The organism is Spirochaetia bacterium 38H-sp, assembly GCA_039023545.1.
Lineage (GTDB): Bacteria > Spirochaetota > Spirochaetia > Winmispirales > Winmispiraceae > Rarispira > Rarispira pelagica.
Window position 1 is genome coordinate 692,055 of record JBCHKQ010000001.1, and the last position, 115,343, is coordinate 807,397.

The 115,343-nt window shown below is 40.9% G+C and carries 103 protein-coding genes and 1 tRNA gene (1 of these 104 only partly in view); 65 read left to right on the top strand and 39 right to left on the bottom strand.

The window, feature by feature from the left end; all coding sequences use genetic code 11:
- Together WKV44_02975 and WKV44_02980 are read left to right on the top strand one after the other, a co-directional pair.
- On the top strand, positions 1 to 1,378 hold the 3' portion of the coding sequence (locus WKV44_02975) for a glycosyl transferase (protein MEM5947499.1). Its footprint begins 1,040 nt before the window's first position; the window shows 1,378 of its 2,418 coding nt (coding positions 1,041–2,418); the start codon falls outside the window, past its left edge; its stop codon occupies positions 1,376 to 1,378.
- Between the two features lie 15 nt (positions 1,379 to 1,393).
- The gene (locus WKV44_02980) at positions 1,394 to 1,711 is read left to right on the top strand and encodes a hypothetical protein (protein MEM5947500.1); all 318 of its coding nucleotides are present in this window, start codon (positions 1,394 to 1,396) and stop codon (positions 1,709 to 1,711) included.
- Here the strand turns inward: WKV44_02980 and WKV44_02985 are convergent.
- A complete protein-coding gene (locus WKV44_02985) occupies positions 1,708 to 3,606 on the bottom strand; it encodes a methyl-accepting chemotaxis protein (protein ID MEM5947501.1) in 1,899 nt (632 codons plus the stop codon). The two genes, WKV44_02980 and WKV44_02985, sit on opposite strands and share 4 nt — an antisense overlap.
- A 180-nt stretch (positions 3,607 to 3,786) precedes the next feature.
- Between WKV44_02985 and WKV44_02990 the strand changes: the two genes are divergently transcribed.
- Positions 3,787 to 6,621 carry a PQQ-binding-like beta-propeller repeat protein gene (locus WKV44_02990; protein ID MEM5947502.1) on the top strand — a complete coding sequence of 945 codons (2,835 nt, stop codon included), beginning with the start codon at positions 3,787 to 3,789 and terminating at the stop codon, positions 6,619 to 6,621.
- Between the two features lie 84 nt (positions 6,622 to 6,705).
- Here the strand turns inward: WKV44_02990 and ychF are convergent, their stop codons facing one another.
- Positions 6,706 to 7,818 carry a redox-regulated ATPase YchF gene (gene ychF, locus WKV44_02995; GenBank protein ID MEM5947503.1) on the bottom strand — a complete coding sequence of 371 codons (1,113 nt, stop codon included), beginning with the start codon at positions 7,816 to 7,818 and terminating at the stop codon, positions 6,706 to 6,708.
- A gap of 216 nt (positions 7,819 to 8,034) precedes the next feature.
- Between ychF and WKV44_03000 the strand changes: the two genes are divergently transcribed.
- Positions 8,035 to 9,795 carry a hypothetical protein gene (locus WKV44_03000; protein ID MEM5947504.1) on the top strand — a complete coding sequence of 587 codons (1,761 nt, stop codon included), beginning with the start codon at positions 8,035 to 8,037 and terminating at the stop codon, positions 9,793 to 9,795.
- 91 nt (positions 9,796 to 9,886) lie between these two features.
- Here WKV44_03000 and WKV44_03005 read toward each other — a convergent pair whose 3' ends face one another.
- Positions 9,887 to 10,840 carry an aldo/keto reductase gene (locus WKV44_03005; protein ID MEM5947505.1) on the bottom strand — a complete coding sequence of 318 codons (954 nt, stop codon included), beginning with the start codon at positions 10,838 to 10,840 and terminating at the stop codon, positions 9,887 to 9,889.
- A gap of 68 nt (positions 10,841 to 10,908) precedes the next feature.
- A complete protein-coding gene (locus WKV44_03010) occupies positions 10,909 to 11,382 on the bottom strand; it encodes a hypothetical protein (GenBank protein MEM5947506.1) in 474 nt (157 codons plus the stop codon).
- A 107-nt stretch (positions 11,383 to 11,489) separates the two neighbouring features.
- Between WKV44_03010 and WKV44_03015 the strand changes: the two genes are divergently transcribed.
- The 11 genes from WKV44_03015 to rsmG all read left to right on the top strand — a co-directional run bounded on the left by WKV44_03015 (position 11,490) and on the right by rsmG (position 24,797).
- A complete protein-coding gene (locus tag WKV44_03015; protein MEM5947507.1) occupies positions 11,490 to 12,434 on the top strand; it encodes a KamA family radical SAM protein in 945 nt (314 codons plus the stop codon).
- 2 nt (positions 12,435 to 12,436) lie between these two features.
- The gene (locus WKV44_03020; GenBank protein ID MEM5947508.1) at positions 12,437 to 12,997 is read left to right on the top strand and encodes an NUDIX hydrolase; all 561 of its coding nucleotides are present in this window, start codon (positions 12,437 to 12,439) and stop codon (positions 12,995 to 12,997) included.
- A 5-nt stretch (positions 12,998 to 13,002) separates the two neighbouring features.
- Positions 13,003 to 13,551: an RNA 2',3'-cyclic phosphodiesterase gene (gene thpR / locus WKV44_03025; protein MEM5947509.1), complete on the top strand. Its 549-nt coding sequence runs from the start codon at positions 13,003 to 13,005 to the stop codon at positions 13,549 to 13,551.
- Between the two features lie 244 nt (positions 13,552 to 13,795).
- Entirely contained in the window at positions 13,796 to 15,607 is a 1,812-nt protein-coding gene (locus WKV44_03030; GenBank protein MEM5947510.1) for a methyl-accepting chemotaxis protein, read from the top strand.
- Positions 15,608 to 15,893: 286 nt separating this feature from the next.
- Complete coding sequence (locus tag WKV44_03035; protein MEM5947511.1) at positions 15,894 to 17,231, top strand: hypothetical protein; 1,338 nt, start codon at positions 15,894 to 15,896, stop codon at positions 17,229 to 17,231.
- A gap of 15 nt (positions 17,232 to 17,246) precedes the next feature.
- Entirely contained in the window at positions 17,247 to 18,560 is a 1,314-nt protein-coding gene (locus WKV44_03040; GenBank protein ID MEM5947512.1) for a DUF6175 family protein, read from the top strand.
- Between the two features lie 34 nt (positions 18,561 to 18,594).
- Positions 18,595 to 19,272: a hypothetical protein gene (locus WKV44_03045; GenBank protein MEM5947513.1), complete on the top strand. Its 678-nt coding sequence runs from the start codon at positions 18,595 to 18,597 to the stop codon at positions 19,270 to 19,272.
- 78 nt (positions 19,273 to 19,350) lie between these two features.
- A complete protein-coding gene (locus WKV44_03050) occupies positions 19,351 to 20,838 on the top strand; it encodes a hypothetical protein (GenBank protein MEM5947514.1) in 1,488 nt (495 codons plus the stop codon).
- A gap of 112 nt (positions 20,839 to 20,950) precedes the next feature.
- Complete coding sequence (gene mnmE / locus WKV44_03055; protein ID MEM5947515.1) at positions 20,951 to 22,300, top strand: tRNA uridine-5-carboxymethylaminomethyl(34) synthesis GTPase MnmE; 1,350 nt, start codon at positions 20,951 to 20,953, stop codon at positions 22,298 to 22,300.
- 6 nt (positions 22,301 to 22,306) lie between these two features.
- Complete coding sequence (gene mnmG / locus WKV44_03060) at positions 22,307 to 24,157, top strand: tRNA uridine-5-carboxymethylaminomethyl(34) synthesis enzyme MnmG (protein MEM5947516.1); 1,851 nt, start codon at positions 22,307 to 22,309, stop codon at positions 24,155 to 24,157.
- A complete protein-coding gene (gene rsmG, locus WKV44_03065; protein MEM5947517.1) occupies positions 24,150 to 24,797 on the top strand; it encodes a 16S rRNA (guanine(527)-N(7))-methyltransferase RsmG in 648 nt (215 codons plus the stop codon). The genes mnmG and rsmG overlap by 8 nt, the downstream gene beginning before the upstream one ends.
- Here rsmG and WKV44_03070 read toward each other — a convergent pair.
- Complete coding sequence (locus WKV44_03070) at positions 24,792 to 26,168, bottom strand: tetratricopeptide repeat protein (GenBank protein MEM5947518.1); 1,377 nt, start codon at positions 26,166 to 26,168, stop codon at positions 24,792 to 24,794. The genes rsmG and WKV44_03070 overlap by 6 nt on opposite strands.
- Positions 26,169 to 26,260: 92 nt before the next feature.
- On the opposite strand from WKV44_03070, the gene WKV44_03075 reads away from it, so the two are divergent.
- From WKV44_03075 to WKV44_03110, 8 genes are all read left to right on the top strand, one after another.
- Complete coding sequence (locus tag WKV44_03075) at positions 26,261 to 27,709, top strand: GGDEF domain-containing phosphodiesterase (GenBank protein ID MEM5947519.1); 1,449 nt, start codon at positions 26,261 to 26,263, stop codon at positions 27,707 to 27,709.
- Positions 27,710 to 27,714: 5 nt separating this feature from the next.
- The gene (locus WKV44_03080) at positions 27,715 to 28,167 is read left to right on the top strand and encodes a hypothetical protein (GenBank protein MEM5947520.1); all 453 of its coding nucleotides are present in this window, start codon (positions 27,715 to 27,717) and stop codon (positions 28,165 to 28,167) included.
- Entirely contained in the window at positions 28,167 to 29,627 is a 1,461-nt protein-coding gene (gene aroE, locus WKV44_03085; GenBank protein MEM5947521.1) for a shikimate dehydrogenase, read from the top strand. Before WKV44_03080 ends, aroE begins: the two co-directional genes overlap by 1 nt.
- 108 nt (positions 29,628 to 29,735) lie before the next feature.
- The gene (locus WKV44_03090; protein ID MEM5947522.1) at positions 29,736 to 30,923 is read left to right on the top strand and encodes a saccharopine dehydrogenase family protein; all 1,188 of its coding nucleotides are present in this window, start codon (positions 29,736 to 29,738) and stop codon (positions 30,921 to 30,923) included.
- Positions 30,924 to 30,934: 11 nt separating this feature from the next.
- Positions 30,935 to 32,086: a carboxynorspermidine decarboxylase gene (gene nspC, locus WKV44_03095; protein MEM5947523.1), complete on the top strand. Its 1,152-nt coding sequence runs from the start codon at positions 30,935 to 30,937 to the stop codon at positions 32,084 to 32,086.
- 68 nt (positions 32,087 to 32,154) lie between these two features.
- Positions 32,155 to 33,171, top strand: a complete 1,017-nt coding sequence (gene speB, locus WKV44_03100; protein ID MEM5947524.1) for an agmatinase — start codon at positions 32,155 to 32,157, stop codon at positions 33,169 to 33,171.
- A gap of 171 nt (positions 33,172 to 33,342) precedes the next feature.
- Positions 33,343 to 34,095 carry a hypothetical protein gene (locus WKV44_03105; GenBank protein MEM5947525.1) on the top strand — a complete coding sequence of 251 codons (753 nt, stop codon included), beginning with the start codon at positions 33,343 to 33,345 and terminating at the stop codon, positions 34,093 to 34,095.
- 72 nt (positions 34,096 to 34,167) lie between these two features.
- A complete protein-coding gene (locus WKV44_03110) occupies positions 34,168 to 34,662 on the top strand; it encodes a hypothetical protein (GenBank protein MEM5947526.1) in 495 nt (164 codons plus the stop codon).
- 147 nt (positions 34,663 to 34,809) lie between these two features.
- Here WKV44_03110 and WKV44_03115 read toward each other — a convergent pair whose 3' ends face one another.
- The 7 genes from WKV44_03115 to WKV44_03145 form a co-directional block, all read right to left on the bottom strand.
- A complete protein-coding gene (locus WKV44_03115) occupies positions 34,810 to 35,544 on the bottom strand; it encodes an ABC transporter permease (protein ID MEM5947527.1) in 735 nt (244 codons plus the stop codon).
- A complete protein-coding gene (locus WKV44_03120; protein ID MEM5947528.1) occupies positions 35,534 to 36,481 on the bottom strand; it encodes an ABC transporter ATP-binding protein in 948 nt (315 codons plus the stop codon). Before WKV44_03120 ends, WKV44_03115 begins: the two co-directional genes overlap by 11 nt.
- A complete protein-coding gene (locus WKV44_03125) occupies positions 36,474 to 37,634 on the bottom strand; it encodes an ABC transporter permease (GenBank protein MEM5947529.1) in 1,161 nt (386 codons plus the stop codon). The genes WKV44_03120 and WKV44_03125 overlap by 8 nt, the downstream gene beginning before the upstream one ends.
- Positions 37,624 to 38,562, bottom strand: coding sequence for an ABC transporter substrate-binding protein (locus WKV44_03130; protein MEM5947530.1), 939 nt, complete (start codon positions 38,560 to 38,562; stop codon positions 37,624 to 37,626). Before WKV44_03130 ends, WKV44_03125 begins: the two co-directional genes overlap by 11 nt.
- Positions 38,563 to 38,757: 195 nt before the next feature.
- Positions 38,758 to 40,080: a folylpolyglutamate synthase/dihydrofolate synthase family protein gene (locus WKV44_03135; protein MEM5947531.1), complete on the bottom strand. Its 1,323-nt coding sequence runs from the start codon at positions 40,078 to 40,080 to the stop codon at positions 38,758 to 38,760.
- Positions 40,070 to 41,395 (bottom strand): histidinol dehydrogenase, encoded by a 1,326-nt coding sequence (gene hisD / locus WKV44_03140; GenBank protein ID MEM5947532.1) that lies wholly within the window; start codon positions 41,393 to 41,395, stop codon positions 40,070 to 40,072. The genes WKV44_03135 and hisD overlap by 11 nt, the downstream gene beginning before the upstream one ends.
- A 217-nt stretch (positions 41,396 to 41,612) precedes the next feature.
- Complete coding sequence (locus tag WKV44_03145; protein MEM5947533.1) at positions 41,613 to 42,854, bottom strand: SLC13 family permease; 1,242 nt, start codon at positions 42,852 to 42,854, stop codon at positions 41,613 to 41,615.
- Between the two features lie 107 nt (positions 42,855 to 42,961).
- On the opposite strand from WKV44_03145, the gene WKV44_03150 reads away from it, so the two are divergent.
- Positions 42,962 to 44,881: a methyltransferase domain-containing protein gene (locus WKV44_03150; protein MEM5947534.1), complete on the top strand. Its 1,920-nt coding sequence runs from the start codon at positions 42,962 to 42,964 to the stop codon at positions 44,879 to 44,881.
- A 50-nt stretch (positions 44,882 to 44,931) separates the two neighbouring features.
- Here WKV44_03150 and WKV44_03155 read toward each other — a convergent pair whose 3' ends face one another.
- The 3 genes from WKV44_03155 to WKV44_03165 form a co-directional block, all read right to left on the bottom strand.
- Positions 44,932 to 46,584: a SulP family inorganic anion transporter gene (locus tag WKV44_03155; protein MEM5947535.1), complete on the bottom strand. Its 1,653-nt coding sequence runs from the start codon at positions 46,582 to 46,584 to the stop codon at positions 44,932 to 44,934.
- 150 nt (positions 46,585 to 46,734) lie between these two features.
- Entirely contained in the window at positions 46,735 to 48,735 is a 2,001-nt protein-coding gene (locus WKV44_03160) for a hypothetical protein (GenBank protein ID MEM5947536.1), read from the bottom strand.
- 9 nt (positions 48,736 to 48,744) lie between these two features.
- Positions 48,745 to 49,275 carry a TIGR03546 family protein gene (locus WKV44_03165; GenBank protein MEM5947537.1) on the bottom strand — a complete coding sequence of 177 codons (531 nt, stop codon included), beginning with the start codon at positions 49,273 to 49,275 and terminating at the stop codon, positions 48,745 to 48,747.
- A 187-nt stretch (positions 49,276 to 49,462) separates the two neighbouring features.
- Here WKV44_03165 and WKV44_03170 point away from each other — a divergent pair, with 187 nt between their 5' ends.
- A complete protein-coding gene (locus tag WKV44_03170) occupies positions 49,463 to 50,191 on the top strand; it encodes a TIGR00266 family protein (GenBank protein MEM5947538.1) in 729 nt (242 codons plus the stop codon).
- A 209-nt stretch (positions 50,192 to 50,400) separates the two neighbouring features.
- Here the strand turns inward: WKV44_03170 and WKV44_03175 are convergent, their stop codons facing one another.
- From WKV44_03175 to WKV44_03200, 6 genes are read right to left on the bottom strand one after another with little or no spacing between them, the layout of a single operon-like run.
- Positions 50,401 to 51,564, bottom strand: a complete 1,164-nt coding sequence (locus tag WKV44_03175) for a hypothetical protein (GenBank protein ID MEM5947539.1) — start codon at positions 51,562 to 51,564, stop codon at positions 50,401 to 50,403.
- Entirely contained in the window at positions 51,558 to 52,295 is a 738-nt protein-coding gene (locus WKV44_03180; protein ID MEM5947540.1) for an outer membrane lipoprotein-sorting protein, read from the bottom strand. The genes WKV44_03175 and WKV44_03180 overlap by 7 nt, the downstream gene beginning before the upstream one ends.
- Before the next feature lie 8 nt (positions 52,296 to 52,303).
- Entirely contained in the window at positions 52,304 to 53,554 is a 1,251-nt protein-coding gene (locus WKV44_03185) for an FtsX-like permease family protein (GenBank protein ID MEM5947541.1), read from the bottom strand.
- 8 nt (positions 53,555 to 53,562) lie between these two features.
- Complete coding sequence (locus tag WKV44_03190; GenBank protein ID MEM5947542.1) at positions 53,563 to 54,828, bottom strand: FtsX-like permease family protein; 1,266 nt, start codon at positions 54,826 to 54,828, stop codon at positions 53,563 to 53,565.
- A 2-nt stretch (positions 54,829 to 54,830) separates the two neighbouring features.
- On the bottom strand, positions 54,831 to 55,514 hold the full coding sequence (locus WKV44_03195; GenBank protein MEM5947543.1) for an ABC transporter ATP-binding protein: 684 nt from the start codon (positions 55,512 to 55,514) through the stop codon (positions 54,831 to 54,833).
- Positions 55,501 to 56,193, bottom strand: a complete 693-nt coding sequence (locus tag WKV44_03200; protein ID MEM5947544.1) for a TetR/AcrR family transcriptional regulator — start codon at positions 56,191 to 56,193, stop codon at positions 55,501 to 55,503. The genes WKV44_03195 and WKV44_03200 overlap by 14 nt, the downstream gene beginning before the upstream one ends.
- Positions 56,194 to 56,456: 263 nt before the next feature.
- Here WKV44_03200 and panB point away from each other — a divergent pair, with 263 nt between their 5' ends.
- The 13 genes from panB (at position 56,457) to WKV44_03265 (ending at position 67,074) form a co-directional block, all read left to right on the top strand.
- Positions 56,457 to 57,245: a 3-methyl-2-oxobutanoate hydroxymethyltransferase gene (panB, locus tag WKV44_03205; protein ID MEM5947545.1), complete on the top strand. Its 789-nt coding sequence runs from the start codon at positions 56,457 to 56,459 to the stop codon at positions 57,243 to 57,245.
- A 2-nt stretch (positions 57,246 to 57,247) separates the two neighbouring features.
- On the top strand, positions 57,248 to 57,805 hold the full coding sequence (locus WKV44_03210; protein MEM5947546.1) for a flavoprotein: 558 nt from the start codon (positions 57,248 to 57,250) through the stop codon (positions 57,803 to 57,805).
- On the top strand, positions 57,802 to 58,503 hold the full coding sequence (locus WKV44_03215; protein MEM5947547.1) for a phosphopantothenoylcysteine decarboxylase: 702 nt from the start codon (positions 57,802 to 57,804) through the stop codon (positions 58,501 to 58,503). The genes WKV44_03210 and WKV44_03215 overlap by 4 nt, the downstream gene beginning before the upstream one ends.
- Before the next feature lie 7 nt (positions 58,504 to 58,510).
- Positions 58,511 to 58,867, top strand: coding sequence for an aspartate 1-decarboxylase (panD, locus tag WKV44_03220; GenBank protein MEM5947548.1), 357 nt, complete (start codon positions 58,511 to 58,513; stop codon positions 58,865 to 58,867).
- A 483-nt stretch (positions 58,868 to 59,350) separates the two neighbouring features.
- Entirely contained in the window at positions 59,351 to 59,626 is a 276-nt protein-coding gene (locus WKV44_03225) for a hypothetical protein (protein ID MEM5947549.1), read from the top strand.
- A 278-nt stretch (positions 59,627 to 59,904) separates the two neighbouring features.
- Positions 59,905 to 61,200, top strand: coding sequence for an extracellular solute-binding protein (locus tag WKV44_03230; protein MEM5947550.1), 1,296 nt, complete (start codon positions 59,905 to 59,907; stop codon positions 61,198 to 61,200).
- Positions 61,201 to 61,247: 47 nt separating this feature from the next.
- Positions 61,248 to 62,129, top strand: a complete 882-nt coding sequence (locus tag WKV44_03235; GenBank protein ID MEM5947551.1) for a carbohydrate ABC transporter permease — start codon at positions 61,248 to 61,250, stop codon at positions 62,127 to 62,129.
- 10 nt (positions 62,130 to 62,139) lie between these two features.
- A complete protein-coding gene (locus tag WKV44_03240) occupies positions 62,140 to 63,054 on the top strand; it encodes a sugar ABC transporter permease (protein ID MEM5947552.1) in 915 nt (304 codons plus the stop codon).
- 35 nt (positions 63,055 to 63,089) lie between these two features.
- Complete coding sequence (locus tag WKV44_03245; protein MEM5947553.1) at positions 63,090 to 64,814, top strand: glycoside hydrolase family 9 protein; 1,725 nt, start codon at positions 63,090 to 63,092, stop codon at positions 64,812 to 64,814.
- On the top strand, positions 64,811 to 65,677 hold the full coding sequence (locus WKV44_03250; protein ID MEM5947554.1) for a hypothetical protein: 867 nt from the start codon (positions 64,811 to 64,813) through the stop codon (positions 65,675 to 65,677). The genes WKV44_03245 and WKV44_03250 overlap by 4 nt, the downstream gene beginning before the upstream one ends.
- Positions 65,678 to 65,852: 175 nt before the next feature.
- Complete coding sequence (locus tag WKV44_03255; protein ID MEM5947555.1) at positions 65,853 to 66,452, top strand: response regulator; 600 nt, start codon at positions 65,853 to 65,855, stop codon at positions 66,450 to 66,452.
- A complete protein-coding gene (locus tag WKV44_03260) occupies positions 66,449 to 66,799 on the top strand; it encodes a response regulator (GenBank protein ID MEM5947556.1) in 351 nt (116 codons plus the stop codon). The genes WKV44_03255 and WKV44_03260 overlap by 4 nt, the downstream gene beginning before the upstream one ends.
- On the top strand, positions 66,796 to 67,074 hold the full coding sequence (locus tag WKV44_03265; protein ID MEM5947557.1) for an acylphosphatase: 279 nt from the start codon (positions 66,796 to 66,798) through the stop codon (positions 67,072 to 67,074). The genes WKV44_03260 and WKV44_03265 overlap by 4 nt, the downstream gene beginning before the upstream one ends.
- Before the next feature lie 43 nt (positions 67,075 to 67,117).
- Here WKV44_03265 and eno read toward each other — a convergent pair whose 3' ends face one another.
- Positions 67,118 to 68,413: a phosphopyruvate hydratase gene (eno, locus tag WKV44_03270; protein ID MEM5947558.1), complete on the bottom strand. Its 1,296-nt coding sequence runs from the start codon at positions 68,411 to 68,413 to the stop codon at positions 67,118 to 67,120.
- 1 nt (position 68,414) lies between these two features.
- The gene (locus WKV44_03275; GenBank protein ID MEM5947559.1) at positions 68,415 to 68,651 is read right to left on the bottom strand and encodes a hypothetical protein; all 237 of its coding nucleotides are present in this window, start codon (positions 68,649 to 68,651) and stop codon (positions 68,415 to 68,417) included.
- A gap of 61 nt (positions 68,652 to 68,712) precedes the next feature.
- Here WKV44_03275 and WKV44_03280 point away from each other — a divergent pair, with 61 nt between their 5' ends.
- From WKV44_03280 to WKV44_03290, 3 genes are all read left to right on the top strand, one after another.
- Positions 68,713 to 70,818 (top strand): substrate-binding domain-containing protein, encoded by a 2,106-nt coding sequence (locus WKV44_03280; GenBank protein MEM5947560.1) that lies wholly within the window; start codon positions 68,713 to 68,715, stop codon positions 70,816 to 70,818.
- A gap of 267 nt (positions 70,819 to 71,085) precedes the next feature.
- Positions 71,086 to 72,783 carry a proline--tRNA ligase gene (gene proS / locus WKV44_03285; GenBank protein ID MEM5947561.1) on the top strand — a complete coding sequence of 566 codons (1,698 nt, stop codon included), beginning with the start codon at positions 71,086 to 71,088 and terminating at the stop codon, positions 72,781 to 72,783.
- A complete protein-coding gene (locus WKV44_03290) occupies positions 72,770 to 73,642 on the top strand; it encodes a UPF0158 family protein (GenBank protein MEM5947562.1) in 873 nt (290 codons plus the stop codon). The genes proS and WKV44_03290 overlap by 14 nt, the downstream gene beginning before the upstream one ends.
- Here the strand turns inward: WKV44_03290 and WKV44_03295 are convergent, their stop codons facing one another.
- Positions 73,643 to 74,521 carry a 1-acyl-sn-glycerol-3-phosphate acyltransferase gene (locus WKV44_03295; protein ID MEM5947563.1) on the bottom strand — a complete coding sequence of 293 codons (879 nt, stop codon included), beginning with the start codon at positions 74,519 to 74,521 and terminating at the stop codon, positions 73,643 to 73,645.
- Positions 74,522 to 74,681: 160 nt separating this feature from the next.
- Here WKV44_03295 and WKV44_03300 point away from each other — a divergent pair, with 160 nt between their 5' ends.
- From WKV44_03300 to WKV44_03320, 5 genes are all read left to right on the top strand, one after another.
- Positions 74,682 to 76,253: a peptide ABC transporter substrate-binding protein gene (locus WKV44_03300; protein MEM5947564.1), complete on the top strand. Its 1,572-nt coding sequence runs from the start codon at positions 74,682 to 74,684 to the stop codon at positions 76,251 to 76,253.
- A 103-nt stretch (positions 76,254 to 76,356) separates the two neighbouring features.
- Positions 76,357 to 77,289: an ABC transporter permease subunit gene (locus WKV44_03305; protein ID MEM5947565.1), complete on the top strand. Its 933-nt coding sequence runs from the start codon at positions 76,357 to 76,359 to the stop codon at positions 77,287 to 77,289.
- Between the two features lie 41 nt (positions 77,290 to 77,330).
- Positions 77,331 to 78,401 (top strand): ABC transporter permease, encoded by a 1,071-nt coding sequence (locus tag WKV44_03310; protein ID MEM5947566.1) that lies wholly within the window; start codon positions 77,331 to 77,333, stop codon positions 78,399 to 78,401.
- An 11-nt stretch (positions 78,402 to 78,412) separates the two neighbouring features.
- On the top strand, positions 78,413 to 79,408 hold the full coding sequence (locus WKV44_03315; protein MEM5947567.1) for an ABC transporter ATP-binding protein: 996 nt from the start codon (positions 78,413 to 78,415) through the stop codon (positions 79,406 to 79,408).
- Positions 79,401 to 80,408 (top strand): oligopeptide/dipeptide ABC transporter ATP-binding protein, encoded by a 1,008-nt coding sequence (locus tag WKV44_03320; GenBank protein MEM5947568.1) that lies wholly within the window; start codon positions 79,401 to 79,403, stop codon positions 80,406 to 80,408. Before WKV44_03315 ends, WKV44_03320 begins: the two co-directional genes overlap by 8 nt.
- Positions 80,409 to 80,446: 38 nt before the next feature.
- Here WKV44_03320 and WKV44_03325 read toward each other — a convergent pair whose 3' ends face one another.
- The 3 genes from WKV44_03325 to WKV44_03335 form a co-directional block, all read right to left on the bottom strand.
- Positions 80,447 to 80,878 carry a hypothetical protein gene (locus tag WKV44_03325; protein ID MEM5947569.1) on the bottom strand — a complete coding sequence of 144 codons (432 nt, stop codon included), beginning with the start codon at positions 80,876 to 80,878 and terminating at the stop codon, positions 80,447 to 80,449.
- Complete coding sequence (locus WKV44_03330) at positions 80,856 to 81,518, bottom strand: HAD-IA family hydrolase (protein ID MEM5947570.1); 663 nt, start codon at positions 81,516 to 81,518, stop codon at positions 80,856 to 80,858. Before WKV44_03330 ends, WKV44_03325 begins: the two co-directional genes overlap by 23 nt.
- A gap of 111 nt (positions 81,519 to 81,629) precedes the next feature.
- Complete coding sequence (locus WKV44_03335; GenBank protein MEM5947571.1) at positions 81,630 to 82,529, bottom strand: phosphatidylglycerol lysyltransferase domain-containing protein; 900 nt, start codon at positions 82,527 to 82,529, stop codon at positions 81,630 to 81,632.
- Positions 82,530 to 82,623: 94 nt separating this feature from the next.
- Between WKV44_03335 and pepT the strand changes: the two genes are divergently transcribed.
- Together pepT and WKV44_03345 are read left to right on the top strand one after the other, a co-directional pair.
- The gene (gene pepT, locus WKV44_03340; GenBank protein MEM5947572.1) at positions 82,624 to 83,910 is read left to right on the top strand and encodes a peptidase T; all 1,287 of its coding nucleotides are present in this window, start codon (positions 82,624 to 82,626) and stop codon (positions 83,908 to 83,910) included.
- A gap of 4 nt (positions 83,911 to 83,914) precedes the next feature.
- Entirely contained in the window at positions 83,915 to 85,252 is a 1,338-nt protein-coding gene (locus WKV44_03345; GenBank protein ID MEM5947573.1) for a hypothetical protein, read from the top strand.
- A 441-nt stretch (positions 85,253 to 85,693) separates the two neighbouring features.
- On the opposite strand, the gene WKV44_03350 is transcribed toward WKV44_03345, so the two are convergent.
- The 4 genes from WKV44_03350 to WKV44_03365 all read right to left on the bottom strand — a co-directional run bounded on the left by WKV44_03350 (position 85,694) and on the right by WKV44_03365 (position 90,598).
- Positions 85,694 to 87,601 carry a beta-1,3-glucanase family protein gene (locus WKV44_03350; GenBank protein ID MEM5947574.1) on the bottom strand — a complete coding sequence of 636 codons (1,908 nt, stop codon included), beginning with the start codon at positions 87,599 to 87,601 and terminating at the stop codon, positions 85,694 to 85,696.
- Positions 87,602 to 87,872: 271 nt separating this feature from the next.
- Entirely contained in the window at positions 87,873 to 88,292 is a 420-nt protein-coding gene (locus WKV44_03355) for a secondary thiamine-phosphate synthase enzyme YjbQ (protein MEM5947575.1), read from the bottom strand.
- Positions 88,293 to 88,334: 42 nt separating this feature from the next.
- Positions 88,335 to 89,840 carry a hypothetical protein gene (locus WKV44_03360; protein MEM5947576.1) on the bottom strand — a complete coding sequence of 502 codons (1,506 nt, stop codon included), beginning with the start codon at positions 89,838 to 89,840 and terminating at the stop codon, positions 88,335 to 88,337.
- Complete coding sequence (locus tag WKV44_03365) at positions 89,837 to 90,598, bottom strand: hypothetical protein (protein ID MEM5947577.1); 762 nt, start codon at positions 90,596 to 90,598, stop codon at positions 89,837 to 89,839. Before WKV44_03365 ends, WKV44_03360 begins: the two co-directional genes overlap by 4 nt.
- Positions 90,599 to 90,702: 104 nt before the next feature.
- Between WKV44_03365 and WKV44_03370 the strand changes: the two genes are divergently transcribed.
- Positions 90,703 to 91,047, top strand: a complete 345-nt coding sequence (locus WKV44_03370) for a histidine triad nucleotide-binding protein (GenBank protein MEM5947578.1) — start codon at positions 90,703 to 90,705, stop codon at positions 91,045 to 91,047.
- Between the two features lie 109 nt (positions 91,048 to 91,156).
- Here WKV44_03370 and WKV44_03375 read toward each other — a convergent pair.
- Together WKV44_03375 and WKV44_03380 are read right to left on the bottom strand one after the other, a co-directional pair.
- Positions 91,157 to 91,241, bottom strand: a tRNA-Leu gene (locus tag WKV44_03375).
- Positions 91,242 to 91,494: 253 nt separating this feature from the next.
- Entirely contained in the window at positions 91,495 to 94,398 is a 2,904-nt protein-coding gene (locus tag WKV44_03380; protein MEM5947579.1) for a polysaccharide lyase family 7 protein, read from the bottom strand.
- A 280-nt stretch (positions 94,399 to 94,678) separates the two neighbouring features.
- On the opposite strand from WKV44_03380, the gene WKV44_03385 reads away from it, so the two are divergent.
- Together WKV44_03385 and WKV44_03390 are read left to right on the top strand one after the other, a co-directional pair.
- A complete protein-coding gene (locus tag WKV44_03385) occupies positions 94,679 to 94,987 on the top strand; it encodes a hypothetical protein (protein MEM5947580.1) in 309 nt (102 codons plus the stop codon).
- 11 nt (positions 94,988 to 94,998) lie between these two features.
- Positions 94,999 to 95,415 (top strand): tetratricopeptide repeat protein, encoded by a 417-nt coding sequence (locus WKV44_03390; GenBank protein ID MEM5947581.1) that lies wholly within the window; start codon positions 94,999 to 95,001, stop codon positions 95,413 to 95,415.
- 29 nt (positions 95,416 to 95,444) lie between these two features.
- On the opposite strand, the gene WKV44_03395 is transcribed toward WKV44_03390, so the two are convergent.
- Together WKV44_03395 and WKV44_03400 are read right to left on the bottom strand one after the other, a co-directional pair.
- On the bottom strand, positions 95,445 to 96,224 hold the full coding sequence (locus tag WKV44_03395; GenBank protein ID MEM5947582.1) for an ABC transporter permease: 780 nt from the start codon (positions 96,222 to 96,224) through the stop codon (positions 95,445 to 95,447).
- A complete protein-coding gene (locus WKV44_03400) occupies positions 96,214 to 97,128 on the bottom strand; it encodes an ABC transporter ATP-binding protein (protein ID MEM5947583.1) in 915 nt (304 codons plus the stop codon). Before WKV44_03400 ends, WKV44_03395 begins: the two co-directional genes overlap by 11 nt.
- Before the next feature lie 87 nt (positions 97,129 to 97,215).
- Here WKV44_03400 and WKV44_03405 point away from each other — a divergent pair, with 87 nt between their 5' ends.
- Both WKV44_03405 and WKV44_03410 read left to right on the top strand, forming a co-directional pair.
- Positions 97,216 to 97,431 (top strand): hypothetical protein, encoded by a 216-nt coding sequence (locus WKV44_03405; protein MEM5947584.1) that lies wholly within the window; start codon positions 97,216 to 97,218, stop codon positions 97,429 to 97,431.
- Between the two features lie 27 nt (positions 97,432 to 97,458).
- Complete coding sequence (locus tag WKV44_03410; protein ID MEM5947585.1) at positions 97,459 to 97,794, top strand: NGG1p interacting factor NIF3; 336 nt, start codon at positions 97,459 to 97,461, stop codon at positions 97,792 to 97,794.
- Positions 97,795 to 97,854: 60 nt separating this feature from the next.
- Here the strand turns inward: WKV44_03410 and WKV44_03415 are convergent, their stop codons facing one another.
- Positions 97,855 to 98,391 (bottom strand): macro domain-containing protein, encoded by a 537-nt coding sequence (locus WKV44_03415; GenBank protein ID MEM5947586.1) that lies wholly within the window; start codon positions 98,389 to 98,391, stop codon positions 97,855 to 97,857.
- A 97-nt stretch (positions 98,392 to 98,488) separates the two neighbouring features.
- Here WKV44_03415 and WKV44_03420 point away from each other — a divergent pair, with 97 nt between their 5' ends.
- The gene (locus WKV44_03420) at positions 98,489 to 99,610 is read left to right on the top strand and encodes a glycosyltransferase (GenBank protein MEM5947587.1); all 1,122 of its coding nucleotides are present in this window, start codon (positions 98,489 to 98,491) and stop codon (positions 99,608 to 99,610) included.
- A gap of 227 nt (positions 99,611 to 99,837) precedes the next feature.
- On the opposite strand, the gene WKV44_03425 is transcribed toward WKV44_03420, so the two are convergent.
- The 3 genes from WKV44_03425 to WKV44_03435 form a co-directional block, all read right to left on the bottom strand.
- Positions 99,838 to 100,599: a 4-phosphopantoate--beta-alanine ligase gene (locus tag WKV44_03425; protein MEM5947588.1), complete on the bottom strand. Its 762-nt coding sequence runs from the start codon at positions 100,597 to 100,599 to the stop codon at positions 99,838 to 99,840.
- Positions 100,596 to 101,495 (bottom strand): GHMP kinase, encoded by a 900-nt coding sequence (locus tag WKV44_03430; protein ID MEM5947589.1) that lies wholly within the window; start codon positions 101,493 to 101,495, stop codon positions 100,596 to 100,598. The genes WKV44_03425 and WKV44_03430 overlap by 4 nt, the downstream gene beginning before the upstream one ends.
- Before the next feature lie 82 nt (positions 101,496 to 101,577).
- Positions 101,578 to 103,395 carry a cache domain-containing protein gene (locus WKV44_03435; GenBank protein ID MEM5947590.1) on the bottom strand — a complete coding sequence of 606 codons (1,818 nt, stop codon included), beginning with the start codon at positions 103,393 to 103,395 and terminating at the stop codon, positions 101,578 to 101,580.
- Positions 103,396 to 103,507: 112 nt separating this feature from the next.
- Between WKV44_03435 and WKV44_03440 the strand changes: the two genes are divergently transcribed.
- The 11 genes from WKV44_03440 to WKV44_03490 all read left to right on the top strand — a co-directional run bounded on the left by WKV44_03440 (position 103,508) and on the right by WKV44_03490 (position 115,200).
- Complete coding sequence (locus WKV44_03440) at positions 103,508 to 104,527, top strand: Ldh family oxidoreductase (GenBank protein ID MEM5947591.1); 1,020 nt, start codon at positions 103,508 to 103,510, stop codon at positions 104,525 to 104,527.
- Positions 104,517 to 104,915, top strand: a complete 399-nt coding sequence (locus WKV44_03445; protein ID MEM5947592.1) for a hypothetical protein — start codon at positions 104,517 to 104,519, stop codon at positions 104,913 to 104,915. Before WKV44_03440 ends, WKV44_03445 begins: the two co-directional genes overlap by 11 nt.
- 66 nt (positions 104,916 to 104,981) lie before the next feature.
- A complete protein-coding gene (locus tag WKV44_03450; GenBank protein MEM5947593.1) occupies positions 104,982 to 105,368 on the top strand; it encodes a class II SORL domain-containing protein in 387 nt (128 codons plus the stop codon).
- Positions 105,369 to 105,659: 291 nt separating this feature from the next.
- Complete coding sequence (locus WKV44_03455) at positions 105,660 to 106,478, top strand: SDR family oxidoreductase (protein ID MEM5947594.1); 819 nt, start codon at positions 105,660 to 105,662, stop codon at positions 106,476 to 106,478.
- Positions 106,479 to 106,492: 14 nt separating this feature from the next.
- Positions 106,493 to 107,899: a glucuronate isomerase gene (gene uxaC, locus WKV44_03460; protein MEM5947595.1), complete on the top strand. Its 1,407-nt coding sequence runs from the start codon at positions 106,493 to 106,495 to the stop codon at positions 107,897 to 107,899.
- Positions 107,900 to 107,996: 97 nt separating this feature from the next.
- Complete coding sequence (locus tag WKV44_03465; GenBank protein ID MEM5947596.1) at positions 107,997 to 109,106, top strand: GntR family transcriptional regulator; 1,110 nt, start codon at positions 107,997 to 107,999, stop codon at positions 109,104 to 109,106.
- 539 nt (positions 109,107 to 109,645) lie between these two features.
- Positions 109,646 to 109,867: a hypothetical protein gene (locus tag WKV44_03470; protein MEM5947597.1), complete on the top strand. Its 222-nt coding sequence runs from the start codon at positions 109,646 to 109,648 to the stop codon at positions 109,865 to 109,867.
- 132 nt (positions 109,868 to 109,999) lie between these two features.
- The gene (locus WKV44_03475; GenBank protein MEM5947598.1) at positions 110,000 to 110,887 is read left to right on the top strand and encodes an HAD hydrolase-like protein; all 888 of its coding nucleotides are present in this window, start codon (positions 110,000 to 110,002) and stop codon (positions 110,885 to 110,887) included.
- Entirely contained in the window at positions 110,884 to 112,158 is a 1,275-nt protein-coding gene (locus WKV44_03480) for a lactate racemase domain-containing protein (GenBank protein ID MEM5947599.1), read from the top strand. Before WKV44_03475 ends, WKV44_03480 begins: the two co-directional genes overlap by 4 nt.
- Positions 112,159 to 112,194: 36 nt before the next feature.
- Positions 112,195 to 113,664 (top strand): decarboxylating NADP(+)-dependent phosphogluconate dehydrogenase, encoded by a 1,470-nt coding sequence (gene gnd / locus WKV44_03485; GenBank protein MEM5947600.1) that lies wholly within the window; start codon positions 112,195 to 112,197, stop codon positions 113,662 to 113,664.
- A 249-nt stretch (positions 113,665 to 113,913) separates the two neighbouring features.
- The gene (locus WKV44_03490; protein ID MEM5947601.1) at positions 113,914 to 115,200 is read left to right on the top strand and encodes a PhoH family protein; all 1,287 of its coding nucleotides are present in this window, start codon (positions 113,914 to 113,916) and stop codon (positions 115,198 to 115,200) included.
- Positions 115,201 to 115,343 lie beyond the last annotated feature (143 nt).

Sequence of the window (115,343 nt, forward strand, 5' to 3'; positions counted from 1 at the left end):
GCTGGGATACGGTGCAAGAGGCATAGGAGTGCGAGATTCCAGCCAGGATGTTATGGCTGTCATAGCTGGAGCTCCTGATAGGGCTAGAAGGCTCCTTGAGATGATAATATCAGTACAATGCAGAGACGGTTCTTCCATGCATCAGTTTAACCCCAAGACTATGATTGCTTCCAATGGCGATGCACATGAGATGGATGATAGGCCGGATTACTATGGTGATGACCATCTTTGGCTTATTTTGGCTGTTTCTCAGTATCTTAAGGAAACAGGGGATTATGATTTTCTCAAAAAGGAAATCCCGTTTTACGAAAAGGATAAACAAGGTAATCCTGTAGAAAAGGCTACTGTTCTGGAACATCTTGAGAGGGCTTTGGAGTTTACAAAGACTCATACTGGTAAGCACGGTCTTCCTCTTCTTGGATTTGCGGATTGGAACGATACTGTCAACTTGAGAACAGGTGCTGAGTCTGTTTTTATAGCACATCAATTTTCTCTTGCGTCAAGAGAAATGGCTGAGCTTTTCTCTTATCTGGGAGATAATGAAAAGTCACAAAAGTATCTGTCTTATGCAGAAGAGATGAAAGAGACAGTAAACAGAGAAGCCTGGGATGGTAAGTGGTATGTTAGGTATTTTGATTATGATGGGAGTCCCATAGGAAGCAATAAGAATGATAAAGGAAAGATATATACCAATGCTCAATCATGGGCTGTTATGAGTGGTAATGCGGATGGACAGAGGGCAAAGACAGCTTTGGAGTCAGTGTATGAGCTTCTTAATACTCCTTATGGAATCAAACTCAGTATGCCGGGATATGACCACTATGATCCTAATATAGGAGGGGTAAGTACATATCCTCCCGGTGCAAAAGAAAACGGAGGGATATTTCTCCATGCTAACCCGTGGGTTATGATAGCAGAGACTATAGTAGGTAACGGCGATAGGGCATATCAGTATCATTCTCAGCTTAATCCTATAAAGAAGAATAATGATATAGATACTTATGAGGTTGAGCCTTATGTCTTCTGCCAGAATATTCTCTCCAATGAGCATCCCAATGCAGGCCTGGGGAGGAACAGCTGGTTGAGTGGAACATCCAGTTGGATGTATCAGGCAGCAACTCAGTATATGCTTGGTATAAGGCCTTCTCATTATGGGCTTGTAATAGATCCATGTATCCCCTCTTCCTGGGATAAGATATCTATCAAGAGAAGGTTTAGGGGCAAGGTTTATAATATTATCATTAAGAATCCTGCCGGCGTATCAAAGGGTATCAAATCATGCACTCTTGATGGCAAAGGCATAGAAATAGGCGATGGAAAAGTTATCATACCTGTTCCTTCTTCTGCGGAGTGTAATGTAGAAGTAGTACTGGGGTAAAATAGGGAGTATGCAATGGCAAAACTGCCACATGCAGCACTTTTAAAGCAGGCTTACCGCATGGATGCGGTAAGCCTGCATAATTCTCTCATGCGTTCCAGTGATCATGAGCTTGCTATTGTCTTTCTGCATCTTGGCGATAGAGAAAAGGATTATTTTTTATCTGTGTTAAGCCCAGAAAAAAAGAGACGGGTTGAAAACTTGTTGGCACGTCTTTCTCATGTTCTTATTCCGTATGATATTTATAAAGAAGCAGTAAAACTATTGATTATGAGGCTCGGAGGAGAAAACCCTCCTCCGCTTCCCCAATATTACAGACCTAATAGGAGTTAATCCACAGTATTGTTGTCCACTCTAAATGTTTCTACAACTCCATGAAGCTTTGACATTCTGTCTCTGCTCTCCTGTGCAAGATCACTTATTGTATTTACTGCCTGAAGTATTTCCTTTGTTCCTCTTTCTATCTCCGTAAGTCCCCTCGATACTTCTGTTGATATGCTTCTGGAACCCTCTGCTGCCTGATATATCTCCTGAGCACCTTTTGTCATCTGTCCTGCTTCTTCTTCTATCTGTTGAGTAATTGCAGATATTTTATGTGTTGTCTCAAGTATGGCCGTACTTGCCGTACTTAATTCTGTCATGCTGCTTGCGATCTCCTCTAATGCGGTAGCAAAATCCATGACTTCTTTATTGATGTTTTCAAAAGAACTGTGGCTTTCCTCGCTTGAATGCAGTGCGTCCTGTATTCTGTCCGTTATTCTTCCAAGGGATTGTCCTATTCTGCTGGCATGTTCTCCCGTAGATTCTGCCAGTTTCCTTATTTCTTCCGCAACAACTGCAAAACCGCGCCCTGCATCTCCTGCATGTGCACTTTCTATTGCGGCATTCATTGACAAAAGGTTTGTCTGCTCCGCAACAGTATCTATTATCTGGATTATCTCCTGTATATCCGATATTTCTCTGTATATTGATACTATTATATCGTTGGTATTGCTGAGTTTTTCTCCCCCGTCTCGTATTGTTTCAAGAAGCTTATTTGCTCTTTCTTTTCTATCCTTCGCCAAGTTTGCCACATGATGTACGGATGCATTCATCTCTTCTATTGCAGTTGAGCTTTCTGCTATGTTTTGAGCTTGATAGGATATGTTTTTTACGGTATCTTCTATGTTGTTCCTTATATTTTTTATGGCTTCAGTGGTCTTTTCCACATTGATATCAAGTCTGTCAAATTGCTTCTTTATAGATTCTATGTTAGCACTTATTTGGTTAAGAGCCGATGCCGACTCGGTAGAACCACCTGCAAGGATATCCTTGAGCTCTTCTACATTAATTGCTGCTTCTTGTACTGATATGAGGAATTCTTTGATAGTCTCAAGCACATTGGTGATATGACCGGCAAGATCTCCTAGCTCGTCCTGTGTTTTTGCCATGGCTCCTTCTGTGAGTTCCAATATAGTTTTTGATGATAAGTCTCGTTCTTTGATTTTACCCATGATTTGTTCTATTCTTCTTATCCTTGTTGCAAGAGAGCCACTCATCTTGTAGATAAGAACTGCGGAGATTATTATGAGTATTGATGCAAGAACTATAAGGATGGTTTGAGTGGTTTGTTCTATGGCTGCAACCTGTTGTTCTACCGTTTCTACAAGCTTTCCTATGCGTGTAGTAACGAAGGTTTCTGAGGATCTAATTGCCAATTGCACCTGTTTTATTGCCTGACTCACTTTTAATAAATCGGATGGGTTAGGATTTTTTTTCTGATAGAGATAGATCTGTATCTGCATAAGTCCGCGTTTCTGAGCATTTTCTATTGTTTTTGACTCTGCTATGCTCTTTATAAGACCATCTATCAATGTAAAGCTTACAACACTAGAGTTCCACATAGCTGATATTTTTTCTATTTCATCCTGAGTATCTCTTGGTAAATATTTTCTTGCCTTTGTGTTGCTGAGTTCTATAAGAAGATTGGTTGTCGTGTCCTTTTGTTTTCTCCATTCTGAGAGAATGGTATCTATATATGCATCTTGTCTTATTTCTGTATCATAGGCCAATAAATCCTTGCTTTTTGATATATAGTCTTGTGTGTTTTTTAGTACTTTATATGACCTTTTCTGTAATTCCAATAAATTGGATACAATTTTATTTCTTATGATAGTTCCTGCTGTTATTGCTATCATGGTAAGTGCTACCAGTATAAGGAGAATATACAATCTTGTTTTTAGCTTCATTTTTACTCCTTTTGATTTTCCCTGTATCAGCCTAAATTATAGAATAGATTTTAAAATCTCACAAGTTTAAAATAGAAATAGATTTATATACCATGTTCTTCAGTCAGGAAAACAGAATTGTGGTTATTATTTAAAAAAGATGCTATAATATAACAATAAAGAGGTCTCAAGGAGCCCTGTATGAAAAAAATGTATCTTCTGTTGGTTATTTTCACCATTATCTTACTCTTTTCCTGTTCTAAAACAGATAAAGAAAGTATTTCTCAACCTGTGGTAGAGGAAACACCAGTAGAGGAGATAAGTCTCCCCGAGACAGGCGAAGTCAGTGTTATATATGTGGAAGGTAATGTGTACTACAAACAGGATGAAAACTGGGAACCTGTTTTCATAGGTGATATTCTTACTCTTGGAGATGAGATCAAAACAGAGGACGGTATCTGCGAACTCCAGTTTGGAGAAAGAGCTGTAGTAAGGCTGGATTATAACACTGTTGTTGCGATGGAGAGGCTTGTTGGTTCTGGCGGGGATATGGATGCCAGAGTAGGGGTTTCTGAAGGTTCTCTTGTTGCCAAGGTAGAAAAACTTGTGGGAAACGAGCGTTTTAAGGTCAGGACTCCTACTACAACATGTGGAGTAAGAGGAACAGCGTTTAGAGTCAAGACGGATAAAGAGGGAAAAACTCAACTTGCTGTAAAAGAAGGAGCTGTAAGGGTCATACCTGCTCCTATTGATATGGATGTTGTAAAAGATAAAGCCGAGATAGCAGGTGAGGAAATGGTCGCTCTTGTAGCAGAAATAGAGGATAATGCACCTCTTGTTCTGCCCGATCAGGAAATAAAAATAGAACCGGAAGAAGCAAAACAGACAGCAGAAGTAATTGCAAAAGTAAAGGCCGTAGTCAATTCGGAAGCCATAAAGAAAGCAAACGACAATCCGGAGAAAAAAGAGATCCTTGATAAGATAGAAAAACAGGACATGGAGCTTGTGGAACCGGCAGAACCTGTAAAAGCAGTAGAGAGTGCTGTATCTGAGAATATATCCGTGAGCCGGGATGAGATAAAAAAATCGTCCGTATATTTTGCTTCTGTAAAAGAGGATATAAATCCAATATCGGATGAACACAAAGAAGCTCTTGAAGCAGCAGATGAAATGAAGGTTTATGCAGCTGTTGAGATAGAAAAAGAGCAGAAAAAACCCGTGGCTTTCCTGCTGGAAGTAGAGCCGCGTGATTCTGAGATCATTATCAATGGGATAGGCAAAATATCTGGAGGAAAGTTCCAGAAACTCTTTGATCCAGGAACGTCCTTATCTGTAAGTATAAGAAGAGAAGGATATATTGGCCAGACTCTGGATATAGACCTGCCTGATAGTGGAGGAAAATCCATAAAAGTAAAGCTTAAAAAAGAAGAAAAACCTCTTATGGATATTATGCTCAAGGCAGAACCTTCTGATGCCAGAATATTTATAAACAATAAGAATGTTGCGCAAGGGGAATACACGTCAAAAATCAAAAAAGGTGAAAAACTCAGTGTAAGAATTGAGAAAGAAGGATATAGGACAGAAACACTGCAGCTTGATGTCAGCAATAATATAAGTAAAAAAATAGTACTTGTTCCTGAGGAAAAATCGCTAAGCATAAGACTTACTGTAGAACCTACAGAAGCAGAAATATACATAGGTGATGAGCTTGTTGGCAAAGGCTTTGCTGAGATATCCGGAAAAAAGGGAGATAGCCTCAACATAGAAGTAAAAGCCAATGGATATCAACCGGAGAGATTAAGCTTGGAGCTTGCAGATAATCTGCCTGCAGAAAAAAAGATAGTGCTCAAAAAGCAAAGAGAATCTATCAAAGTCAAGGTTTCTCCAGAAGATGCAAAGATTTTTCTAGGTAAAAGAGAAGTAGGTACGGGAGAAGCAGATATAAAACCTGATTCTAACAATATTGAGCTCATAGTAAAGCGTCCGGGCTATGCTCCCCATGCGTTTAATCTATCGGAGACCCAAGAAGATATTATAAACGTAGTACTTACTCCCAGACCGCTTGTTGCGTCAAAGCAAATACCAGGTGCAAAAACCTTTGTAAGGAGCATAGTAGGAAACAGAGGCACGATTATTGGTGTGGACAAGACAGGAACAATATGGGCTGTGTCTTCTGAAGGAAGGTTGTTGTGGAGTTTTCCAACCAAGAACAATAATAACGAAAACATTTTGCCTGTTATAAATAAAGACAGAGTGTATGTCTCTGGTCCCAAAGAATTTGTCATACTTGACATTATCTCCGGTGCACCTGTTTACAGACAGGACCTTACCGGCAAAGCTGCACATATCTTTGGTCGTCATATTGTAGCGGATGAAAATATACTCCTTTATCCCGAGGATGACAGACTGCTTGTACTCAATGCTAGCACTGGGCAGAAACACAGAGAAATATCTCTGCCTGAGTCTTCCAGAATGTCCCCTGCTATAATAAACGGCTACGCCTATATCGTTACCGAGCGAGGGAAGCTGCTAAAAATATCCCTCAAAGACAACAATATCGAGAGTGTGGATACAAGCCTTGTCCAGCCAGTCGCAATAAGCCCAGTAGTAAAGGGAGATAGCCTTTATGTGATTGACAGACGTGGAACCCTTATGAGTCTGGATACTAAGAGCCTATCCCTATCGTGGAAGAACAAGATAACAGGGGATTTGAGCAGCTTCACAGAACCAGTTGTAGGAGAAAAAATATATATCTTTAATGAACATAAAATTTATGCGGTTTCTCCTGCTGACGGAAAAGTTTCTTATACCATTTCCGGAGCAGCAGCTTCCCCAGCCATAACCGGCAGCTTACTTGTATATCCCTCAGAAGACGGAAAGCTCAAGCTTTGCGAGCAGTCAAGCGGTGCAACCCTAGCCGAGCTTTATATGGGAGAAGCAGCTAGTGCTGCCCCGCATGCAAGGGGAGAGTGGATATACGTACCTACAGCCAGCGGAAAAATATACATATATAACATTGCACATTATTTAAAATAAAAAAATAACATTATACCGAACGGGGCAGCCATCACAGGCTGCCCCTTTTTTTAAAGGGGCATATTATAGCATGATAGAATAGTTTTATACATTGAATTTAAAGAACATAATATCGCCATCTTTTACTATATAATCTCGACCTTCCATTCTAAGCTTTCCGGCTTCCTTTACCTTTTGCTCTGAACCAAGAGTAAAAAGGTCTTCACAGTGGTATACTTCTGCCTTGATAAAACCCTTTTCAAAATCAGAATGTATAATGCCTGCTGCTTTTTGTGCCGTGATACCTTCTGGAAAAGTCCAAGCCCGCACCTCTTTGGGGCCAGCAGTAAAAAATGTCCTGAGACCTAGTGTATGATAAGCTGCTCTTATGAGCTGATTGAGTGCAGGCTCTACAAGGCCTGCTTCCTCTAGGAATATTTTTCTTTCTTCTGGATTGTCAAGAGCTGCTATTTCTGCTTCCAGTTTTCCACATAATACCAGAACGTCCGCATTCTCTGTCTTTGCAAGTTCTTTTACCTGTTTTACATATGTATTGTCTTCTTTATTGATATCCTGTTCCGATACGTTGCAGACGTATATCTGCTTTTTAGTGGTAAGAAGAAAAAGATCCGATATGAGAGCAAGTTCTTCTTTATCAAGGCCCAATGTCCTTGCTGGCTGGCCTGTGGAAAGATGTTTTGATATCCTTTCCAGAATAGGGATTGTTATTTCTGCCTGTTTTGCCTGCGTTTTATCGTGAGCTTTTTTTTGTTTTTCCAGTTTTGCCAGTCTTTTGTGTACTGTATCGAGGTCCGCTAGTGCTAGCTCGGTTGTTATTGTTTCTATGTCTTCCAGAGGGTTAACTTTGCCACTCACATGTACAACATCGGGATCGTCAAAACAGCGTACTATGTGTGCTATTATTCCCACTTCCCTTATGTGTGATAGAAACTTATTGCCAAGTCCTTCTCCCTCGGATGCTCCTTTTACTAGCCCTGCTATGTCTACAAACTCCATTGTTGCTGGTATTATTTTTTCCGGAGGTATAAACTCGGCTATCCTATAAAGCCTATTGTCCGGGACGTTTACTATTCCCACGTTGGGATCTATTGTACAGAAGGGGTAGTTTGCTGCTTCTGCGGGTGCACTTGTTATTGCAGAAAAAATTGTTGACTTTCCTACGTTGGGTAATCCTACTATTCCACAGTTTAATGCCATATGCAGAATATAACGTGTTATCGATTTTTTTTACAGGGGGTTGTATCTTTTTGAAGCAAATAGAAGCAGAATTTTGTATTACTTATGACAGATAGAGTTTCTTTCCTCCAAAAAAAGGCGGGACTGACGTAGGCTGTTCCGCCGTTCGGTATTAATTGTCTTTTTCTTTACTTGTAGCATTTTGGATGATGGGGTAAAATGATGTGGGGAGAGGTTATGACTGATAATATCAGAGAGCAGGCGGTATATTCTCCTGCTTATGCCCGTCTTAGAGAGCACGAGAGAGAAGCTTTTCTCTCTCAGCTAGGTACTTTTAGTCCGGTGGAGAGAGAGCTTTTCCATTCTTTGTGTATGAGTTGGCGTGCCGAAATTCCTTATACTCATTTTGTAGACTTGCAGGCTTCTCGTATAAAGAATGTCCGGCCAGAGCTTGATGGGCTTATGGATAAACTGTATGCCAACAGGTATGGCACTTATGTTTATGAGCTTGAGGATGGACAGCTTGAGAAAAAGTATATTGTTCTAACAGAGCAGAACGATTATAGGTTTTGTTATTATGTCGTAAGGAATACTATGTATAGACAGTATGTGGAATCTAGGGGGGAGCTCCCTCTTGCTTCTTATTTTGCAGAGCATGGTTTTGTTTTCCCAGAGGATATTGTTGTGGAGATAGATGAGTCGCGTTTTGTAAAGGATTATCTTTTTGATAATGTACCCGAGTCTTTTGCTGTTATGCTGTCTCTTGGTAAGGAACGTCTTTATATCACTCCTGATACTTTTAATATTTTGGGGATTCATTGCAGAAATCTGATAATTTCTGCAATGGAGAATACCAATTTTCTTGCGGATTTTGCAAGATACAAGAATACTACTCTCTCCAATATTAAGACTGTTTTGTCAGGGCGTTCTACTTCTGGTTGGTTAGATATTTCTTCTTCTCTTGTTGCTTATGATAGGGATACAGGAGATAATAAGCGTATACTGGTTGCTCCCGTGCTTTTTATTGCTGCCAGGGTTTTACATGTTATTTTAAAGAATCAGATAGAGGCAACGGAGAGAAAGAAAAAGGAGGAGTCTGAGAAAAAGGCTGATTTTGAAGCTCTTTGTGAGCAGCTTAGGGAGCAGTATAAGGAGCCTGTTTCTTCTGAGACTTTTATGCGGATGATTAGTGTTCTTGAGAAGAAATATGGGGAACGCTTTGAGGCTGTTAAGAAGGAGTTCTTGGAGAAGTATAGTTCTATTAAGGATTATACTAAGCTTCCTCCTGTGATATATATCAATAAGTCATATATTCATAAGCATAATCTTTATGCTTATACTGCAGGTCGCTTTGAGGAGCTCTCACGCTTGCTTTTTGATGAGTACAGTTTTCTTATGGAGGAGATTATACGTACCAATAATAAGGCTAGGCATGTTACTTTTATCAGCTTACAGAATCTTGAGGAGGATCTTAAGGAAAGGGTGGCTGCTCATGCTCCTTTTATTGCGGAGATTTTATCCAAGCCAAGGTTGTTTGCGGAGATAATTATAGATACTATCAGACATCAGACGGATACTCATGACCTTGCTTATCTTAAAAGGCATCTGGAGCGCTATTTCCTTCCCAATTCCATGAAGTATAAGCCTCTTGTTGAGATTTTTGCTGTTGATGTCCAGCTGCTTTTTGACAGGGCTTTTTCTAGACTGGGTATAATCAAGCAGATAATATGGTATATAACTGGCAGATATGGTACTTATAAGGAGCGGTTTAACAGGATTGCATTGAGGTCTGTATCGGAGCCTTCTTCTGCTATGCAAAGAAGTCCTGAGAAGAAACAAAAGAGGACTTCAGGGCTTAAGAATCGTAATGTGTATGGTTATAAGACTGATAGAGATTCTTCTCGTAAGACTACTAAGGTTGTTTCTGCTCCCCAGCCTCTAGATAAGGAAAAGGTCTGGAATGAGTTTGAAAGGGCTTTGAGAGAGAATAATAAATAACTGCCAGTTTGGCTTGTATATTGGAGTTTCTGCCGAAGGCAGCAGGGGAAGCTTTGGCGTCCCCTGCGTTCGGTATTATGTTGTTTTTGTTTTATGGATTTTGTTTTATAAATGTTTCTATTCTTTCTAGGTCTTCGTTGTCCAATTGTACTCCGGGTGCGCCTGTTACTCCGTCCACCTGATCCGGTCTTCTCATTCCGACAATGGCTGCTGTAACTGCGGGGTGCTTTAGTGTCCAGGCTATAGCTGTTTCTGCGATGGTGCTGTTATGCTTTTTTGCTATATCTCGGAGGATTTCTACCAGTGCTAGGTTCCTTGCGAGTCTGGGTTGACGGAAGTCGTCTGCTTGTTTTCTCCAGTCATCGTCGGGGAGTGATGCAACCCATTCTTCTGTGACTTTTCCTGTCAATAGTCCGGATGCCATGGGGGAATAGACTATTACTCCTATGTTTTTTTCCTGACAGTGGGGAAGGATTTCTTTTTCTATGTCTCTCCTGAGTATTGAGTATGGGGGCTGCAGGCTTGTTATTGGTGCTATTTTTTCTGCTCTTTTTAACTGTTCTACGGAAAAGTTGGATACCCCTATATAGCGTACTTTCCCCTGTTCTTTTATTTCTGCAAGGGTTTCCCATGCTTCTTCTATATTTTTATCCGGATTTGGCCAGTGGATCTGATACAGGTCTATTACGTCTACGCCCAGTCTTGTAAGGCTCTCGTCAATTTCCTTGAGGATTGTTTTTCTTGATATTTCTTGCCATGCTTTGCCTTTATTGTCCCAGAGTATTCCACATTTTGTAAATATGTATGGTTTGTCGTTCCTTTCTTTGAGAGCTTTGCCTATTACTTTTTCTGATGTTCCCAATCCGTAGGCAGGTGCTGTGTCTATCCAGTTGATTCCTGAGTCCAGTGCCTTGTGTATGGTTCTTATGGAGTCTTTTTCGTCCTGATGTCCCCAGCCCCATCGCCAACTGCCGCCTATTGCCCATGCTCCGAGACCTATTCTTGTTATATCCATGTCAGAATTACCAAGTCTTTTTTTCTCCATTATTATCTCCTGTGGTTTGTTTTCTTAGTCAATATATTGATAAATATATGTATTGTCAAATTGTTCTTTTATCTCGGAGATAACGGGAAATAATAGCGTATTATAAATCCCGCGTTTGCAGAGAATTGTGTTGCAGGCAGTATGTCTATTATGGGTGCAAGTTCTATTGCCATTTCCAGTGGGATTCTTTTAAAATAATAGCTTAGTCCAAAGGGAAATCTTATTCCTGCAATAGGGTTATCTGCTATTTGTATTCTGCCTCCTATTCCGTATTGAAAGTGGAATGTCCCCATTTCCTTGGGAGTAGGTATTATATCAAATATGTGTAAAAGATAGTCTCCGTGAATATATATGGAGCCCTTTCCTACAAATGACCATGATGCTGCGGCATCTATTGCCATAAGATCTGCAATCCACATCTTGAGGCTCAATCCTGTGGGTTCTCCGAGTATTATTCCAAGGCCAAGGCCTGATTCCTGAGCTTGTGCAGAGAATATTGTGATAAGAACGAGCAATAATGCGATAATGATTTTTTTCTTCATTTTTTCCTCCTATAAGGGATTATACATTGCTTTTCTTTTGTTATCATTACATAATTTTAGACTTGTATCTATTATGTGAAAATGGCAGAATTGTTTTGGGAGGAGAGATGGAGCTGCCTTTTTTTGTTTCTTCTTATTTTAAAAGGCTTGCAGATGATTGTCCTGAGCTTGCAAGACAGGTTTTTCCGTCGGAAATGGAGAATGTTGTTCTTGATTACGAAGATTCTGATCCTCTTTGTGATAACAGAAATATGCCTGTAAAAAGGCTTGTGCACAGATATGATGATAGAGTTCTTATTCTTGTTACCGACAGATGTGCTTCTTATTGTCGTTTTTGCTTTAGGCGGCATTTTACTGCCTCAGGCAGCAGCGATATAAGCAAAGAAGAATTGCAGGATATTGTCGGGTATATTGCAAGGCACGACAATATAAGGGAGATATTACTATCTGGTGGCGACCCTTTGATGCTTGCAAATAGCAAGCTTGTTTCTGTCCTGTCTTCTATCAGAAATGTGCGTAGGGATGTTATTGTGAGGATAGGCTCCAGAGTTCCTGTTTTTTTGCCGGATAGAATCGATGAGTCTCTTATAGATGCAATACGGGATTTTAAACCTATATGGCTGATTAGTCATATTAATCATCCCGCAGAACTTACGGATAGAGCTTCTAATGTCCTTTCTTTATTTATCGATGCTGGTATTCCTGTTGCAAATCAAACTGTCCTTCTTAGAGATATAAATGATAATATTACTATTCTAGAGGAGCTTTTTTCTTCTCTTCTAAGAATAGGTGTAAAGCCTTATTATCTTTTGCAGGGAGATCTTGCAGCTGGGACTTCTCACTTTAGAGTGCCTCTTGAAAGGAGCTTTTCTTTATATGAGAAGCTTTCTTGTAGATTATCTGGGCTTGCTTTGCCTGTTTTTGCCCTTGATCTCCCTGGAGGAGGGGGAAAAATTGCTCTTTCTCGTTCTTCTGTAGAATACGTGGATGATAACTGGTATTATTTTAGGAGCAGAGAGGGGAAGATTTATAAATACCCTAGAGAGGAGTGATTATGGATAGCAATAAAAAGAGACTTATATGGGAGGATGTAGAGGAAAAACCACTCACTGATACGCGTATATTTTCTCTTAAAAGTGTTAGGAGGAGAAATATCCATGGACAAGAATCCGAGTTTTGTGTTATTGATAGCAAGGATTGGGTCAATATTGTTCCTGTTATAGAAAAAGATGGAGAGAGATTCTTTTTAATGGTGTGGCAGTTTAGGCATGGTATAGGCGAGCTTACTCTGGAGTTTCCTGCTGGTATCTTAGACCCCGGAGAGACACCGCTTGATGCTGCTATAAGAGAGCTTAGAGAAGAAACGGGTTATGTTGCAGAATGTATAAAAAAGATAGGAGAAATAAGACCCAATCCAGCATTTCTTAACAATACTTCTCATACTTTTCTTGCTACGGGGCTTAGAAAAGTAGGTGAGCTTGAGCTTGATGAGTTTGAGCATGTAGAGTGTGAGCTTATTCCGGAATCGTATGTGGAAAAGAATATGGGCTATCCTCCCATGTGCAATGCTATAACTCTTTCTGCTTTTTACTGGTATTCTGCTAAGAAAAGGTAAGTGTCGTGGCAAAGTTAAGGCTTTTTTTTGCTTTTGACCTTGATGATGAGTTTAAAGAGAAGCTTTATAAATATCAAAAATCGCTTGATACGGACACCTTCCGTCCTCTTAAAAAAGAAAATCTTCATATTACTCTTGCTTTTCTGGGAGATATAGAAGAAGAAAGGATATCAGCTCTCAGTGATATTTTATTTTATCTCGATTTTCCGGATAAGATAATTCTTACTGCAAAAAAAACAATCTTTTTCCCTTCTTATAAAAGACCCTCTGCAGTCGCAATAGAGGTAGGTAACCCTGATAAAAATATCTATATAATGGAAAAGGCTTTAAGAAAAGAGCTTGCCATAGATGGTTTTATTGTTGATGGACGTAAATATAGACCACATATTACAGTTGCATATATCAGAAGAGGTACTGCTGTCTCGAGTGATATGAAAATCCCTGATTTTTCTCATAGTGGAAGATTCTCCCCTGTGTCTGTTTCTCTTATAAGCAGTCAGCTTGCAAAAGGCGGGTCTATATTTACAACATTGTGTTCTAGAAAGTTTAACTGATTTTTAACGTATTTTTTGTCTTTTTTAATATCCGTTTTATCCTATCCTAATAAATGTTCTGTTTATTCCTTATATAGTATTGTAGGAGTAAATATGAATTCAAAAAAACTGCTTTTTATGCTGCTTTCTGCGATATATCTTCTGTCCAAGGTATTGTTTTTGAGCTGATAGCACAAAGAATGTTTTTACTCTTTGTCAGTGCTTTTTAAGTTTTTGATAGAAATGTATCCGGAGGAATATTTATATGAGATTGAAAACTTGGTTTTATTTACTGAGTCTTGGGTTGGGCGGTATATATCTTATTAGTCTTCTTTTTTTTATAATAGTAGATAATAAAATATGGCTTTCTTCTAAGATAGAACGTGACGCATATGTTGCTATCACAGCTCTTCAGAATCTAGATAACAAATCTCGTATGCTTCTTTCTGATTCTGTTATAAGTCCCAGACTAATAGAATCGGAATGGAAAAAAAGTTATCTCGATGCTTCTTCCGATATAGGGAGGCTTTTTTCTCATCCTGTTTTCCCTTTTATAAACAATGACAAATGGATACATGAAATAAATGTTCTAAAAAAGCTATGGGAAGACTTATCCTCCCAAATGGATACTCTCAAATTTGTTATAGAGAAAAAAGAAAGTATTAGTTCTGCTTTATCTATGGCTGTAAAGCATTCTATGTCAGAAATGTTGTATGGGTATGATGCATTTTTGCATATGGTAACACTGATATATTCTAAAGAAATAAAGAATATATCCGCGGTCAAATATGGAATCTTTATTATGCTGCTTCTTCTCGTCATAACAGGTTCTTATATATCTTTTAAACTCGGTCGTTCTGTTTCTGGAAGGATAATTTCTATAGAGGGATTTATGCGGGATGTGCGTAACGGCAGACTCTTGTATTCTTCTATGGATAGAAAAAAGGATGAGCTTGCTGAGATAAGTATGCATCTAGGTGCCACTGTAGAGAGTCTTGAGCATATGATAAGGGATATAAAAAAATCTTATGCCGAAATAAGGGGATTGTATAATTTATTGGGGGAAAAGATTATCTCTTTTTCTTCAACAATGCGTCAAATTCTCACAGGTAGCATGCATATAGGAGAATTATTATCTGTTTTGGATACAGATATGGATTATGTATCTTTTGATTCCGGAGTTATTTCATCAATATCTGATTCTCTTATGAAACATAGTCTAGAACAGCAGAACAGAAGTTCTGATGTCAGAAAACTTATGGAAGAACTTGATTTTGAGGTTAAAGCTACTTCCAATCTGGCTAATGAACAGAAGCAAATTGCTTCTGCTCTTTTATCTGTTGTTGATGACGGAGAAAACAAGATAGCTGATAATCTTGCTGGGATAAGAAATATGTCAAACAGGATTTATTCTGTTATGGAGATAATAGATATTATAGATTCTATAGCAGAACAGACAAATATTTTATCCATAAATGCATCAATAGAAAGTGCTCATGCCGGACAATACGGACGAGGTTTTGCTGTCGTTGCAGCTCAGATAAAAGCCCTAGCGGAATCAACAACAGAGTATTCTGAGAAAATAAAAAAGCTTTTATCTACTGTAAATTATGATATGCAGGAGGTATTGGCAGCAAGTGATTCTGCTTATATGGGTTTTAAGAACATACGTGGAGCTATAGATAAATGGACGACATCAATGGAAGCTGTCATAGACAGGATGATTAATATTAAAGAAAGGAATAATAAAATATTGCAGGCAGCAGCTGCCACAGAAAAAACAGCAACAAATGTGTTGGAGATTGCAGAGACTCTGGCACAGAAAGCTTTGAGCATAGAAGAAAAAATAAAGGAAGTGGACGCTACAAAAGCTGATATCATGGAGCTTGCTATAGGCTTTGAAGAAAGTGCTGTTTTAGAGGAAAAAGCTCTCCAGCATATAACCTCCATAATGGAGTCTTCCTGGAAAAACATAGAGCTTTTACAAAACTATATACAACGATTTACGCTAAAGGAGGAGAAAACCACTGTAGCTATTAAAGATAGAGTTCCCTCATTAAACCAACAAGGTGGATAGGGAAGATGCTGAGCTATAAAATAGTTTTTTTGCTTTTGGTCCATATAGACATAATAAGCTATATCTTTCTTATTTTCTTACTTTAAAATATTATCCCTAGTGTCTCCATGGACACATTTAGCAATTATTATATTACTCCTGTTTTTTGTTTTATGGTTGCACTACTTACTCTCGATATAAATCTTTTTTTATTATGATAATGGTTGATTGCTCTTATATTTTTTCTGTTTGTCTTGGATTTTTGAACTAAATGGAATTATACTTTCTAAAAAAGGATGGAGGGTGTATGAAAAGAGTTTTGTTTTCTCTTATCATTCTTTTGCTTGTAGTGCAGTATGCTTTTTCTCAGGAAATATCGCAGAAAAAAGAGATTGCTATTTTCCAGCTTGAAAATGCTGCGGGGAGGGTGCCCAAGGAGGTGCTTTCTTCTGTGTACTCCGTGATACAGGAAACTGTTTTTTCCATGGGACGCTTTGAGATTGCGGGGTACTCCCAGACTATTGATTCTTCTTCTGTGGAAGAGTTTATAGACAAAATCAGGGAATATAAGGAAGTAGATGCTGAGATCCCCGAGGAAGTTCTCATGGGACAGGCTGCTTTTACAGAGGCTGATTTTAAGCGTCTTGTCAGCAGTTTTATCATTATTATTCCCAGATTGACTTTTTTTGAGCTTGAGAAAAGTGAGGGTGTGTACACCTGTACCGTAGAGGCCTCTATAACTGTCTACAATGTGGAAGATGATAAGATAGAGGGACAGTTTAAGATATCTGGACAGGAGATGGATGAGTCAAGAGCAGATGCGGTAAACACTGCTGTTTCTTATCTGGGACCCCAGCTTGAGTATGAGTTGAGAAAAGTTTTTGTGCTGCGTTCTACCATAATAGATGTTGATGGCGGTGAGATTTATCTTGAGTTTGGTAAAAATATGGGTATCATGCCAGGTGATGAATTTGCATTGCTTGATGTGGGTGTCTCTGCAATTGGCAAGGAGCGTGTAAATGAGGGAGGGCTTCTTTTGATAAAGGAAGTGCAGGATGATTATTCTGTAGCGATTCCTCTGTATGTCTCTCACTCTCCTGTGGTAGGAGATCAGATCAAGGAGGTTCCAAGAACTGGTATTGAGTTTATGCCTTATTTTACTTATGTTTATGCACCTGCCAATGCAAAGAGAGATGAAGATGTGGCTTCTCTTGGTATGAGGTTTACTGCTACAAGAGGTTTCTTTGCAACTCGTCCCACCTTGGGTATTGAAGCTCCTCTGAGGTTGGGCTCTCTTATCACTATGATTTTTGATTATCTTCCCATTCAGATGTATATAGGAGCTGAGGTTAATAATATTTATCTTGGAAGACTACAGATATCCCCTACTGTTGTTGTGGGATTGGGGGGGCTTTTGCCTCTTGATGACAAGGTGAGAGAAAAAGAAGGGATGCTTGTTTATACGCATTTGGGGGGTAAGGCTTTTGTCTCTCTGAGTTATCTTATAACGCGTGACATAAAGATTGCTATTGAGCCTGGATTTACTATGTGGTTTGGCATGGCGGATGAGGTTTTGGGGGATCTTATAGATTTTACAAGAACTTATTATGGTCCGTCGTTTTCTTTTTCTGTTGTTTTCAAATAATAAACGGAGGGGTTTATGAGGAGTTTAAGAAAGATCGCATTGCTTGGTTTTATAATTATGTCCTTTTTTGTCTCTTGTGCTAGTGCGCCCTCGCGGTCTCCTTCTAGGCCTGCCAGTCCGGCAGTTAATGATGTTGTGACAGGCCATGGAGAAGGGGAAAGCCTAGGTCAGGCTCTCTCACGTGCTAAGATTGATGCAATAAGAAAAGGTGTTGAGATACTTATTGGGCGAGAGGCATTGGCAAACAATATGGAGAGGATAAAGAAGGTATTGTTCGATACTTCCAACCCCAATGCCTATTTGTACATGGACACGCTAGAAACGTTAAAAAAGGATAATACAGGCACCATAGACGAACCCAATTATGTGTATGAGTTAAAAATTAGAGTAAGGCTTGATGCCATAAAGAAGGTTCTAGATGCCAATGCAATTGCCACAGAAGCAGGTGCGGACGCTAAAGATGGACGTGCAAAAGAGTTGGTAGAAGATGAGATGCGGGATGAGCCACTGCCTCCTTTCAAACCTGAAAAACTGAGTCCCGAGGAAGAAGAATTTTTGAGCAATTATTTGGATAAGCTTACCTATATGGTATATTTTGACGAGAAGAGTGCAGAAGACGAGTTTCTCATAAAATCAGCCATAAGTATGGCAAATAATTATCTACTTTCTCAGGGGTATTCTCTGATAGATCTTGAGCAGATAGAAAAGCTTAAAAATGATCAACAGCTCTTGTACGAGGAAGAGACAGGTAAAGAGCTGTCTCTCATACAGTGGATAGCTCAGAAACTCAATGCGGATGTCTATATAGAGCTTGATGCTGTCACAGAGGGACAGAGCAAGGATGACAAGTATTATGGCAGTGCAAAGGTTACACTCAAGATTTTTGAAGCATCTACGGGTGTTCTCCTGGGAGCTATTCCTTACAGCAGTCCAAGGACTTTTAGCAAGGTTTCCGAGTTTGATGCCATATCCAATGCACTACAGTCTACTGTGTACAAAGCAATGGCTGCTGCGGTAAAACAGACAAGAAATGTTCTTTCCGGAAAGTACAGAGATGGTATCCAGTATGATCTTGTTTTGCAGTCCACACCGGACCAAAAAACCATAGCACGTTTTAGGAGCAAACTGAGGAATAAAGATAAGGTAAAAGATATAAAAACAATCTACCAATCAAGTGAAGAGACAAAATTTGCTGTATATTTTCTTGGTAGCGTGGAGGAGCTGGAAGAGCTTATCTACGATGTTTCTGATTCCATACCGGGCATGGAGTATATTGAGCCCGTGGTAATAAGAGGAAAGTCGTTGACTTTCGATACGGGACTGGAATAGTCCTGAGAACAAAGAAACCTCACAGGAGGACTGTATGAAGAAGGTTGTATTAATTCTAATGGCTATTGCCGCGTTATCCTTGGTTTTTATTGGCTGTCCGAGCGCTCCTAAGGCAAAAGAAGAGCCTCAGGCAAGTCCAAAACCTGAGGTAAAGCCTGTGGCAAAGAAGCCTGACATCATTGACCATAAGGATTATAAATGGGGTAAGGATGTTCCCGATTGGGTAACAATGGATGTAACAGAGCTTGAGAAACTCCCTGAGTATGAGGGGATGTATCTTTTTAAGTTTGAGTCTCCCAAGGCCCAGGACTTGGAAGGTGCAAGACTTTATGTAGAAAACATGCAGGCTGCAACAGAAATAGCACGTATAGTAAGCACAAGAGTACAGCAAAAGTTTGCTGGTGCAGCAGCCGGAGATCTTGATAAGCTTGAGGTTTATATGGAAGCTGTTACCAAAGTTCTTGCGGAAGCAACTGTAACAGGCTACAGGAAACTTGCTGATTACTGGGTTCAGATGAGATATTACAAAGAAGATGGTTCTGTAGACGAGGATGCATATACTTTTCTTGCTTTATACGGTGTAGAGAAAGAAACACTGGATGAGATGGTAAGGAAAGCACTTGAAGATGCCGACAATAAGAATAAGCCCAAGTCAGAAGAGGAAAAGACAGCAAGACAAAGGGTAAAAGAAGCTTTTAACGAAGGTTTTTAAGTTTAAGTTATAACAATAATCCGGCACACCGTAAGGTGTGCCTTCTTTTCCGACTTCCCTTGGGTCAAGGAGGAACTTATGTATAAAAATAAAGTAAAAAAAATAACACTGTTAGCAACGATTTTTATCTTTTTAGCGTTTGTATCTTGTCAGAGTCAGGGGGGTGTCGGGAAAGAAGAGCCGCCTGATTGGGTATTAAACCCGCCAGCCGGCGATGATAATTATGAATATTTTATAGGCTATGCCTCTGATGAATCCGGCAATAGAGCAAATGCAGAAGATTTGGCCACATCAACCCTTATATCTGAAATTGTCAGATTTATGGGTGTGGAGATAAGTGCGGACAGTACAGCAGAAGTAAAAGCTGGTCTGGATGAACTTGAAACCTCTATAAAGCAGACTGTCAAACAGAGCTCTGATGCCAGAATGAGTGGCTTTAAAGTCATTGACAGATATTGGTATAAAGATGAAAACGGCATAACAATATATATTCTTGCTCGCTATGAGAAGAGAGAATTGATAAAAGAAAAAGAAAGGCTGGAAGCTCTTTTCAAAGAAAGATATGACGCAATAGCCGTGCCAGAGGGTAAAGGTGACAGCTTTATCGATTCCGGCAGATATTTTGAAGCGGCAGCTGCATATCTGGATGCTGCAAGGGCTGCAGCCGATTCCAGCCTTAAAAATAAAGAGATAAGATTTAACCGCAATCTGGATAAAGCTATAAATGCACTTATAGGACTTGAGATAGAAAAGACAAGCGATAACCTCACAGCAATGGTTGGCAAGCCATTTCCTTCACAGTTTGAGGGAAGGGTTATCAATAAAATAGGCAGTAGTCTAGAAGGTGTGCCCAATGTCCAGCTAACCATATCTTACAGAGCTACCAGCCCGTCCGGCAAAACAAGGATTATTACAGACTCCGTAATAACAGATGACAACGGCTATTTTTCATTCTCCATAGAAAATCCTGGAAAACCAGGAAAAGGAGAAGTCATAGTAAGATTAGACCTCAGCAGCAAAACCGAGCTCTTTGACAATCTTCCTTCCAGTTACTCAACACAGGTCGACGAGCTTAACCAGCTTTTGCTATCAAAAGAAACAAGATTTTACTATTTTATTGATTCTGTCTCCAGAAAAATTCCAACAGCAGTTGTCATAAGCGAGATGGATGCCGCAGGCAATCTGTTGGGACTCCAGCACACAGCCACAGGGTTTACCTCTTCTTTATCGGACCAAGGCTATACTCTGGAGAGACTCCCTGACATGGCCTCACTTCTTGTCACAAGCGGAGAAGACGCGGTAATCAAGCAGATAAAGAAGATCGGCAAAGTAAAGCGCATAATCCTTGGGACATCTCAGCTTGATGAGTTTTCAAAAGACGGCAATAACGTTATAGTCAAAGTAATAGGTCGGATAAAAGTTTATGACCTGGAAACCGGCCGTATTCTTGCCAGTGTAGAGGGATTTAAGCGTGCGAGAGGAAGCTCCGTGGATTCTGCCCTCTCTGCAGCCTTTGGCAGCCTTGGAGAAAGCTTGGCAGAAGAAGTATTAAAAAAGCTTCCCTGATATAAAACCAAGAACATAATACCGAAAGGGATACCGCTTTGCGGTATCCCTTTTTTGACAACACTTAAAAAAAAAGTTATCTTTACATATTCTGATTACATAGAGGACAGCAATGTATCAACTCGATGATAACATAGCAGCTCTTGCTACCCCTTGGGGAAAGAGTGCCATAGCAATAATACGATTGAGCGGAAGAGATAGCCTAATTAATCTGGACAAGATTTTTAAAGGCAAAAAAAAACCTTCTGCTACAGAAGGATATACTATAATCTACGGTCATATCATAGACCCTGCAACAGAAGAAAAAATAGATGAAGTACTTATAAGCATATTCAAAGCTCCTAATTCTTACACCGGAGAGAACTCTGCAGAGATAAACTGCCACGGTAATCCGGTAGGCATACAGAGGATATTAAACATTCTATATACAAATGGATTCAGAGAAGCTGAGCCGGGAGAATTTACCTTGCGCGCCTTTATAAACAGAAAAATGGATCTTACCAGGGCAGAAGCTGTGCAAGAAATCGTATCAGCAAAGACAGAACAAGCCAGAGAACTTGCACTACATAAGCTGGAAGGAAAACTCTTCTCCGAGATTGACAGTATAAAACAGGAAATCTTGTCCACAATTGCACAAGTAGAACTTATGCTTGATTATCCGGAAGAAGACGCAAATATTAATATAAACACCGACAAGCTCACGGACTCCATTGAGAGAATAAAAAATCTTCTTGGAACATACAAAACAGGAAGAATACTCAAAGAAGGAATAAAGATAGCCTTAGCCGGAAACACAAATGCGGGAAAATCTTCACTATTCAATCTTATGTTAAAAGAAGACAGAGCAATTGTCTCTGATATACACGGGACTACCAGAGATTATCTGGAATCATGGCTCTCAATAAAAGGGATGCCAGTATTGTTATATGACACTGCTGGAATAAGAAAATCAGAAGATCCAATAGAAGCAGAAGGAATAAAAAGAAGCAGACTGTTGATGGAAAGTTCCAATCTTGTAATATATATCGTGGATTCTACAATAGGTATTACTGATGAAGATGATGATAACATATCTAGTATAGAAAAAATCAAAAAGATTATAAAGGTATGGAATAAAACAGATCTGAGCAAAAAATCCCCCCCTGCTGGCTTTATCCCTCTCAGCTGTAAGACAGGAGAAGGTTTTAAAGAACTTGAAGATGCAATAATCAGAAGTGTCTCTATAGCAGCTGTTGAAGACACGCATACTATTGTAATAGACTCCGATAGACAAAAAAGATGTCTTGAGGAAAGCATGGATGCCCTTTTTCATGCTTTGGACGCCATATCAAATGGAGAACCATTGGATATAGTGGCTGTTCCTTTGAGGGCAGCATTAAACTCTCTAGGAGAATTGACAGGAGAGATAAACTCGGAAGATATTCTAGAGCAAATTTTTTGTAACTTTTGTGTAGGTAAGTGAGGATATATGGATACGGATATAATTGTGATAGGCGGTGGTCATGCTGGAGTAGAAGCAGCTCTTGCTGCCAGCAGACTAGGATATACCTGTCTACTCATAACACAGCAATTGGATACCATAGCCAGAATGTCCTGTAATCCTGCAATAGGCGGATTATCCAAAGGTAATCTTGTAAGAGAAATAGATGCCCTTGGCGGACAAATGGCAAGGCTTATAGACAGTACCATGATTCAGTTTAGAATGCTAAACAAAAGCAGAGGTCCTGCCGTACAGTCTCCACGTGCGCAGGCTGATAAACTAGCATACTCCTCACTTGCAAAATGGACACTTGAGAAACAAAGAGATCTCTTTTTGTTTCAAGATACTGTTGTGGATCTTATTGTAGATAAAAACAGTATAAGGGGAGTGGTTACTGCGAGAGGCAAGAAAATATATTGCAAAAAAATTGTCCTTACAACAGGAACCTTTATGGAGGGTAAGATTTTTATAGGAGAGTATGAAGAAGACGGGGGAAGACTGGGAGAAAAAGCTGCAAAAGGTTTGGGGAAATCTCTTAGAAGACTCGGATTTAGACTTGGTAGACTTAAGACAGGAACCCCTGCTAGGGTTTTAAGAAGCAGTGTGGACTTTGACAGGATAGAAGAGCAGCCCGGAGATATTCGGGTGCAGCCTTTTTCTTTTGCCTACGATAAGGTGGAAAGGCCTCAAGTTTCCTGTTATATCACATACACCAATGAAAAAACACATAAGATAATAAGCGATAATATGCATAGATCTCCGCTATATAGTGGCAAAATAGTAGGAAAAGGCCCGAGGTATTGTCCATCCATAGAAGATAAGATTGTAAAATTCCCGGATAGAGACAGACATCAGGTCTTTGTGGAGCCAGAAGGGCTTAATACCGAGGAAATGTATCTCAACGGAATATCCTCCTCTCTGCCGGAAGATGTACAGGAAGCTTTTATACACAGTATCGTTGGGCTTGAACATGCAGTCATAATGAGACCTGGTTATGCTGTGGAATATGACTTTGTAGACCCCACACAACTCTATCCAAGTCTGGAGACCAAGCTAATAGAAGGACTGTTTATAGCAGGACAGACTAACGGTACATCAGGATACGAAGAAGCTGCAGCTCAAGGGCTTATTGCAGGTATAAATGCGGCTTTATCCTTGGCAGGAGAGAAGCCTCTTGTATTGGGAAGAGACGAGGCTTATATCGGCGTCCTTATAGATGATCTGGTTACAAAAGGAACAAAGGAACCGTATAGGATGTTTACTTCCAGGGCGGAATACAGACTCGCTTTACGTCATGATACAGCTGATATAAGGCTCACTCCCAGGGCTTACAAAGCTGGACTTGTTCCAGAAGAGTACTATGAGAGGTTTAAAGAAAAAGTCAAAACTATTGATTATATAAAAGATCTACTGCAAAAACAAAAGGTGGATTCCCAACTTGCACCTGTTCTAGATAAGGATATAATAAGTACTCACTTTGGTAAAACACTATATAATGCGGTAAAGGATCCCAATATAAACCTTGATGAAGTAAGTATATATCTTGCCAACACTTATTCTCTTAATCAGGGATGGATAGAAAACGCTCTTCTCGATATAAAGTACGAGGGATATCTTGCACGTGAGATGAGAGAGGTGGAACGTTTTAGAAAAATGGAAAATATGAAAATCCCTGCCAACTTTGACTACAAAAAAGCAGAAGGCTTATCAAAGGAGGCAGTAGAAAAACTGAGCGAGATAAGACCTCTCTCTATTGGTCAGGCTTCCAGAATATCTGGCATAAGGAAGTCTGACATTGCAGCCCTGCTTCTTTATGTACCAAGGCAGAAAAATGAATAACGATTTTATCAAGGAAAGAATTCATTCCGATTTTGCCATTATGGGAATAGAGCCTTCACAAAAGAAAATAGAGAGGCTCCTTACCTATATCAAGCTTTTAGAAAAGTGGGCAAAACATATCAATCTTGTATCTGCAAGAGGCGAAGAATTGCTTATAAAACATATATATGACAGCCTTGCGGGACTTTCTTATTTTAAAAAATATCAGCCCTCCGCTGTTTTTGATATAGGTTCCGGTGCTGGATTGCCTGGTATACCTCTTGCCCTCTTTATGGAAGATGTCTCCTTTGTACTTGTTGAACCAAGACAGAAAAGAGCTGCTTTTCTAGAGGCAGTTATTTGCGAAATAGAGATTGACAATTGTTCTGTTGCTAATATGCGACTGGAAGATCTGGATAAAAAGGCGGATATGATTACTGCAAGAGCATTTTCTCCCCTCTCGGATAATATTTCTGCTCTTCTGTGTTCTGTTCTTAAATCGGAAGGTAATATCATATTATATAAAGGTAAAACCGATAAGGCAGAGATAGAGGCAAAATATCTTCTTAACATGTTTGAGAAAGTCTCTGTAGAAAAAATATCTGTTCCAGGATTAGAAGAGCAGAGAAGTATTATTCTTGCCGAGAACTATAAATTATAGACCTGTTCTGCTGTCTACCTTCTTTAAAATTTTTAAAAGTTCTGACTTGGGAAGGAGATCTATAAGTCTTGCTTCTACGAATTTTTTTGCTTCCTGAGAAAAATCTCCTGCGCTTATACATATTCCTCTATCCGCTCTTGTATCCTTTAGCCTTGCATGAAAGTCCCTTATAGATAGTTCTCCTACTACTCCTGTCGTACGCATAAATCTGAACAATATGGTGTCCTGCCATTTCCTTGCATCTACTTCGCAGACAAGATCTGCATACTCAGATGTAACCATACTCATGTTATTTACTTTTACAAAGGCACCCGGAAAATATGCTGCTATTATTTTTCTGCAGAGAGTAAGAAAATCCGGCGGAGAGGATATAAGATAAGTCTTGAGATTTTGGTTTTGATTCAGTTCGCTGTAGTAATTTATTAATTTTTCTACGTCTTTGTAGCGGGGGTTGATTCTCTGTATGTTCCTAAGATGTTCTACAGCTTTTTTTACTTCTTTTTTTGCGATATATGCCTGTGCCAGTTTATATGACATTTCCAGCCTTAGGGTGGTATCAATCACTTCATGTCGCAGGCCTATCTCCATATCCGCTATTGCTCTGTCGTACTTATGCTGAGAAAGATGTGTGGTTCCTGCCTTGTAAGCAGCTTTGGGTCCCCATACAGGGTCAATCTTTAGATGTGATAGGATGGCAATCGCTTGGTCTTTCTTTCCTGTCATAAGCATAGAATCCGCATATGCAAAGAGGAATTCTTTATCATCCGGAAATTGGTCTATAATCTGCCGTGCTATTGTCAGTGCTTCTTTGTATTTGTGAATATTGTAAAGGGCTATGGCAAGATATCTTTTTGTCTCTATATGAGAAGGCACCATCTCATTTGCTTTTAACAGAAGCTTTATCGCATGTTCTGCATTGCCTCTTTTTTGTTCTAGTGCTCCCAGATGGAATAGGACTTCAAAACTATTTTGTCTTAGCTTATATGCTACAGCCAGGGCTCTATATGCTTCTTCTGTTTTATTAAGTTTAAAAGCGCATATTCCTTGTCTGCTTGATATCTCAAATTCGTCAAGCTCTGGGTTTGTTGCACATAATTCGGAAAGCAGGCTGTACATTGTATATGCCTTTGCCCAAATGTTATCCTCATAGTATATATCTGCAAGGGTTTTTAATGCCCTAGGATCTTTAGGGTTTTGTGCCAGCTTTCTTTGAGCTTCTTTTATAAGCACGTTTTTATTCTTTTTTTTCTTCTTGGGTTTCTTTTTTTTACCGTCTTCATCAGTAGATGTTGTTATGTTAATGTAGATTGCTATTGTTGCAAGTACTGCAAGTACAACAACAAGTGTGATTATCAATGGAAGTTGAGTCATGGTTTAATTATCCTTTCTATATCTGTTATTGTCAAGGAAATAAAAGCCTGTCAATTGTTGTATTGAGAGTGCAAAGCTATTATACTTTTTCTATGAAGTTGAGTGAGCTTGAGTCCATATTTAAAGAATACGGTTTGCCTGATGATATCTCAAAAAAGGTTCTTTCTGCTTTTTTAAAGGCTAATGAGCTTAGGAAAGAATATGAAGAAAAGCTTGACCATTATAAAGAGATGGAGAGGCTGATAAATCTTAATCCAGATACTGGATTGCCTGTAAGACGCTACTTGGAAAAGAAGTTTTCCGACTTAAAAGCTGCTTCTGATTCTAGAGGGAAGAAGCTCGCTCTGTTCTTGATACGGCTTGACGATAAATATGCAAGAATACAGAATAATAGAGATCGCTCAAGGGTCCTGTTATTTAAGACTGCTCATAGAATCTTGCGTGTTACTGGAGGAGGACTTTACCAGGGGGATAGGCTGGATGAGTTTTTTCTTGCAAGGCATGTCTCTGATGCCCAGGAGGCTATAAAGATTGCTAATGAAATCGTAGAAGAGGTTTCTATGCCCCAGGAGCCTCCGGCAAGTGATGTGCAGTTTGGCTGTTATATCAGTATTGTGATTTATCCGGATCATGGCAATACTTTTCCTCTTCTCATAGAATTTTTGGCTATGGCTATGGCTGATATCTATTCTTCTGCAAGAAGGGTACTTTTATATGAGGATGAGATAGGCAGAAAGCATCTTGAAGAAGACCTTATACTGGACCAGGTAAAACAGGTTATAAGCAATGGCTTTGAAGAGTTTGATATGTATTATCAGCCTATTGTGGATGCTTCTTATCATATAACAGGTTGTGAGGCGCTTATTAGATGGAATAGTGCTGCCTTTGGTAATGTTAATCCTGCCAGGTTTATTCCTCTTGTTGAGCAGACAGGGGATATTACTGTTATCGGGCAATGGACTCTTTATCAGGCTTGCAAGCAACTAAAAAGATGGCATGATGATGGATATAGCGATCTGTTTGTATCCGTTAATTTGTCTCCTCCCCAGTTTAAACTGCATGATCTTACTTTTAGGGTTGCTGGTATTTTAAAATCTCTTGCCATTGATGGACGTTTCCTTAAGCTGGAGGTTACAGAGGGTGTCCTTATGGAAAATCCGGAGGAGGCTATTGCCAAGATGCAGGAGCTGAAATCTCTGGGGATAAAGTTTTCTATTGATGATTTTGGTACGGGATACTCTTCTCTTGCATATATTCAGCGTTTCCCTTTTGATACTGTCAAGATCGATCGTTCTTTTTTGGAGAACCTTGAAGTTGATCTTTCCCAGCAAAGCATTGTAAGGGCTGTTATTGGTATTGCAAGGTCTCTTAATCTTGTGAGCCTAGCGGAGGGGGTCGAGTCAAGAGGGCAGCTTGATTTTCTTATCAACGAGGGGTGTCAGCTTTTCCAGGGGTTTTATTTTTCCAAGCCGGTTTCTTCTGAGAAATTTGAGCTTTTGCTTAAGAAAGGCTTTTCTCATCTCAAGGATTCTGGTAATTAATATGTATGAAACGTCTGTTTGTTTTGTTTTGTGTGATTATCTTGAGTTTTCCTGTTTTTTCCGATGATGAGCTTTTTGACTATGTTTCTCTTATGGGGATGGATATTGCCTCTCTTATTGATACCTATGGTATCCCTTCTTCTGTATATTCTGTACGTGGGGCTGAGGAGTGGCAGGATGATGTCGTCTTTGACTATGGTGCTTTTGCCGTATTTTTATGGGACAATAGAGTTTGGCAGATTCTTTTTACGGATGATTTTGCGTATAAGGTAGAGGGGCTTGTACTAGGGATGAACTGGGATGAGGCCGTATCTTCTCTTTCTGCTTTTTCTCTTGTTTTTGAGGATGATGAGAAAAAGGTTTTTGTTCTTCCGCGATGGTCTTATCCTGTGAGGCTTGTAGTTATGAAGGAGAATGATGTGCTTTCTAAGATTTATGTATACAGGAGTGATTTTTGATGGCTGTCAATGTGGTTTTGTCTCTTACATCAGGTTCTGTTGGTGAAGCTCTTAGTCTTATTGATAGATATGCTTCTTATTGTCAGGGGATAGAGCTGCGTGCAGATTGTCTTGCTTCCCTGTCTTGCGAAGATATTTCTGCTGTATCTGCTAGAGCAAAAGAGCTTGGGCTTTTTTCTATTCTTACTCTAAGGCATGAGCGTGATGGTGGTTTTTTTCATGCATCCTACAAGGAGCATGATAGAGTACTCTCAGAACTGGTGTCCTGTTGCTCTTTTGATTTTGTGGATGTTGAGGAGTGGGCTTCTGATTCTATTGTTTCTCTAGCAAGGAGTAATGGCTCAAGGGTTATAAGATCGGCTCATTTTTTTTCTTCTATGCCTTCCGATATTGTTTCTTATGTGGAGGCTCTTGCTGCCATGGGTGATGTTCCTAAGCTGGCTTGTATGCTTTCTTCTTCTGCCGATTTTTCTTTTTTTACTGATTCGGCTATGCAGCTCAAGTCTTCTTTGTCTGGTGATTATATTCTTGTAGGTATGGGGGAGTACGGTTTCCCCTCCAGGGTTCTTGCTTCTATTATGGGGTCTTTTATAACTTTTTCTTCTGTCGGGACTGTTTCTGCTGCCCCCGGGCATGTGTCTCCTGATGTTCTTTATTCTCTTTATAGGGTTCCTTCCATAAATGAGGGGACTTCTATTTTTGGTATTATAGGTAATCCTGTTTTGCATTCTATGTCACCGGGGATTCATAATCCTATTTTTGCAGAAAAAGGTCTGGATGCTGTTTATATTCCTTTTTGTGTTGATTCTCTTGAGGAGTTTTTTTCTGTTGCGGACAGGCTAAATATAAAGGGTGTTTCTGTTACTATTCCTCACAAGCAGGCTGTTATACCTTTTCTTGATTCTTGTGCCGATGTTGTTTCTGCTGTGGGTGCTTGCAATACTGTTGTAAGACGCGGCAGTTCTTGGTGGGGGACTAATACGGATGTCTATGGTTTCTGGAGTCCTCTTGAAGATGTTCTAAGTGTTTCTACTCTTGCTTCTGGTCGTCGTGCTACTGTTATTGGTGCTGGTGGTGCTGCCAGGTCTGTTGTGTACGCGCTTGTAAAAAACGGCTTTGATGTGCTTATCTTAAACAGGACTGTTGAGAAGGCGGCTTCTCTTGCGGCTGATTTTTCATGTGAGTATGCTGCGCTTGATGAGTCTTCCTGCGCTCTTATTTCTTCTTATCGTTCTGTTATAGTGCAGACTACAAGTCTTGGTATGGGAAATAATTGTGTCAATCCGCTTGCTTTTTACGATTTGCAGGGGGATGAAATTTGTTATGATATTGTTTATATTCCCAAAATGACTCCTTTTCTTTCTTTTGCGGAGAAGAAAGGGTGCAGGATTATTACAGGAGATCTTATGCTTAAGGCTCAAGCTATTGAGCAGAGTCGGCTTTTCTGTGAGCTTGTGTAGTTTGCTGTTTTTGCCGCAGGCAGGCAGTGACAGCTTTTTGTATGTTTTTTGCTTTGTTGGGAGCTGGCACTGCCGTTCGGTTTATTTTATATCTTTACGGAGGTTTTTATGGCGAGGGTTCTTGTTATCGGTGCAGGTGGTGTGGGCAGGGTTACTGCTATTAAGTGTGCTCAGCGCGAGGATGTTTTTGATGAGGTTATGGTTGCCAGTAGGACGCTTGTACGCTGTGAGGAGATTGCTAAGGATGCGCCGAGGCCTATTTCTGTGGCTCAGGTTGATGCAGATTATCCGGAGAATGTTGTGGCTTTGATACGTGATTTTAGGCCGGATGTACTTATCAATGTTGCTCTGCCTTATCAGAATCTTGCTGTTATGAGGGCTTGTCTTGAGGAGGGGGTTGATTATATAGATACTGCGGCTTATGAGGCCAAGGATGCTACGGGTTTTACTTATAAGACGCAGATTTCCGAGTTTTCTGAGTCGTATGAGAAGGCTGGGCTTTCTGCTGTGCTTGGATGCGGATTTGATCCTGGGGTCACCAATGTGTGGGTGGCTTATGCTGCAAGGCATTTGCTTGATGAGATTGTTGAGCTTGATATTGTGGATGTCAATGCTGGTGATAATGGGCTGCCTTTTTCTACCAATTTTAATCCGGAGGTAAATATAAGAGAGGTTACTCTTCCTGCGCGTTATTGGGAGAATGGTTCTTTTAAGGAGGAACCTGCTTTTTCCACTAGGTGGGATTTTGAGTGTCCTGATAATCTGGGGGTGTATCCTGTATATAGAATGTATCATGAGGAACTTGAGCCTATTACTTGGCATTTTCCTTCCATTAAAAGGGCTACTTTCTGGATGAAGTTCTCCGATGTGTATATAGATACGCTGAGAGCGCTCGAGAGGTGTAATATGACGAGTATTGAGCCTGTTGATGTCGGTGGTGTTGCGATTTCTCCGCTTGATTTTCTCAAAAAGGTTTTGCCTGACCCTGGAGAGCTGGGACCCAAAACTGTTGGTAAGACCTGTATTGGTAATATCATGACAGGCTTTAAGGATGGAAAGAAAAAGCGTTATTTTATCTATAATATTTGCGACCATCAGGATGCCTATAAGGAAACGGGTGCACAGGCTGTGAGCTATACAGCAGGGGTTCCACCTGTTCTTGCTGCCGAGCTTATTGTAAAGGGTAAGTGGAAGCAGCCGGGTGTGTTTACTCCTGAGCAGCTTGATCCTGATCCTTTTATGGATGCCATTGGTGATTATGGACTTCCTTGGAAGTTGGTAGAGCTTGATTCTTAGGCGGTTTTCCTGTGGATTTTTTTAAGGGTTTTGATCCGTATTCTGTTCAAAGTCCATGTTTTGTTGTGGATACGGATGCTGTTGAATATAATTTGCGTATTCTGGATGATGTACAGAAAAGGAGTGGAGCTAAGATTTTGCTTGCACTCAAGGCCTTCTCCATGTGGCATATCGCTCCACTTATTTCTTCTTATCTTTGCGGGACATGTGCCTCCGGACTTTGGGAAGCAGAGCTTGGGAGAGAGGAGTTTGATGGTATAGTCTCAACATACTCCCCTGCCTATAAGGAGTCTGAGATTGTGCGGATTATGGAGCTTTCTGATCATGTCATATTTAACACGCCTTCCCAGTTTTTGCGCTTTAAGGATTATGCTAGCTCATCTTCTCATCCCGTTGAGCTGGGGCTGCGTGTTAATCCGGAGCAGTCGGAGGCTCCTGTTGCTATCTATGATCCGTCCGGGCCTTTCTCCAGACTGGGTACTGTCCTGTCCGAGTTTGACCCCTCTATTGTTGATGAGCTTGACGGTTTTCACTTTCATACTCTCTGCGAGCAGAATGCAGATGCTCTTGAACGTGTACTTAGGGCATTTGAAGAGCGGTTTGGAGAGTTTGTGTCGGGCAGAAAATGGGTCAACTGGGGCGGCGGTCACCATATAACGCGTGAGGATTATGATACAGAAAAACTAATAAACCTTGTATGCGACTTTATTGCGCGCTATGACGTGGATGTCTATCTTGAGCCTGGCGAGGCTGTTGCTCTGGGTACAGGGGTGCTTGTAGCCGAAGTCCTGGACATTGTACATAATGGGATGAACATAGCTATACTGGACACATCGGCTACGACTCACATGCCCGACGTACTTGAGATGCCCTACAGACCTCATATCTGGGATGCGGGTGAGGCCGGTGAGAAAGCATACACCTACAGACTGGGTGGCCCCTCGTGCCTTGCAGGAGATGTGATAGGCGACTATAGCTTTGACCGTCCTCTCAAGCCGGGAGATAGGCTGGTTTTTTCTGATATGGCACATTATACAATGGTAAAGACAACCACCTTTAATGGTGTAAAACTTCCCTCCATAGCTGTTTACAGCAGTACATCGAGAAAAGCAGAACATGTAAGACATTTTTATTACTCTGATTTTAAAAACAGACTTTCCTAAATTTTATATCGAACGTCGTGACCGCGCCCATACTGCAAAAAATGCAAGAAGCGCGGTCACTCCTGCCTTTGGCTTATACATGCAATTATACACTTAATCTTGGAGCTTTATGTATAGTAGAACAATCCCATAGTCCTGTTGGACTTGTATTGCTAATGATTGCTTCTTATTTTTTTTTTATTTTGCTAATATTTGATGAGACTATGTTTGCGAGGTTGGTTATGCCACATTTCCTTTACACTGAGACTGACAATGCGCCTATAGAAAAGGCTCTGTTTTCTGTTATCCCTGTGCCATACGAGAAGACTGTGTCTTACGGTGCAGGTACGGCTGCAGCTCCTGGTGCAATTATAGAGGCCTCTGGACAGCTGGAGGCCTGGGATGGCAGAAGTATCCCCTCTGATAGAGGTATAAACACTCAGGAAGAAGTAAGAGCCTCAGAACCGGAGGAGATGATAGAGCTTGTTTCTGAGAGGATAAAGCTATGCTTTTCTCACTCTTCCGTGCCTGTTGTCATAGGCGGTGAGCACAGTGTTTCCTGTGGAGTATGGAAGGCCATAGCAGAAACATATGGTGCAGGAGAGATTGGTATTGTGCAGATAGATGCTCATGCTGACCTCAGGGATTCTTATCAGGGAACCCGGTACAGCCATGCTTGTGCGATAAGAAGGGCTTGTGACTATGATTTTTCTGTCTATCAGGCTGGTGTAAGAAGCATTTCTTATGATGAGGTTCTGTTTAGAAAGTCTTATCCCAATATCAAGTGGGCTGATGCGCAGGATATAAGGAGGAAAAGAGCATCTCTTGATATTGATGAGCTTTTTCCTGATAAGGTGTATATTACGATAGATGTTGACGGATTTGATCCTTCTGTCTTTCGTGAAACAGGGACGCCAGAGCCGGGAGGGCTTATGTGGTACGAGGTCTTGTTTTTTATAGAGCGGATTGCAAGGAGCAGAGAGATTGTAGGCTTTGATGTAGTGGAGCTTGCACCTCACAGAGGAAGCCATGTGGAAGCTTTTGCCGCAGCAAGATTGATACATGATATCATGGGAATCATAGTGCGGAGTAAAAAAACGATATAACCATCGCAAGTGATATATCAAAAAAGATATAAAATCTTTTATTTCCTCTTGTTTTCTTTTTTGTATTATTTTATTTGTTTTTGATATAATAAAATATTTTGTATATTTTTTTTGTGCTTATGGCATGGTGTTTGCATATATATTTGTAAGATTTTTATGCGGAGGACTTTTATGAAGAAGATTATAAGTGTTGTTGTTGTTCTTTTTTTTGTATCCGCTGTTGTTTCTGCGGGGACATGGGGTGGTTTTGGCTATATGTTAGGCTATGCCGAGACCAATGATTTTTGGAACAATAAGGAGCTGCCTATCAATTCTCTGCTCCGTTCACACGGTTTTTCTGAGCTTTCCCCTCTTTCTTTCGGTTTTGGAGGTGGTGGTGGTAGTTTTATGGGTGACTATTATTTTGGTGGCTGGGGTGGAGGTAGTTTCTCTTTCGAATCTTCCAATACCTCCAGTAATATGACTTTTCAGAAACTGACTGGTGTCGGTGGCCTAGAGGGAGGTTTTATCTTCTCTGCCGGTTCTCTTGTTGTTATACCTACTATGTCTTTCTTATGGGGGTCTACTGAGTACAGCATTATGCAGGTTCCTACGGGTGTTGTTGATTTTGAAACTGCTCTCAGCAATCCAGGCTATAAGGTTGATATTGTATCGGATGATTTTGATATTGGTGCTGGTGTCAATATGTTGTTTAATGCTAACGGATTTATGGGGGTTATGGTCAAGGCAATGTATTTTTATAGAACTTGGGAAAACTGGTATGTACAGGGGACTGGTAGCAATTCTTATAGTATAAGCGGGGTTCCCAAGAGTTCTCCTCACAGGTTTTTTCTCGGGGTCGGGTTTGCTTTTGGCGGATTTCATACCGGAGATGATGACGTTGATAATCGTAATGTTGACAGTGCTTCTGATATTGGGCAATAACACTGTGTTTGGTTGCCGGTATTTTTTACGCTATACTTAGTTATTGCAGGCAGGTTTTTCCTGCCTGCTGTTATGGAGACTGTTGTGGATAAGTTGTGGCAGACTTTTCTTCTTGTTATAGGTATTGCCTCTCCTATGGACCATGTAGAGCTTTTTTCTCCTTCTGTTTTTTTTGTCGATGATGGTTTAAAAGTGGATGTTTCTGCAAAACATGTTCTCAATGATGAGATATATGAGCTTCTTGGGTCAGGGATTCCTGTTGATATAATAGGTGTTTTTATTGTGCGTGGTGGCAGAAAGGTGGTGTTTAACAGGGTGGTTTTTGTTGCTAAGATAAGGAAGGTCAGGGGTAAAATTTTTTTAAACGATGAGCCACTTGAGGGGCTTTCTTCTCTGGGGAGGGATTTTGAGAGGTTTGTGTTTTTTGCCCCTCTGGATGTATCTGTGCTCAGGGGTAAAAAGCTTGGTATGCGTTTTGAGCTTAAGCTTTATTCTTCTGTTTTTTCTGGTGTGAGGGACTTGTGGGGGAATAGCCCTCATATCGATTTTTCTGCTGTTGTTCCCTGATTTTTACTGCTAGATGGAGGTTGTTTATGGGCAGATTTTGTCTGCCCTCTTTTTGTTTTTTCTTTATTTTGCCGCAGGCAGGCAGTAGTGCGCTTTGCTTCTTTGTACTGCCCTATGTGTGCGCCTTCTGCCGTTCGGTATATTGTGTTATGGTTTTTGTGTTTTTTGCCTGCTTAGGAGTTCCAATATGCTGTCTGCAAAGAATGCAAGGATAGCGGAGAGGGATGCTCCTGTCAGTATCATTGCAAGGTTGTCACGGATCAGTCCTGCCATGATTATTACGCCAAGTCCTCCTGCGCCGATTACTGCGCCTAGGGTTGCTGTACCTATGTTTATTATGATGTTGGTTCTGATTCCGGCTGTGATTACGGGCCACGCAAGAGGTAGTTCTATTTTTATAAGTATTTGCGCATGAGTCATGCCCATGCCAAGAGCAGCTTCTTTTACGGTGGGGTCTATTGATTTTAGTCCGGATATTGTGTTGTTGAGTACGGGCATGATTCCGTAGAGTATGAGGGCTGTTATTGTAGGTAAAAATCCAAATCCCATAAGCGGCACTGCTATGCTGATTACAGCAACAGGTGGTATTGTCTGGAGTAGTGAGCTTAACGAGCTGAGCGCTGATTCCAGATATGTGTAGTTTTTTCTTGTTGCTACTATGCCTGCTAGTATTGCGAGGCTTATGGATATTATGCTGGATATTGCTACAAGTACGCTGTGCTCTGCAAGTAGTATCCATAGTTGTTGTCTGTCGTATATGAGGGGCTTATCAGTGAAGCCCAAGAATGTGAGTATGGCGGTAAGTGATTCTGGATGTGTGAGTGCTACTAGTATTGTTCCCAATAATATTGGAGATATTAGTTTCTTTGTGCTAGTTTGCATTGTTTTTTGCCAGTTCTCTTATGTCTGCCAGGCTAATTGTCCCTGCTGTTTTGCCTTCTGCGGTCTTTATGCGCAGCTTCTCTGTTCCTGATTTAAGCAGCAGGGCAAGAGCGTCTTTTATAGTGGCGGTTTCCTCTATTACCGGATATTGATTTTTATCTTCTGTGTGTTTTTTTGCTATTTCTTTTATGCTGTATCTGGCGAGTCTTTTTATGCTGCTGTCTGTGCCTATAAAATCCCTGATAAATGGGTTTTCTTCTTCTGTAAGAATTTCTTCTGTTTTCTTATGCATGATTAGTTTTCCACTTTCCATTATTGCTATGCTGTCCGCAAGGCTTATTGCTTCTTCCATGTCATGCGTAACAAAGACCACTGTTTTCTTGAGTTTCTTTTGTATCTCTAGAAACTCTGTCTGCAGCCTTGCTCTTGTTATAGGGTCTGTAGCACCAAATGGTTCGTCCATAAGTATTACGGGGGGATCTGCGGCCAGAGCTCGGGCTACACCTACTCTCTGTGCTTCTCCGCCGGAAAGCTGTGCAGGGTACTTGTGAGAGTAGGTTTCAGGCTTCAATCCTACTAGTGTGAGCATTTCTTCTGCCCTTTTTTTCTGTTTTTCTTTATCCCAGCCAAGTAGTCTGGGTACTGTGCATATGTTTTCTTCTACTGTCCAATGGGGAAAGAGCCCTGTGTTTTGTATCACATAGCCTATGCTCCTTCTTAGAGCTTCTGGCTGATAGTCTCGTATGTGTTTGCCATTATATAGAATATCTCCTTCATCCGGCTCTATTAGTCTGTTGAGCATTCTTATTGTTGTTGATTTCCCGCAGCCAGAGGGTCCTATTAATACTGTTATTTTCCCGTCTTCTATCATAAGATTCAGCGAATTAACTGCTGTTTTTTCTCCATATCTTTTTGTAAGCTCTATGCATTCAATCATTTGTGCTGCTCCTGTCCGTTTTCCTTAGTATAAATGCCCACAATTTGTCGGTTAGTATTGCCAGGGAAACTATAGGAAATACACCTAGTCCCACAAGGTCGTATGCGGATTGACCAAGTCCCATAAAGACAAAGCGTCCCAGTCCGCCTGCTCCTATAAGTGCTGCTATGGTGGTAAGTCCTACTGCCTGAACACTGCTTGTTCTTATCCCTGCCAGGACTATAGGCATGGCAACAGGAAGCTCTACCCATAAGAAAAGCTGTTTTTTGCTTAACCCCATACCACGTGCAGCCTCAAGAAGGGAGTTCTCCACTGTTGTAAGTCCTTCTGTCGTGTTGCGTACTATGGGCAGAAGTCCGTACAGTGTGAGAGCTATAAAGGCGGGAGCCGGTCCTATCCCCTTGATGCCAATCTGCCTCAATACGGGGAAAATATAGGAAAGCCACGCCAGAATGGGAATAAGAAAACCAAAGAGCGCAAGACTTGGGATTGTCTGGATACCTCCCGTTATGCTCATTATCCACGGCTTGGCTCCGTGTTTTTTGTAAGCTGCTATACCAAGAGGAAGCCCTATTGTTATGGCAAAAAAAGTAGAGCCAAAAGCCAGTCTAATATGCTCAAAAAAAGCCTGTAAAAAAACAGATGATTGCGAAAAATACTCGCGAACTATGCCTAAGTTGTTAAAAACTCCCATAAACCCTACTGCAAACACCCCTGCAAGCATAAAAGTAAATACCGTTTTTCTTACTAACCTGTATCCTCTGTAAAAAAGACTGGAAGAAAGCAAAAAAACTGACAGCAGAATAAAATAAAAACCCAAAGAGGGATTTATACGTGCTGGAGGAGCAGGATTAATTGTGTTATTTACTATAGCAAGCATTATCCATGGAATCTGGGCGAGAACAACAAGAATAATGGTTGCCAGTCTTATATTTACTTGCTGCTTTTTATATGGATAACACAACATCAGTGAGGTGAGAGCTGCAAAAACATACACTGTCCTAATAAAAAACGGTGTATCAATTGGATAGGGATTTACAACCCTGTTTTGGGAAAACATAAACACAGGCAGGATAAAACCGGCTAATGCCGAAATCCCGCCTGTGGCATATAATAGAAATTCTCTTTCTTTTATTGAGTAGCTATTTCTCACCCTTAAGGAAACCCTTCTCCTTGAGATACTTCTTTGCAACATCAGAGGGGCTCTTCCCCTCCACACTTATTTGAGAGTTGAGCGATTGAAGAGTAACCAAATCAAGGCTCTTAAAAACATGAGCAAGAATATCCTTTATCTCCGGATATTTTTTTAGAACATCCTCTCTTATAATTGGCGCCGGCTCGTAGACAGGCTGTACACCGCGGTTATCCTCAAGCACGACTAGCCCAAGTGCTGCAAGCTGCCCGTCCGTACCATAAGCCATAGCAGCATTAACTCCGTCCGTACCGTTGGCCGCAGCCTTCTCCGTTGTGGCAGTGTCTCCACCAGAAAGAATAAGAAGCTGCTCTTTAGAAAGCTTAAACCCATAAGCCTTTTCAAAAGCCGGCAGAGCATCTGGACGTGACACAAACTCCTCTGAGCCTGCAATCTTAAAAACACCCCCTGCATTGATATATTCTGCAAGGTCATCTAAGCTCACAAGATTACCACCAGCAAGGTCGCTCCGTACTGCAATAGCCCACGTATTATTTGCCGGTGCAGGCTCTAACCACACAATCTTGTTTGTCTCATAATCAAGCCTTTTAACCGTTTCATAAGCCTTTTTTCTATCCTTCCACACATCCTGTGGAGCATCCGGATAGAAAAAACCGCCATTACCTGTATACTCTGGATAAATATCTATCTCACCATTGATTATAGCTTTCCTTACGATATTAGTAGGTCCAAGCTGTACACTATTTTTTACTGTAAAATCATTATCCTCCAGCAAAAGCACAATCATAGAGCCAAGCAGAGCACCCTCCGTATCAATCTTAGAACCAACAGTTACAGACCCCTTTCCAAGAACCTTTCCACCCGAACAGGAAGAAAGAAGAAAAACAACAGCCAGAGCAACTATAACAACAGATTTAAAAAATCTCATAAATCCCCCATATATTATAACAATAGTAAGGAAAGTATAGTAAAACAAAAAAATAATTGCAAATTTTTACGGGAAAATAATTAAAACAGATCGAACAGCATAAGGCGCGCCTATGAAGTGCTTAAGAAAAGTATGGCGCACCTTATGCCTGCCTTCGGCACATAAAAGCAAAACAGCAAGAATCACTCTGGACTCTCACATATCCTTTGTCAAACCGATAATCTCCCCTGCAAGATAAAAAGACCCTGTTGAAAGTATGACCCCATCTTTACCTGCAAGCTCAAAAGCCCTTTTTAGAGCCTTAGCCTCATCTGGCCAAAGCTCCGCATCAAGCCCCATAGATAAGGCAAGCTCATACAGCCCCTCTGGAAAAGACGGTTTAAAAGTTCCCGCGCGGGTTATGACAAAACGTTTTGCAATACCAGAAAGAGTTTCAAGCATTGACTTGGCATCCTTATCTGCAGCACAGGCAAAAACCACAATGCAAGAAGAACGGCCATAATAATTTTCTACAGCTTTGGACACCATTCTTACAGAATCCGCAGTATGAGAACCATCAACATACAAATCCGGCTGTTTTTTTATAAGCTGCATTCTGCCCGGAAGCATAACAGACTCAAGGGCATAAGCTATAATAGATACATCTATGCCAGCAAAAAGCCTAGCCGCACTTGCCGCAAGTGCGGCATTCTCACCCATGACATCCAGCAGAGTATTAAGGCGACAGCTTGGCAGTCTGCCATCCTGCCAGTACAAATCAAGCTCAACACCATTATTTGTACTTTTTGTCTGATAAAAGCCATAAGCATCTCTGTCCCTGGAGGAAACAGTAAGACAATCACTTCCTGTCTCCCTTACCCGTTTTCTTATAACAGACAGGACAGACTCATTCTGATCTGCAACAAGCACCGGCACGGATTCCTTTATAATCCCTGCCTTCTCACCAGCAATAGCTTCTAACGTATCCCCCAGAAACATTGTATGCTCAAGCTCTATATGCGTGATAATGCAGCCCTTGGGAAGGACAACATTGGTAGCATCTAGCCTCCCCCCCATACCAGTCTCTACAACAGCCCAGTCACAGCCCATCTTGCGGAATATCAAAAAACCAAGCACAGTAAGAAGCTCAAAAGTACTTACCTCATCAAGCAGCCTTTTACCCTCAGAAGAGCCCTCAAGAGCCTTTCTCATTTCTGCTATAGCAGAAATATAAACCTCATCCGGCCAAAACTCTCCTGCCAGACTTATCCTTTCCTTATAAGAAACAAGATGAGGAGACATATACAGTCCGGTCTTATACCCTGCCTTCCTCAAAATAGAAGCAAGATAAAAGGCAGTAGACCCCTTACCCTTGGACCCAGCTATATGAACAACTTTAAAAGCACGCTCGGGATTATCAAAAAGAGTGCACAACCTGTGCACTCTTTCAAGTTTAAACTCCCGTACCTCTCCGGACCTTCTCTCAAAATTGGCAAAGGACTCGATATAAGAAAAAGCAGCATCAAGCTCAGAGCTCATATTTTCCTGTCTTATCCCTGTTTTTTAAAGCAGCGGCATGAGCCGGAAAATTCTCAAACTCCGCTAGCCTTATAACATCATCCCGTATGTTTTCAAAAGCCTCCTTGGATGCATAAACAACAGAAGAATACTTGATAAAATCACGCACAGATACGGGAGAATATAGTTTTGCCTTCCCTCCTGTAGGCAGCACAGCATTGGGACCCGTAGCATAATTGGCAATGCTAAAAGGTGTATTCTCGCCAAGCAAAATTTCACCTGCATTCTCTATCATAGACAGAGTAAAAAAAGGCTCCCGCGTATGCAGCATAAGATGCTCCGGTGCAAAATCATTGACAATGGCTGCAGCCTCTTCCATACTATCCGCGACAATAATCCCACCGTAACCTGCCATAACAGACCTGACAAACCCCTGTCTTGGTTCTGGCAGCCTTATAATACAATCCTCAAGATAAGAACGTACAGACTCGGCAAGAGAAACAGAATCCGTAACAAGAAGAGCAGAAGAGTCCGCACCATGCTCGGCCTCTATAAGCAAATCTATGGCCACCTTCCAAGCATCCGCAGAAGAATCGGCAAGAATAACAGACTCCGACGGACCGGCAGGAAGACCCGTATTTACAATATGCGACACAAGGTGCTTGGCAGCCGCAACATAAGCACTTCCCGGACCTGTAATCATAGAAACAGGTCTTATGGACTCTGTCCCGTATGCGAGAGCAGCTATAGCCTGAGAACCACCCATCTTATATACCTCATCCACACCGCACAGGTGTGCAGCATAAAGACAAGCAGGATTGATAGAACCGTCTGACTCTGGTGGACTTACCATCACAATACGCTTTACCCCCGCAAGCTTTGCAGGAACAGCAAGCATATAAACCATAGAAGGAAAACTTCCCCTGCCACGTGGAACATACAAACCGCAGGAATCTATAGGCATAGCCCTCTCACCTGCCACAAGCCCCGGTCTAACTTCAATCATTTCCATAGCAGAAGGAACCTGTGCAGCATGAAAAATGCGCACATTCTCAACAGCATTCTCAATCGCCCTCTTAAGAGACTTGTCAAGCTCTGCCTCTGCCCGTGAAAACTCCTCCTCGGATACACGCAGTCCATCAGGCTCAAGCTCTGCACCCTCAAACTCCCTCGTATAACGTAGAACAGCAGCATCACCCTCTAGTCGTACCGCCTCCACAATAGGTCTTACAGCCTCTATAGCAGAAGAAATATCCTCTTCCGAGCGTCTCAGAATCCGCCTGCGTCTTTCGGCATCAAGCTCAGACCATTTCCAGAAATTAATATTCACATCCATGCCTGCTATGCTATTACAAGATAAAACATAGGTCAATCTTGGAAACACACGGAAAATACCATAAAAAAATACCGAACGTCGGGATTGCGCCATGTTTGCCACGCTCTATTGTTTTTCTTCTGCCAAGAACAGCACGGCCGCGCAGCGAGCCGTGCGTTCGATATAAAAACATGGCGCAGCCCCTCCTGCCTCCGGCATAATGGTAAAATGATCATAATCAAAAGAAACAATAAATCCAGACGGTTCCTATAAAAGTTGTAAGAATTCCCAAAGGAAGTCCAACCTTTAGATGATCCATAAATCCAATTCCTCCTAGCTCTCTTGCTTTCTCTGCAACAATGACATTAGCAGCAGAACCCATGAGCACAAGGTTACCTGCAAAAGTGGATACAACAGCAAGAAGAACCCACAATGCATTAGAATCAGGCTGAGATAATAACTGGTCTTTTACTAGTATGATAAACGGTACATTTGATACAATATTGGAGCCTGCCAGAAATATTGTTGATATCTTTAACCATGAAAAAAAGTCAGTACTATTACCAACTATTATTGGAAAATGTGCAAACAGCCAATCCGGGGCACCGCTTCTATTAAAAGCCTCCACTACAATAAATAGCCCAGCAAAAAAAAGAAGCAAGGACCAGTCCATAGCCTCCCATATTTTATGGCTTTCCTTTTTATGGATTAACATAAGGATGACAAGCCCGGCAGGAGCAGTCCAAGCAAGTTCTGCACCAGCAATATATGCTATGCTCATTACAATAATAATGCCAATAGTTACGATATATCCTTTTTTATTGGAAAACTGTACAGACATCTTATGTCCTCTGAGAATGGAAAAGCCTACAAGATCCTTTCTAAAAGCAAAAACTAGCAATATATTGTTTATAATAAGAGCTATTGCTGCAATAGGGGCACCAACAAAAAGATATTCTTTATAACTAATATTGCTCAGAACACCCACAAGCATATTTTGAGGATTGCCTACAAGAGTGGCAACACTACCGGTATTGGCAGAAGTAGCAAGAGCAAGAAGAAAAGGTAGAGGCGGGAGATTATGTTTTTTTATTAGCTTTATAACCAGTGGAGTCCCAAGAAGGCATACCGCATCATTTGTTATAAAAGCACTAAGAATACCAGAACCCCATATTATTGCAGATATAAGCCATACTCTGTTAGAAAAGCGGGAAGTAAGAAAAGATTCCAAATTATCAAAAAAACCATCTATAGCAAGAAAAGCCCCTATGCCCATAACACCAAAGAGAAGCAGTATAGTTTCTCCGTTTACAGCAGCCAGGGCTTCTTTTGTGTTAAGGACCCCAAAACCTACGACAGCAATTGCACCCAATAGAACGGCTGCAGGCCTGTCAAGTTTTAACCACGATAATCTTCTAAAAGATATTAAAACATATGTCAGGAAAAAAATTATAATGCCAATCCAGTTAATATTTTCCATAAAAATAATCTCCACCATGTAGTTAGTATCTAGATGTTATTTAAATAAAGGTATATATAGCATATTTGAAAGACCTATGTAATTGTTTATTTAATTTAGGACTAAAAATGAAAACAGAAAACAATCAAAAAAAGAAAACAAGAGTCTCACATAAAGCACAAAACTGTCTGGGACCTATTGATGACCTTAGGGCATATCTCAATCCGGATTGGTGGAGATCTCTTTTTGGAAGTCTTTATCTAAAAACCGATGGAGATGTTGTATGTGATGAAAACATAACCAAAAGAGAAGTGGATGTATTTTCTTCTATTATACCTGAGGATAAACGTAAAAATATTCTGGATATATGTTGTGGACAGGGGCGACATTGTCTTGAATTTTCCAGGAGAGGTTTTGAAAATGTAAATGGAATTGATCGCTCAAGATATCTTATAAAAAGAGCAAAAGCAAATGCAGAGAAAGAAAATCTACAAGTCTATTTTAGAGAAGGTGATGCTAGGAAGTTACCATACAGAGCTGATTCCTTTGATGTTGTAACAATACTCGGTAACAGTTTTGGTTATTTTGAGAGCGAAGAAGAAGATCTTGAAGTTCTTAGACAAGCATTTAAAGTTCTAAAACCGCAAGGTATATTTATTCTTGACGTTGCAGATGGAGAATATATAGCAAAGAATTATGAACAAAGATCGTGGGAGTGGATTGATAAAAAAATGTTTGTATGCAGAGAGCGTGTACTTGATTCTGATAAAAGTAGATTGATATGCAGAGAAGTTATAACAAATGTAGAAAAAGGTGTAATTGCGGATCAGGTCTATTCAGAGAGATTATATACAGCAGAAAAACTCATCGATTTATTAAAGAAAAGTGGATTTTCAAATATAGAATTAATAGAAAATCTTGATACTTCTTCTGCAAGGAACCAAGATCTAGGCATGATGGCTAGAAGATTGATAATAAGAGCCATATCTAATAAAGAATGGACTCCTGTAAGAAGGAAACAGAAAAAATCTATTCTTATACCTGTATTATTGGGAGACCCCAGAAAAACAGATATAATAAAGCCTGATCATGTTTTTGATGAAGATGATATAAAAACCATAGAGGAATTAAAGAAGGCTCTTTCTGATTTTAACGGCAGAGATTTTGTATTTATAGATGACCATGAAAAAATGTTTCAGAATCTGATAAAGATGAAACCTAATATAGGCTATGTCTTTAACCTTTGTGATGAGGGTTTTCATAATGATCCTTTTAAAGAATTGCATGTGCCTGCCATGCTGGAGGCTCTTGATATTCCATATACAGGTTCTCCTCCACACACACTTGCTATATGTTATGACAAATCCATAATAAGAGGTATAGCAAGAGATATGGGAATCCCCATAGCAGATGGGTATGTAATCCCTGCTGGAATAGTAGAAATAGGACTTGATATCTCCTATCCAATAATAATAAAACCCAATTATGGAGATTCCAGTTTTGGAATCTGGTCAGACAGTGTTGTCAACAATGAGAAAGACTTATTATCGGTTGTCCATAAAATAAGAAAGGAATTTGGTTACGACAAACCGCTTCTTCTTGAGGAATTCTTACCTGGAAAAGATCTTACTATCGGGATAATAGGGCAATATGACGGTGAGTATAGGATACTCCCAATAATAGAGGAGGATTATTCTGCTGTTCCAGAGCATTTACCTAGGGTCTGTGGCTATGAAGCAAAATGGTGTCCTGATTCTCCGTATTGGAAAATAAAAAGTAAGAAGGCAGAATTGCCAAGTGAAATAGAAGAGATGATAGTAGAATGGAGTCTTTTATTATCGCGCAGGGTAATGATAAGGGATTATGTGAGGCTAGATTGGAGATTGGACAGCAATGGACTTCCTAGACTACTTGAAATCAATCCCAATCCAGGATGGTGCTGGGACGGCCATCTCGCAAAAGCTGCTGCAATAGACGGACTCTCATACTCTGATATGCTAAAGGCTATTCTTAGATCTGCAGAAGCCCGCATAGGAATTTTAAAATAACTGATATGTCACATAGGAAGTTATCCTTCCTATGTGACAGAATTATATCATTAGTTCTCTATATCGACGAGGATTTCTTGTGCTTTCTTTACAGCCTCGCTAAAATTCTCTGCAATATGTGATTCATCTATTAAACTTTTTGTAAGACCATATTCGATTATGCTTTTCCTTACCTTTTGATTTATTCCTGAGAGGATAACGACAATTTTTTCCATCTTTAGGACTTTTAAAGCTTTTTCTAGATTGTGTAAACCTGTCGTATCAATAAAAGATACATGTCTCATCCTAATTATAAGTACTCTGCATTTTAACCCTATTTCTTGGATTGTCTCTGAATATTGTCTTGCCGAGGCAAAGAAAAAAGGTCCACTTATTTCATATACACTTATACCTTGAGGAAGGGAAGAATAGCTCTCAATTATATCGGAGTCGATTATCGGCTCTATTTGCTTTTCGCTTATGTCTGCCATTCTTTTCATAAATATCAGGGCTGATAGTATTATCCCTGTTTGAATTGCCAATGATAGATCAAACAATATTGTAATAAAAAAGGTGGTAAGGAGAATTAGAGAATCATAAGCGGGCCCCTTAAGTATTGAAACGAAGGATTTCCATTCGCTCATATTGTAGGCCACAACCATGAGTATCCCCGCAAGACAGGACATAGGTATCAATTTTGCATAATCACCAAATAAAAGCATTATAATAAGAAGGACTATAGAATGTACCATGCCTGATATAGGAGTACGCCCCCCATTCTTTATGTTTGTTGCTGTTCTTGCTATTGCTCCTGTTGCTGGTATACCGCCCAAAAGTGGTGTTACTATGTTTGCTATTCCTTGAGCAATCAGTTCTGTATTTGATCTATGTCTGCCGCTTATCATTCCATCTGCAACTACTGCGGAAAGCAAAGATTCTATTGCGCCAAGAAGAGCAATAGTTATTGCTGGACCTATAAAATTGTGTATTTCTATAAAGTTTATATGTGGGATGGTTAATTGGATGTTTTTAGGAATGGAGCCAAAGAATGTCTCTATAGTTGGCACATTGATTTTGAATAAACTTACAAATGGTGTTATTGTAATTATTGCTATAAAAGAGCCGGGGATCTTCTTTATAAGTTTGTTTGATATGGTTACTATTATTATAGTTGTTATTGTTATTATCAGAGAATACAAGTTTATTTTATCAAGATTGGCGAGGTAAGTTTTCCATTTGCCGTAAAAATCAGAGGGTACTTGTGATAAAGTAAGTCCCAACGCATCTCGTATCTGAGTTGAGAATATTATTATTGCTATTGCGCTTGTAAATCCTACTACAAGAGGATAAGGAAAATATTTTAATAGAGAACCTAGTTTAAGGACTCCAAAGAGAATCAAGAATATGCCTGCAATAATTGTTGATATTATTAAGCCTTCTATTCCATATTTTTGTGCTATGTTTGCTACTATTATTACAAAAGCTCCTGTAGGCCCTCCTATCTGAACCCTGCTGCCTCCCAAAAGAGATATTATGAAACCCGCTATAATCGCTGTTATTAGTCCTTTTTCTGGAGATAAACCGGAAGCAACTGCAAAGGCTATAGCAAGAGGTAGGGCAACAATCCCTACTACTATTCCTGCAAATATATCAGTGATGACTTGTCTTTTCTGTATTCCATTTTTTAACAGAGTAAAAAATTTGGGTTTAAATATTACATCCATAATTACCTCTCACATTATAAAATGAAAATATTTAACTTTTTTATAATATGCAATAACTATTTACAACAAAATAGCAAATATTTTTTATACTACAGATATGATTTTGATGAGGCATTTTTTTATCTGATTGTTCTGCTGCGTTCTGTTTTTTTACCTTCCCAGAAGACTGTTGGCTGCATCCTTAATGCTCTGACTTGCTTTATCTGCTTTTTCCTTGATGGTATCCGTTGCCTCTTCTGTACTTTGCCTGAGCCTGTCTTCTAGCACTTTTTTTCTATTATCCAGCTCTTGTTTTACGCTATCCAGCCTCTCTTTATAACCGGGAAAATCCCCGATAATACTGGAAACATAATTTTTTGTATCCTCGCCTGCAATATTGATTATGAGTTTATCCAGCTCCTCAGACAGCTTTCTCTTTATATCCTTATTGCTTGTAAGAGATGAAAGAAAAGAGGAATCAGAAATAATATCCCAGATATCTGATTCTATGGAGAAATCCTGGTACAACCTGTTCTTTTTGTAACTTACATTAAAAACAGGTGCTCTATTACTGTTTTCTATGGCGTCTATTATTGCAGAAAGTATTCCTCCCTGTTTAGAAGAAAGCTTTTTTGTCGATATGTCCCCTGTGATACGAACCTCTTCTGCATTTCCTTCCATATATAAGTCCGCGTCGATATCAGCAGAAAGAGTCGGTGTATTAGTAGGCATGTTTTTTATGCTAAACTCGGCTGTATAATTGTAACCTATATCATCTATCCTTATCTCTGCATAAACGCGGGCATCAAAATCTCCGGAAAAAGATAAGTCCAGACTTGCAGGTTTTGCTATAAGGACAGGCTCACTGGAAATGTTTTTTATGCTAAGCTTAAGTCTGCCTGTATCAAAATCAGCAGAGCCCTGCGCTAGCCTTAGTAGAAAATCCGGCATTCTTGCAGATGGGAAGTCTACGACTCTGCCCTTATATTTATTCCTGTTTTCTTTTGCTTTTCCAGGTTTTTTCTTTATGCCGGATACAAGGCTCAAAAACCTCTGTCCGTATCTTAGATACTCTGCCGCTTTATCGGAAAGCATCCCGTAAAAAACAGGTTCAAAAAAGTCCCTTGCGCCTCCGCCTTCTATATCAAAAGCGGACACAAGAAAATTTTTATCCTTATCCGCAGCTATTGCAAGTTCTCCGGATAATTGTGTCACAGTATCCGCTTGGGCTTTTATTTCTCTATAAGATTTATCATATGTGTTGTATAAAGATTGCGTTTCTTTGCCAAGCTCAGATATCGTTTTAAGCTCTGCTGGTATATCCTGTATTTTTATTGTATTTATGTCTTTCTCTAATATCTTGCCGGTTTTATTCTCAATATCCATTATTTTAGCTTCCAGTTCTCTTGTTTTCTTTTCCGTAAGCTTGGACAGCTTTTCTTTTTCTGTTTTAAGCTCTTCTGCTTTTTTTATGCTTATAAGCTGTTCTTTTTTGCGTTTTATTATCTTATCCGGATCAAAAGTTATGAAACTCGGCTCCTTCTGTCTGTTTTCTGTGCCAACTGATTCTTGTATATCCAAAGGAAGCTCTTTCTTTTCTGTATCATGTAAAGCTGTTGACTCTTTTCTTGGAGTGTCAAAAAACAGTTTATCCCAGCCAAGATTCTGTATAACAAGTTTTCCTCTTAGAGCATTTACCATATCAACATTCAGCCTTACACCATATAACTCAAAGAGGTTTTTACCCATTTTCTCTTTGTCCCCAACAGCAACATGACCTATATCAACCGAGCCGGAAAAAAGCCCTATTCTCATGCCTTCCACATCAGCGTCAGCAGAAAAAGCCGCTGATAAAGCTTGCTCTGTAAGCTTCTCTGCATAGAGATTAAGTAAAAAAATAGAAAACACCAGAGCAAAAGCCAGTAAAATGGAAATAACAACAATAGGCACTAGATTTACAATCCCGCGATTGGACTTTATCTCCTTTGCAAGCCTGTTAAACCGCCTTATATCATCCTTGTCTAGATCTTGCCGCACTACAAAACCACCCTCACTCTCTACAAAGCACGACCTGAAAAAATCCCTGTCCTTATCTATCTCAAGAAAGCGTAAAAACTTTTTCTGCAGAACCTCTACTTTCAGAGGCTTTTTAAAACCCTTGATCCTTGTCACACACTTCTCCTACACACCCGCAAAACGCGAAAAAACAGACACAGCTGCTCTGAGCTTTGCAACAACAGGAATCCTGATAAGAGCCTTGTAGAACTTGCTTTCTATTATGGCAGGCACAACACGCATCCTATAGAACGGAACAAAACCCCTGACTACAAAAAAGACAGGCAAAAACATTGCAATTGACAGAATAAATCCTCCCAAAACCAGAGTATTATTAAAATTGCTAAGTGGTATGAGCGGAAGATTGTACAAAAACGTCCAAAAATCATAAAGCAAAGGTGCAGTAAGAACAGCAAATCCTATTGCATCCACAACAGGCACAATAAGAGCAGCGAGCAGTCTTCCAACAAAAATAAAGAGCACCAGCATCCCGTGGTGCTGTCTGATGAATACAGCAACAACAAGCAGCAAAACCCACAGCAGATTACCCGTAGGCACAAGTCCCAGCATAAGCCCCCATGCTGCGCCCAGAGCAATCTGTTCTTTTTTTACATTGGTATTAAAAGCCACGATAACCCTTGCAATAGCCTTAATCATACCAATAAGTTTAAACCTCAAGGACACAGAAATACAAGCAAAAAACAAAAAACCGAACGGCGTAAAGCGCACCAAACAGAAAAAATAAAAGAAAAGGCGCTTTACGCCTGCCTGCGGCATACACTAGAAAAATACATACGCTTTACTTTTAATAATAATACTGTATACTGCCTTTATGGAGGGAAAAATGGCAGATATAATAGATTATGAGATCTTTGGGGATGACATGCAGATTGTTGAGATTACCCTTGATCCGGGAGAAGCTGTAAGAGCGGAGGCCGGCGCAATGATGTACATGGATGAGGGGATTGTCATGCAGACTAAAATGGACGGAGGAATTTGGGGCGGTTTCAAAAGGATGCTGACGGGAGAAAGCTTTTTTATCACTAATTTTATCAATGAGAGTAATAAAATAAAAAAAGTAGCTTTTGCTGCTCCATATCCGGGAAAGGTTGTAGCTCTTGACCTTGCACAGTTTGGAGGAAGCTTCATCTGTCAAAAGGATTCCTATCTTTGCTCAGCATACGGCGTAGACATAGATGTTGTTTTTACCAAGAGGCTAGGTGCAGGCTTTTTTGGAGGCGAGGGTTTTATATTGCAGAAACTTTCTGGAGATGGACTTGCTTTTGTCCATGCTGGCGGCACTATCATAAAAAAAGAGCTTGCAAGCGGAGAAACCCTCAGGGTTGATACCGGATGTGTTGTTGCCATGCAACCTGGTGTTGACTATGATATCAGGTTTGTAAGCGGTTTTAAGAACGCTCTTTTTGGGGGAGAAGGGCTTTTCCTCACAACACTGACTGGTCCTGGTCTTGTCTATCTGCAGAGCCTTCCAATATCCAGGCTTGCTGACAGAATCGCATCTGCTGCAATATCCAGAAAAGGACAGGGGGGAGGAGGATTTCCTCTTGACTGAGAGAAGATGTGTTGTTGTGCGTACGAGGGGCGGCCTGTAGTATTTTATTGTTTGGTAATTGCTTAACCCATATGGGCTGTTGATAAGTTTGAGATTCTGCGTTTTTTGCAGGGAGGAAGCCTTGTTTTCTGCCGTATATATATGCCGCAGGCAGGAGGGAGCGCGTCTTTTTACTTTATAGGTGCGCTCCCGACGTTCGGTATATGATTTTAGAATGTATAGCGTAGTCCTGCCGCAAGGCCTATGCCTGCGGGTTTGTCGATGGAGTATGTGTCTGATTTTTCCCCTGCTTGGGCGGAGAAGAAAGCATAGATGTGTAGGTTCTGAGACAGGTTAAAGTCTGTGCCTGTTATTATGAGTGCGGAGAGGTCTATGGGGCTTGTTATGGAGCGAAGTATAAAGCTGAGTCTGTCTGTGGGGGCTATTATGGCTTCTTGGTAGATTTGTAGCCCGTATTTTGTGCTGCCTGCGTTGTAGGTCTCTTCTTGCCAGCTTGCAGATGGGATTATTAGTGCTTCCAGTCTTAGGGAGATGGTTTCTCCTATTTCTATGGGGTTAAGAAAAAATATTCCGCAGGAGATGGCAAGGTTGTTGTATAGTTGTATGGAGTCATCTTTTACTGATGTTGATGCGCTTATGTATATGTCGCCCAGTAGATTTCCCTGCAGGGTAATGGCCGGGGTGTGGGTTTTTTCTGAGGGATTGTATAAATAAGAAAGTTCTGTAGACAGTTGTCCGAGCTTGAAGTAGGTTCTGATTGCAGGGATGCTTTTTTCTGGTGATGGGAAGATTGTTGCGGGAGAGTGTGAGCTGTCCATGCCTTTTTCTGGTATTATCAGAAGTTGTTCTATAAAACTGTATTTGCTCAGTGGTAAATACAGGGATTGGTACCAGGCTGTGTCTTCTCTTACTGATGTTCCCACTGCAAGAAGATTTGAGGATTGTGATATGGAGGAAAAGGCCGTGTTGCCGGAGTTAAAGAGTGCTCCGCTTCCCCAGCTTATGGCGTTTTTTCCTGCTGATATACGGATGTCGTATTCTTCTGTTACGGGGATTTTTGCTTTGATATAGGCGTAGTGGATGGAAATGCTGCTTATTGGCTGACCAGTGAGGTTTTGTTCATATGTGACTGGATTGGTGGATACAAGTTGACCGCTTTCTGCTTTTATTGCAAAGCGGGCTTTTACATCTTTATTGCCTCGTGAGGAGAAGTCAATCTCACCGGAAGATGTGGAAAATAGTCCCCAGTCCGAATCCGCAAGCCGTATACCAAAGACAGAGCTGTCCAGTATTATTTTGTGACTTTCTTCTGCGGATAAAAAAAAGCAAAAGAGGAGCAATAGTGCTCCTCCTGCTACTTTCTGTTTTACCATGTGAGTTCCTCCAGCGAGAACAAATCGTCATCCAGTTTTATATCAACTTCTATGTCAGAGGAAAAAAATTCTGTAGAAGATTCTTTTTTTAGGACGTCGCGGAAGATGTAGTGAGTAGGAATATAATGTCCTTTTATTTCTTTTATTTCCTTTATTTCCACTTCTTTTAAGAGTTTTCCTGATAGGGCAAAGTATTGGGCTTTGAGCCCGACAAATCGTTCTTTATCTACCAGTATTTTTTGCATGGGATATGCCACATTGTTTTTCTTGGCTTTGAGGCTGAGGATATAGCATGTTCTGCCGTTATATTCTTCTTCTCCTTCTATGGTGGCGTTAAACTTATCAAGGAGGTCTTTACCTCCTGTAAGGTCTTCGTAAGATATATCGGAGCCGGCAATGGAATCTCTAAGTGCGGAGCCTTGCAGCCTTATGAGTTCTTCTGCATCTGGATAATAGAGATATATTTCGTCTTTTGTTCTGAGTATCTTCTGGCCTTCTTCATCAAGGCTTGTAAACTCAAGAAGTGTTTCTCCTTCTCCTCTTGCATAGACTATAAATGTTTTTTCGCGTTTTCCAAATCTGTCTTCTATTATCATTTTTCCTTTTGCTTTATATGTGGAAAAGGTCTGGTTTTCTTCCATTTTTTCTAGGATATCCTGTGGTGTTATTGCTGCAACAGAAAAAGAAGCAATAAAAAAGAGTGCAAAATAAAAGATATTTTTGTGTTTCATGGTTCCTCCTATATAGTCCTGAGTGCATGTATGGGGTCTAGCTTAGCTGCTTTTCTTGAAGGGAAGAATGATGCAAGGGATGCAACTGCAACTGAGAATACAAATACCTGGATGTATGTCTTGGTATTGGGTGTTATGTATATTATTGTGGATATTGGCCAGTCCATTCCTGCAAAGACTTCGCTGTAATCTATGCCATATGAGCTCAGGGGTATGGAAGCTATTGCTCCAAGGGCTACGCCTATTACGGAGCCTATTATAGCAAGATAAAATGCCTCTGCAAAAAAGAGTCTCACAAGCTGTTTGCCTTCCATACCCAGAGCACTCATGGTTCCTATTTCTTTCATTCTCTCATATATGACCATCATTGTTGTGTTGATTATGACTGTGCTGCCTAAAACAAGGAATAGTATGCCAATAAAGTTGTATACCTGTTCTGCCATACCTATTATGGAATAGAGGGTGGGAATGTCTTCCCATTTTGTAGCTTTTACACTGCCGTACTCTCCCTGCTTTATGAGATTTTCTATTTCTGGGATTATGCTGTCTTCTTTTATCTTTTCTTTGAGCAGTATTATTATCTCTGATGCTCCTTTATATGCTGTATCCGTGGGTTTTCTCATCCTCAAAAAGTACTGTCCTGTGTCCAGGGGGATAAAAAAGCCTTTTTCCATTCCGGAGAAAGCTGGTTTTATGATTCCTGTTATAGTAAATGTCATGGCATTGCTTGCGTAACTTGCTGTTCTTGCAAGCAGAGTGATTTTATCTCCTACTTTTTTTGCCAGATTTTTTGCTAGGACAGGGCCAATGGCTATTTCTTTCTTGCCGCTTTGAGGGAGTCTACCTTCTATAATGGATTCCTGAAGCTTTGCTATGTTTTTTTCTCTGTCCATGTCTATTGCTTTTCCGTATGTAGCTGTAAGCTCATCGTTTTGTTTTACCATGGCAGGAAAGGCTATTCTTGCGGCAGCAGCCTTTACTCCGTCTATTTTTTCTATTTTTTCTACAAGTTTGTTTGCATTCTCTATCTTAAGATGAAGTGGCGAGAGATGTTCGTACTTGTCAAAGTCCACATGTCTTACCCTTATTTGTCCTGTGAAAAATCTAAAGAGGTTGTCTCTCATATCGGTTTTAAACCAGTCAATCAGGCCAAAAAGAAGGACTATCGACATGGAAGCTATCGCTATTGCTGCAACGGACAATACACTTCTTCTTTTATTTCTAAATATGTTTCTCCATGCTATTTCCCTTATTTTCATAAGTCCTCCTATTGATAGCGCAAGCAGTCCACAATGCTTTTTTTAAATGCTCTGCGTACTGGAAATATTGCGACTACTGTTGCAAGTATGCTTCCCATAAAGAATGCTTGTATAAAGCTTGTTATATCCCATGTGCCTTTAAATGCACCTGCAACTCTGTAGCCTATGTCCATCTTTCTTGTCAGAAAGCTGTAGTCAATGCCGTAATTTACCAGCCATATGTTGGTTGGTATGCTTATGAGTACTCCTATTGCAGCGCCTATTAGTCCTATCCCTGCTGCTTCTATAATAAAGGATAGCCCTATCTGTTTGTTGCTCATTCCCATAGCTCTCATCATTCCTATCTCTCTGAATCTCTCATATATGGACATTAGCATTGTGTTTGATATTCCTACCGCTGCTATTACAAAGAGGAAGATTAGGACAACCTTGGTGCCCCCCTGTTTTGCTTGTGCGAGAGATACAAAGCTGGGAGCAAGTTCTTGCCATGTGGCAACATGCAGATTTGGATGCTTTTCTGTTATATAGTTTTTTAATCTTTTTGTTTCTTTTTCCTGGTTTGCCAGCTCCGAGAAGTTTATTATGATTGCTGCTGCGCTTTCTCCCATCTCCAGGTCTCGATCTGCTATTTTCTTGGGTATGTAGATACCTGTTCTGTTTATTACCGGGTTGTTGGTGTTTACTATTCCTTTTACCACAAGGTCCAGGGTCTGGCTGGCTCCGTACTTGGTTCTTGTAGATATTGTTATGGGGTAGCCGACTTTTGCTCCTATATCTTCTGCAAGCCATGCTCCCATTATTATGCCGTCTTCTTCTTCGGAATTGGATAGCCATGAACCTTCTGTTATGTTTTTGTTGAGGCTAAATACCTTTGTGTCTTTATCCGGGTCTATTGCTATTATCCTTACCTGCATAGAGCCGTTCTCCGGATATGGGTCCTTATATACTACTATGTCTCCTATGAATTCTGTTCTTGTGGTTGCTCTGAATCCCTGTTCTTGTAGCTCTTTTATTAGTGCTTGCGGATTTTCTATGGATTCTTTTAGAGGGAGCTTTTCTCTCTCTGCCCAATAATTCTCTGTGTATACTCTGGCGGCTCCTGTCTCGTACTCTATTAGGTTTCTCTGTGATTCTACTTCTGCTCCTTTTAGGATGGAGTCTGCAACGATAAATATAAGTATTCCCACTGCTATGGCAGATGCGGTTATTATTGTTCTTCTTGTGTATCGTGTGAGGTTCTTAAAAGAAAGCAATATTATTTTTTTTATTTTCATATTTACCTCCGTGTATCGCTCTGTACAAGGCCGTCATGCAGCATTATCAGTCTGCTTGCATGTTCCATGACCATGGGGTCGTGTGTGGAAAATATGAAGGTTGTGCCATATTTTTGGTTGAGGTTTTGCATGAGGTCTATTATTGCTTCTCCTGTTGCAGAATCCAGGTTAGCGGTAGGTTCGTCTGCCAATACGAGGATGGGGTTTTTTACAAGTGCCCGTGCTACTGCTACTCTCTGCTGCTGGCCTCCTGATAATTGGGAGGGTTTTCTGTTTTCCATGCCTTCTAACCCTACGTCTTTTAGTATCTTCATTGTTCTTTCTTTTATTTCTTTGTCGGGCAGGTTGAGCAGGTCAAGGGAAAAGGCTATGTTTTCGTATGCTGTAAGTACTGGGATAAGGTTGAATGTCTGGAAAACAAAGCCTATTTTCTCTCTTCTAAAAAGTGCTCTCTGTCTTTTGTCCATGGTAGATACGTCTACACCGTCTATCTTGAGCTCTCCTTCGTCTGCCGAATCAAGTGTGCCCAGTATGTTGAGTATTGTTGTCTTGCCCGAGCCGGATGGTCCTGCAATAGATACAAACTCTCCGGCTTCTATTGCTATGCTGACTCCCTTGAGAGCTTTTACTACGGTTTCTCCTGTGTGGTATTCTTTCTTTATGCCTTTTGCCTCAGCTATTGCCATGTTTTTCTCCTTGTACAAGATATTTTTTTGCGGCGGATATAAACTCATCCGTCCTAAAGTCTAGACTGCCTTCCTGCAGTCCCAGTATGCGCTCGTATGCATACTGATAGCTGTCCATGAGTTCTATTAGTTTTTGCTCGTACTCAGGGTTTTTTGCCAGACCAAGTAGATATTCTGCTACTTCAGTGGTGATTGCAAGGGATAGTGTTATGATAAATCTTGCTGCGTTGCTTGGATTCATCCTGCCTATGTCAAATGTTCCTTCTTTTTGTCCTTGTATTATGTATTCTTTATAAAAAGGCAGGGTTTTTTTGTATGTCAATTCTTCCAGTTTTTTCCTCATTGTGAGACTTGCAGGGTTTAGCCAAGTTTTTAGTGTTTCTATTATTACGGGGAGTCTGTCCAGCTTGTATTGTGTTGCCTTGTTGGTTATTCTTTTTGTTTTTTCCAGTATGCTTAGGCTGTCGTCTTCCAATATTTGTTTTAACTGCTGCAGGCTTTCTTCTGCCATAAGTTCTACTATTGTTTCTAGAAGTTCTTCTTTTGATTTAAAGTGATGATAAAATGTGCCTTTTGCTATGCCTGTGTTTCTTATGATTTCTTCTATGGATACTGTGTCGTAGCCTTTTGTTAAGAATAGGTTGGTGGCTGTGTTTATTATTTTTTCTTTTGTTGTCATTTTTTTTCTCTCGACCGACGGTCAGTCTATTTGATATGTTAGTGCTGTTTTGCATATAAGTCAAGTTTTTTTGTTTTCTTTATTAATCTTTTTACGATTTTCTTGTAAAATATTGGAAGTTGCTGTTTCCTTTTTTTGATTTTTGCTTTTGCCGGAGGCAGGCCGTCCGCAGCTTGCTGCGGTAAGGCCGTTCGGTATTGTTTATTGTGCTTTATTCTATTTTTTTGCTTTGTTATATTAGTGTTAGTGTTTTTGGAGGGTTTGTGACTGTACGTGGTTTTATTTCTGCTAAGAATAAGAGAAAGCTTTCTATGTTGACTTGCTATGATGCGTCTTTTGCTCGGTTGCTCAATGATACGGATGTGGATTGTCTCCTTGTTGGTGATAGTCTTGCTATGGTCGTTTACGGTTATGATACTACTGTACATGCTACTGTGGAGATGATGGCGAGGCATACAGAGGCTGTACGTCGCGGTGCCCCTGATAAGATGATTGTTGCAGATATGCCGTTTTTGTCTGTGCAGCAGGGTGCTGCGGAGGCGGTTAGGGCGGCGGGTGCGCTTGTGCGTGCAGGTGCGGATGCTGTCAAGGTTGAGGGCTACCGTGGTTATGAGGATGCGATTGCAGCTGTTATTTCTGCGGGGATTCCTGTTATGGGACATTTGGGGCTTACTCCTCAGTTTTATCATGTCTTTGGCGGTTTTAAGGTCCAGGGACGGGATGAGGCTTCTAGGCGTCATATTCTTGAGGGTGCTCATGTTTTGCAGGATTTGGGTGTTTTTTCTATTGTTCTGGAGTGCATTCCTTCTCCTCTTGCAAAGGCTGTGACAAAAGAAATTAGGGTTCCCACTATAGGGATTGGTGCAGGACCAGATACGGATGGTCAGGTGCTTGTATTATATGATCTTGCGGCGTTTGTGTCGGATAAACCGCTCAGGTTTGTGAGGCGTTATGCGGAGCTTGGTGCAGAGCTCAGGGATGCTGTCAATCGCTATGTAGATGATGTGCAGTCAGGGGCTTTTCCTTCCTTGTCAGAGAGTTTTGAGGAGTAGTTATGAGCGATGCTTCTGAGAATAAAAAAAATATTCTTATACATATGACGGGCTCCATTGCCTGCTACAAGGCGGCAGCTCTTGCTTCTATGCTTGTAAAGTCAGGTTATGGGGTGCAGGTGACTGCTACTGAGTCGGCTCTCAAATTTATAGGCGAGGCCACTTTTGAGGGACTTACGAGACGACCTGTTATTACTGACACCTTTGGTGGTAAACCGGATTTTATCCCGCACATAAGTCTTGCTCAGGATTGGGCTGACTTGTTGCTTGTATATCCCGCAAGTGCCAACTGTATTGCGCGGATGGCTGCGGGCTTTGCTGATGATATCTTCGGTGCCATTTTTCTTGCCAATAATTTTAAAAAACCTGTATGGCTTGCCCCTGCTATGAATACTCAGATGTTTCTACATCCTGCCACTCAAAGAAATATGAAGATTTTGGAAGAATGGGGGGTTAAGATTTTTTCTCCCGTAGAGGGTGTGCTTGCCTGTGGTACTGTTGGGACCGGCAGGCTTGCGGAGCCAGAGGATATGTTTTTCCGGATAAAGGAGGAATTGTGAAGATTCTTGTAACAGGTGGAGGCTGTAAGGAGTACATAGATGATATACGGGCCATAGTTAACCGCTCGTCAGGCACAACATCCAGTGTGATAGCAGAAACACTGAGCTCTGCAGGGCATGAGGTTACTGCTATGATAGGTGTGGCAGAGAGACTGCCTGTAGGTGTGCGCCTTATAAGGTTTTCCGGCTTTGATAATCTTGCTTCTGAAATGGAAAAAGAACTCACAAAATCTCATTATGATGTTGTAATACATGCTGCTGCTGTAAGCGACTACAAGCCAGCAGGCGTCTTTAGAGAAACAGGCAGGACTACTGAACATGGCGGGGTCGTCAAACTTGAGCTTATGCCGGAAGGCATGCAAAAAAAACTGGATTCAGGAAAGATCCTTTGGCTAAAGCTCGAACCCACTGACAAGCTTATAGCACGCATCAAGCACTGGGCACCGGACAGCCTTCTTATAGGCTTTAAGCTTACAAGCGGTGCGGGAAAAGACGAGATAGCCATTTCTGTTGCAAGAATAATGGACAGTGGTGCTGACCTTGTGGTACACAATGACATAGAAGAAATAGAAAACATGGGTGTACGCGCTCACATCTGGAAAAAAGGCGAAGAACCTGTGTCTGTTGACAGCAATACGCAACTTGCTGAGCAGCTTCTAGACATGATAACTGACTGGGAAATAGAAAAACAACTGTGAGGACGAGATGAGAATAGAAGTCTTAAAATCCAAAATACACAAAGCAACAGTGACAGAAACACGGATAGACTACCACGGCTCAATCTCCATAGACCCTGAGCTGTACAGAAAAGCCGGCTTCTTCCCGCACGAGAAAGTTGATGTCTTTAACATCAACAACGGGGCTCGTTTTACGACCTACATAATAGACGGAAAAAAAGGCGAAATATGCATCAACGGAGCGGCAGCCCGCCTTGCCGAGCCTGGCGATCGCGTGATAATAGTCTCATATGCAAGCATAAGCCCGGAAGAGGCAGAAAACTGGCATCCTACAGTGGCTCTTATGGATGATAAAAACAATATAGAAGAAATAATAAAAACCTGATACCGAACGCACAGCCCGCTGCGCGGTCAGTGCTGCCACCAGGCGTAAGAAGATAAGTCCCAAAAACATAGCTATCATAATAAGAAATCAGGTTTTGATAAAATAATTATAGCTAAAATTCTCTACACTATGAAATAACTTAAGTAGATTATCATTCACAATAAAAAGATCTTTTTGTAAATCTATCTCTACAGTTTTTGTTGCAATCATATATCTTAAAATTTTTATTAAAAGTATTTTTTCATATAGACTATACTTTATAACTAGTAATAGTTTTAAAAGGTGAGAAATGACTCATTATTTTCCAATAGAAATAAAAGGTTGATTTGATGAAGTTGTAGAGAAGGTCTCCAGGGCACTCAAGGTGGAGGTTCTTAAAAAAGAGGGCTAAGAATTGTGATGGTGAGAGATTGAGTAAATGATGCTCCTGCACTGGCTACTGCGGATGTTGGTATAGCTATCAGGGCAGGAACGGACGCAGCTGTGGAGACAGCTGATGTAATTCTGGTCAGAAGTAATCCTTCTGATGTTGCATCTATCTTTACTCTTGCTAAAGCTGCATACAGGAAAATGGTCCAAAATCTGCTCTGGGCAACTGGGTATAATGTACTTGCCATTCCTCTTGCTGCCGGAGTTTTGGCTTCCTTGGGGATTATTCTCAGTCCTGCCATGGTCGCGGTACTTATGTCCCTGAGTACGGTAGTGGGGTGTATGTATGCTGTAGATAAATACGTTGTGTGTTCTCTGTTTGATTTGTAGAATATGACTAGTTTTGTGAGCAATAATTTTTAAGCAGATATGTCCTGTCCATATCCTGTGCTGTTTGTACTTCTGCCGCAGGCAGGCTTTGCCGTGTTTATGGCTCTGCGCTTCTTGTTTTTGCACGGCAAAGCCGTTCGAACTAAGATTGTTAAAAAAAAAGCTTGCATGTGTAAAAAAATCGTGTTAATATTTTAACGTTAAAACAGGCTGCGCTCCTGTTTTAGTATCCCGTATGTATTACGGTATTTTATTTTAACGTTAAAAGAGGTGATCCTATGAAGAGGTTTGTTGCTTTTTTTATTGTTCTTTTGCTGTGTTCTGTTTACTTGTTTGCAGGACCTCAGGCAGAAGGTTCTTCCGGCTCTGTCCTTCCTTTTGATCCGGAGAAGATCTACGATTTGCGTATAGGTCTTTTTCCGGATCTTTCTACTTCTTATCCTAAGGATTGGGTATCCGATGAGTTTAAAAAGATGTATCCCAACATCAATCTTGAAGTTGTAGAAGGTGATTGGGACGGTCATCATGACAGACTGGTTTCTGTTATTGCAGCTGGTGAGGGCGCATGTGATATAGAAGCTATTGATGAGGGCTTCTTGGGACAGCTTAAGGGTGGTTTTGTTGATTTGTATGCGGAGCCTTTTAATGCGGCGTCTGTTACGGATAAGATTGTTGCATATGGTATCAATAATGGCACTAAGGATGGAAGACTTATTGCTGTTCCTGTTGATACTTCTCCTGTTGTTCTCTTCTATCGTAAGGATGTTGCAGATGAGGTTGGAGTGAGCTTTGAAAATCTCTCTTCTTATCGTGATTTTATTGAGATAGGCAAAAAGGTTGTAAAAGATACAAATGGTGATGGCGAGATGGACCGCTTTCTTTTTGCAAATGCTCTTGAGTTTTCTCTTATTCCTCTCAACAACGGTGTAGGCTGCTGGGTGGATGAGCAGGGTAGAGTTATGGAGCCCAGGGAGAAATTTATAGAACTCCTTAATCTTGTAAAAGAGGCTGCGGATGCCGGTGTTTGTGCAAATCTAGAAGAGTGGAGCGACCCGTGGGCTGCTGCATATGGCAACGGCACTGTTGTTGCACGTATGGAAGGTGCATGGTTTGAAGGTTCTCTCAACAGCTGGATGGCTCCCGACCTTTCTGGCAAATGGCGTGTAACTTATCTGCCGGGAAATGCCAAGGTTAATGCTGGTGGAACTTATCTCGGTGTCCCCTCTCAGACTTCTGTTGAGAATCAGGCTGCTGCATGGGAGGTAATAAAGTTTCTCACTACCATGGAGTCTGCTCAGGGAAGACATCTCAAAGAGATAGGGGCATTTCCTGTTCTCAAGTCTCTCTATGATTCTCCCATAATGGGCGAGTCTGTAGAGTATTTTGGTGGACAGGCAGCGCACAAAGTTGCTGCAGACGTTGCAAAGCAGATTCCTGTGCTCAATCCCGGAGAATATGACCAGGCTGCACGGGGCATATGGCAGAATGTTGTTGCCAATGTAATAGCAGGTACCATGACAGTAGAAGAGGCTTATGAGTCTGCTAAGCAGAACATAGAAGCTCTTATGGATTAAGTTTTGCGGGCAGCCTGATTTTGGCTGCCCCTCTTACGGAGGAATGTATGGATATGACAGATAGTGCTGTGCTTGCAAGTAGAAGGAATAGTGGAGGAGAGTTTTCCCTGCTAAAGCCAGGTAGAATCCTTACCTATATTGTGCTAGTTCTGTTGGCTTTGGCTTTTGCCTTTCCCTTTTATTATGTTTTTGTTCTTGCATCATGGCCAAATGATAATATATTTGTCTGGCCGCCGCATCTTTTGCCTGGCCCTGCTTTTGTTGATAATTATCATGCACTCTTTGAGCAGGTTGATTTTTACAGAAATCTCTTTAACAGTGCTGCTATCGCAACCCTTGCAACAGTGACAATAATCTTTTTCTGCACTATGGGTGGTGCTGCTTTTGCATTGTATGAGCTTAAAGGAAAGAAAACTCTTTTTAGTCTGATGCTTCTTACTTATATGATTCCAGGCTCGCTAAGTATCGTGCCTTTTTTTAAGATTATCAATGTTCTTGGATGGTATAATACCTGGCTGCCCATGATAATCCCAGGGATGGCCAATGCCTTTGGAATCTTTCTTATGACCCAGTATATCAAGCCTGCTGTTCCCATAGACCTTATGGATGCTGCACGTATAGACGGGATGAGTGAGTTTGGTATATTGCTCAAGATTATCTTTCCTCTTGCAAAGAGCGGTATTTCTGTTCTTGGTATTCTTACGTTTATAGGTTCCTGGAATACTTTTTTATTTGCATACATCATGCTTCCCGACGAAAAATTGACTACTTTTCCTGTTGTCCTTGCAAAGCTTTTTAGCAAAACAAGTGGTGGTTACGGTGCCCTGATGGTTGGTAATGCGATAGCTCTGATACCACTTATCATTGTTTTGCTTTTTTTCTCCAAACAGATTATAGCAGGGATAACAGAGGGAAGCCTCAAAGGATAGGAGTTGTGTTATGAAAAAAATAAACTTTACAAAGTTGACGCCCTATTTTTATGTGGCTCCCTTTTTTATACTTTTTGCTGTTTTTGGTATTTTCCCGCTATTTTATTCCATAGTACTTTCTTTTTTCAAATGGACTCCATCCGGGCCAGAAAAATTTGTGGGTTTTGCCAATTATATAAGGTATTTTACCAAGGACCCATACTTTGGCCGTTCTGTCTATAATACGATTTTACTGCTTTTTACTGGTTCTTATGTCCAGCATCTTTTTGCTCTTCCTCTAGCCATTATGCTTAACCAGAAGTTTGTTAAAGGGAGGGATGTTCTCAAAACCATTTATTTTATCCCCAATATAACCAGTGCGGTTGTTGTTACAATTATTTTTTCTATGCTTTTTGATGAGAAGTTTGGTTTTGTCAATTATATCATGGAAACATGGTTTGGACTTCCTGAGATACACTGGTTGTCTTCCAGTCCCGGGATAAAGGCTACTGTTTCTATCATTCTTAACTGGAAGTATATAGGTTTTTACACTATTTTGTATCTTGCAGGCTTGCAGGCTATTCCTTCTGAGTTATACGAATCCGCTCATATGGATGGAGCAAATGTATGGCAGCAGCATCTAAAGATAACCATTCCTCTGCTTTTGCCTGTTATCTTTTTTGCTCTATCTATTTCTACAATAAATGGATTACAGCTTTTTGATGAGCCATTTATTCTTACAGGTCAGTACAGCAGGATGGGGGGGGTTGACAACGGAGGCCTTACAACAACTTTTTATCTTATGTTTCTTGGCTTTAGGCTAGGACGTTTTGGCCGTGCAAGTGCTGTTGCCTGGTTGCAGTTTTTTATAATTCTCGGTTTTACGGTTGTGTTAAGACTTATTATCAACAAATTTGATTATACTATTGAGAAGAAAGAAAAATAGAGAGCATTTGCTTGATATAATTTACAGGAGTTTTTATGCGTATATATATTTCACACGAAGGGTACATAAAGGATGGTCTTAAGTTTGCTGTCATAGAGCTTGGAAGCCCCAAGAAACTGGAGAAATCCTATTTTCTTATAGACGAAGATGGAAGTAAAGTGTATGAGATGAACCCAGATGAGCCTGTACAAGTTGCTAACTGGAAGAAAGGTGCATATTTTTCCCGTGTGGATTTTAGCTCTTTCTGCAAAACTGGTCGCTTTGCAATATCTTCATCTGGTGGTATGAGAAGTGAGTTCTTTACGATAGGTGAGAAGTTTGCAGAAAATGCTCTGGATGACATAGTGTTTTATCTCAAAGGCCAGCGTTGTAGCGGTGTCTACGATGCTGCTGATAGGAAATTGCCTGTTTATGGTTCTGATGAGACCTACGATGTCCATGGAGGCTGGTATGATGCAGCAGGGGATTACGGCAAGTATCTATCACATCTTGCATATGCAAGATATATGAGTCCCCAGCAGACTCCTCTTGTTGTCTGGTCTCTTTTGTCAGGACTGGATATCCTCAAGTCTTCAGGATACCCAAAGGAGTCTCTCAATCGCATGCAGGAAGAAGCCCTATACGGAGCGGATTTTCTTATGAGAATGCAGCATCCTAACGGATTCTTCTTCATGATAGTCTTTGCAAGATGGAGCCATGACCCTGCACAGAGAGAATTATGTTCTTATGAGACCCAGAAGGGAATAAAAACAGCGGATTATCAGGCAGGATTTAGGGAAGGCGGGGGCATGGCAATAGCTGCCCTTGCTCGTGCGGCAGGAATTGGCACAGGACTTGATTTTTCTTCTGGAGAATATCTTGCTGCAGCAGAAAAAGGATATCAGCACCTAAAAGAAAAAAATACAGAATATGTATACGGAGGAGAAGAAAACATCATAGACGAGTACTGCGCTCTGACTGCTGCGGCCGAGCTTTATGCTGTAAGCAAAAACAGCAAATACCTTGCAGAGATAAAAGGCTGGTATGCAAAGCTCAAGTCCAGATGGCAGGCCGATGGTTGGTTTAAAGCTGACAGCAAGGGTGAGCGCTCTTTTTTTCATGCCTCCGATTACGGCCTTCTGTATATGTCCATTTTGAGAGCTTCTTCTGTGATAGAAGATTTAGAGGATGCAGAATATTCTGCTCTTTCACAGGATATGAAAGATTTTGTCGTAGGATGTCTAAAAAAAGAGCTTGAACGGATTACATCCATTGACAATCCCTTTATGCTTCCTCTGCACTTTGTGAGGACAGAGAATTATAATGATAGGCTTATGTTCTTTTTCCCTCATAAGAACGAAAGCGGATATTGGTGGCAGGGAGAAAATGCAAGGCTTGCATCCCTGTCTGCAGCATTATTGGCTATGCGGAGCAATCTTACAAGTGTAGTCGCTACCGAGTCTTTTATCAGGAAGCTCAGAGAACATGCAGAATCCCTTATCTACTGGATACTTGGGCTCAACCCCTTTGATGTTTGCATGATGCAGGGGAGAGGTAGAAACAATCCCCGCTACGAAGAAGGTTTCCCCAATGCTCCCGGCGGCGTTTGTAATGGCATAACAAGCGGCTTTTACAATGAAGATGATATCGCTTTTCTGCCCCTGCCTGAGGCAAACGACATGGCGCAGAGATGGCGCTGGTCAGAGCAATGGATACCCCACGGAGCATGGCTGTTTCTTGCACTATCTTATTATTATGCACTAGGAGGAAAGAAACAATGAAACTAGTTGCTGCAGTCATGTTACTTGTAATGGGGCTTATGACCTCATCATGTCAGACCTCCGGCTCAAGCCAACAACCCAAGATTGGCCTTGCCGGTGCGCGGGCATCAAGTTATGGCATAAGACCTTTCCCCTCTCCGCAGGAGTGGATAAAGATATCAAAAGAGGCACAAGAAAGGCTTGGCGGCAGGCAACCTTCTCTTATCTGGATATTGGGAGAAGTAAACATGCTGAGAGGCAAAGCAAGCTGTACACTGGATATGCAACCCTTGGAAACACAATCAAAGTACATAAAATTTAACAACAGAAACCAGGAAGAATACCTCACAGCCTTTGACAAAGCCGGTATAAAAGTCTTTTTGCAGGTTGAGCCTGGAGATGCCGATGTTGGCGAACTCATAAAAATAGTACTGGATGCATATGCTTTGCATCCCTCTGTTATTGGGTTTGGCGTGGATGTGGAGTGGCTCTCGCCAGGAGGTACGGATGGCTGGGGAAGAAAGGTTAGTGACAAAGAGGCAGAACAATGGGAAGAATTGGTAAAATCCTACAACTCCGAGTACCGCCTTTTTTTAAAACACTGGGACAATCGCTGGATGCCCCCCACCTACAGAGGCGATATAATATTTGTAAATGACTCTCAGGGATTTTCCACTCTCCCATCTATGAAAGAAGAATTCCTATCGTGGGCAGAGTATTTTTATCCCAATCCGGTTGCCTTCCAGATAGGCTATGATGCGGACAGACAAATCTGGGAAAAACTGGGAGACCCAATGCAGCTTGGAGCGAAACTTGCAGAAAAAGTAAAACAAGAACTTTCCCTGTACTGGGTTGATTTTACACTCAGAGAAGTAATAAAATAAACCGAACGGCGGAGCCTGGTGGCTTCCGCCTTTTTTGAATAACCCGTGACTATTTTCTTTATTAAAGGGTTTTTATTTTGATTGACATAATGACTATATTGTTTATAATAAACTATGATGGAGAGGATATTCCTTGACAACAGCCTTCTGCTTACTTACTCGTGCGGAGATGTAAATGGCCCCAAGTAGCAAAAATCAAGTTTTCTCTGCAAATCAGATAGCCAAGATATGCGGAGTAGTAAATCAGACCGTAATCAACTGGATACGGGACGGGCATCTTGTTGCCTTTAGAACTCCGGGTAATCAATACAGAGTCTACAAAGATGAGCTTTTAAAATTCCTTGAAAAAAGGCAGATAAGGATACCAGATTATCTAAACGATGACAATCAGAACTCTACCCCTACCTACAAGCTACTCATCGTTGATGATGATGAGGAAATAAACAATCTTATTTATAGATTTATAATAAAAAAGTTTAAGAATTTTGATATCAGGCAAGCATATAACGGATTTGAGGCTGGCAAGCTCCTCGCATCTCATAAGCCGGATATAGTTTTGCTTGACATAGACCTCCCCGGATTAAATGGACATGAGCTTTGTAGGCAGATAAAGAATGATTCTGAGTTTGGTTCTCCTATTGTTTTTGTCATAACAGGTCTTGACTCCGATGATGACAGAGAAAAAATTCTGGAAGAAGGAGCAGATGATTTCTTTGGTAAGCCAATAGATTTTGATCTTCTTTACAAAAAAATAAAAAAGGTTATGCGTATATGAGCGTTTCCCGCAAGCTTCTTCTTGTTGAGGATGAGGATTCTATACGGCTTTCTCTAAGAGACTTTCTCGTTGACAAAGGTTATGATGTTATGGTTGCCTCTGATGGGCTTGGTGCTATAAGACAGCTTACTGATTATGATTTTGACCTTATAATAAGCGATTACAGGATGGATAATCTGGGTGGGAGCTATTGGGTAAGATTTCTAAGCAAGTTCTGCTCTTCTGTACCTGTTCTTATTATATCGGGTTTTCTTCCCGGAGATACTGAGTTGCCTTTTCCTGTTGTTTATAAACCTTTTGATTATGATGATATCCTTATCAAGATAGAAGAGGTTATGGGAGGATGAGAAAGGCTTTCTTTGCATCCGTGCATGGCAGGGTGCAGGGAGTTGGCTTTCGTTATTCTTGTAAGATACAGGCAGATAAGCTTGGGATTACAGGCTGGGTAAGAAACATGCCAGATGGTTCTGTGGAGCTGTATGCAGAAGGCGATGAAACTGCTCTGTCTTCTTTTAGAGAATGGCTGTATAGAGGACCTTCTTTTGCAAGGGTTGATAGGGTAATTGCAAGCTATTGTGAGCCTGAAGGTTGCTTTGATGAGTTTTATGTAAGGTTTTTATAAAAAAAGCGCTGCTTATGCAGCGCTTTTTTGTATATTTTATGGCTTAGCGTTTTACGGAGTAAAAAGCTTTGAGACCGGGGTACTCTGCAGTATCTCCGAGCATTTCTTCTATGCGAAGAAGCTGGTTGTACTTGCTGAGGCGGTCAGAGCGGCTAAGTGAGCCTGTCTTTATCTGGCCTGTCTCAAGTGCAACAACAAGGTCTGCTATAAAGTTATCTTCTGTTTCTCCACTTCTGTGGGATACCACTGCTGTGTATCCTGCGCGTTTTGCCATCTCAACTGCTTCAAATGTTTCTGTGAGTGTTCCTATCTGGTTTACCTTGATAAGTATCGAGTTGGCTACGCCTTTTTCTATACCTTGGGAAAGGCGCTTGGTGTTGGTTACAAAGAGGTCGTCCCCCACAAGCTGTACCTTATTGCCAATCTTGTCTGTAAGTGCCTTCCAGCCTTCCCAGTCATCTTCTGCCATACCGTCTTCTATGGATATTATGGGATATTTGTTTACCCAGCTTTCCCAGAGGGCTGCCATTTCTTCTGATGTTAATTCTTCTCCTGTGGAGTGGCTGAGTATGTAGCGCTTCTTTTTCTCGTCATAGAGTTCACTGGATGCAGGGTCAAGGGCTATCATAACATCGTCACCTGGTTTGTAGCCGGCCTTTTCTATACTCTTGAGGATGAGCTCTACTGCTTCTTCGTTGGATTTGAGGTTGGGGGCAAATCCGCCTTCATCACCTACTGTTGTGGAGTATCCGTTCTCTTTGAGTATGCCTTTGAGTGTGTGGAAGACTTCTGTTATCATTCTGAGGCCTTCACGGAATGTTGGTGCTCCCACCGGCATTACCATAAACTCCTGGAAGTCCACGGAGTTGTCAGCGTGTGCTCCTCCGTTGAGTATGTTTGCCATTGGTACGGGCAGTGTTGTTGCCTTGTATGCTCCAAGATACTTAAATAGTGGTACTCCGAGGAAATCGGCTGCTGCTCTTGCTACTGCCATGGATACGCCAAGGATTGCGTTGGCACCAAGCTTGCTTTTGTTCTCAGTACCGTCAAGCTCAAGCATTGTGCGGTCAATATCCACCTGGTCTAGTGCATCAAGGCCTTCTATCTCTGGTGCTATGATGTTGTTGACGTTTTCTACTGCCTTGAGTACGCCTTTTCCCATGTAGCGTTTTTTGTCTCCGTCTCTGAGCTCCACAGCTTCGTGTACGCCTGTGGATGCTCCTGATGGTACTGCTGCTCTTCCCTGAGAGCCGTCTTCCAGTATTACGTCAACCTCTACTGTGGGGTTGCCGCGTGAGTCCAGAATTTCTCTGGCTTCTACGTATTCTATCATGCTCATGTTATTTCTCCTTTGATAGTTTTTTACTCAATTCACAATAGCTTGCTGTTTTTTTACTGTCAAGATAAGTAGGGCTTTTATATGGGGTTTTGTCTGTCATTGCTGTGTCTTTTTCTTTTTGCTGTCTGTATTTTCTTTTATGCGCCCGCAGGCAGGGCTTGCCGCAGTTTTGCCTGCTTTTCTTTTCTTTTGGGACTGCGGGAAGCCTGTTCGGTATTATGTTTTTCTTGTAAATCATGGGCAAAAAATAAAAATTTGTCAAAAATCTCCAATCCGTGCTAAAATATCCCGGGGGAGATATGAAAAACGATTTTACAGTGGGGCTCTTTATAGATTGGCTCACAAGTCCCTGGCATGCGTCTCTTGCTGATGGGCTCAGAGAGGCTTGTGCCGAGCGTGGATGGAATCTTGTGTGTTTTGTTACGGGAAGAATCGGGCATGAGCGACACAGGGAGAGTGAGCGTAATGTTTTGCTTGGTGCTGTTTCTTCTTCTAATTTGGATGCTGTCGTTCTTGCTACTCCGGCGCTTGTTTCTGCAGGCGGGCTTGATGCTGTGGGAAGGCTTGCTGCTAGGGCGTATGGCAGGCCTGTCGTGAGTCTGGGATATGCTTTGCCTGGGGTTGTTTCTGTTTTCTATGATAATTACAGAGGGTTTTATAATCTTCTGGAGCATCTTTATCTTGAGCACGGTGTAGAGCGTTTTGCTTTTTTGCGCGGTCCTCAGAATAATCCTGAGATGAGGGACCGTGCCAGGGCTTTTTTTGATTTTCTTTCTGACAGAGCGATTCCTGCTGGGTTTGTGCTTGATACTGCGCTCAATCTGGAAGAGGGAAGGCCTGCTGCCAGAAGGGTTGCTGAGTATATGAGGACAGGCAATGCCGTAGATGCCATTGTGTGTTCCAACGACCTTTTGGCTTATGGGGTATATTCTTTTCTTTCTTCTGAGTCTTATAAGATTCCCGATGATATGATTGTTACGGGTTATGATGATATAGGGCCTTCGCGTTATGCTGGGCTTACTACGCTCAGGCAGGATGTCAGAATGCTCGGAAGGGCTGCTTGTGGGGTGTTGGAGCGGATTGTTAGCGGAGAGGATGTGCCGGATGTGTGTTTTGTTCCGCAGCTTGTTACCCGCTTTAGCTGTGGTTGTATGGATTGTGAGCAAGAACAAGGCAATGATGTTTATCATCTTAGAGAACTGGTTGAGATGGGTGCTACCGATTACAGTTTTGAGAAGGGGAAGAGACTAGAGGAGGAGCTTGTCGCTTCTCTTGGAGTAGCGGAGATGCATGGTAAGCTCAAAAGGCAGCTTGCAGAGCTAAGCGTACAGACTTGTTATATTCTTCATTATGTGGATTCCAAAACTTCAGAATTGGGACTAAGGCCTGTTTTTTCCTATGATAAAAATGGCTGTGGAGATTGTTATGGTGAGTTTGATTCTAAAGTCTGCAGGGATCTGTTGCCGAATTTTGTAACTGAGCGTCTGGAGAGTCCTTATGCTCTTGTTGCTCATGCCCTTTTTAAGGGAGATAACAGGATAGGTGTTGTGTATTTTAATTTTACTGTCGAGGATCTTAGGATACATGAGGGTATAAGACATGGTCTTAGCATAGGCTATGATGTTGCGCGACTTCTTTCTAGGATAAGACATCAGAATACAGCTCTCAGAGAAAGAAAGAAAATGCTGGAAGAGACGAACAATATGCTTGAGGAGGAGATAAGAAGGCGGCAGGCTATCCAGAGAGAGCTTAAGAGACGGGAGAAGTATTTTAGGGATATGGCGATGTTTCTTCCTATTCTTATCTGGGAGCTTGATGCGGACAGAAGGATACGTTTTGTCAACAAGCGAGCAGAAAGCATTGCTTCAAGAAGTGATGTTGATTTCCTTGAACTAATACACATAGAGGACCAGGACAGGATGGAGGCGATATTCGAAAGCCTTGTGAATAATGAGTCTGTTATTCCTTCGCAATTTAGGCTTGCAAATGGTAGCTTTTCTACTACAATACTCTGTCAATGTGTGGCTTATACATTGGATGATCTAAGATGCGGTATCCGGATTGTGGGGCTTGAGATGGAGCCTATGGTCAGCTCTGTCCTTATGCCTGAGGAGGCATTTTTTGAAGATTATAATTTTACTCCCAGAGAAAAGGAGCTTCTGGGTTATCTTGTAAGAGGATATAGCAGAAAGGATATAGCAGAGATTTTGGGAATATCAGAGAATACAGTAAAGGTGCATCTGAGTTCGATCTACAGACAGACTGGGGTAAAGAACAAGAATGAGCTTTTTAAGCTGATAAGCGAGTATCAGGTTACCCGGCTTGATTATAATTCTTATGCTTTTTCTGCACTTTCCTGTCTTGTAAAGGATTGGCAGGATAAAAATGGAATAAAATTGAGTTAGACCGAACGCAAGGATGCGGGCTGTGCCCGCTTCCTTGCTGCCTACGGGTGTAAGAAGAGCAGGAATGGCTGCAATTTTTCCTGCTTAATATGTGCCGCAGGCAGGTGTGAGCAAGCCTTTTTTTGCTTTATATGGGCGCGCTCACACCGTTTGGTATGATTATATTGTGTTGTTTCTTGTTGTGTTGTATTCCTTGTTTTTGAGATGGCTTGTTAATATGATATAAAAACTATTGACCTAAGGAAAAACATACCCCACAATACAGTTATGCGTTATAGTAGGCTTTTTCCCCATACTACAAGAAATGTTCCCAGAGAGGTCGAGGGTTCGGCTTATGAGCTTTTGCTCAAGGGTGGGTATGTCCGCAGTTTGGGGCATGGCCTGTACAGTTTGCTTCCTATGGGTATGAGGGTTTTTAATAGGCTCAAGGGTATGATAGCAAGAGAGATGCTTGAGCTTGGTGGTCAGGAGGTTCTGACGCCTATCATAAATCCCATGGAAATATGGAAGAAATCCGGAAGAGATGTGCTTGCAGGTGAGGATATAGCGAGTTTTAAGGATAAGCTTGGAAGAGAGATGGTGATCTCTCCTACTCACGAAGAGGCAATGGTGGAGCTCATAAGGCAGAGTCTGCAGTCTTTGAGAAACCTTCCTGTGTTTTTATATCAGTTTCAGACTAAATATAGAGAGGAAGAAAAGGCAAGGACAGGTCTTATAAGAACACGAGAGTTTATAATGAAGGATGCGTATTCCTTCCATAGAAGTTATTACGATCTCAACAATTTTTTCCCTCGGGTTTTTCATGCTTATGAAAAGATTTTTAAGTCGTGTAATCTTCCTCTGCTTGTGGCGGAAGCAGGGGTGGGGTATATGGGGGGAGAGAAGTCCTATGAGTTTCTTGTTCCGTCGGATAGAGGTGATAATATTGTCATAAGGTGTTCTTCCTGCGGATATACTGCCAATCAGGATATCGCTATAGGTGTAAAGCCTACTGTTACGGAGATTCCCAGAGATATGGAGACTGTGGAGACTCCAGGGATAAGCAGTATGGAGTCTTTGTCTGCTTTTCTCAGTCTGCCTCTCCATAGACTTGCAAAGACAATGGCTTATAAGACCACAAAAGGGATTGTCTTTGCTGTTGTGCGGGGAGATTATGATGTCAGCCGTGAGAAGTTGAGCATTGTGTTATCTGAGCCTGTTACGGGAAAGGCCAGCGAGAAGGAACTCAAGGAATTAGGGCTTTCTCCGGGCTATCTTTCTCCTCTCAACAGGATGGAGCAAATAACTATTGTTGTTGATGATATTGTGGCAGATAGCTCCAATCTTGTTATTGGTTCTGGTCAGGAGGGGCTGCATTGCATCAATGCAAACTTTGGCAGGGATTTTGAGGCTGATTTTGTTGCGGATATTTCCAGGATAACAGAAGGACATAGATGTTATTATTGCGGCGGAGACCTTGTAGAAGAAAGGGCTATAGAGATAGGGCATATTTTTAAACTGGGCGAGTTTTATACAAAGTCCATGGGATTATCTCTTCCTGATGAGAGAAACAGGTCTGTTTATCCCCATATGGGGGCATATGGTATAGGCATGGGAAGGCTGATGTCTGTGATAGTTGCCAATAACAGGGATGCTCACGGGATAAAATGGCCTGCTTCCGTGGCTCCTTTTTATATTTTTTTGATGTCAATTGGTAACTCTCTATATATTAAAGATAAGGTTGAGTCTCTTGAGAAGGAGCTTGGCAATTGTTGTCTTCTGGATGATAGGCATATGTCCCCTGGAAAAAAGTTTAGGGATGCTGATTTGCTTGGTATTCCTTACAGGATATTGCTTACAAGAGAGCTTCTTGATAAGGGGAAGGTCGAGGTCAAAGAGAGGGAAACTGGGAAAACGTGGAAGATTTCCTATGGTAGAGTCAAGGATTTTGTGGAACATCTGGAGAAAAAACATGGAGTTTTTTGAGCTTAGCCCCGAGCTTATAGAGCTAATCATCTTTGGTATGGAGAACCAGGAGGAAAAGCAGGTTTTTGATACCCGCAGTCTTGTTCTGTGCAAGAAAAGCAGTGTTCCGGAAAACGATGAGAGATATGTCGATATACCGCAATGGGGTCCTGCTCAAGGCTATCGCCTTATGGAGACTTTTGTAGCCAATCTTAAGAACCCGCTGTATAAACAGGAGCTGAGGGATATTCTTGTGTCTGGAGATAGAGTATTTCGCCGTTTTAAGGACGCTATAAAAGCTCATCCCTTTTTGGAAAGAAAGTGGTATTGGTTTAAGGAAAAGCAGCTTAAGAGAGAGGTTATGGAGTGGTATAACAGGCTCAGAGAACTTGCAGGTCTTGAATCTCTGCCTTTAGAGCCGGATGATGTACTGGATATGTCTGATCTTATAGAAGAAAGTTTTTCTTTTTCCGATAGAAAAGTGGATATTGTCAAAGAAAAAGCTTTTCTTTATGAAAAACTTGCTGAATCAGTAGGGGAAGACCTCCGTGTTGTTACAAAACATCTTTTTTACACTATGGCTTTGTATGATGATAATATAAGGCACAATATGCTTGAGTGTTTTCTTCTTGAGGGGGATTTGGCTGCTTTCTGCTGGTATTATGAGACAGATGATTTTATGTGCTTAAATCTGATATATGTTTTTTCTGAGTTTAGAGATATGGGGATAGGTACCCTGCTTGTAGAAAAGTTTTGCAATATGGCAGAAGAAAAAGGTAAAAGTTATGTTATAAGGCTTGTCGGAAAAGGCCATCCTTTTTCCGACAAGCTCAAAAATATGGGTATGGGAAAGATAGAAGAGACAGTTTTTCCCGTATGATTATTCTTTTCTGAGTTCTTCTGCCTTTGTATGGAGGCTTTCAAGCTTTTCCATTATTCTGTCTGCAACCCACTGCTTTTTATCTGTGCCTTCCGGACAGCTTTCTTTTGCCTTTTCTCTGAAATCCTTTGCACTTTGTGGTGTGTCAACCAGAAAAATAATCTTATCTTTGCATACTATATCGTCTTCCATTTTATGTTCGTCAGGATTTATTCTGAGAATGTTTCCTGCTATTCCTACAAAACACACAAGGTCAAAGCTTTTTAGATAAGAGTCTATTTCTTTTACTCCTTTTTTTGTCTCCGGTTTTCCCGGCCTGTATCTTGTCCCTGATGGGAATACAAGTATTATATTGCCGCTGTGTTTCTTCTCTATAAGCATGTGCATAGCTGCTCTGTTTATAGCTTTACTTTTGGGAAATTCTTTTCTTAGGGTTTCTTCGTCCATTTTTGCGAGGCTTCTGGATGGATATATAACGATACGAGAATATGCTTCTGTAAAAGCCTTTACAAGCTCGTTATGCTCGTTGAGCTTGAGCCCTGCTATGGCTATTATATGATCTGCTATCTCCTGTCCTTCTTCTCCCATATTTTCCAGCAGATATATAAGCGTAGGAAGATCAAAATTGCTGTAGTGTTCCACAAGAAGAAGGCAGGATTTTCCTTCTTTTGATTGCTTGTACAGTTGTTTGAGATTTTCAATTCCTTCTATTCTGCTGCCTTCTTCCAGAAGTTCTGATAGCATTTTATTTATATACGGTCGTGTGGCTTTGTTAGCTTCCTGCCATACACTGTTTTCGTCGATTTCCAGAGGATGACGTGCCTTTGTTATCATTTCTTTTATAAGGTCTCTATATGCCTGAGAAATGGGTAAATTCATGTGTTCTCCTTGTCGGTATATTGTATTATCGGTCTTATTATACAAATTCAACCGTGGGCTGATAAGATATTGTAACAAAATGTTTGCAAAAAATAAAGATTTGCATTATCCTATATTGGATTTGCGGTATGCAAACGATTTTTAATATCATGGAGGGTTTGTGAAAAAAATTTTATTAAGTCTGTTTATAGTTTTATCACTTTTCTCACTTATTGTTTCTTGTGGTCAATCACAAGGAAAGGGAGGTGAGTTTATTCTCAACAATGGAGCAGAGCCAGAGTCTCTTGATCCGCATCTTATATCTGGTGTTCCAGAGCACAGGATATATATGGCTCTTTTTGAGGGCCTTGTGGCATATGATCCCAAGACTGCTACGGCTGTACCTGGGCTTGCAGAGAGTTGGGAGTTTAGCGATGATAATACTGTTATCACTTTTAAGCTAAGACAGACAACTTGGTCTGACGGTGTTCCTATTACTGCTGAGACGGTCAAGAAATCCTGGGAAAGGATGCTAAGCCCGGAGCTCGCAGCTCCTTATGCATGGTTTCCTGCCATGTTTCTCAAGGGAGCAGCAGAGTATAATGCAGGCGATGCAGGCCCTGATGCCCTTGGTGTAGAGGTCGTGGATAAATATACCCTTAAGGTAGAGCTTGTAGGTCCTTTGCCCTATGCCCTTGATGCATTTGCTCATTATTCTTTTGCTGTTGTTCCACTTCATGCGATAGAAAAGTATGGTAAAGAATGGACAAGTCCTGATAACTTTGTAGGAAACGGTCCCTTTGTTCTTGAGACTTGGGAGCCTCAGAATAAAATTACAGTTGTACCCAACCCCAAGTACTGGGATAAGGATGCTGTAAAACTTTCTAGGGTTGTTTATCTGCCAATAGAAGATAATAATACTTCTTATAATATGTATCTCAATGGTGAGATTGACTGGCAGACTACTGTTCCTACGGATAGGATAAAAGAAGCAAAGTTGAGAGATGATTATATAAAAAACCCACAGCTTGCTACTTATTATTACATCTTTAACAACACAAAAAAGCCTTTTGACGATCCCCGAGTAAGAAAGGCTCTTTCTATGGCAGTAAACAGGCAGGAGCTTGTTGAGCGTGTTACTCAGGCTGGACAGATTACTGCATACGGTATAGTGCCTCCTATGACAGGTTATAAGGGTGTAAAAGGATTAGGAGAAGATGTGGAGAAGGCAAAAGCTCTTCTCGCAGAAGCAGGATATCCCAATGGAGAAGGCTTTCCTGAGGTGGAAATCCTGTATAACACATCAGAAGGTCATCAGAAGATAGCAGAGTTTATACAGCAGCAGTGGAAGGTCAATCTTGGTATAAACGTAAAGCTTACTAATCAGGAATGGAAAACCTATCTTACAACAAGAAGAGAAGGGCAGTTCTATATTGCTCGTGCCGGCTGGGTTGGAGACTACCAGGACCCCAACACATTTCTTGATATGTTTGTAACCGGCGGAGATATGAACGACGCTTTTTACAGCAATCCTCAGTACGACGAGCTTATACATAAGGCTGCAAGAATGGCACCTGGACCCGATAGGTTTGCTACTCTTATGCAGGCTGAGGAGCTTTTGATAACTCAGGATCATGCAATAATGCCTCTGTATTTTTATGTTACTATAAATATGATAGATACCAATAAGTGGGGCGGATGGTATCCCAATGTAATGGACATACATCCTCTCAAGAACATTTATAAGAAATAAACTCTGTTTTGCCCGGGCATCTTTATTTTGCCCGGGCTTTCTGTTATAAATAATTATAGAATACGTTTTCGCAGGGTAATAGCGTCGGGTTAGGAGAATCAGGATGGGTAGATATATATTTAAGAGGTTTTTGGGGCTTATCCCCACTCTTTTTATTATTATTACATTGAGCTTTTTTATAATACGATTTGCTCCTGGGGGACCTTTTGATTCTGAGAAAAAACTTCCCAAGCAGATACTGGAGAATATAGAAAAAAAGTATCATCTGGACGAGCCTCTCGTTATGCAGTATTTGCGTTATATGGGGAACCTTCTCAAAGGAGATCTTGGACCTTCCCTTAGATATCAGGATCATGATGTGTCTTTTTATATTGTGCAGACATTGCCGGTTTCTTTGCTGCTGGGAGTGATTTCTCTTTTTGTCGCACTTATATTGGGGCTTTTTACAGGTGCTCTCAGTGCTCTAAAGAGAAATACTTGGGTGGACTATACTTTTATGTCCATTGCCGTGCTAGGTATATCTATACCTTTGTTTGTTACCGGCCCTATTCTTATGTTGATATTTGCTCTTGTTTTAAAGTGGCTTCCCACATCAGGATGGATAAACGGCAGAGGAGGCTGGGCAACCCTTATAATGCCGGTTTTAACTCTTTCTTTTCCTTATTATGCCAATATTGCAAGGCTTTTTAGAGCCAGTGTTTTGGAAGTTCTTCAGAGTGATTATATAAGAACTGCCAGAGCAAAGGGATTATCTGTGCGGGCTATAATGTTGAGGCATGTTTTTAAAGGAGCATCTATTCCTGTTGTAAGTTATCTGGGACCTGCTTTTGCCGGCATAGTAACAGGTTCGGTTGTTGTCGAGCAGATTTTTAGGATCCCAGGGCTTGGCAGATATTTTGTCCAATCCGCCTTTAACAGGGACTATCCGCTTATAATGGGTACGGTAGTTGTGTATTCTGTAATACTTGTCGTTATGAATTTCATTGTTGATATATTTTACGGCATCCTTGATCCAAGGGTCTCTTACAAGGATTAGGAGGATTTATGTCAGAAGATATGGATATTGTTCAGCTTGATATGGAGCATGCTGCAGCGCTTTCCGATGTACCTGTAGAAGCTACCAGCCTTACAAAGGATGCTTGGAAAAGGTTAAAAAAGCATAAGATGGCAATGGCGGGGCTTATTATAGTACTTGTCTATGTTGTTGTTTCTGTTCTTGCTTTTCTCAATCTTTTGCCTATTCATAGTTATGATTTTCAGGTTCCTGTACATCAAAATCTTCCTCCTTCTTTAAGGCCTGCTGGAGAGGTCTGGTATGAGACAGAAGAAGCTTATCTGTACAAAGCTGCAAAGGCTGATGGCAGAACAGAGCTTAATTCTGAAGAAAAAGCCAAGCTGGAGGAAATAAAGAGAAGAATAGAAACAGAGGTAATAGAATACAAAGGCAAGAATATAAACCCCCATAAGCGAGTTTATATTCTTGGTACAGATTATCTTGGCAGGGATATGCTTGCCAGAATAATATATGGCGGTCAGGTTTCCATTGCAATAGGTCTTGTGGGAACTCTTGTGAGTGTTTTTATTGGCATAATAGTGGGTGCCATAGCTGGATATGCGGGTGGCAAGATTGATTATATCCTTATGAGAGTAGTAGATGTAATGTATGGATTGCCTTATATGCTGATTGTAATAATTCTTATGGCACTTTTTGGCAATAATCTTATCAACCTGTTTATAGCCCTTGCGCTTGTAAGCTGGCTCACCGTTGCCAGAGTTGTAAGAGGCCAGATAATTTCTCTAAAAAACTCTGAGTTTATAGAGGCTGCACGCTCTATGGGGGCAAGCCCCGTAAGGATTATAGCAAGACACCTTGTACCCAATACTCTGGGAGTTATAATAGTTTTTTCCAGTCTGAGAATCCCTTCATTTATAATGATGGAAGCCTTTCTTTCTTTCCTTGGACTTGGAATTTCTGCACCTCTTGCATCATGGGGTTCTTTGATAAGAGATGGTGTGGAGGGTATGACCCTCTATCCGTGGAGACTTATTTTCCCTGCTTTAGCTATGACACTATTCCTTTTTGCAATGAACTTCCTAGGAGACGGACTGAGGGATGCCTTTGATCCGCATAGTAAGAATTCGCTTTAGATGAGGAGCTTATGAGTAATTATGTACTAGAGGTAGAAAACCTGCACACATATTTTAAAACCGATAATGGAGTTGTAAAGGCTGTAAACGGAGTTTCTTTTAAGCTGAAACAGGGAGAGATTCTTGGCATAGTAGGTGAGTCGGGTTGCGGAAAATCTGTCACCAGTCTTTCTCTTATGAAATTGGTCCCCTCTCCTCCGGGGAAGATTGTGGAAGGAAGTATAAAATACAAGGGACATGACCTTATAAAATATTCCGAAAAAGACATGCAAAAAATACGTGGAAAAGATATTTCCATGATATTTCAGGACCCTATGACATCTTTAAATCCTTTTCTAAGAGTGTCAACACAAATGATAGAAGCTATAATGCTTCATCAGAAGACAGATAAAGAAGCTGCAAAAAAGAGAGCTATCGATATGTTGAGCCAGGTAGGTATACCTGCTCCGGAGAAGCGCATAGACTCCTATCCGCACCAGTTTTCCGGAGGCATGAGACAAAGGGTAATGATAGCCATGGCATTAAGCTGTGATCCCCATATACTCATAGCGGACGAACCTACCACAGCATTGGATGTAACGATTCAGGCACAGATACTGGAGCTTATAAAAGAGCTTTCTTCAAAATTTGGAACTTCTGTGATAATGATTACGCATGATCTTGGAGTTGTTGCCGGTATGTGTGACAGAGTCAACGTGATGTATGCCGGAAAAATAGTAGAACATTCTCCCACTTATGAGCTTTTTGAAAAACCTGCACATCCTTATACAGAAGCGCTCATCAGTGCTGTTCCCAGACTGGACAGACCATCCGAAGAAAGACTCAACTCCATCCCCGGACAGCCGCCCAATCTTATAAATCTGCCTGACTGTTGTCCATTTTATCCGCGCTGTCCTAAGGTCATGGATATCTGTAAAAAACAATCTCCTCCTGAGTTTAAGATAGCAGAGGACAGAACAGTAAGATGCTGGCTCCACAAGGATAAAGGAGAAGAAAATAATGGATAAGAAAGCACTCCTTAGCGTAGAAAAGTTAAAAGTCCATTTTCCTATAAAAACAGGAAGTCTTTTTTCAAAGACAGAAGGATATATAAGAGCTGTTGACGGTGTAAGTTTTGACCTTAAACCGGGGGAGACACTCGGCCTTGTAGGAGAATCAGGTTGTGGCAAATCGACTACGGCCAGAGCTATCAACAGATTGTACACCCCCACGGATGGGAAAATAATATTTGACAATAAAGATATCAGCAAAATTTCTCAAAAAGAACTTCTTCCTGTCAGAAAAGAGATGCAGATGATATTTCAGGATCCTTATGCATCTCTCAATCCCAGAATGGTGGTAAGGGATATCATAGCAGAGCCTCTGGAAATATTTGTAGAAAGAGGCCTTATGAAGCTGTCTAGCGTGGAAATAGACGAGACCGTAGAGCAACTTATGGAGAGGGTAGGACTGTCCTCTTCTTATAAAAATCGCTACCCACACGAGTTTTCCGGTGGACAGAGACAGAGAATAGGAATAGCCCGTGCTCTTGCTATACACCCCAAGCTCATCTTAGCTGATGAGCCGGTAAGTGCGCTTGATGTGTCCATACAATCGCAGATTCTCAACCTTCTTAAAGATTTGCAGGAAGAATTTGGCCTTTCTTACATATTTATAGCACATGACCTTGCTGTTATAGAGTTTATAAGTGACAGAATTGTTGTCATGTACTTGGGACGTGTCATGGAAATATCCCCATCTTCTGAGCTGTATAAAAAACCTCTGCATCCGTATACCAAGGCTCTTCTTTCTGCCATACCGATACCGGATCCCAAGGTGGAGAAAAAGCGTGAGAGAATTATCTTGTCTGGAGATGTTCCCTCACCTGATCAGGAGCGCCATGGTTGTTATTTTTATGACCGATGCCAGCACAGAATGGAAAAATGCAAGCATTCTATACCTGCACTTGATGGAGAAGGCGAGCATAAGGTGGCATGTTTTCTATATAGTGATAAAGAAGAAAATTGATAAAACCGAACGTGGCAGGCTGGTAGCCTGCCACTTTTTTATATATTGAGAAAGATTATTAGTTTTTCTGCAATGTTTTTGAGAACCTCGGAGTGCTTGCCTTTTTTTATATCCAAAATAATTTTCCTTCCATTTGTAGACACAATAACAAGCTTTTTATAAGCAGTGGAAGAATCCACTTCTATTGCTTTTATATCTTTGAGTTGTAAAGACTCTTTCTTTATTCTTATAAACGCCCATCCCAAGCTGTGATACAGCTTGCCCTTGTCTTTATCAAAAATCCAGGTATCTACATATCCGGAAGAAATAAACAGCAACAAACATAAGAAAAGAGCTATAGGATTAGGATAACTTATTGCATATGCGGCAGAGGAGAAAACAAAAAAAATGATAGAAATAATTCTGTACCATAATGGCATACAAAGATATGCCTTATTACTGTTTGTTTTATACTGCAATGATATCTGCATCTGCAAGCTTCTCCAATATAGTAGGTATTTCTTTGAGACTGGATATTGAGATAATTCCGTCCTCTTTCTCTTCACTTCTCAAAATAGCAATGCCCCCTGCTTCTTGCATTGCTTTTACATTTTCTGGCCTGTCATCTACAAAAAGTATTTCTCTTACATTCAAGTTAAGATGGTTTGCCACTCTCATATATGCTTCTTTATCAGGTTTGCCTATGTAGTTACAGAATCTTATATCGAATATATGTGAAAATATATTTTTATCTATTTTAAGCGAATCCAGAACTCTTTCTGCATGTTCGAGAGGGGCATTGGTAAATATGGATACTGGAATGCTTATTTTTTCTATAAGCTCATTTAATCCACATTCTTTTTCTATATATTGTTTCACGTCTTTTGGATGCACATAGTCCAGAAACTCATCCAAAACTTTTCCAGGCTGTCCTGCTGCTCTTGCAAGCCAGCTAAGCGTAGAACCGTATCTGGGAGCAAAGTGCTTTCTAAGCTTTTTTGCAATGAATGGGTTTGTGTTAAAAAGTCTTGCTACATACAGACTCATCTTTTTGTCCACATCGCAGGAGAGCATCGGAGTGGAGTGATATATGGTATCATCAAGGTCCAGCAATATGTGTTTTATTTTCATATGCCAAGTATACGGTTTTTTTTTCTTATCGTGTAGTGGTAAAAAGTGAGCCTGCTTTTATGCAGGCTCACTTTCGGTACATCATGTTTATAAGATTATTATTGGCGATTGTTATGCTTTTGTTATCTTGTATTTTCTTACAAATCCGCTAGGATGATAGCTCATTTTTGCTTGTCTCAACCCGGGAATCCCAAGATCCTGCTCTCTGTTTATGTATTTGTAGTGTTTTGGCAGTGTTGCGGCAAATGCGTGGTTTATAAACTGGTATATACCTTTGTACCCTGATAGAGCTTTTTCAAAATGCACTGCAAACATTCTGCCTCGCGCAAGTGCTTCCCCCAGTGTGTAGGCTACTGGTTCTCCGTCTATGTAGTATATGTAGCCTCTTAGTCTGAGGGTGTGGGCTATAAGGAGGGCTTCTTTTGCGGCCTTATAGTCTCCGTCCATGCCTTTTTCTTCCCTCCATTTTTCCAGAACATATAGGGCATCTTCTATGTTGTTTTTTGTTATGGGGTCTTCCTGATAATTGTAATTGTTTATAAACGTCTTTATGTGATTTCTTTTTTTGTGATATTTTCTTCCGGACAGGTCTGCAAGGTCTTCTCTTTTGTAAATGTAGTCAAAATTGTCTCTGTCTTCTTCCGCTTTGTATCCGTGTATCTCCAGTTGCACTCTGTTCTCTTTTATATTGCTTTCTGAGAGATTTTTTAGATAATCATGCTCCGAGAAAAGCTGTTCCAGGTTTTCCCAGTCTGGAAGTCCACATGGAAGCATAAAAAAGCTTTTTCCATCTTTTTTCCCTGATATAGCTATTGTATCATTGGGAAGAAGAGAAATTTTATAATCATACGTATGCCTAAAAAGATAGATGTTAGCAAATGTGAACTCCGATATCCCGTCGGGAAGCATAACAAGTCTAGGATGAAGAACTTCCCTTGCAGAGAGGTTTATTTCTGACCATTGGGGATATCTTTTTATAGCTGTACATTCTTGTGAAGCTGTTTTTTCCATGGAAAAAAAATATATAAAAAAAGATAAATAGTAAAGTTTATATATAAATATTTTATCTATTTACGGGATTGTTCTTTGTGTGTATCATTAGCTTATGAGTGATTTTATTGATAATATAATAGAAAAAGAAAAAGAGTCTCTAAGAAGCAATATTCTCAGGCGTTTTTTATCTTATGCAAGTATAGGTTCTCAGTGTGATAGACATAATCCTGTTGTTCCCAGCTCCAAAGGGCAGTGGGAGCTTTTGAAACTTCTTGATGCTGAGTGTAATAGACTGGGACTTGTTTCTGAGCTTGATGAAAATGGGTATCTGTATGTTTTTCTTCCTGCTTCTTCCGGTTGTGAGGATGTACGGACCGTAGCGTTCTTTAGCCATGTGGACACAGCAGAGGATGCTCCCGGAGAAATTGTAAATCCAATTGTGCATGATAATTATGACGGAGGGCCTGTAAGACTAAAGAATGGGACGATTTTACCGGAGGAGTCTCCCGAGCTATTGCTCTATAAAGGTGATACCATTGTAACCTCGGACGGGACTTCTTTGCTTGGGGCTGATGATAAAGCTGGATTGGCTGCTATTGTTTCTGCTCTTGATTTTCTTCTTTCTCATCCTGAGATAAAACATGGTCCTGTTTTATTTGTTGCTACTCCCGATGAGGAATCTGGCAGAGGTACTAGTGGGTTGGATTATAATAGGATAAAAGGCTGTGCCTGTTATACTATGGATGCCGGTCTTGAAGGAGAGCTTGAGACAGATTGTTTCAATGCTGTAAAGGCAGAGCTTATTTTTAAAGGTGTACCAGTGCATCCTGGAACAGCAAGGGGGCTACTTGTCAATGCTGTAAGCATGGCAGCCTTGTTTGTTTCTATGCTTCCGCGTTCTGAGAGCCCAGAGGCTACGGACGAAGATTATGGTTTTTATCTGCCTTTGGCAATAAACGGTTCTGTTTCCGAGGCAAGATTGGAGCTTTTCCTACGGGATTTTGATTTTTCCGAGATAGAGAGGAGACAAGATGCTGTGCTTGCTTATGCAAAGGCTGTAGAAGCTTCTTTCCCGGGCGGTAGTGTACAGGTTGCTTTTACAACCCAATACAGGAATATGGGAGAATTCTCGGACAGGGACAGGCAGGTGATAGACTATGCAGTGATTGCTGTAAACAAAAGCTGTGGTAAGGTGCTGAGGAAAAAAATAAGGGGGGGTACCGATGGTGCAAGAATAGCAGAAGAGCTAAAAATGCCTGTTCCCAATATATTTACGGGCGCCATGCTTATGCATTCTGTGCATGAGTGGGTAGCACTTAGCGCAATGCAAAAAGCTGTGGAAACGATCATAAGGCTAACTAACATTTGGACAAAATCCGATAATAGTGGTATAATTTAAACAGATGAAGAAGAAAAGCGCTTTTCTTATACTCTTATTGTTTCTTATTGCTTCCTGTTCTCAATCCCTGTTTATAACGGATGATTCTATAACTGTGTCTGGGATAGACGATGGTTCAGTAGTAGGCTCTCTTTTCTCTGTAAATATAAGCAGAACTAGCGTATCTGATTCTAAGCTGGGGCTTACTGTCAGCATAAAGACTATGTCTAGTGAACTTGTGAGCTCTTATTCTGTCAATTTGGAAGAAGGTGCAGAGGTCTGGGATGAAAAACTGACTTTCCCTGACAATGCTGATCCGGGCTGGTATACTGTAGACCTTGTATTTACAGAAGATGGTGTCCAATCTGTTTTTAAGAGCTATGTGATTTTCTACAATCCTGATTCTTACGACTTTTCCATAGAATATATGTATGTTAGGCCGTCTGTTTCCAGGCCTGCTTCTAAAGGACTTGTGCAGTTAAGCATAGATATACCATACTCCGGATACGGTATGATAAAACTTTCATACTCAGATGGCTCCTCTGTTCTGCAGGATGTAAGGAGTGGTATCAATATGCTCAGGATTATGTTTCCTAAAAAAGAAGGGATATATCCTGTTGTTGCTGAGCTGTATCCCTTTGTAAAAAGTGGTGATAATTTTCCTGCTGATGTGAAATCTCCTTTTTCTGCAACAGCTACGCTTGTTGTTCAGGATAATCCGTCACCTCTTCCCAACGAATTAAAACCTCATAATAAATACTATGCATTATACCATCTCAGAGGAGATATGACGGATGATGCCTCTTTTCCGGATATAAAGATTCCACTGTATAATCTCAATTCCAACGGAGACCCTGATATAGCTTATAATAGAGGGGTTTTTGGTTATTATCTCACAAAAAACAGTTCTTTTTCTCTTGAGCTTATCGATATGGATTCAGAGAACACCCTTCCAGATGTTGATTGGAGGCTTGAGCTAAAGGCCCTTGTGGATATCAGATCTGTCAATACGCAAGATGCTGCTATCCCTAAGAGTGAGCCCTTTATTACTGCAAATCTCTCCAAAATGGACGTGGTTATTTCTGTCTCTTCTGATGGGAACATTGTGCTTGATATCAAGAATGAGGACAAAGAAACTTCTTACAGCCTGGGAGAGCTGTTTACAGACCAAGTTGCTTATATAAAGCTGTATCCCTCTCTGCAACAGGACAATACTATAAAACTGATACTGAGCGTCAATGATATTCCTGTGGTAGCGATTCCTGTAGAAACAGACACTGTTTCTATTCTAAAGAGCGTAGTCATAATTGGTGGAAGTGAGTTCTCCGTAGTTCTGGATGAACTTGCAGTGTCTTCTCTATGATTTACAAACTTCTAACAGTGATATTCTTCCCGTTTTGATAAAAACAAAACAATTTTATACCTCAGATCGAACGCACAGCCTGCTTAGCAGTCAGTGCTGCCTCCAGGCGGGAGAAAAACAGAGAGAATTGCAGGGTTGTCGGACTCGTGCATGCCGCAGGCAGGAGGGGATCGCACCTTGCTTTCTTTTTTTGCCTTATTGGCGCGCTCCCGACGTTCGGTATAAAGAGTTTTTTAAAGCAAAGTCAGGATGTCCACAGGCACATCTTCTGCAAGGCAAGTGAAACTTTTTTTGTCAGGGGAGCAGGGAATAAACAGTAAATAACTTGCTTGACAGTATGTTGTGATTTAACCGGTATAAAAAGAATGTGAGTATTTATATATAAGACAAAGGGACGCAGATATACTTGCGCCCCTTTGCTGCCTCAGGCCAGAAGAAAAGTTACCAGAAAATTTCTATGACAGCCGCTCTTACAGAATGAGCTTCTATGAGTGTGCTTTGGTCATTTACATCGTCATAGCAAAAACCATAGGCAAAACCACCAAGGCTGATAGAATGCCAGAAAGCAGAATACCAGTTGGCAGGTCCTGACTGATAGTAATAGGAGGGATTGTTCCAATAAGAAGAGCTAGGATAATGCATAACATGTCGGTTAAAAGCAGCACATACCCAAGCTTCAAGTGCCAGCTCCACAGTATTGCCCGATGCAAGCACTCCAGAGCCTTCCAGAATTTCTGTATCATTGGGCTTGCCGCTTATATAGAACTTCTGCCCGTCACTGGTGCGGGTAAACTCCATCCTGTCATCAGATAGAACGCGTGCCTCAAAATCTCCAAGAGGATGGCTTACATACAAGGTTTGTGTCTTATACTGCTGCCATACTTGATCCACATAAGAATCAAAATAGTTTGCATATATCCCGTCTTCTCCAAAGTCTCCTTTTCCAGGAGCAAGAATTCTGTAAGGGTATTTTACAAGGCTTGTAAATTCTGACGGTACATAAGAAGAGAATCTTGAGAAGACTTCTTCTCTTCCAAGCTCTATACCTGTCTTTTTTGCAAGAGTTCCGTTATCGCTGTATACGGCAAGAGTATAGGGAAAGCCAAACTGGTCAACCTGAGTTGTATTGCCCCAGAAAGTTCCGCTGTGGACAGTAAACTCAGCCCAATCGAATATTATATTCTGGTTTGGATCAGAGGGGTTTGCCAGATTGGGCTGCACTATTCCAACATTGCCTGTAGCATCTGTTACGGCACTCATGTTGAGAGGGACATCTATGGACATATACAGTCTGACAGATGTGTATACTGTAGGAACCTGAAAACCGTTTATAGTATCCAGACGGAAGAACCAGTTTTCGCTGTTCTCTCCTGCATTTATTGCTACTGTGCTGCCATCTGGTTTTAGATAAGTCCATCTGTCCGTATTGTCTCTGCCTATAACGGCGATATATATTCTGTCGTTGGTTATTTGTCCGTTTGTTTTGTTGTCAAACTGTATTGTCATTTCCATGCCGCTTTTTAGGTCTATAAAGGCAGGATTTGTGTCTACACCACCCGTAGGAGTGGGGGTGGGGACTGTTGTACTGTCTGGAGTAAAGCGTATCCAGTTGATATTGTATCCTCCTGCAGGCACATATATACCAAAAGAATGCTCTCCTTCTGGGATGCTTACTTGCTGTGTCACTGTTGTCCAGTTTTGCCATCCTCCTGTGGAGGGGATATCTATTACTCCAAGTGGTATTGTTCCAGCATCAAGGTCTGCACTTATCTTGCCTCCGCCAGAGAGGCTAGCCACTCTGTATTCTATGGTATAAGTGCCACCTGAGAAATATCTGGATGGATAAGCAATCCAGTCTCCGGCATCAATCCAGCCTACATTGAGTCCTCCTTCTGAGCAGGTTTCTGTTTGTATGCCGCTCATATATTCATAATCCTCTGCTTCTACAGTAAAAGAATCGGAAGATGTAGATGTGGATTGTACATGGGTGTATTTATATGTTTCAGTGTCTTGGGCTCCATCTGTATAACCTATAGTAAACCAGTAGCTGACAATATCGTTAAGACTTAGATTGTCCACTGTATATGAGAATGTATAGCCTGATTTTTGCATGCGAATATTTAGTTGTGCTCCGGAGTTGATAGAATAATGGATGTCTGCCCACTCTATGGATGTATCAGTAAGCCATATCATTGCAGTATCGCTGTCTACGTAATCTGCGCCTGCGGATGTAGAGCTTTTTATCGCTCTGTTTATATTCTCTGCACTTTGTTCCGATGTCGGAAGTGTGCAGGAAAGGAGTATTGCCACCAACAAAAATGCAGCAGCAGTCTTAAAAAGGTGTTTCATATCGCCTCCCCAAAAAATTTATTGTTATCGATAACATTTTCTATCTGTTTTTTTATTCTGTCAAGAAAAAATTTATGTTTGTAGTATGTCCATTGTTGTGTTGTTATTATTTTTTTTGTACTATAGGTTTGTTTGGAGACTGCCTTTTATGTGTTTGTTGTTTTTTTAGTTTATATGTCTTAAGGATTGGATTCTTTTTTGTCTTTTTGCCTCAGGCAGGTAGGGCTGAGCCCTTTTTGTTCTTTTGCGTGGCTCAGCCCTGCCGTTCGGTTTATTCTCCTATTATCTTGATTAATACACGTTTTCTGCGTCTTCCGTCAAATTCTCCGTAAAATATTTGTTCCCATGGCCCAAAGTCTAGTTTCCCATCTGTTATTGCGATTACTACTTCTCTTCCCATTATTTGACGCTTGAGGTGCGCATCGCCGTTGTCTTCTCCTGTAAGGTTGTGTCTGTAGTGTGATATCGGCTCGTGTGGTGCTAGTTCTTCCAGCCATTCTTTGTAGTCCTGGTGAAGACCTGACTCATTGTCATTGATAAATACGCTTGCTGTTATGTGCATTGCATTTACAAGGCATAGGCCTTCTTTTATGCCGCTTTCTTTTACTGCTGTTTGGACGTCCTGGGTTATGTTGACAAAGGATATCCTCTCCGCTGTGTTAAACCATAGTTCTTTTCTGTAGCTTTTCATGCTGTTCTCCTTATTGTTTTTTTATAGTATATTTTATTTTTTTTATTCTGTAAGTATTTCTTTAAAATATTCCAGATATGTGTTTTCTATTGTTGTTTTTTTTAGATATGATGAGAATTTTTCAAGTTGTGTTCTTAGTTTGTTTTTTGCGGTTTTGCTTGCAGGCAGCAGGATTCCTTGTTTCCCCCTAGCTATGTATGGCAGGCTGTGACGTATGAGGGTTGTTGTGCGTGTTTTTTGTATCAGGCTTTCCATTGATTCCGATATTTCTGGTATGCTTATCTGCTGAGTAAGTAGAATGGAGCTTATTATAAGGCTTGCTTTTTCTTCTGATGAAAGCATGTTGTCTATTATGTTTCTGATTTTTTTGTAGTACGGATTTTTTTCCTGTTGTGTCAGAGAAATTATGCTTTCTATTATTGTGTTATTATGTTCTTGGTGTCCTTCCAGTATATAATGTCTTGTTATGGGGACTGGGTCCACTATATCAAATAGATCTTCTTTTATAAGAGCCCGCGTCAATGTGATACCCACAAGCAGTGATATCCTCCCTTCTTCTTTTATGGGAAGGGTTTTTGTATAGTTAATGTTAAAATGAAATGGGAAAAGATTACCTGCTCTTATTAGCCTTGTTATTTCTTCTCTTGCCTCCATAGTCATTATGGTTTTTTTTGTGTTTATGTTTGCCTCTGGAAATATTGCCGATAAGATGAGAGCCTTTATATTGTCTTCTGTTTCTATATCTTTTGCTTCTGTTTTTCCAAGTTTTGTATCCAATACTGTTTTTATTGCTGTAGTTAAAGGGCTCTGGATATCGTATAGTATCGGAGCTGTGTCACCGGTACTAAGGTCTTTTTCACAATATGTGCACAGAGGGCTGTCAGCTTCTTCCGGCAGTGGGGTTTTACAATACGGGCAGAGGGGGTCTTTTAATGGGTTCTCAAATGTAATATTTGCACTGCGATATATTTTCCATATGGTTCTTGCGGATTCAAAGCTGTATACGCTTTCTTGTTCTTCTGTATAGTCTGTCCTGTATTTTCTGCTATAGTCTATTGCTATTGTTGTAATTATGCTTTTCTCTGTTTTTTCTTCTGCCAAGGGGTGTACGTGCATTATCCTTGTATCGGAAAACACTGTCTGTCTTCCTGTTGCATTATCTATACACACCGATGCTTTTATCTGTGCAAAACAGCCTGGTGACAGAACATAGACAAGCCTGCCTGTCTCACCGCTGCTTTCTGCTTGCTGTATCGCAAAAAGCATTCTTCTTGCATAGTCTCTAGGGAGTTTTATACTTATTCCCGCACGCATTGAGGATATTATTTCCAAGTTCTTTTTTATAGGGCTTTTTTTCTTAATCAGGATAAAAACGATTGTAAAAATGAGAGCAACAATTATTGCAATAAACAATACAGTAAGGAGATAAGACTTGCTTGCGTATATATTATCAATTGCCTGTATGCTTTGTTCTAAGTTTGTTTTTACCGGTTTCAGATAGAATATTGCTGTTGTTTTTTCTGTGATATTTGCAGTATTTACTATCATCTGTTATCCCTTATTCCCTTTAAAATAAAAACCCGGCTAAATCCTTCCCTGTCTTTGTATTTTAGATTTTGGGGACCCTCTGCTATTACTGTTTCTTTCACACTGTTATAAAAATCACGTGACAAAATTATGTTTCCCTCTGTTGCAGCATAAGCAAGCTCTCGTGCGGTGAATACATCCTCTCCTAGGACCTTTGAGTTTCTGCCAGAAGCTGTCTTTATTTCTGCTATGAGAGCCTTTCCGTGGGTTATACCTATGCTAGGATTAAGTTTTCCCTCTTCCTTCTTTTGCAGAGACAGTGCGGCAGTGCATGCCTTAAGTGCTGCATTCTGATTATCAAAAATAGCACATGCCTCAGTACCCATATCAAAAATACAGCTTGCTCCTCTATTGTAAAGTCTGGCATAATCTTCCTCCACAATACTGCAAAGACTTCTGCCGGCACGATTGAGGGGATTATCCTTAAACAGTCGAAATGCCTCCTTATAGCACATATAGAGAATGACAGCCTCTCTTGAGTCCATACTCCTTAAAGACTCATCTTCTTCCTTTTTATCTATGTTTTCATCTTTTGTGTACTCTTGTTGCTTATCACAGCCTTCTTCCCGCTTTGTATTGCAAAAGGAATTTTTTACTTTATCCATACCTATAGGCACAATCCTCAATAAAAAACTACGAAGCCCTCGTATAAAAAAAATCCCTATCCCTGTTGCAATACCGAGAATAAAAGCCATAAAAACATATATAACAACAGACAAGAAACCCTCCTGCATTACAAAAAAGGATATGCCAGAAAACTCTTGAGGTCAACAAGATTGCAAAGCCTGATTTTTTGTGAGATAATCACATACAAGGAGGAGTTATGGCAGACACCATTTTTGATAAAATCATAAGAAAAGAAATCCCGGCAGACATAATTTATGAGGACGAAGTGGCAGTTGCCATAAAGGACATAAATCCACAGGCACCCGTACATGTGCTTGTTTTGCCTACAAGAAAAGCTGCCAATCTCACTGAGCTTGCAACAATGGATACAGAATATGCAGGTGAGTATCTTAAGCGCATAGCTCTCATTACAGAAAAACTGGGACTCACCTCGGATGGCTTTAGGGTTGTCTTTAACCAGGGACGATATGGACAACAATCCGTAGAATATCTGCATGCACACATCCTTGGCGGAAGACAGATGGAATGGCCTCCAGGCTGATACCAAAAAAGCATTAAAAACATTATACCGAACGGCGCATGGATATCCATGCGCCTTCTTTATTAAGAAAAAACAGGAGGCAAAAAAAAAGCTGCCTATAAGGCAGCTTTGCTGTGGAGAGGACTTGAACCTCCACGGGCTTAACGCCCACTAGCCCCTCAAGCTAGCGTGTCTACCAATTCCACCACCACAGCGTGTGTAAGGGATAATATAATTATTTTACACTTTTGTCAATTGGTATCATAAAACTCATATTGGTTTTTGTTGTGTTAGGAATATATAGTATAGTCTCTTGCACATCAAAGTATCCCTCAGGCATAGAGAAAAAAATATATGGCCTTGTATAATAGAGAAGGGAGCTGCGTAGCAGCTCCCTTCAAAGGAGGGATTAATGAATAATAAATATGCCCCCTCCTGAGGGGGAATTCCTATATTGTAAAAAAGCATTTAGCGATCATTATAATCACCTGTCCAGATTTTAAGATCGTCAATATAATATTCTGTCAGGTCTTTTGTTCCTGACTGAAATACGACTTTATCTATTACTGCCATTGCTTTTCTGTTTGGAGCATCAGAAACGAGCTTTTTCCCGTCTATATATATGTCTGCAGTATTTGCCCTTGGAGTCCCATTATCCGGTGTTATTGTTATTGCAACCGTGTACCACTTATTGAGTTCATAATTCCCCGGAACCCTGTCATAGTCTTTTTCGCTAATACTGTATATAAATCTTCTGTCCGTTAACTCCCCGTTTTCTACGGAAGCACTTGTTTTGAACCTGAAAGCCTGATTTGCAGTTGATGTTACCTTCTCAGAACCTATACCACATGTAACAGCAGAAACTTTAGTTTCATCGTATATAGGATCGGCAATAACCTTTATCCTAAACTGTACCGTAAAAGTATCTGCTTGAGGTTCAAAAGTTATATATGCTTTGGGCTGTCCTCCAATATTGTTGTCTTTAAGGTGCAGAGCACCATCTTCTATTGCGCATTCTGTATTGTTATCTGCTGAAGTTCTCCACTCATCTCCCAGACTGCTGCTAAAATCCGTTTGATAAAGAATGGTTCCTGCTTCTTTGTCAGAAATCACTTTTACAATACATTTTTGAGAAATCTTTTGATTATCAAGACTGATTATACGGATTACTGCTTTGCCAGGCTTTATGGCTGTTACTGTTCCGTCTTGGTCTATTGTAATGTGTTCTGCCCCTTCTGCTATCTCATACTTTAAAGAAGGTTCCGTAGCAATAGAAGGGGTTACAGAAGCATTGATGTTTGTCTTTTCTCCTATCTTGATAGTAATATCTTTCTCCGGCAGAACAATATCCTTGACGCGGACCATATCCTGAGGAGAGAGGACTTTGAATCTATAGTCAGTATATATCTGAGAATCAATTTTGCTTGCTACTCTTATGATTCCTGATCCGGGACTTATAGCTGTAACAAACCCTTGATTGCTTACTGCTGCTATGTCTTCTGATAGAGATGTGTATGTCAGTACCTCGTAACTTCCTTTTGGCATAACCATAGCATCTATTTTAACGGAGTCTCCAGGAGCCATATACGAAGGAAGAACTCCCAACAGTATCTTTTCTGGTGCAGTATTGTTTTCTGATTCTGGAATTTTTTCACCCGCATAAATCTCAATATCATCAATGCTGAAGTCTATGAGATCTTTTGTTCCGGAATATATATTGAGCTGATTTATAAAATCAGAGACTTTATTGTTTTTTATTCCCTCTCCGACTTTTATTCCGTTCATGTAAACATCTGTTGTATTAGCCTTTGCTGTTCCGTTATTGGGTGTTGTTATTATTGTAACATTCATCCATTTCCCAATCTCTGTTTTTGCAGCTTCTGGGTTAATATCAGGTTCCATGTAAGTTGTTGTGAGTACCCATCTGTGCTCAAAAAGTTCCTCACCTCTGTATGTGGACTTGTTGCGTATCCTAAACATTTCATCACTGGTGGCCAAAAATCCTTCGTCTTTTCCACCCATGACAACATATAGATAGGAACCCTGAGCCTTACTTGTTCCTTTTTCCTTTACATCAACTCTGTCCAATCTTATTCTCAAAGATATGGTTACTGTGTCATTTTGCTTTGGAAAAGTAATGCCCAGTATTCCTTTGCCGGAGGGATCATTATCTGTAATCTGCAGAATACCGTTGTTGATGTTTACGTTGGCACTTCCAAGATTTGATATGCTAAATTCTGGAGCACTTAAATCCGTATTCTCAAAGTTTTGCTGATATAGCAAAGATGCTGTTTTTTCTACTGCTTGAGAAACCGTTATGGTCGCTTGAGCGGTTATATTGGTATTGCTGTTGCTGATAACTTTTATATGAGCAATTCCTTCTTTTATTGCTGTTATAATGCCGTCTTTGTTTAAGGCAATTGTACCTTTGCCGTCTATTATCTGATATGTGACGTTTCTATCAGTGGTTTCTATGGGCTCAAATACCGGGTGCAACTGAGCTGTCTCACCCCTTGCCAGTGTTATTTCCTCAGGTTCCACTTTGAGCCCCTTTATTTTTACCTCTTCTACTTTATCTGAGTGAAAAGTCTCCAGTCTGTAGAGTCTCACCATTCCTTCTTCATCTGGGGAGTCTGCCTTGCTGTCTTGCGTATAACATCCTACCTTGAAATAATTAAGGAATTCTGTCCAGTTGGGGTCGTTGGGAAGTAGTGGATAGCTATAAGATGCTGTTTTGCCATCGCTTGATACTATTGCATAAAAAATTCCACCTATGATTTTTATCTCAAGATCAAATTTTTGATTGAGCTCAATTCCCTTAAAATAAAATTTTTCTTCTCCAGCATCCTTATCGCTAGCTACCTTTACTTTAACTGCCAAGAGCTTTTCTATACCGTCGTATTCTACCTTTATTGTTGCAGGACCATTATCTCCGTTGGGATATATGGAATGTATCTGCGCTACTATAACCTTACCTGTGGATGGAACCTTGCCAACAGATTCTGTTACCCTCATGATGTGTGTCCCCGTAAAACCCCAGTTGACTGTATTGTTTTTCCCGTCAATTAATTCTCTTAGCTCGCTTCTTGTGTAAGTCGTATTGGGGGTTTTAAAGCCCTCTACAGGAGATCGGAATACTACTGCATTCTCTTTTTTGTCCAGATAAAAATACTCGTCTTTATATCCGGCCATGAGTTCTTCCGGATACACTTCTTTTACCATAGTTTTTGATTCGTTAGCTACAGGCAGCTGCAGCTTCCATGTTGTAAAATCCAGAAGCTCCGAAGGAGAGGATTGTTCTTGGTTGCCTGTTGAAAAAACATAAGAGCTGATAAGTAAAATGAGTAAAAGCACGCCTAAGGCTTTCTTCATTTTTTGCCTCCTATAAAAATGGTTTTTTGAAACGTTTTTATTATACCTTTGTATATGTTCAATGTCAAATAAAATATTTAAGCATATTAAAATCTTTTTATATAATTAATTATAATGAAATATTATTTTGTTTTTATAAATGGGTGTTTTGTTGATTGAAACGTTTTATATTTTACATGTGTTCTTTGTCTTATTTCTTTGCAAAGCTAAAGGGATAATACTAAACTCTTGACCCTAAAATATCGATGATGATAATATACCATCTCAAAGGGGGAAGAGGATGGGAAAAACCGGTTCTACAGTCTCATCCCGCGCAAAGAAGATACATTGTGCCAATTGTAAGCATTGTAAGCTCACATCGGAGGCAAAAGAATCAGGCACCGGTTATGACATAAAAGTAAGATGCGCGAGAGGCCAGTGGCGCAAAAAAATGGGGGATGAGAAGCTCTACAGATTTTCTACGGTTATGAGACGTATTGTCTATGACTGCGAATATTATGAACCTATGGGGGATGAAGCAGAGTTTTTAAAGGAGCTAAAAAGAACGCTGCCGGTTCATGATGATAATCCGGGCTCATTATCCAACTAAGAGGTGTTTCAATGAGAGTTTCACGAGCTTTTTTACTTCTCTTACTTGTCTTTTCTGTTTTTGCATGTAAGAGTGAGCCACCAAAGGTTCCTGAGAATATTTCTCAGGCCGAGCTTATCCAGAGGGCGCAGGAAGCCTTTGACAACAGTGATTATGAGCTTGCCATATATTATTATCAGACTTTACTGGACAGATATGGCAACGATATGGAGGCAAGAGCAACTTCTGAGTATGAGATTGCCCATATTTATTTTTTGCAGGGAAACTATAAAAAAGCGGAGGAGCTTTTTAATAAGATTATTTCTTATTATGATGGAGAACAGGCAGCATCTCTACCTGCCTGGATAAAAGTGTTATCCGTAAGACAGCTAAAAGAATCCATAGAAAAGCAGGCTCAGCTAGAAAAAGAACAAACCAATAAGCAGTAAATAAAAAAGGCTCCGTAGGGAGCCTTTTTTTAATCTATCATCTGTCGTTTTAGTCTTTTTATTCCGTACCAGCCTGCAAGAAAGCTAATAATGATTATATAAACTATATCCCATAGATTGGTTATGCTTAATGTTCCTTGCGAAAAAGAGCGCAAAATCCTTACGGGGTGTGTCAGGGGAAGGGCCTCCGAAATCCATCTCAGCCACAAGGGGAGGCCTTCCAAAGGAAATACAACTCCAGAGAGAAAAAACATAGGTGACAGTACTCCGGTAAAATAGAAGTTAAACTGGTCAATATTTGCCACCATTGATGTTATTATAAAGGCTATTGCTGCAAACATTATGCCGGTGAGAAATCCTATTAGAGGAGCTATTATAACTGTTGCAGGAGAAAAAATACCGAAAAGGCTTATTACAAGCAGTACGCATAGAGAAAAGAAAAAGCCTTTTGTTCCTGCCCATATTATTTCCCCTATGAGCAAATCATTTGCTGTTATTGGAGATGCCAGCATGCCGTCATATATCTTATCAAATTTGAGTCTTATAAATGTGCCAAATGTACACTCAAAGGATGCTGTGTACATTGCAGGGCTTACCAGTATACCTATTGCCAGAAACTCTACAAATGGGACTCCGTTGATATCGTTGACAAATTTACCCAGTCCCAGTCCTATTCCCATAAGGAATATTATAGGCTCTGCAAAGGGGGGGAACGCGTTGGCAAGCAGGTTCTGACTGTATACTCTAAGGTGTCTGAACCACACGCTATAAAGTCTGTAAGGCATGGAATGCTTGTTTCTATTGTCCATCTTTGAGTCTCCTTCCCGTTACCTTGAGGAATAGATCTTCAAGGCTTGTCGGTCGCTGATAGTAGCTGCCGGGTGGAAGTATTCCTTCTGCTTTCTTTAGGGCTGCTTCGTTTTGTGCATAAAGGAGAGTCCTTCCCTCGGCTTTGTCTTTTCTTATTCCTTCTATGTCAGGAATGTTATCCGTGCTTTCCATTACTTCCAGAACATGCGGTTCTATCTGTGTTCTGGTAAGTTCTCTTGGGTTTCCTTCCAGCAGGGCTCTCCCTTTGTCCATTATTATTATGTTGTCTGCCATGTGATAGGCTTCATCCATGTAGTGTGTTGTAAGAAGTACTGTCATGCCTTCTTTTTTGAGGCTTCTTACTCTGTCCCATATGAGTTGGCGTACTTGAGGGTCTAGTCCTGTTGTGGGTTCATCAAGGAAAAGGAGTCTTGGTTTGTTAAGGAGTGCTCTTGCTATTACCAGTCTTCTTTTCATTCCTCCAGAAAGTGCTTTTACTGCTTCTTTTCTTTTTTCTGTCAACTCCATAAACTCAAGGAGCTCTTCTATTCTTTTTTTTGCTTCTTCTTTTTGCATTCTGTAAAGTCTTGCAAAGAGGGCAAGGTTCTGTTCTACGTTGAGCTCGTCATCCAGGTTGTCATCTTGTTGTACTACTCCGGATTGTTCTTTTATTTTTATCTCGTCTTTTTCCGGATCATAGCCTAGAACGCTTATCTGTGTATCAGGATGTTTATCTCTTATAGCTTTGCCATAAAGTATTTTTATCATGGTGGTCTTTCCTGCTCCGTTGGGACCAAGTAATGCAACGCATTGTCCTTCTTCTGCAGAAAAACTAAGGTCTGTAAGTGCTTTTAGTTTTCCGTAGCTTTTGTAGCAGTGTTTTACTTGTATTATCTTTTTCATGGATATAATGATAATATTTTTTTTGTCTTTGGAAAAATGTATTGCGAGTATTTTGTTTTTTTCTGTATACTTTTTATGGAGTAATGTATGAATGAGCATGATGAGATGTTAAAACGAATTGCTTCTCTTACTGATGGGGAGCTTGTTTTTTTTCTTTGTAAGAAGGATGAGCTTAAGCCTGAGGTTTATGAGCTTTATGCTGAGGAGGCTGTTGGAAGGGGGCTTATAGTTGATGCCAGTGAGTTTGAGAGAATGCGGGATAATCAGCGGAGAAAGTTTGTAAACTTTTTTAGCGGCAGATAGTTTTTTCTGTTTTTTGCGGGAGGGTTTATGGCTGATTTGTACAGGTTTGAGTTCTATGTGCCTGTTTCTCATGCAGAGGAGGTTAAGGCTGCTGTTTTTTCTGCGGGTGCGGGCCGTTATGAGGGCTATGATATGTGTGCATGGGAGACCAGGGGAACTGGGCAGTTTAGGCCTCTTGCCGGGAGTAATCCTTTTATAGGTTCTTATGGTGCTGTAGAGAAGGTGGAGGAGCTTAAGGTCGAGTGTGTGTGCGAGGCTTCTGTTATGCCTGATGTTTTGCGTGCTTTTTTTGAGGCTCATCCATATGAAGAGCCTGCTTATGCTATTTTTAAGATGTACGATGTGTCTTCTTTTATTGGATAATGGCTTTTCTTGTGCCGTAGGCAGGGCTTGCCTGCCTTGGGGCAGGTAAGCCCGTTCGGTCTAAAATATTTTTTTTAGTACAAGGTCGTGTATTTCTTTGTCTTTTGCCGTGAAAAGCACGATGACTATGTGCTCTGGGTAGATGGGGTTGCTGTCAATTGTCTCTTTTATCGTGCGGATTGCAATTTGGGCTGCTTCTTCTACTGGATATCCAAAGACTCCGGTGGATATTGCGGGAAAGCCGATGCTTCTTATCTTTTTTTGTGTGCAGAGTGTGAGTGAGTTTTTGTAACAGTTTGCGAGGATTTCTGCTTCTGGTTTGTCGCGACCAAAGACTGGTCCCAGTGTGTGTATAACGTAGCGGTTGGGTAGGTTGTATCCGGATGTTATAACTGCCTGACCTGGGGATATGGGGGCAAGATGGCGGCATTCTTCTGCAAGTTGGTTTCCAGCTGCGCTGTGGATCGCTCCTGCCACGCCACTCCCGGGTAGTAGCATGGCGTTTGCCGCGTTTACTATGGCTTCCAAATCAGGTTGATGGCTTATGTCACCTCGTCTGGTCTCTATTTTTTTGCTTTTGTATTCTATTGATGCCATGGATACTCCTTTTTTGTGTTTTTTTCATTGTAATATTCTTTTTGTATTTAGTAAAATTTTATGTTGACTTTATTTCTTGGGGGTGTATCTTTTTTGTATGAAGCGTGTTCTCATGGCTATGGTTGAGGTTGGTAACGGACATAAGGCACCTGCTGAGTCTGTAAAGCGTGCTATGGAGGAGCTTTTTCCCGGGGAGTTCTTTTTGCATGTTTCCGATTTTGCACGTGAGTCCGGTGCTCTTGTGTCGGATAGAGCTCTCAAGAAGGCTTGGGAAAGTGCAGGGCGGCATTATAGGGCTTTTCGTTTTTTATACAGGCTGGTTGAGCTTCTGCCTGCTCCGGGCCGATGGTATGCTCGTGTAGCTTATGCTGATTTTTTTGAGAAAGGAGCTCTGTTTATAAGAGATTTTGCTCCTGAGCTTGTTTTTTCCACTTATACTATATCCAGTTTTGTTGCAGCGTATGCAAGGCGTTTGTACGGTCTTGATTACAAGCTTGTTGTTTTTGTTGCTGACCCTTTTGATGCTTATAGCTGGTGGGTTGAGAAGGATGCGGATGCGTTTATAGTTGCAAGTACTGAGGCTGCGGATAGGCTTGCCTCACACGGAGTTGTGAAGGATCGCATATTTGTTCTGCCTTATCCTGTGAGAAAGGATTTTGAGTCTGCTGGGAACAATAGAAATGCTATATGCCGGGAGTTCTCTCTTGAGCCTTCCAATCCTATTCTGCTTGCAAGTGGTGGCGGTATGGGGCTTGGTAAAGTTGCTTCCTATACCGAGCATCTTGTAAGGAGCAATCTCCCACTTAATATTATCTTCCTTGCTGGCAGGAATCGCGAGCTCTACAGCCGGATGAAAGCCCTTGAAAAAGCCGATTCTGTTTGCCGTCTTAGAGTGTTGGAATACACAGACAGGGTTGTTGAGCTTACATCTTCTTGCGATGTTGTCATGGGTAAGGCGGGCGCATCTACTGCAATGGAGGCTGCCGTGTGTTGTAAACCTGTGATTTTTACTGATTGGATTGCTCAAAACGACTTGGCTATAATCAAGCATTTTACTGACAATGGTTATGGCTGGTATTTTAAAAAGCCTGCTAAGCTTGTGGAGTTTTTCTCCGGTAATTACAGGAGGAGATTGGAGGAAGCCTCAGGCAGGTTGCGCTCTGCTGGTTATAAAAGCGGTGTGGATGATATTGCGCGTTTTTTGGCAGATTTTTTGTAACAAACATCGGATGGTTTTGCGGCAGTATCCATGATCTGCTGTAATGTGCCTGTGAAGCTTCCATTTTTTTATACCGAACGCGCGATGACGCAAAGCGTCATCGCGCTGCCTCCGGCAGGAGTGGAGCAAAATGAAAGTTTCCTGTTTTTTTGTGCCGCAGGCAGTAGGGACTGCGTCTTTGCCTCTGTGTTTTTAGAACGCAGTCCCTACGTTCGGTATATTAAAAATCAGAAATCTTTGTTTTTTGCTCTATCTGTAAGGTATTCTGCTATTGCTCTTACTGCCTGTGAAAGGATTTCTTTGTTGTCATAATCTTCTGAGAGTGCTTTTGGATTGTTTTTGTTATTTTTTATGTCCTCTATGAGCAGGGGGAGTGCCCTGATGATGTTATCCGTTATGCTTATGCTTGCCATGCGTGCTGTGCGGGAGAGCGGGTTTAGGTCAACAGTGATTACGGTTTTTCCCATGCGGACCAGAGCTTCTGTTCTGTCGCCATCTTCCAGGGGGACAAATACGCAGTCTGATATAAGTATACCGTCAGGGTCCACATGCCTTCTGTTACTGGACAGCTCGGGAATGCTTGCAGTTGTGCGCCCTGCTGTGCCAAGGATATTCTTTGCGCCGTGTTCTCTTAGAACTTTCTCTATGGCTTCCTCTCTTCCCTGTTCTCTATAGAATAGATTGATTTCCAAGGGAGCGGAGCTAATCTCTGAGAGTTTTACCAAGAGCTCGGGGCACAGGGCTGCAACATTGCCGTTTACAGATATGACAGGATGTTTTGCCGTAAGAAAAGCATATGCAGCTTGTCTTATTGCTCTGCGTGCGCAAGGAAGGGTTTTTTCTCCCATAAGGTAATCAAAGGCCTCTCCCCTTCCGTGTGCTATCAGGCCTGCAGGGGCAACTACTTTGCTGTGCATGCCATCTATTATCTTTTCTCTGTTTATAAGCGATTGATATCTGGGATGGTCCTTGGGAATTTCTATGCTCATAGCAGTTTTCCTCTTTCTTCTGTTATTTTAAATATATAAAGTCTTTCTTCTGGGCAGTGTACCTTGTAGAATTTTACAAGGTCTGCTGTCTCATCCTCAGGACAAATGCTGTATATCCCCTGACCAAACATAAGCATTGAGTGTGGAATGTTGTTTTTTGCAAGGTCAGAGTGCAGAGGCTTGAGCATGTCCGTAAAAAGATTGGCTTTTTCTGAGAATTGTGTGGATGTTCTTATAAAATTTTCCAATGTCGGATTGTTTACCAGTTCTCTGTGCAGTGTTTTTCCTGCGCTGTTGATTGATTTTTTTACTTCTTCTGATGCTAGTGCCTGACTTGTAAGCATGGGAGCATATATTGCTGCTATAATACTTATGTCTGTTGTTTCTATGCTCAGGGCTTCTCCTATCCCGGGGGCTCCTGGCTTTATGCTTATCTTGCAGCCTCCTGTGTACTGCCCTAATACTGTCCCAAGCCCCGTGCCGGCAAGTATTTCTGCCTTATGTGCAAGCTGATAGAGCTTGAGTTCTTCCAGAGGAGAACCTGCCAGTCTGTTGAGTGCGATGAGCAGACTTATAGCCGCGGCTCCACTTGTTCCAAGACCACAGCCTATAGGCAGTTCTGTTGTGTGTCTTATCACAAGCTTACCGTCAGGCAATCCGCCGGCTTCTCTTGCAAAGAGCATCAGTGCATCAAGACTTAAGGTAGGGCTTTCTTCCTCTTTGTCGTTTATATAGACCTCGAAGCCTGAGCCTTTTTCTATGGAGCAGCATGTGGTTACTCCCCTATCTATGGAGAGTCCTGCTCCCAGAGACCCTTTTTCCTGTATGTTTTCTTTTTGTTGTGGAATGTAGAAAAGCCCGGTTATATGTCCGGGGCAAAAGGCTTCTGCGTGCATAATAATCTCCTTATATGGATAAAGAAGAGTAAGACAGCATTATTGTAATGTCAACTCCGTTAGTTTAGCTTATAAAAGCACTTTATTTATGCTGTCTGAAGCGTATTTTAAGATAAACTTCCGAGTTATTTATCGTATGTTCTTCTAGTTTTGCAGAAAGCTGAGACAGAACTCCGGTTATCAACGCGGAGTCCAGAATGCTGTCAAGATTGTTGTCTTTTCTTATGTTAGTACATCTTATATCCAGGGAAAAGGATTCCTCCAACTGATTGAGTGTTATGTATATTTGAGAAGAATTGGTAGTATCTTTCTTTATCTTTCCAAGAAAATACGCAAGTATTATGCCATGTGGTATCAGCATAGGCATATCCATATTGATATTTACATTACTTTTATATTCTATACCTTTATCATTGGGATTTAGCCTGTCCTCAAACAAATGTATAACACTGGCAAAATAACCTGACAGCTCTATGCTGGAGAGTCTTGGTTGCTCGTATGCTATATCATGCACAATACCCATTGTAAGAATCAATTTTCTTATAAAAAGTATCACATCTTTTGTCTCTTTCTCGTAGCTCTCCGCCTCAAGTGCCATTATACTGCTCATCATCTGTATATTGTTTTTTACCCTGTGGTCTATTTCTCTTATCATTCTGCTCTTTTCTTCCAAATCAAAGAGTATTCTCTCCTGTTGTTCCGATATCGTTCTTCTAAAAGCCAGCAGAGCCCTTGCAAGCTGTCCTATCTCATCAGGATCAGCTGTCATCTCAACCAGCCCCTGAGGTATTGATTCTCCAATGCCTGTTATGCTGGTGTATTCTGTAAGTTTTTTAAAACGGGATTTTATTTTTCTTTCTGTGATTATCATGAGAATAAAAGATGTTATAAGAAAGCCTACGAGATTACCTATACTGGAGTTCTTTATTATTATAAATGGAGAGAGTAGGCTATTGCGGTCTGTTATAAAATATAACTTGAGATACAGGTTGTTTGCCGTAAGATTAGACATAGAGAGTATCTTATCATTTATCTGTTTTTGCTTTTCTTCCGTGAGAGATATGGCATCGGTAAAAAGAATGGCTCGTGGTGGAACATATTCATATTGAGAAAGCTCCTCTGCTCTTTTTAACATGATATTTTTAGGAAGAGGGATAGAAGATGCGAGTATCCTGTTATCTTTATCCGTAAGAAGCAGCTCTGTGTTGTGATTGTTGATTGCGTTTTTTACTACAAAGCTTATAAAACTAAGCTCCAGAGTAACGGTTGTAACACCTTCTCCCTCTTTTATTGGCATTGAGATTGCAATTGCAGGGGTTCCAGATGATGCTAGTGTGTAGGGCTGAGACCATCTGGGGCTTATGCTGTTCTTTACTGCTTTATACCATGGTCTGGTCCTGGGATCGTAGTTTTCTACTATTTCTCCTGTATTTTCTCTTATTCCCATGTTGTATCTGAAGAATACAAGATCTTTGTCATCTCCTTTTTCTCTTATTGCACATCTTATGCTGTTATCCTGCAACCTCTGGGCTTCTACATAGAAGCCGTTTTTAAGCCCGACCGCTATTATGGATATGTTCCTGTTGATATCAAGTTCCTTTTTAAACAGCTCTATAATCTCATTGTAAAACACTTTTGGTTCATCGATATTCTCTTCTACATATGCTGAGTTGATATATGCGATATTTTGTGTTGTTGTGAGCATGTCTTCTAGCTCTGCTTTTATGCTACTAGATACAAGCTGCTCCAATTGTTGCAGGTATTCTCTTCCTGCTCTTTCTGTTGTAAGATCTATTACAATAAGACCTATTATAAAGAATAGAATCAAAAATCCTGCTATTGGTAGCAGCATCTTTCTTGTTATGCTGGAACGTATTATAAGAAGCTTAAGCGGTGCCAATTGTATCCCTCCTATGGCCAGTATACCCTGTATTTTGAATTTATACCAATATTTTTGTTCTAGAACATACAAGATGCTTTTTTTCTATTCTGATGTGCCGATATTTTTACGGATGAATAATATTTTTGCAGTAGATGAGCTTACAGAACTTTCTGTGTCAAGGCTTGTTTCTGTTGGACTTGATAAAGAACAGGCGCAGGATGTTGCACAAGTACTCGTATATGCTGATGCAAGAGGCATAAACTCGCATGGAGTTATACGCGTACCTCATTATGTCAAGAGGATAAAATCCGGTGGAATCAATTTGGACTCCGATTTTCCAGTATGCAGTATATCAGAATCAGCCTTTCTTATGGATGCAAAAGGTGGAATGGGGCATGTGGCTCTTAAGAGATTTTCTTCTTACCTTGCAGACAAAGCAAAAGAAAAAGGCTTTGTTCTGGGGGGCATAAAGAACTCAAGTCATGCGGGTGCAATAGGCTACTATGCTTCCTTGCTTGCAGATAAAGGATTAATTTCCCTTATCTTTGCCAACACGGATCCCGCTGTTGTCCCGTATGGCGGAAAAAGGCCTTTCTTGGGAACCAATCCTGTTACATTCTGTTTTCCGGGAAAAAAAGAGCGTTTTTTGCTTGATATGGCAACAAGCGAGACATCCTTGGGTACCATACTCTTTGCCCGAGAGCGTGGCGAGCGCATTCCTCACGGCTGGGCTGTGGATGAAAGCGGTAAATCCGTAGATGACCCAGAGAGGGCAAAATATCTGCTTCCATTTGGGGGATATAAGGGCTATGGGATAATGCTCATGGTGGAGTTTCTTACAGGTGTGCTTATAGGTGGAAGCTACGGTCCCAATCTTGTAAAAATGTATGGGGACATGGATAAGCTTAGAGACCTTTCTGTATGGCTGTTGGTGATGGACCCGGGGATCTTCAGATCCAAGGAAGCTGTTATGGCCATGGCTGATGAGCTTATAGCTACTCTCAGATCAGAACCACCTGCAGAAGGAACAGAAAAAATACTTATAGCCGGAGACCTTGCGGAAAAAAACTATAAAGAATCTTTAAAGAGTGGCATAAAGCTTCCTGAGAAGCTTGCAAAATATATGAGAGGGCTTATAGATGAAGTTTAGGAAAAAAATATCTTGGGTTACTTTGCTGATAGCGTTAGGGCTCCTTGTCTATTCCATCTATCATTTTGTAGTTGGCCTAGTGCTCTGGGCTTCTGTTAAGCTTCTTATTGCAGTCGGCCTTATTATAAGCGCGCTATGGGATGACAGACGTGCTACTGTACTTATGGGCCATCTTATTATTGTTGCCGGGGCTTTTCTCTTTACAGCGGGAATATATCTTGCTCCTTATATACAAAAGCGTGTTATGGAAACCGGCGAGGTGAGTATTCTGGACATAATAACATTCCCCTTGTTTTGGGGCATCTTCGCCATGGGCGGAGGAGTCTGTGCCATATACCATGGCTTCTGCAGATGCGTAAGACACGAATGGAAAATAAAAGCGGAGTGAAATTTTTCTTGCTTTTTTGTCAATAATTTCTTATCATTTATGTAAACTATATCAAAGGAGTTTATTATGGCATTGGGTAACTGGATAAAAAGCGATGACTTTAAAAAGGAAAAACATGTACCTGTGATAGAACTCCCCTCTGACATCAAGAAGGGTGAGCCTTTTATCGTAACCGTTACCGTGGGAAAAGAAATTGCCCACCCCAATACACCCGGTCACTTTATACAGTGGATAAAGCTCTACTTTAAAGGCCAGGACTCCAACTTCCCCGTTGACCTTGGACTTGCCGAGTTTAATGCTCACGGTGCTGCTGCAGGAGATGCACAGGGGCCTGCGCTTACAGAGCCGGAGGCTATCTTTAAGGTAAAGCTGGACGAACCGGGAACTATTGTTGCAGAAAGCTATTGCAATATCCACGGCTTGTGGGAGAGCAGCGTAGAAGTCACTTTCTGACCGCAAGACCTTGCAGTAAGTAAAGCCCCCTTATGGGGGCTTTTTTTTATACCGAACGCACCATGACACACAGCGTCATGGTGCTGCCTCTGCCAGAAGCAAAACAGGCAAGATTCTGTGTTATGAGCATGTTCTTTGCCTAAAGCAGGCAGAAGGCGAGCAGCTTTTGTGGTTTGCCATATGCAAAGCGCCTTCTGCCGTTCGGTTAAAAAAACGTTAAACCAACGAATAAGTATTTGACAATTTGAATTGTATGGTATAATATGTATGATATATTATAGGAGGATGTGTATGGGAATTCAGATTATATGGGATCTTTCTAATGAAGTTGTGGTCATAACCGGTGGTACGGGGATGATAGGCCGAGCTTTTGCAGTGGCTCTTGCTGGCTGTGGTGCAAAGGTTGCGATATGGGGAAGAGGCAGGACCGTACCGGTGGAAGATTCTGTAGAATTAGTCAGAGAAAAACTGGCTGGTAATTGTATTGTTATTGGTCATTCTGTTGATACGGGTGATGTCAAAGCTGTGGAAGAGGCTTTTTGTGATGTGGAAAAAACGCTGGGAACTCCTACCGTTCTTATAAACGGAGTTGGTGGCAATAAGGGGAAGGCCGATTTTCTTGATATGGATGTTTCCTGGTTTGAGGATGTGTTTAGGGTAAATCTTATGAGTGGTCTGGTTGTCCCTACTCAATTGTTTGCCAGAAAATGGGTAGAAAAGGGGATAAGCGGTAGTATCGTAAATATAGCATCAATGGCATCTTATAAGCCTCTGTCCGGTGTTTATGCTTATGCTGCAGCAAAGGCAGCGGTGGTAAATCTTACTCTTGGGCTTGCTCGGGAGTTAGCAGCCCATAATATAAGGGTTAATGCTATTGCTCCCGGCTTTTTTGTGGGAGCTCAAAATAAGGACCTGTTATATGATGATTATGATAACGGTGTGCTTTCTGATAGAGGTAAGCAGATTATAAGCCGTACCCCTTTTGGCCGCTTTGGCAGAGAGGAGGATTTGTATGGAGCTGTTGTCTTTCTTTCCAGCCGCAAGGCTTCTGGATTTATTACAGGAGTGACCATTCCTGTGGATGGCGGATTCCTTGTTGATAATATTTGATTATGGAGTTTTTTATGAAATCTTTTCTTGATAATGATTTTTTGTTGGAAAACAAGGTAGCACAAGAGTTGTATCATGAAGTTGCTGCTAATATGCCAATTTATGACTATCATACTCACCTCTCGCCGGAGGATATACAGGCTGACAGGATTTTTAATGATCTTGGAGAGGTATGGCTTTCTTGTGACCATTATAAGTGGCGGGCAATGCGTTCTGCCGGTATTCCCGAGGAGTATGTTACGGGCAAGGCTTCTTTTAGGGAAAAGTTTTTTGCATGGGCTGATATTGTTCCCATGCTGATAGGTAATCCTTTGTACCATTGGACACATCTTGAGCTGAGGCGATATTTTGGTATAGAAGAAGTCTTGTCTTCTTCTACTGCAGAGAAAGTTTATAATAGAGCTACAGAAATGTTGCAAAGTAGAGAGTTTTCTGTCAGGAGTTTGCTTAAGAGAATGAATGTGACTCTCATCTGCACAACCGATGATCCTGTAAGTAGTCTTTCTCCTCATAGAGAACTAGCAAGGGAAGGCTTTCCAGTAAAGGTGTTGCCAACATTCAGACCGGATTCTGCGCTAAATTATTATCAGCCTGCCGCATGGAATGTTTATATCGATGAGCTTTCTGAGGTGTCAGGTATTGATATAGTAGATTTTTGGGATTATCTTGAAGCTTTAAAAAAGCGTGTGGATTTTTTTCATGAATCGGGATGCAGAATTTCCGATCATGCCATGCTTGCTCCCGTGTATAATATCCTGCCGGAAGCCGAGCTCAAAAAGGCTTTTTCTATTTTGAGAAGCGGTAAGGATATTTCTTTGGAATTACAGAAAGGACTTTATACTCATACTCTTCTTTTTCTGGGAAAACTATATCACGAAAGAAACTGGGCCATGCAGATACATATAGGAGCTCTCAGAAACAATAATACCAGGCTGTTTGAGTCTTTTGGTCCTGATGTTGGATGTGATTCCATAGGGGATTTATCCATTGCAGAATCGCTTGCCAGATTTCTAGATACTTTGGACAGAGAATCGAAATTGCCTCGTACCATATTGTATGTACTAAATCCCAGAGATAATTATGTATTAGGAACAATGATAGGTAATTTCCAGGATGGAAGTATTCCAGGTAAAATTCAGTTTGGTTCTGCATGGTGGTTTAACGATCAGCGTGATGGGATAGAATCTCAGTTAAAAGCTCTTGCCAATCTGGGAGTTCTTTCTTCTTTTGTTGGCATGCTTACGGATTCTAGAAGTTTTATGTCTTTCCCGAGGCACGAGTACTTTAGGCGTGTTTTTTGTAATCTCATAGGAAAATGGGTGGAGTCAGGGGAATATCCATATGATAGGGATATTCTTGAGTTGATTGTTAAAAAGGTTTCTTATAAAAATGCATGTTTTTACTTTGATATACCTATGTAGAATGTATAAATAAGAGATAATCAAATATGATTTGATTTGTATCTGATTGTATGATACAATGCTTGACAAATGAACGGATTATATGGATTTTATTGATATGAAAAATTATGAACCTTTGGATAAGAAGTACATAGAGATTGCAGAAAAACTAAAGGGTGAAATTCTAACGGGAAAGTATAAAGAAGGAGACAAAATCCCCACTATAAGGGAACTCTCCTTGTTGTATGGAGTAAATCCTCAGACTGTCAATAAAGCAACAGCTTACTTGGCAAGTATGGGGTATCTGCAACCCAGACAGGGGATAGGTTCTTTTGTTACAAGACCTTCTCTGTTGTCAAAAAATCATGGTATCTGGATGCTTGTTGATAAGAATAGAAGCAGGCTGTTTTCCAATTTAAACGAAGTGTCCTCTTACCACGCAAAGGATATATATCTTTCTTATCTACTGGAGATGAATCAGCGGGATGTGCCAGGAGGATTTTTCATCTATGAAGAAGGGGCTTCTAAAATTCCGGAGGATTTTCGTGAGAAGGCCAGGAGTGCTGAGGGGTTTATAGTGCAGGGGTCTTTGCCTGATTCTTATATAAGTTTTCTGGTGGAAAATAATATTCCTACTGTTTTAATAAATAGAAGGATTCCTGATAAATATAAAAATAAAGGAAGATTGGGGTCTGTATTAATAGATAACAAGCCTCTTGAGCAGTTGGTCAATTATCTGGTTAGTATGGGACATAAAAGGCTTTTGTATCTTCTTTCTTCTGAATTCGAAGAAAACGAGGTTTTTAAAGAGAGACTCTCTATAGTAAGGAAAACTTTAGAAGGATGGGGCGAAGGCGTTCATTTTGATATTTTTAAGTATCATCCCGGAGACCCTGACTATGTTGAGTCTTTTAAGAAAAAAATAGGAGATGGCTTTTCTGCAGGTGTAGGGTATAACGATATTTCTGCTTTAGGAATCTATTCTCTTGCTCATATGTGCGGGATGAGTATCCCAGAAAATTTTTCTGTAGTAGGTTTTGATGATATCATGGCTTCCAGCTCTGCAGTACCTCCTCTTACTACTATAAGAGTTGATAGAGGAGGTCTTGTCCTTAAGGCGATAGAGGTTCTTGATGTTTTAATTAGAGAAAATGGGAACTGCTATATAGAGGAGTTGTTTCCTACGAGCGTGGTTTTTAGACGGTCTGTTGTTGTGAGAGCTTTATAATATTGTGTTTGTTTCTCAATACTGATGAGGACTGTTCCTGTTTGGGAACAGTCCTTGCTGTGTTCCATTATTTTTATTGATCCTGCTGGTTTCTCTGATTGCTTATATCTGACTATATAAATCAAAGCATGATTTAATAATAGCTACTTTTGTCTATTTTGTTCTCGCAAGTTAATTCTATCTGTTTTATCCGTTGTATTGGTATTAAACCTTCTTTAGATTGGTTATTGATGAAGCTAATGTTAATAAAAATACCATACAATTAGAAAAAAGAATTTGACAATATGAAATTGTATGATATAATATATATCATACAAACATGGAGGCAACGGTGAAAAAGATTGGTAAAGGGTACCGGTTGATAGACCAAAAGGCCCTGTGGCTAATGTTGGTACCAGTAATTGTTTACTTCATTGTCTTTAGGTATCTCCCTATGGGGGGTATTATTATTGCCTTTAAAAGGTACAGTCCTTTTAGAGGGTTTGTAGAAAGCCCTTGGGTTGGGTTAATGTAAGGAATATCCTGACGCCCTATCAAAATTGATAAGGGATTTTGTAAGACAGGATGACGGGCTGCTAATCACTTTTTATGACGGAGAAGTTGTCTATTTGAGTTTGGGCGAGAAGAAAGATAGAGATATTTTTCTGGGAGAGAAGAAGTACACAGGAAATATTGCTCTAATAAGAACCTTCCCTGACTCTTCTGATGTGACCATTGTGTATTCTTCTATGCCCCAGCCTATTAAAGCGGCTAATACTTAATATGGTGCAGAGGACATAATAATCCTCACCAGAAATTTTTATTGCTCCTGGCTTAAGTGCTATAGGCTAATAGCCGGGAGCTGTTATCAATTGTGTTACTATTGTTAATAATTTGTTTTAAAAGGATTTTTTATGGCAGCATATGATATATCTTCTTTAAAAAAAGAAAAAGATTTTTTTATAGGTATAGATTCTGACGGATGTGTTTTTGATAGTATGGAACTCAAACATAAAGAATGTTTCTGTCCGGAATTTATTTATCATTTTTCTTTACAGACTGTTTCCAGATATGCCAGACAAGTTTGGGATTTTGTAAATCTGTATTCAAAAAATCGTGGACTTAATCGTTTTCTTGCTCTTGTAAAGGCTATTGATTTTCTTTCTACTCATCCTGATGTGCAAAAACGTTCTCCTTCGCTTCCTTATCTTGCATCTCTCAGGGGTTGGGTTAAGCGCGAAACAAAATTGGGGATGAACACTCTTAAAACAGAAATAACACAAAATCCTGATCAGGAACTCAAGAGAGTTTATGAATGGTCAAAGGATGTCAACACTGCAGTTGCCAGAATGGTAAAAGGAGGTGTTCCTCCTTTCCCTTATGTAAAAGAATCCATGAAACTTATGACCCAATATGCAGACACTCTTGTTGTAAGCCAGACACCTTTTGATACTCTTAAGCATGAGTGGGAAGAGCAGGGAATAATTGGCTATATGAAGGCCATAGCCGGACAAGAGGTTGGTAATAAGGCAGAACAGATTGCTGTGGCCGCAAAACAGGGATATAAACCTACCCATATGCTTATGATTGGGGATGCACCAGGTGATTTGGAGTCAGCAAAAGCCAACAATGTTATGTTCTTTCCCATTATCCCAGGACAAGAAGAAAATTCATGGAAAGAGTTATATGAGGAGGGACTTATGCGTTTCTTTGAAGAAAAATATGCTGGGGAATATCAGGAAAGCTTGATAGAGAGATTCAATAAGTCATTACCTTCTGTGCCTCCCTGGGAGGAAGTATGATTTATTTTGAAAGAGGTGGAGAGCAATTATCGCTCTCCGATGATGACCTCAAAGAAGGACTTTATATTGCTCTGGAACGTTTTGGTAAAGTAAATAGTGCTTTGATTGTTCCTCCAGATATTACAAGGCTGCATTCCAAGGCTGGTGAGCTTTCTTGCATGGCTTATCACTATCTTGGCGATGCTTGCAAAGGTGTTTTACCGGCCTTGGGTACCCATGTTCCTATGACTTATGAAGAAAAAAGAAAAATGTATCCCGATATACCTCTTGATTTGTTTATTGATCACAACTGGAGAACAGATGTAGTGACGCTAGGTGAAGTTCCTGCTGAGTATGTGAGAGAGGTTTCCGAGGGTAAGGTTAGCTTCTCATGGCCAGCACAGGTAAATTATCATCTGCTGGAAAATCATGATTTGATTCTTTCTATAGGTCAGGTTGTTCCACATGAGGTAATAGGGCTTGCAAATTATACTAAGAATATCTTTGTAGGAACCGGTGGTTCCGAAGGAATAAACAAAAGTCATTATTTGGGTGCTGTATATGGGATGGAACGTATGATGGGCAGAATCCATACTCCTGTCCGTAAGGTTATGGGATATGCTGCTTCTCATTTTTGCAGAGAGATTCCCATCTTATATGTCCTCACTGTTCTGTCTCCCGATGACTCTGGCAGACTTGTTGTTAGAGGATTGTATATAGGTGACGATGATGCTTGTTTTGAGAAAGCAGCTTCTCTTTCTCAGCAAGTTAATATCACTTATCTTGATCAACCTGTAGATAAGGTTGTTGTTTATCTTGATCCTCACGAATACCGAAGTACCTGGCTTGGGAATAAGTCAATTTATAGAACAAGAATGGCAATTGCAGATAGAGGAGAACTTATAGTTCTTGCTCCTGGCGTAAAGGAGTTTGGTGAGGATGCTACTATAGATAGGTTAATCCGCAAGCATGGATACAAGGGTACTCCTTATATTCTTGCTGCTGTAGAAAAAGATAACGAACTCAGAGAAAATTTGAGTGCTCCTGCTCATCTTATTCATGGTTCTTCGGAAGGGCGGTTTACGGTTACATATGCTGCTGGAGGACTGAGTAAAGAAGAGGTGGAATCCGTAGGTTTTAATTATATGGATTCTGATAAAGCCATTGATTTATATATGCCAGAAGATCTTAATGCCGGATGGAAGGAGAAAAATGGAGAACGTTATTATTTTATTCCCAATCCGGGTGTAGGGCTTTGGGCATGGCGCAAAAAATTTTGGGAAGAAGAGTAACAAGTTTGGCGACATAAATTTTTTAAGGAGTTTTGTATGAGAAAAGCAGATACAGATATAGGGTTGATTGGTCTTGCGGTTATGGGCCAAAATCTTGCACTTAACATAAATGATAAGGGTTATTCGATAGCTGTCTTTAACAGAACAACAAAAAAAACAGAAGATTTTATTGCTGGACCTGCAAAAGGTAGAGAGACAGTATACGGAGCATATACTTTGGAAGACTTTGTTTCTTTACTTTCGCGTCCCAGAAAAATCATTCTCATGGTTAAAGCAGGTAGTGTTGTTGATGATTTTATAAATAGCCTTCTTCCTCTGCTGGAAGAGGGAGACGTGATAATAGATGGCGGAAATTCTTATTTTGAAGATTCCATAAGGCGTACAAAAGAACTGGATGCAAAAGGTATTCTGTTTGTAGGTACCGGAATATCAGGTGGAGAAGAAGGTGCGCGTAAAGGTCCTTCTATGATGCCTGGCGGCAATCCAAAGGCATGGCCTATTGTCAAGGATATCTTTCAGTCTATTGCTGCAAAAACTCCGGATGGAAAAGCTTGTTGTGATTGGGTTGGTCCTGATGGAGCAGGGCATTTTGTAAAAATGGTTCACAATGGCATAGAGTATGGAGATATGCAGATTATCTCGGAGGTCTATCACATCATGAAGTCTCTTCTGGGTCTGTCTCACGAAGAAATGGCTGACATATTTGAGCAATGGAATAGAGGGAGCCTCAATTCTTATTTGATAGAAATAACAAGGGATATTCTAAGATATAAAGATTCTGATGGCACTCCTCTTCTGGAGAACATTCTTGATACGGCAGGACAAAAAGGAACCGGTAAGTGGACAGGCATAGAAGCTCTGGAGCATGGTGTTCCTGTTACTCTCATAGTAGAAGCTGTTTTTGCACGTGCTTTGTCTGCATTCAAAGAAGAGAGAGTAAGAGCTTCCGAGCTTTTCGGAGAACCTGTTATACCTTGGAGCGGTTCAAAGGAAGAAAAAGCTAAGATTGTTTTGGACTTGGGAGAAGCTCTTCTTGCATCAAAGATTATTTCTTATGCTCAGGGTTTTATGCTGATGCGTGAGGCCTCTATCTCAAACAATTGGTCCCTTGATTTTGCCAATATTGCTACTCTATGGAGAGCAGGTTGCATAATAAGAAGCGTTTTTCTGGATAAAATACGTGAAGCATATTCCGATAACCCTGGACTGGAAAATCTTTTGTTTGCACCGTTCTTTAAGAACACCTTGCTTAAAGCAGAGTCTTCCTGGCGTAGGGTCATAAGCCTTGCATCCATTCATGGAATCCCTGTGCCTGCCATGTCCTCAGCACTCTCTTTCTTTTTTGCTTACAGGTCTTCCAGACTTCCGGCCAATATGATCCAGGCCCAACGTGACTACTTTGGCGCACACACATACGAGAGAACAGACAAGCCTCGAGGACAGTTCTTTCATACCAATTGGACAGGGGAAGGCGGAGCTGCCACTTCCGGAACATACAATGCATGATGATTACAGATTGGGCTTCGTAAGAAGCCCTTTTTTATACCGAACGCGCCCTGATGCACAGCATCATGGCGCTGCCTCCGGCAGAAGCATAATAGTAAGGATTCTGTATTATTAACACGTACTCTGCCGAAGGCAGGCAGAAGGCGAATAGCTTTTGCAGTTTGCCCATAAGCACGCCTTCTGCCGTTCGGTATTTTTTATGTTTTGTTTTTTGGCTGGCTTTGTATTATGCTGAAAAAAGGAGGATATATGAAAACATTTGTGCTTGATACCAATGTTCTGATTCACAGGCCGGATGCGATTCTCAGTTTTAAAGAAAATGAGGTTGTGATTCCTATCTGGGTGCTGGAGGAGTTGGATAAGCTCAAGAGCTATAGCGATGAGCGCGGTAGAAATGCAAGACATGCAATACGATTTCTGGATGAGCGGAGAAAAAAAGGTAACTTAAGCGAGGGGGTTACTATTGAGCATGGGATTATTCTGCGTGTCCTTTTGGGGCATTTTGGCAGGATAGAAGGGCTTATTGCTGATAAGCCTGATAATCAGATTATTCTTGCGGCTCATCACCTGCAGCAGGAAGGCAGGGATGTTTTTTTTGTATCCAAGGATATCAATGCGCGGGTTAAGGCTACTGCGATTGGGGTTCGCTCCGTGGATTATGAAAAACAGAAAGTAGATATTGCAACCTTGTATTCGGGTTATAGTGAGCAGGATGTAAAGGATGAGCTTATCGATAAACTGGAGGAAGACGCAGAGGTTGCCGCTCAGGGCGGATATTATCCCAACCAGTGTGTCCTGCTAAGAGGATCCAAGTCAGGACGAGAGGTTCTTTCCATATATCGTGCGGACAGAGCAGTTTTAGAGCTGCTTCCTCCGTTTCCATCAAGCATATGGGGTGTAAAGCCCAGAAACAGAGAACAGGAGGCGGCGCTCAATCTGCTTATGGATGATTCTATAGGACTTGTGAGCCTTATTGGTAAAGCCGGTACCGGAAAGACTCTCATGGCGGTTGCCGCAGGACTTAAAAAGGTGCTGGAAGAAAAACGCTATAAGCGACTACTTATAACAAGGCCTGTTGTTCCCATGGGAAAGGATATAGGTTTTTTACCCGGAGACAAAGAAGAAAAACTCTCCCACTGGATGCAGCCCATATTTGACAATCTTGATTACCTTATCAATGTATACACCCGTGGCCACATAAAAAGCGTTGATGAGCTTATAGACTCTGATCTGCTAGAGATGGAGGCAGTTTCTTTTATCCGTGGGCGTTCTCTGCCTCATCAGTATATCATAATAGACGAGGCACAGAACCTCTCCCCGCATGAGATTAAGACCATAGTCAGTCGTGCTGGTGATGATACCAAGATGGTTTTGACGGGTGACCCGTATCAGATAGACAGCCCTTATCTTGATTCCAACTCCAACGGACTAACTTATCTTGTGGATGCCTTTAAAGGACAGGATCTATTTGGCCATATGCTCCTCAGGACATCGGAGAGGAGCAGACTGGCAGAACTTGCAGCGGAGTTGCTGTAAAGTCTTTAAGAACAGAATTTTTAAACCGAACGCGGGAAAAGCTTGAGCTTTTCCCGCTGCCTTTGGTAGAAAAAAACGCAATCCTTTTTGTCTCTTATCTGCCAAAGGCAGCAGGGAGCGCGTTCTTTTTGTCTGTTATTAGT

Excerpts from the sequence above, each read along its gene's own strand:
- WKV44_02980 (MEM5947500.1), top strand. The coding sequence starts at position 1,394 with ATGGCAAAACTGCCACATGCAGCACTTTTAAAGCAGGCTTACCGCATG.
- WKV44_02985 (MEM5947501.1), bottom strand. The coding sequence starts at position 3,606 with ATGAAGCTAAAAACAAGATTGTATATTCTCCTTATACTGGTAGCACTT.
- WKV44_02990 (MEM5947502.1), top strand. The coding sequence starts at position 3,787 with ATGAAAAAAATGTATCTTCTGTTGGTTATTTTCACCATTATCTTACTC.
- ychF (MEM5947503.1), bottom strand. The coding sequence starts at position 7,818 with ATGGCATTAAACTGTGGAATAGTAGGATTACCCAACGTAGGAAAGTCA.
- WKV44_03000 (MEM5947504.1), top strand. The coding sequence starts at position 8,035 with ATGACTGATAATATCAGAGAGCAGGCGGTATATTCTCCTGCTTATGCC.
- WKV44_03005 (MEM5947505.1), bottom strand. The coding sequence starts at position 10,840 with ATGGAGAAAAAAAGACTTGGTAATTCTGACATGGATATAACAAGAATA.
- WKV44_03010 (MEM5947506.1), bottom strand. The coding sequence starts at position 11,382 with ATGAAGAAAAAAATCATTATCGCATTATTGCTCGTTCTTATCACAATA.
- WKV44_03015 (MEM5947507.1), top strand. The coding sequence starts at position 11,490 with ATGGAGCTGCCTTTTTTTGTTTCTTCTTATTTTAAAAGGCTTGCAGAT.
- WKV44_03020 (MEM5947508.1), top strand. The coding sequence starts at position 12,437 with ATGGATAGCAATAAAAAGAGACTTATATGGGAGGATGTAGAGGAAAAA.
- WKV44_03030 (MEM5947510.1), top strand. The coding sequence starts at position 13,796 with ATGAGATTGAAAACTTGGTTTTATTTACTGAGTCTTGGGTTGGGCGGT.
- WKV44_03035 (MEM5947511.1), top strand. The coding sequence starts at position 15,894 with ATGAAAAGAGTTTTGTTTTCTCTTATCATTCTTTTGCTTGTAGTGCAG.
- WKV44_03040 (MEM5947512.1), top strand. The coding sequence starts at position 17,247 with ATGAGGAGTTTAAGAAAGATCGCATTGCTTGGTTTTATAATTATGTCC.
- WKV44_03045 (MEM5947513.1), top strand. The coding sequence starts at position 18,595 with ATGAAGAAGGTTGTATTAATTCTAATGGCTATTGCCGCGTTATCCTTG.
- WKV44_03050 (MEM5947514.1), top strand. The coding sequence starts at position 19,351 with ATGTATAAAAATAAAGTAAAAAAAATAACACTGTTAGCAACGATTTTT.
- mnmE (MEM5947515.1), top strand. The coding sequence starts at position 20,951 with ATGTATCAACTCGATGATAACATAGCAGCTCTTGCTACCCCTTGGGGA.
- mnmG (MEM5947516.1), top strand. The coding sequence starts at position 22,307 with ATGGATACGGATATAATTGTGATAGGCGGTGGTCATGCTGGAGTAGAA.
- rsmG (MEM5947517.1), top strand. The coding sequence starts at position 24,150 with ATGAATAACGATTTTATCAAGGAAAGAATTCATTCCGATTTTGCCATT.
- WKV44_03070 (MEM5947518.1), bottom strand. The coding sequence starts at position 26,168 with ATGACTCAACTTCCATTGATAATCACACTTGTTGTTGTACTTGCAGTA.
- WKV44_03075 (MEM5947519.1), top strand. The coding sequence starts at position 26,261 with ATGAAGTTGAGTGAGCTTGAGTCCATATTTAAAGAATACGGTTTGCCT.
- WKV44_03080 (MEM5947520.1), top strand. The coding sequence starts at position 27,715 with ATGAAACGTCTGTTTGTTTTGTTTTGTGTGATTATCTTGAGTTTTCCT.
- aroE (MEM5947521.1), top strand. The coding sequence starts at position 28,167 with ATGGCTGTCAATGTGGTTTTGTCTCTTACATCAGGTTCTGTTGGTGAA.
- WKV44_03090 (MEM5947522.1), top strand. The coding sequence starts at position 29,736 with ATGGCGAGGGTTCTTGTTATCGGTGCAGGTGGTGTGGGCAGGGTTACT.
- WKV44_03105 (MEM5947525.1), top strand. The coding sequence starts at position 33,343 with ATGAAGAAGATTATAAGTGTTGTTGTTGTTCTTTTTTTTGTATCCGCT.
- WKV44_03110 (MEM5947526.1), top strand. The coding sequence starts at position 34,168 with ATGGAGACTGTTGTGGATAAGTTGTGGCAGACTTTTCTTCTTGTTATA.
- WKV44_03115 (MEM5947527.1), bottom strand. The coding sequence starts at position 35,544 with ATGCAAACTAGCACAAAGAAACTAATATCTCCAATATTATTGGGAACA.
- WKV44_03120 (MEM5947528.1), bottom strand. The coding sequence starts at position 36,481 with ATGATTGAATGCATAGAGCTTACAAAAAGATATGGAGAAAAAACAGCA.
- WKV44_03130 (MEM5947530.1), bottom strand. The coding sequence starts at position 38,562 with ATGAGATTTTTTAAATCTGTTGTTATAGTTGCTCTGGCTGTTGTTTTT.
- WKV44_03135 (MEM5947531.1), bottom strand. The coding sequence starts at position 40,080 with ATGAGCTCTGAGCTTGATGCTGCTTTTTCTTATATCGAGTCCTTTGCC.
- hisD (MEM5947532.1), bottom strand. The coding sequence starts at position 41,395 with ATGGATGTGAATATTAATTTCTGGAAATGGTCTGAGCTTGATGCCGAA.
- WKV44_03145 (MEM5947533.1), bottom strand. The coding sequence starts at position 42,854 with ATGGAAAATATTAACTGGATTGGCATTATAATTTTTTTCCTGACATAT.
- WKV44_03150 (MEM5947534.1), top strand. The coding sequence starts at position 42,962 with ATGAAAACAGAAAACAATCAAAAAAAGAAAACAAGAGTCTCACATAAA.
- WKV44_03155 (MEM5947535.1), bottom strand. The coding sequence starts at position 46,584 with ATGGATGTAATATTTAAACCCAAATTTTTTACTCTGTTAAAAAATGGA.
- WKV44_03165 (MEM5947537.1), bottom strand. The coding sequence starts at position 49,275 with ATGATTAAGGCTATTGCAAGGGTTATCGTGGCTTTTAATACCAATGTA.
- WKV44_03170 (MEM5947538.1), top strand. The coding sequence starts at position 49,463 with ATGGCAGATATAATAGATTATGAGATCTTTGGGGATGACATGCAGATT.
- WKV44_03175 (MEM5947539.1), bottom strand. The coding sequence starts at position 51,564 with ATGGTAAAACAGAAAGTAGCAGGAGGAGCACTATTGCTCCTCTTTTGC.
- WKV44_03180 (MEM5947540.1), bottom strand. The coding sequence starts at position 52,295 with ATGAAACACAAAAATATCTTTTATTTTGCACTCTTTTTTATTGCTTCT.
- WKV44_03185 (MEM5947541.1), bottom strand. The coding sequence starts at position 53,554 with ATGAAAATAAGGGAAATAGCATGGAGAAACATATTTAGAAATAAAAGA.
- WKV44_03190 (MEM5947542.1), bottom strand. The coding sequence starts at position 54,828 with ATGAAAATAAAAAAAATAATATTGCTTTCTTTTAAGAACCTCACACGA.
- WKV44_03195 (MEM5947543.1), bottom strand. The coding sequence starts at position 55,514 with ATGGCAATAGCTGAGGCAAAAGGCATAAAGAAAGAATACCACACAGGA.
- WKV44_03200 (MEM5947544.1), bottom strand. The coding sequence starts at position 56,193 with ATGACAACAAAAGAAAAAATAATAAACACAGCCACCAACCTATTCTTA.
- WKV44_03210 (MEM5947546.1), top strand. The coding sequence starts at position 57,248 with ATGAGCGATGCTTCTGAGAATAAAAAAAATATTCTTATACATATGACG.
- panD (MEM5947548.1), top strand. The coding sequence starts at position 58,511 with ATGAGAATAGAAGTCTTAAAATCCAAAATACACAAAGCAACAGTGACA.
- WKV44_03230 (MEM5947550.1), top strand. The coding sequence starts at position 59,905 with ATGAAGAGGTTTGTTGCTTTTTTTATTGTTCTTTTGCTGTGTTCTGTT.
- WKV44_03235 (MEM5947551.1), top strand. The coding sequence starts at position 61,248 with ATGGATATGACAGATAGTGCTGTGCTTGCAAGTAGAAGGAATAGTGGA.
- WKV44_03240 (MEM5947552.1), top strand. The coding sequence starts at position 62,140 with ATGAAAAAAATAAACTTTACAAAGTTGACGCCCTATTTTTATGTGGCT.
- WKV44_03245 (MEM5947553.1), top strand. The coding sequence starts at position 63,090 with ATGCGTATATATATTTCACACGAAGGGTACATAAAGGATGGTCTTAAG.
- WKV44_03250 (MEM5947554.1), top strand. The coding sequence starts at position 64,811 with ATGAAACTAGTTGCTGCAGTCATGTTACTTGTAATGGGGCTTATGACC.
- WKV44_03255 (MEM5947555.1), top strand. The coding sequence starts at position 65,853 with ATGGCCCCAAGTAGCAAAAATCAAGTTTTCTCTGCAAATCAGATAGCC.
- WKV44_03260 (MEM5947556.1), top strand. The coding sequence starts at position 66,449 with ATGAGCGTTTCCCGCAAGCTTCTTCTTGTTGAGGATGAGGATTCTATA.
- WKV44_03265 (MEM5947557.1), top strand. The coding sequence starts at position 66,796 with ATGAGAAAGGCTTTCTTTGCATCCGTGCATGGCAGGGTGCAGGGAGTT.
- eno (MEM5947558.1), bottom strand. The coding sequence starts at position 68,413 with ATGAGCATGATAGAATACGTAGAAGCCAGAGAAATTCTGGACTCACGC.
- WKV44_03275 (MEM5947559.1), bottom strand. The coding sequence starts at position 68,651 with ATGATTTACAAGAAAAACATAATACCGAACAGGCTTCCCGCAGTCCCA.
- WKV44_03280 (MEM5947560.1), top strand. The coding sequence starts at position 68,713 with ATGAAAAACGATTTTACAGTGGGGCTCTTTATAGATTGGCTCACAAGT.
- proS (MEM5947561.1), top strand. The coding sequence starts at position 71,086 with ATGCGTTATAGTAGGCTTTTTCCCCATACTACAAGAAATGTTCCCAGA.
- WKV44_03290 (MEM5947562.1), top strand. The coding sequence starts at position 72,770 with ATGGAGTTTTTTGAGCTTAGCCCCGAGCTTATAGAGCTAATCATCTTT.
- WKV44_03295 (MEM5947563.1), bottom strand. The coding sequence starts at position 74,521 with ATGAATTTACCCATTTCTCAGGCATATAGAGACCTTATAAAAGAAATG.
- WKV44_03305 (MEM5947565.1), top strand. The coding sequence starts at position 76,357 with ATGGGTAGATATATATTTAAGAGGTTTTTGGGGCTTATCCCCACTCTT.
- WKV44_03310 (MEM5947566.1), top strand. The coding sequence starts at position 77,331 with ATGGAGCATGCTGCAGCGCTTTCCGATGTACCTGTAGAAGCTACCAGC.
- WKV44_03315 (MEM5947567.1), top strand. The coding sequence starts at position 78,413 with ATGAGTAATTATGTACTAGAGGTAGAAAACCTGCACACATATTTTAAA.
- WKV44_03320 (MEM5947568.1), top strand. The coding sequence starts at position 79,401 with ATGGATAAGAAAGCACTCCTTAGCGTAGAAAAGTTAAAAGTCCATTTT.
- WKV44_03325 (MEM5947569.1), bottom strand. The coding sequence starts at position 80,878 with ATGCAGATATCATTGCAGTATAAAACAAACAGTAATAAGGCATATCTT.
- WKV44_03330 (MEM5947570.1), bottom strand. The coding sequence starts at position 81,518 with ATGAAAATAAAACACATATTGCTGGACCTTGATGATACCATATATCAC.
- WKV44_03335 (MEM5947571.1), bottom strand. The coding sequence starts at position 82,529 with ATGGAAAAAACAGCTTCACAAGAATGTACAGCTATAAAAAGATATCCC.
- pepT (MEM5947572.1), top strand. The coding sequence starts at position 82,624 with ATGAGTGATTTTATTGATAATATAATAGAAAAAGAAAAAGAGTCTCTA.
- WKV44_03345 (MEM5947573.1), top strand. The coding sequence starts at position 83,915 with ATGAAGAAGAAAAGCGCTTTTCTTATACTCTTATTGTTTCTTATTGCT.
- WKV44_03350 (MEM5947574.1), bottom strand. The coding sequence starts at position 87,601 with ATGAAACACCTTTTTAAGACTGCTGCTGCATTTTTGTTGGTGGCAATA.
- WKV44_03355 (MEM5947575.1), bottom strand. The coding sequence starts at position 88,292 with ATGAAAAGCTACAGAAAAGAACTATGGTTTAACACAGCGGAGAGGATA.
- WKV44_03360 (MEM5947576.1), bottom strand. The coding sequence starts at position 89,840 with ATGATAGTAAATACTGCAAATATCACAGAAAAAACAACAGCAATATTC.
- WKV44_03370 (MEM5947578.1), top strand. The coding sequence starts at position 90,703 with ATGGCAGACACCATTTTTGATAAAATCATAAGAAAAGAAATCCCGGCA.
- WKV44_03380 (MEM5947579.1), bottom strand. The coding sequence starts at position 94,398 with ATGAAGAAAGCCTTAGGCGTGCTTTTACTCATTTTACTTATCAGCTCT.
- WKV44_03385 (MEM5947580.1), top strand. The coding sequence starts at position 94,679 with ATGGGAAAAACCGGTTCTACAGTCTCATCCCGCGCAAAGAAGATACAT.
- WKV44_03390 (MEM5947581.1), top strand. The coding sequence starts at position 94,999 with ATGAGAGTTTCACGAGCTTTTTTACTTCTCTTACTTGTCTTTTCTGTT.
- WKV44_03395 (MEM5947582.1), bottom strand. The coding sequence starts at position 96,224 with ATGGACAATAGAAACAAGCATTCCATGCCTTACAGACTTTATAGCGTG.
- WKV44_03400 (MEM5947583.1), bottom strand. The coding sequence starts at position 97,128 with ATGAAAAAGATAATACAAGTAAAACACTGCTACAAAAGCTACGGAAAA.
- WKV44_03405 (MEM5947584.1), top strand. The coding sequence starts at position 97,216 with ATGAATGAGCATGATGAGATGTTAAAACGAATTGCTTCTCTTACTGAT.
- WKV44_03410 (MEM5947585.1), top strand. The coding sequence starts at position 97,459 with ATGGCTGATTTGTACAGGTTTGAGTTCTATGTGCCTGTTTCTCATGCA.
- WKV44_03415 (MEM5947586.1), bottom strand. The coding sequence starts at position 98,391 with ATGGCATCAATAGAATACAAAAGCAAAAAAATAGAGACCAGACGAGGT.
- WKV44_03420 (MEM5947587.1), top strand. The coding sequence starts at position 98,489 with ATGAAGCGTGTTCTCATGGCTATGGTTGAGGTTGGTAACGGACATAAG.
- WKV44_03425 (MEM5947588.1), bottom strand. The coding sequence starts at position 100,599 with ATGAGCATAGAAATTCCCAAGGACCATCCCAGATATCAATCGCTTATA.
- WKV44_03430 (MEM5947589.1), bottom strand. The coding sequence starts at position 101,495 with ATGCACGCAGAAGCCTTTTGCCCCGGACATATAACCGGGCTTTTCTAC.
- WKV44_03440 (MEM5947591.1), top strand. The coding sequence starts at position 103,508 with ATGAATAATATTTTTGCAGTAGATGAGCTTACAGAACTTTCTGTGTCA.
- WKV44_03445 (MEM5947592.1), top strand. The coding sequence starts at position 104,517 with ATGAAGTTTAGGAAAAAAATATCTTGGGTTACTTTGCTGATAGCGTTA.
- WKV44_03450 (MEM5947593.1), top strand. The coding sequence starts at position 104,982 with ATGGCATTGGGTAACTGGATAAAAAGCGATGACTTTAAAAAGGAAAAA.
- WKV44_03455 (MEM5947594.1), top strand. The coding sequence starts at position 105,660 with ATGGGAATTCAGATTATATGGGATCTTTCTAATGAAGTTGTGGTCATA.
- uxaC (MEM5947595.1), top strand. The coding sequence starts at position 106,493 with ATGAAATCTTTTCTTGATAATGATTTTTTGTTGGAAAACAAGGTAGCA.
- WKV44_03465 (MEM5947596.1), top strand. The coding sequence starts at position 107,997 with ATGAAAAATTATGAACCTTTGGATAAGAAGTACATAGAGATTGCAGAA.
- WKV44_03475 (MEM5947598.1), top strand. The coding sequence starts at position 110,000 with ATGGCAGCATATGATATATCTTCTTTAAAAAAAGAAAAAGATTTTTTT.
- WKV44_03480 (MEM5947599.1), top strand. The coding sequence starts at position 110,884 with ATGATTTATTTTGAAAGAGGTGGAGAGCAATTATCGCTCTCCGATGAT.
- gnd (MEM5947600.1), top strand. The coding sequence starts at position 112,195 with ATGAGAAAAGCAGATACAGATATAGGGTTGATTGGTCTTGCGGTTATG.
- WKV44_03490 (MEM5947601.1), top strand. The coding sequence starts at position 113,914 with ATGAAAACATTTGTGCTTGATACCAATGTTCTGATTCACAGGCCGGAT.